General features: G+C 38.6%; 99 protein-coding genes and 6 pseudogenes (2 of these 105 running past the window's edge). 45 read left to right on the plus strand and 60 right to left on the minus strand.

Features of this window, described 5'->3' with window-relative positions; all coding sequences use genetic code 11:
* Together Q7674_RS14785 and fabA are read left to right on the plus strand one after the other, a co-directional pair.
* Positions 1 to 331 (plus strand): annotated as a pseudogene (locus tag Q7674_RS14785) (AAA family ATPase); it begins 1404 nt to the left of the window's first position.
* Between the two features lie 68 nt (positions 332 to 399).
* On the plus strand, positions 400 to 915 hold the full coding sequence (gene fabA, locus Q7674_RS14790; RefSeq protein ID WP_008987066.1) for a bifunctional 3-hydroxydecanoyl-ACP dehydratase/trans-2-decenoyl-ACP isomerase: 516 nt from the start codon (positions 400 to 402) through the stop codon (positions 913 to 915).
* Positions 916 to 1149: 234 nt separating this feature from the next.
* On the opposite strand, the gene rmf is transcribed toward fabA, so the two are convergent.
* From rmf to pepN, 10 genes are all read right to left on the minus strand, one after another.
* Positions 1150 to 1323 (minus strand): ribosome modulation factor, encoded by a 174-nt coding sequence (gene rmf / locus Q7674_RS14795; protein ID WP_008987067.1) that lies wholly within the window; start codon positions 1321 to 1323, stop codon positions 1150 to 1152.
* 172 nt (positions 1324 to 1495) lie between these two features.
* On the minus strand, positions 1496 to 3508 hold the full coding sequence (locus Q7674_RS14800) for a DUF3466 family protein (RefSeq protein WP_305422673.1): 2013 nt from the start codon (positions 3506 to 3508) through the stop codon (positions 1496 to 1498).
* Positions 3508 to 5436, minus strand: a complete 1929-nt coding sequence (gene uup, locus Q7674_RS14805; protein WP_045062845.1) for an ATP-binding cassette ATPase Uup — start codon at positions 5434 to 5436, stop codon at positions 3508 to 3510. Before uup ends, Q7674_RS14800 begins: the two co-directional genes overlap by 1 nt.
* 5 nt (positions 5437 to 5441) lie before the next feature.
* Positions 5442 to 5693 (minus strand): glutaredoxin family protein, encoded by a 252-nt coding sequence (locus Q7674_RS14810; protein ID WP_045062843.1) that lies wholly within the window; start codon positions 5691 to 5693, stop codon positions 5442 to 5444.
* Positions 5693 to 7831, minus strand: coding sequence for a bifunctional 23S rRNA (guanine(2069)-N(7))-methyltransferase RlmK/23S rRNA (guanine(2445)-N(2))-methyltransferase RlmL (gene rlmKL, locus Q7674_RS14815; protein WP_045062841.1), 2139 nt, complete (start codon positions 7829 to 7831; stop codon positions 5693 to 5695). Before rlmKL ends, Q7674_RS14810 begins: the two co-directional genes overlap by 1 nt.
* A 1029-nt stretch (positions 7832 to 8860) precedes the next feature.
* A complete protein-coding gene (locus tag Q7674_RS14820) occupies positions 8861 to 9397 on the minus strand; it encodes a cell division protein ZapC (RefSeq protein WP_305422677.1) in 537 nt (178 codons plus the stop codon).
* A gap of 249 nt (positions 9398 to 9646) precedes the next feature.
* Positions 9647 to 10657: a quinone-dependent dihydroorotate dehydrogenase gene (pyrD, locus tag Q7674_RS14825; protein ID WP_008987073.1), complete on the minus strand. Its 1011-nt coding sequence runs from the start codon at positions 10655 to 10657 to the stop codon at positions 9647 to 9649.
* Positions 10658 to 11004: 347 nt separating this feature from the next.
* Positions 11005 to 15828 (minus strand): NAD-glutamate dehydrogenase, encoded by a 4824-nt coding sequence (locus Q7674_RS14830; protein WP_107229575.1) that lies wholly within the window; start codon positions 15826 to 15828, stop codon positions 11005 to 11007.
* 158 nt (positions 15829 to 15986) lie between these two features.
* Positions 15987 to 16211: a DUF2835 domain-containing protein gene (locus tag Q7674_RS14835; protein WP_008987075.1), complete on the minus strand. Its 225-nt coding sequence runs from the start codon at positions 16209 to 16211 to the stop codon at positions 15987 to 15989.
* A 92-nt stretch (positions 16212 to 16303) separates the two neighbouring features.
* Entirely contained in the window at positions 16304 to 18928 is a 2625-nt protein-coding gene (gene pepN / locus Q7674_RS14840; protein ID WP_305422679.1) for an aminopeptidase N, read from the minus strand.
* Between the two features lie 754 nt (positions 18929 to 19682).
* On the opposite strand from pepN, the gene pncB reads away from it, so the two are divergent.
* Positions 19683 to 20882, plus strand: coding sequence for a nicotinate phosphoribosyltransferase (gene pncB / locus Q7674_RS14845; protein ID WP_023932080.1), 1200 nt, complete (start codon positions 19683 to 19685; stop codon positions 20880 to 20882).
* A 139-nt stretch (positions 20883 to 21021) separates the two neighbouring features.
* Here the strand turns inward: pncB and Q7674_RS14850 are convergent, their stop codons facing one another.
* The 4 genes and pseudogenes from Q7674_RS14850 to msrC all read right to left on the minus strand — a co-directional run bounded on the left by Q7674_RS14850 (position 21022) and on the right by msrC (position 25112).
* Positions 21022 to 21687, minus strand: a complete 666-nt coding sequence (locus Q7674_RS14850) for a lipocalin-like domain-containing protein (protein ID WP_023932079.1) — start codon at positions 21685 to 21687, stop codon at positions 21022 to 21024.
* A gap of 205 nt (positions 21688 to 21892) precedes the next feature.
* Positions 21893 to 23893 (minus strand): annotated as a pseudogene (prc, locus tag Q7674_RS14855) (carboxy terminal-processing peptidase).
* Positions 23894 to 23911: 18 nt separating this feature from the next.
* Positions 23912 to 24544, minus strand: a complete 633-nt coding sequence (gene proQ, locus Q7674_RS14860) for an RNA chaperone ProQ (protein WP_008987080.1) — start codon at positions 24542 to 24544, stop codon at positions 23912 to 23914.
* A gap of 109 nt (positions 24545 to 24653) precedes the next feature.
* A complete protein-coding gene (msrC, locus tag Q7674_RS14865) occupies positions 24654 to 25112 on the minus strand; it encodes a free L-methionine (R)-S-oxide reductase MsrC (RefSeq protein WP_045062834.1) in 459 nt (152 codons plus the stop codon).
* An 84-nt stretch (positions 25113 to 25196) separates the two neighbouring features.
* Here msrC and Q7674_RS14870 point away from each other — a divergent pair, with 84 nt between their 5' ends.
* The 5 genes from Q7674_RS14870 to Q7674_RS14890 all read left to right on the plus strand — a co-directional run bounded on the left by Q7674_RS14870 (position 25197) and on the right by Q7674_RS14890 (position 33418).
* Complete coding sequence (locus Q7674_RS14870) at positions 25197 to 27029, plus strand: ABC transporter ATP-binding protein (protein WP_045062832.1); 1833 nt, start codon at positions 25197 to 25199, stop codon at positions 27027 to 27029.
* Positions 27030 to 27148: 119 nt separating this feature from the next.
* Positions 27149 to 28345 (plus strand): paraquat-inducible protein A, encoded by a 1197-nt coding sequence (locus tag Q7674_RS14875; protein ID WP_045062830.1) that lies wholly within the window; start codon positions 27149 to 27151, stop codon positions 28343 to 28345.
* On the plus strand, positions 28326 to 30953 hold the full coding sequence (locus Q7674_RS14880; protein WP_045062828.1) for an MlaD family protein: 2628 nt from the start codon (positions 28326 to 28328) through the stop codon (positions 30951 to 30953). Before Q7674_RS14875 ends, Q7674_RS14880 begins: the two co-directional genes overlap by 20 nt.
* Before the next feature lie 177 nt (positions 30954 to 31130).
* A complete protein-coding gene (gene rsmF / locus Q7674_RS14885; RefSeq protein WP_305422685.1) occupies positions 31131 to 32561 on the plus strand; it encodes a 16S rRNA (cytosine(1407)-C(5))-methyltransferase RsmF in 1431 nt (476 codons plus the stop codon).
* A 383-nt stretch (positions 32562 to 32944) separates the two neighbouring features.
* Positions 32945 to 33418 (plus strand): hypothetical protein, encoded by a 474-nt coding sequence (locus Q7674_RS14890; RefSeq protein WP_045062825.1) that lies wholly within the window; start codon positions 32945 to 32947, stop codon positions 33416 to 33418.
* A gap of 98 nt (positions 33419 to 33516) precedes the next feature.
* Here the strand turns inward: Q7674_RS14890 and Q7674_RS14895 are convergent, their stop codons facing one another.
* Complete coding sequence (locus tag Q7674_RS14895; RefSeq protein WP_008987087.1) at positions 33517 to 33828, minus strand: DUF496 family protein; 312 nt, start codon at positions 33826 to 33828, stop codon at positions 33517 to 33519.
* A 522-nt stretch (positions 33829 to 34350) separates the two neighbouring features.
* On the opposite strand from Q7674_RS14895, the gene cspE (Q7674_RS14900) reads away from it, so the two are divergent.
* Both cspE (Q7674_RS14900) and cspE (Q7674_RS14905) read left to right on the plus strand, forming a co-directional pair.
* Positions 34351 to 34560: a transcription antiterminator/RNA stability regulator CspE gene (cspE, locus tag Q7674_RS14900; protein ID WP_045062958.1), complete on the plus strand. Its 210-nt coding sequence runs from the start codon at positions 34351 to 34353 to the stop codon at positions 34558 to 34560.
* A gap of 482 nt (positions 34561 to 35042) precedes the next feature.
* Positions 35043 to 35252 (plus strand): transcription antiterminator/RNA stability regulator CspE, encoded by a 210-nt coding sequence (gene cspE, locus Q7674_RS14905; RefSeq protein WP_045062822.1) that lies wholly within the window; start codon positions 35043 to 35045, stop codon positions 35250 to 35252.
* A 113-nt stretch (positions 35253 to 35365) separates the two neighbouring features.
* On the opposite strand, the gene Q7674_RS14910 is transcribed toward cspE (Q7674_RS14905), so the two are convergent.
* Together Q7674_RS14910 and efpL are read right to left on the minus strand one after the other, a co-directional pair.
* Entirely contained in the window at positions 35366 to 35821 is a 456-nt protein-coding gene (locus tag Q7674_RS14910; protein ID WP_045062820.1) for a GNAT family N-acetyltransferase, read from the minus strand.
* A gap of 114 nt (positions 35822 to 35935) precedes the next feature.
* Positions 35936 to 36508, minus strand: a complete 573-nt coding sequence (gene efpL, locus Q7674_RS14915; protein WP_045062819.1) for an elongation factor P-like protein EfpL — start codon at positions 36506 to 36508, stop codon at positions 35936 to 35938.
* 623 nt (positions 36509 to 37131) lie between these two features.
* Between efpL and Q7674_RS14920 the strand changes: the two genes are divergently transcribed.
* Together Q7674_RS14920 and Q7674_RS14925 are read left to right on the plus strand one after the other, a co-directional pair.
* Complete coding sequence (locus Q7674_RS14920; protein ID WP_237156725.1) at positions 37132 to 38334, plus strand: hypothetical protein; 1203 nt, start codon at positions 37132 to 37134, stop codon at positions 38332 to 38334.
* 13 nt (positions 38335 to 38347) lie between these two features.
* The gene (locus Q7674_RS14925) at positions 38348 to 38683 is read left to right on the plus strand and encodes an SMR family transporter (RefSeq protein WP_045062815.1); all 336 of its coding nucleotides are present in this window, start codon (positions 38348 to 38350) and stop codon (positions 38681 to 38683) included.
* 71 nt (positions 38684 to 38754) lie between these two features.
* On the opposite strand, the gene Q7674_RS14930 is transcribed toward Q7674_RS14925, so the two are convergent.
* A complete protein-coding gene (locus tag Q7674_RS14930; protein ID WP_045062813.1) occupies positions 38755 to 39357 on the minus strand; it encodes a LysE/ArgO family amino acid transporter in 603 nt (200 codons plus the stop codon).
* 392 nt (positions 39358 to 39749) lie between these two features.
* On the opposite strand from Q7674_RS14930, the gene Q7674_RS14935 reads away from it, so the two are divergent.
* Positions 39750 to 40043 (plus strand): hypothetical protein, encoded by a 294-nt coding sequence (locus Q7674_RS14935; protein WP_008987095.1) that lies wholly within the window; start codon positions 39750 to 39752, stop codon positions 40041 to 40043.
* Between the two features lie 241 nt (positions 40044 to 40284).
* Here the strand turns inward: Q7674_RS14935 and Q7674_RS14940 are convergent, their stop codons facing one another.
* On the minus strand, positions 40285 to 42102 hold the full coding sequence (locus Q7674_RS14940) for an ATP-dependent nuclease (RefSeq protein ID WP_052679859.1): 1818 nt from the start codon (positions 42100 to 42102) through the stop codon (positions 40285 to 40287).
* Between the two features lie 512 nt (positions 42103 to 42614).
* Positions 42615 to 42932, minus strand: a complete 318-nt coding sequence (locus Q7674_RS14945) for an antibiotic biosynthesis monooxygenase family protein (protein ID WP_305422689.1) — start codon at positions 42930 to 42932, stop codon at positions 42615 to 42617.
* A gap of 666 nt (positions 42933 to 43598) precedes the next feature.
* On the opposite strand from Q7674_RS14945, the gene Q7674_RS14950 reads away from it, so the two are divergent.
* Positions 43599 to 44075 (plus strand): peroxiredoxin, encoded by a 477-nt coding sequence (locus Q7674_RS14950; RefSeq protein WP_045062809.1) that lies wholly within the window; start codon positions 43599 to 43601, stop codon positions 44073 to 44075.
* A 95-nt stretch (positions 44076 to 44170) separates the two neighbouring features.
* On the opposite strand, the gene Q7674_RS14955 is transcribed toward Q7674_RS14950, so the two are convergent.
* Entirely contained in the window at positions 44171 to 44491 is a 321-nt protein-coding gene (locus Q7674_RS14955) for a DUF4144 domain-containing protein (protein ID WP_045062807.1), read from the minus strand.
* Positions 44492 to 44794: 303 nt separating this feature from the next.
* Here Q7674_RS14955 and Q7674_RS14960 point away from each other — a divergent pair, with 303 nt between their 5' ends.
* From Q7674_RS14960 to hmuQ, 5 genes are all read left to right on the plus strand, one after another.
* Entirely contained in the window at positions 44795 to 45367 is a 573-nt protein-coding gene (locus tag Q7674_RS14960) for a YceI family protein (protein WP_045062805.1), read from the plus strand.
* Positions 45368 to 45546: 179 nt separating this feature from the next.
* Positions 45547 to 46356, plus strand: a complete 810-nt coding sequence (locus tag Q7674_RS14965; RefSeq protein WP_305422690.1) for a peptidylprolyl isomerase — start codon at positions 45547 to 45549, stop codon at positions 46354 to 46356.
* A 52-nt stretch (positions 46357 to 46408) separates the two neighbouring features.
* Positions 46409 to 46972: a HupE/UreJ family protein gene (locus tag Q7674_RS14970; RefSeq protein WP_305422691.1), complete on the plus strand. Its 564-nt coding sequence runs from the start codon at positions 46409 to 46411 to the stop codon at positions 46970 to 46972.
* A 1-nt stretch (position 46973) separates the two neighbouring features.
* Positions 46974 to 47384, plus strand: a complete 411-nt coding sequence (locus tag Q7674_RS14975) for a HupE/UreJ family protein (protein WP_305424141.1) — start codon at positions 46974 to 46976, stop codon at positions 47382 to 47384.
* 111 nt (positions 47385 to 47495) lie between these two features.
* Entirely contained in the window at positions 47496 to 47798 is a 303-nt protein-coding gene (hmuQ, locus tag Q7674_RS14980) for a heme-degrading protein HmuQ (protein ID WP_008987102.1), read from the plus strand.
* A gap of 83 nt (positions 47799 to 47881) precedes the next feature.
* Here the strand turns inward: hmuQ and Q7674_RS14985 are convergent, their stop codons facing one another.
* Together Q7674_RS14985 and Q7674_RS14990 are read right to left on the minus strand one after the other, a co-directional pair.
* A complete protein-coding gene (locus Q7674_RS14985) occupies positions 47882 to 48670 on the minus strand; it encodes a hypothetical protein (protein WP_237156723.1) in 789 nt (262 codons plus the stop codon).
* A 24-nt stretch (positions 48671 to 48694) separates the two neighbouring features.
* Positions 48695 to 48859: a hypothetical protein gene (locus Q7674_RS14990; RefSeq protein ID WP_237156722.1), complete on the minus strand. Its 165-nt coding sequence runs from the start codon at positions 48857 to 48859 to the stop codon at positions 48695 to 48697.
* A 367-nt stretch (positions 48860 to 49226) separates the two neighbouring features.
* On the opposite strand from Q7674_RS14990, the gene sbcB reads away from it, so the two are divergent.
* The 8 genes from sbcB to purT all read left to right on the plus strand — a co-directional run bounded on the left by sbcB (position 49227) and on the right by purT (position 57570).
* On the plus strand, positions 49227 to 50648 hold the full coding sequence (gene sbcB / locus Q7674_RS14995) for an exodeoxyribonuclease I (RefSeq protein WP_045062799.1): 1422 nt from the start codon (positions 49227 to 49229) through the stop codon (positions 50646 to 50648).
* 262 nt (positions 50649 to 50910) lie between these two features.
* The gene (locus Q7674_RS15000; RefSeq protein ID WP_045062797.1) at positions 50911 to 51435 is read left to right on the plus strand and encodes a hypothetical protein; all 525 of its coding nucleotides are present in this window, start codon (positions 50911 to 50913) and stop codon (positions 51433 to 51435) included.
* A gap of 122 nt (positions 51436 to 51557) precedes the next feature.
* A complete protein-coding gene (locus Q7674_RS15005) occupies positions 51558 to 51902 on the plus strand; it encodes a CidA/LrgA family protein (RefSeq protein WP_045062795.1) in 345 nt (114 codons plus the stop codon).
* Complete coding sequence (locus Q7674_RS15010) at positions 51899 to 52582, plus strand: CidB/LrgB family autolysis modulator (RefSeq protein WP_045062794.1); 684 nt, start codon at positions 51899 to 51901, stop codon at positions 52580 to 52582. Before Q7674_RS15005 ends, Q7674_RS15010 begins: the two co-directional genes overlap by 4 nt.
* A 237-nt stretch (positions 52583 to 52819) precedes the next feature.
* Positions 52820 to 53707, plus strand: coding sequence for a cytidine deaminase (gene cdd, locus Q7674_RS15015; protein ID WP_305422695.1), 888 nt, complete (start codon positions 52820 to 52822; stop codon positions 53705 to 53707).
* A gap of 140 nt (positions 53708 to 53847) precedes the next feature.
* Entirely contained in the window at positions 53848 to 55179 is a 1332-nt protein-coding gene (locus tag Q7674_RS15020; protein ID WP_305422697.1) for an IS4 family transposase, read from the plus strand.
* Positions 55180 to 55301: 122 nt separating this feature from the next.
* A complete protein-coding gene (locus tag Q7674_RS15025) occupies positions 55302 to 56186 on the plus strand; it encodes a DMT family transporter (RefSeq protein ID WP_080892249.1) in 885 nt (294 codons plus the stop codon).
* A 205-nt stretch (positions 56187 to 56391) separates the two neighbouring features.
* A complete protein-coding gene (purT, locus tag Q7674_RS15030) occupies positions 56392 to 57570 on the plus strand; it encodes a formate-dependent phosphoribosylglycinamide formyltransferase (protein ID WP_045065479.1) in 1179 nt (392 codons plus the stop codon).
* A gap of 156 nt (positions 57571 to 57726) precedes the next feature.
* Here purT and Q7674_RS15035 read toward each other — a convergent pair whose 3' ends face one another.
* The gene (locus Q7674_RS15035; RefSeq protein WP_045065480.1) at positions 57727 to 58365 is read right to left on the minus strand and encodes a thiopurine S-methyltransferase; all 639 of its coding nucleotides are present in this window, start codon (positions 58363 to 58365) and stop codon (positions 57727 to 57729) included.
* A gap of 350 nt (positions 58366 to 58715) precedes the next feature.
* On the minus strand, positions 58716 to 60053 hold the full coding sequence (locus Q7674_RS15040) for an aminotransferase-like domain-containing protein (RefSeq protein ID WP_305422698.1): 1338 nt from the start codon (positions 60051 to 60053) through the stop codon (positions 58716 to 58718).
* A gap of 317 nt (positions 60054 to 60370) precedes the next feature.
* On the opposite strand from Q7674_RS15040, the gene Q7674_RS15045 reads away from it, so the two are divergent.
* Positions 60371 to 61246, plus strand: coding sequence for an NAD(P)-dependent oxidoreductase (locus Q7674_RS15045; protein WP_080892250.1), 876 nt, complete (start codon positions 60371 to 60373; stop codon positions 61244 to 61246).
* Positions 61247 to 61381: 135 nt separating this feature from the next.
* Here the strand turns inward: Q7674_RS15045 and Q7674_RS15050 are convergent, their stop codons facing one another.
* Positions 61382 to 61675: a hypothetical protein gene (locus Q7674_RS15050; protein ID WP_005367981.1), complete on the minus strand. Its 294-nt coding sequence runs from the start codon at positions 61673 to 61675 to the stop codon at positions 61382 to 61384.
* A gap of 241 nt (positions 61676 to 61916) precedes the next feature.
* Between Q7674_RS15050 and Q7674_RS15055 the strand changes: the two genes are divergently transcribed.
* Positions 61917 to 62309, plus strand: coding sequence for a nitrous oxide-stimulated promoter family protein (locus Q7674_RS15055; protein ID WP_045065483.1), 393 nt, complete (start codon positions 61917 to 61919; stop codon positions 62307 to 62309).
* Between the two features lie 358 nt (positions 62310 to 62667).
* Here the strand turns inward: Q7674_RS15055 and Q7674_RS15060 are convergent, their stop codons facing one another.
* Positions 62668 to 63036, minus strand: a complete 369-nt coding sequence (locus tag Q7674_RS15060; protein ID WP_045065484.1) for a lipoprotein — start codon at positions 63034 to 63036, stop codon at positions 62668 to 62670.
* A gap of 394 nt (positions 63037 to 63430) precedes the next feature.
* Here Q7674_RS15060 and Q7674_RS15065 point away from each other — a divergent pair, with 394 nt between their 5' ends.
* Complete coding sequence (locus Q7674_RS15065) at positions 63431 to 64720, plus strand: hemolysin family protein (protein WP_305422701.1); 1290 nt, start codon at positions 63431 to 63433, stop codon at positions 64718 to 64720.
* 93 nt (positions 64721 to 64813) lie between these two features.
* Here the strand turns inward: Q7674_RS15065 and Q7674_RS15070 are convergent, their stop codons facing one another.
* From Q7674_RS15070 to bla, 8 genes are all read right to left on the minus strand, one after another.
* Positions 64814 to 65782, minus strand: coding sequence for a 2-oxoacid:ferredoxin oxidoreductase subunit beta (locus Q7674_RS15070; protein WP_080892251.1), 969 nt, complete (start codon positions 65780 to 65782; stop codon positions 64814 to 64816).
* Positions 65769 to 67679: a 2-oxoacid:acceptor oxidoreductase subunit alpha gene (locus Q7674_RS15075; protein ID WP_305422703.1), complete on the minus strand. Its 1911-nt coding sequence runs from the start codon at positions 67677 to 67679 to the stop codon at positions 65769 to 65771. Before Q7674_RS15075 ends, Q7674_RS15070 begins: the two co-directional genes overlap by 14 nt.
* Before the next feature lie 626 nt (positions 67680 to 68305).
* Complete coding sequence (tpx, locus tag Q7674_RS15080) at positions 68306 to 68914, minus strand: thiol peroxidase (RefSeq protein ID WP_305422705.1); 609 nt, start codon at positions 68912 to 68914, stop codon at positions 68306 to 68308.
* Between the two features lies 1 nt (position 68915).
* Positions 68916 to 69419 (minus strand): thiol peroxidase, encoded by a 504-nt coding sequence (gene tpx / locus Q7674_RS15085; RefSeq protein WP_305422707.1) that lies wholly within the window; start codon positions 69417 to 69419, stop codon positions 68916 to 68918.
* 1152 nt (positions 69420 to 70571) lie between these two features.
* On the minus strand, positions 70572 to 71165 hold the full coding sequence (locus Q7674_RS15090; RefSeq protein WP_045065494.1) for an alpha-ketoglutarate-dependent dioxygenase AlkB family protein: 594 nt from the start codon (positions 71163 to 71165) through the stop codon (positions 70572 to 70574).
* Positions 71166 to 71264: 99 nt separating this feature from the next.
* Complete coding sequence (locus Q7674_RS15095; protein WP_107229587.1) at positions 71265 to 73331, minus strand: sensor domain-containing phosphodiesterase; 2067 nt, start codon at positions 73329 to 73331, stop codon at positions 71265 to 71267.
* A 348-nt stretch (positions 73332 to 73679) separates the two neighbouring features.
* Complete coding sequence (locus Q7674_RS15100) at positions 73680 to 74222, minus strand: prepilin-type N-terminal cleavage/methylation domain-containing protein (protein ID WP_305422710.1); 543 nt, start codon at positions 74220 to 74222, stop codon at positions 73680 to 73682.
* Between the two features lie 142 nt (positions 74223 to 74364).
* Positions 74365 to 75249: a class A beta-lactamase gene (bla, locus tag Q7674_RS15105; RefSeq protein WP_045065496.1), complete on the minus strand. Its 885-nt coding sequence runs from the start codon at positions 75247 to 75249 to the stop codon at positions 74365 to 74367.
* 214 nt (positions 75250 to 75463) lie between these two features.
* Between bla and Q7674_RS15110 the strand changes: the two genes are divergently transcribed.
* Both Q7674_RS15110 and Q7674_RS15115 read left to right on the plus strand, forming a co-directional pair.
* On the plus strand, positions 75464 to 76183 hold the full coding sequence (locus tag Q7674_RS15110) for a sulfite exporter TauE/SafE family protein (protein WP_305422712.1): 720 nt from the start codon (positions 75464 to 75466) through the stop codon (positions 76181 to 76183).
* Between the two features lie 141 nt (positions 76184 to 76324).
* Positions 76325 to 76477: a hypothetical protein gene (locus tag Q7674_RS15115; RefSeq protein ID WP_008987126.1), complete on the plus strand. Its 153-nt coding sequence runs from the start codon at positions 76325 to 76327 to the stop codon at positions 76475 to 76477.
* An 82-nt stretch (positions 76478 to 76559) separates the two neighbouring features.
* On the opposite strand, the gene Q7674_RS15120 is transcribed toward Q7674_RS15115, so the two are convergent.
* Complete coding sequence (locus tag Q7674_RS15120) at positions 76560 to 76802, minus strand: hypothetical protein (RefSeq protein ID WP_008987127.1); 243 nt, start codon at positions 76800 to 76802, stop codon at positions 76560 to 76562.
* A 449-nt stretch (positions 76803 to 77251) separates the two neighbouring features.
* On the opposite strand from Q7674_RS15120, the gene Q7674_RS15125 reads away from it, so the two are divergent.
* Positions 77252 to 77707: a SulA-like leucine-rich domain-containing protein gene (locus Q7674_RS15125; RefSeq protein ID WP_008987128.1), complete on the plus strand. Its 456-nt coding sequence runs from the start codon at positions 77252 to 77254 to the stop codon at positions 77705 to 77707.
* Between the two features lie 194 nt (positions 77708 to 77901).
* A complete protein-coding gene (locus Q7674_RS15130; RefSeq protein WP_305422714.1) occupies positions 77902 to 79314 on the plus strand; it encodes a basic amino acid/polyamine antiporter in 1413 nt (470 codons plus the stop codon).
* Between the two features lie 80 nt (positions 79315 to 79394).
* On the opposite strand, the gene Q7674_RS15135 is transcribed toward Q7674_RS15130, so the two are convergent.
* The 12 genes from Q7674_RS15135 to Q7674_RS15190 form a co-directional block, all read right to left on the minus strand.
* Entirely contained in the window at positions 79395 to 80711 is a 1317-nt protein-coding gene (locus Q7674_RS15135; RefSeq protein ID WP_305422716.1) for a GGDEF domain-containing protein, read from the minus strand.
* A gap of 184 nt (positions 80712 to 80895) precedes the next feature.
* Positions 80896 to 82179, minus strand: coding sequence for a DEAD/DEAH box helicase (locus tag Q7674_RS15140; RefSeq protein WP_305422718.1), 1284 nt, complete (start codon positions 82177 to 82179; stop codon positions 80896 to 80898).
* A 201-nt stretch (positions 82180 to 82380) separates the two neighbouring features.
* Entirely contained in the window at positions 82381 to 83439 is a 1059-nt protein-coding gene (locus tag Q7674_RS15145) for a GGDEF domain-containing protein (protein WP_162184331.1), read from the minus strand.
* Positions 83440 to 83585: 146 nt separating this feature from the next.
* The gene (locus Q7674_RS15150; RefSeq protein ID WP_045065498.1) at positions 83586 to 85022 is read right to left on the minus strand and encodes an EAL domain-containing protein; all 1437 of its coding nucleotides are present in this window, start codon (positions 85020 to 85022) and stop codon (positions 83586 to 83588) included.
* Positions 85012 to 86148, minus strand: a complete 1137-nt coding sequence (locus Q7674_RS15155) for a GGDEF domain-containing protein (RefSeq protein WP_146146569.1) — start codon at positions 86146 to 86148, stop codon at positions 85012 to 85014. Before Q7674_RS15155 ends, Q7674_RS15150 begins: the two co-directional genes overlap by 11 nt.
* Positions 86149 to 86375: 227 nt before the next feature.
* Entirely contained in the window at positions 86376 to 87656 is a 1281-nt protein-coding gene (locus Q7674_RS15160; protein ID WP_045065500.1) for a GGDEF domain-containing protein, read from the minus strand.
* A gap of 269 nt (positions 87657 to 87925) precedes the next feature.
* Complete coding sequence (gene nagK / locus Q7674_RS15165) at positions 87926 to 88834, minus strand: N-acetylglucosamine kinase (RefSeq protein WP_305422724.1); 909 nt, start codon at positions 88832 to 88834, stop codon at positions 87926 to 87928.
* 226 nt (positions 88835 to 89060) lie between these two features.
* A complete protein-coding gene (locus Q7674_RS15170; protein WP_045065520.1) occupies positions 89061 to 89780 on the minus strand; it encodes a tRNA-uridine aminocarboxypropyltransferase in 720 nt (239 codons plus the stop codon).
* A gap of 130 nt (positions 89781 to 89910) precedes the next feature.
* Positions 89911 to 91953, minus strand: coding sequence for a methyl-accepting chemotaxis protein (locus tag Q7674_RS15175; protein ID WP_045065503.1), 2043 nt, complete (start codon positions 91951 to 91953; stop codon positions 89911 to 89913).
* 286 nt (positions 91954 to 92239) lie between these two features.
* Positions 92240 to 92605 (minus strand): DUF3802 family protein, encoded by a 366-nt coding sequence (locus tag Q7674_RS15180; protein ID WP_045065505.1) that lies wholly within the window; start codon positions 92603 to 92605, stop codon positions 92240 to 92242.
* A 46-nt stretch (positions 92606 to 92651) separates the two neighbouring features.
* The gene (locus Q7674_RS15185) at positions 92652 to 93671 is read right to left on the minus strand and encodes a sensor domain-containing diguanylate cyclase (protein WP_045065507.1); all 1020 of its coding nucleotides are present in this window, start codon (positions 93669 to 93671) and stop codon (positions 92652 to 92654) included.
* Positions 93668 to 94639, minus strand: a complete 972-nt coding sequence (locus tag Q7674_RS15190; protein WP_045065509.1) for a response regulator — start codon at positions 94637 to 94639, stop codon at positions 93668 to 93670. The genes Q7674_RS15185 and Q7674_RS15190 overlap by 4 nt, the downstream gene beginning before the upstream one ends.
* Before the next feature lie 321 nt (positions 94640 to 94960).
* Here Q7674_RS15190 and Q7674_RS15195 point away from each other — a divergent pair, with 321 nt between their 5' ends.
* The 3 genes from Q7674_RS15195 (at position 94961) to Q7674_RS15205 (ending at position 97490) form a co-directional block, all read left to right on the plus strand.
* Positions 94961 to 95317 carry a glutathione S-transferase N-terminal domain-containing protein gene (locus Q7674_RS15195; protein WP_023932014.1) on the plus strand — a complete coding sequence of 119 codons (357 nt, stop codon included), beginning with the start codon at positions 94961 to 94963 and terminating at the stop codon, positions 95315 to 95317.
* Between the two features lie 180 nt (positions 95318 to 95497).
* Positions 95498 to 96181: a DUF3334 family protein gene (locus Q7674_RS15200; protein ID WP_045065511.1), complete on the plus strand. Its 684-nt coding sequence runs from the start codon at positions 95498 to 95500 to the stop codon at positions 96179 to 96181.
* Positions 96182 to 96479: 298 nt separating this feature from the next.
* Positions 96480 to 97490 (plus strand): acyltransferase, encoded by a 1011-nt coding sequence (locus tag Q7674_RS15205; protein WP_305422728.1) that lies wholly within the window; start codon positions 96480 to 96482, stop codon positions 97488 to 97490.
* Positions 97491 to 97588: 98 nt separating this feature from the next.
* Here Q7674_RS15205 and Q7674_RS15210 read toward each other — a convergent pair whose 3' ends face one another.
* The 9 genes from Q7674_RS15210 to nagE form a co-directional block, all read right to left on the minus strand.
* The gene (locus Q7674_RS15210) at positions 97589 to 99130 is read right to left on the minus strand and encodes a GTPase family protein (RefSeq protein ID WP_045063140.1); all 1542 of its coding nucleotides are present in this window, start codon (positions 99128 to 99130) and stop codon (positions 97589 to 97591) included.
* Positions 99127 to 100311, minus strand: a complete 1185-nt coding sequence (locus Q7674_RS15215; RefSeq protein ID WP_305422730.1) for a YcjF family protein — start codon at positions 100309 to 100311, stop codon at positions 99127 to 99129. Before Q7674_RS15215 ends, Q7674_RS15210 begins: the two co-directional genes overlap by 4 nt.
* Positions 100312 to 100373: 62 nt before the next feature.
* Positions 100374 to 101057: a potassium channel family protein gene (locus Q7674_RS15220; protein WP_305422732.1), complete on the minus strand. Its 684-nt coding sequence runs from the start codon at positions 101055 to 101057 to the stop codon at positions 100374 to 100376.
* Positions 101058 to 101096: 39 nt separating this feature from the next.
* A complete protein-coding gene (locus Q7674_RS15225) occupies positions 101097 to 102356 on the minus strand; it encodes a hydroxymethylglutaryl-CoA reductase (RefSeq protein WP_023932007.1) in 1260 nt (419 codons plus the stop codon).
* 98 nt (positions 102357 to 102454) lie between these two features.
* Entirely contained in the window at positions 102455 to 102805 is a 351-nt protein-coding gene (locus Q7674_RS15230) for a hypothetical protein (protein WP_023932006.1), read from the minus strand.
* A 16-nt stretch (positions 102806 to 102821) separates the two neighbouring features.
* Entirely contained in the window at positions 102822 to 103232 is a 411-nt protein-coding gene (locus tag Q7674_RS15235; protein WP_023932005.1) for a GFA family protein, read from the minus strand.
* Between the two features lie 130 nt (positions 103233 to 103362).
* The gene (locus Q7674_RS15240; protein ID WP_023932004.1) at positions 103363 to 104700 is read right to left on the minus strand and encodes a sensor histidine kinase; all 1338 of its coding nucleotides are present in this window, start codon (positions 104698 to 104700) and stop codon (positions 103363 to 103365) included.
* On the minus strand, positions 104681 to 105358 hold the full coding sequence (locus Q7674_RS15245) for a winged helix-turn-helix domain-containing protein (protein ID WP_023932003.1): 678 nt from the start codon (positions 105356 to 105358) through the stop codon (positions 104681 to 104683). The genes Q7674_RS15240 and Q7674_RS15245 overlap by 20 nt, the downstream gene beginning before the upstream one ends.
* A gap of 230 nt (positions 105359 to 105588) precedes the next feature.
* On the minus strand, positions 105589 to 106974 hold the full coding sequence (gene nagE / locus Q7674_RS15250) for an N-acetylglucosamine-specific PTS transporter subunit IIBC (RefSeq protein WP_305422736.1): 1386 nt from the start codon (positions 106972 to 106974) through the stop codon (positions 105589 to 105591).
* Positions 106975 to 107314: 340 nt separating this feature from the next.
* Here nagE and Q7674_RS15255 point away from each other — a divergent pair, with 340 nt between their 5' ends.
* Positions 107315 to 108028, plus strand: a complete 714-nt coding sequence (locus tag Q7674_RS15255; protein WP_045063138.1) for a phosphatase PAP2 family protein — start codon at positions 107315 to 107317, stop codon at positions 108026 to 108028.
* A gap of 84 nt (positions 108029 to 108112) precedes the next feature.
* On the opposite strand, the gene Q7674_RS15260 is transcribed toward Q7674_RS15255, so the two are convergent.
* A complete protein-coding gene (locus Q7674_RS15260; protein ID WP_008986999.1) occupies positions 108113 to 108472 on the minus strand; it encodes a helix-turn-helix domain-containing protein in 360 nt (119 codons plus the stop codon).
* A gap of 228 nt (positions 108473 to 108700) precedes the next feature.
* Between Q7674_RS15260 and Q7674_RS15265 the strand changes: the two genes are divergently transcribed.
* Positions 108701 to 109117, plus strand: coding sequence for a hypothetical protein (locus tag Q7674_RS15265; RefSeq protein ID WP_305422739.1), 417 nt, complete (start codon positions 108701 to 108703; stop codon positions 109115 to 109117).
* Between the two features lie 99 nt (positions 109118 to 109216).
* The gene (locus tag Q7674_RS15270) at positions 109217 to 109669 is read left to right on the plus strand and encodes a DUF411 domain-containing protein (RefSeq protein WP_045063137.1); all 453 of its coding nucleotides are present in this window, start codon (positions 109217 to 109219) and stop codon (positions 109667 to 109669) included.
* A gap of 141 nt (positions 109670 to 109810) precedes the next feature.
* Here Q7674_RS15270 and Q7674_RS15275 read toward each other — a convergent pair whose 3' ends face one another.
* Positions 109811 to 110125: a heavy metal-binding domain-containing protein gene (locus tag Q7674_RS15275; protein WP_045063136.1), complete on the minus strand. Its 315-nt coding sequence runs from the start codon at positions 110123 to 110125 to the stop codon at positions 109811 to 109813.
* A 178-nt stretch (positions 110126 to 110303) separates the two neighbouring features.
* On the opposite strand from Q7674_RS15275, the pseudogene Q7674_RS15280 reads away from it, so the two are divergent.
* A pseudogene (locus tag Q7674_RS15280) lies at positions 110304 to 110577 on the plus strand (DUF3081 domain-containing protein).
* A gap of 80 nt (positions 110578 to 110657) precedes the next feature.
* Positions 110658 to 111146 (plus strand): annotated as a pseudogene (locus Q7674_RS15285) (CIA30 family protein).
* Here Q7674_RS15285 and Q7674_RS15290 read toward each other — a convergent pair.
* Positions 111138 to 112094 carry a hypothetical protein gene (locus Q7674_RS15290; protein WP_045063134.1) on the minus strand — a complete coding sequence of 319 codons (957 nt, stop codon included), beginning with the start codon at positions 112092 to 112094 and terminating at the stop codon, positions 111138 to 111140. The pseudogene Q7674_RS15285 and the gene Q7674_RS15290 sit on opposite strands and share 9 nt — an antisense overlap.
* A 219-nt stretch (positions 112095 to 112313) precedes the next feature.
* On the opposite strand from Q7674_RS15290, the gene Q7674_RS15295 reads away from it, so the two are divergent.
* From Q7674_RS15295 to Q7674_RS15305, 3 genes and pseudogenes are all read left to right on the plus strand, one after another.
* The gene (locus Q7674_RS15295; RefSeq protein ID WP_305422743.1) at positions 112314 to 113558 is read left to right on the plus strand and encodes an NADH:ubiquinone reductase (Na(+)-transporting) subunit B; all 1245 of its coding nucleotides are present in this window, start codon (positions 112314 to 112316) and stop codon (positions 113556 to 113558) included.
* A gap of 264 nt (positions 113559 to 113822) precedes the next feature.
* Positions 113823 to 114521: pseudogene (locus Q7674_RS15300) on the plus strand (DUF2786 domain-containing protein).
* A gap of 312 nt (positions 114522 to 114833) precedes the next feature.
* Positions 114834 to 115343 (plus strand): annotated as a pseudogene (locus Q7674_RS15305) (inosine/guanosine kinase); it runs 795 nt beyond the window's last position.

The raw sequence follows: 115343 nt of genomic DNA on the forward strand, positions 1-115343 counted from the left end.
AGGTTTCTATAAGGTTTGTGTGCATCGCGGCCTAACTGGTAACCAAGGTGTGATCTTACCGAAGACGAACCTAAGTAACCTTTGCTTAAATGATGAGGTTATCGAAGCGATCAAAGCTAAGCAATTCCATATTTGGGCTGTTGAGAATGTAGATGAAGCAATTCCTCTTCTTACAGATAAACCATTCCGTAGTGAAAATGAAGAAGATGAGACAATCCTTTCTTTAATTGAGGAACGTATTGACTACTTCCACCACGGTGATTTATCTAATGAAGTGGGTATTTTGAACAAAATTCGGATCTGTATCGCAAACTGGTTTGTCCAGAACTGATCCGAGTTGTTAAGCTTACACGTGTACGCTAAATTGCTCCCATACTTTTCAAGGAGTTATTTATTCTAATGACACGCCAGCATTCTTATACACACGAAGAACTCGTCGCATGTGGCAATAGCGAACTTTACGGTCCAGATTTCCCATCATTACCATCAGATAACATGTTAATGATCGACCGTATTGTAAATATCACGGATAAAGATGGTGAGCACGGTAAAGGTTTTATCGTTGCTGAATTAGATATCAACCCTGACCTATGGTTCTTTAACTGTCACTTCAAAGGTGACCCAGTAATGCCAGGTTGTCTTGGTCTTGATGCAATGTGGCAGTTAGTTGGTTTCTTCTTAGGTTGGTCTGGTGGCGAAGGCAAAGGCCGTGCACTTGGTGTAGGCGAAGTAAAATTCACTGGTCAAATTCTACCAACAGCAAAGAAAGTGACTTACGAGATCCAACTTAAACGTGTTATTAATCGTAAGCTAATTATGGGTGTTGCAGATGGTCGTGTGCTGGTAGATGGTAAAGAAATCTATGTAGCAAAAGATCTTAAAGTGGGTCTTTTCAAAGATACTGACAACTTCTAATCGCTTTTCATCAATAAATTATTAAGCCCTGCTGCAGCAATGTATCAGGGCTTTTTTATCCACCAGCAAAATAAGATTGCTATCAATATAGAGATAAATTAGTTTTCACTGTTATTTTGATAGCTTTCTCTTAGGGATAAATAAAACCACTCTCTCTGCAATGCTATCTTTTTGACATTAAAAAGCCCCTTCTCCTAAGGGGCTGCAGAATAGGGTTTAACCATGAGGGAGGTATTATTTATAGAGACCTTGTTGCAAGTCTTCTCTTGCGTCTCGCCAACCACCTAGCCAGTTAGTACGGGCGTCTGTACCTTGGTACGGACATGCATCTGTAGAACGACCATTTAATCCGGCTTGATAACCTCGAGCCTGCGCACGTTCTAAACGATCCCGCTTTTGTCTCTTCATAGTTCGGTCCTCATCCTTATCTGTATATTACTTTTCATTACTATTACATAATGATGGAGTTTTTATGTCTCCACTTATAAAAATGGGTGATTACGAACAATTTTTCAAATATAAAAACGAAAAAAGCCCACAAAATGTGAGCTTGTATGAATAATGTAATTTCTTTAAAAAATTACTTTCTGCGACGGAAACCAATAAAGCCAAGCGCTGTCAAAGCTAAGATTCCAAGTGAACCACCAGAGCGTTTCACTGGTTCATCTTCTTGCTCTGCTCGCTTAATAATATCTGACGCCTTGGCTCCGTTGATTGGAGTTAGCTTAACTGATACATACTTTTCTGCACTAGCTTCACCACCATTACAGTAAGAGTTTTGACTAGTATTATCATAACCCTTTTCACAGTAAAGTGCCGTCGCTGAAATCACACCTGCATCATTAATGCCTGTAGCATTGATAATGCGGTATTTATTTGCATTTGAGTCTTGTTTGCCATCATTAACTAAATCATCAAGTAACCATGCATTTTTAGAAGCTAGAGCTTCACCTTGAGCAGCACCTGCAGTATAAGTAAACGCACGATGTTTACGCTCTACTTTTGTACCATTAGTTGTATCCACCCAACCTACGACTTGATCATGGTTGTTCACGGCTGATGCATGACTATTTGAATCTTTAAAGAATAAGCTTGGTACTAAATTATCAAGGAATTGTGCGCTTGAATCACCGATTTTGTACACATAAGCACGTAAAGGCTTCTCACCATTACCTTTTGCATCACCCACAATCATGGACTGATTATTTACAGCATTGGCAATTGTGTAAGTAAAGTCACGATCATCGCCTGGTTTAATTGACAGTCCAGGAACAAATGTACGTGTCCAAGAAGTTAAATCAGCATTATCAGCTTTGAAGTAAGCAGCTTGCATCGCATAAAAATCATCACGAACATTACTTGTTGAATAACCAGCAGCAAGCGGTAAACCATCAACTAACGCAACAGATTTTGCAGATGCTTGGAACGATAAATCTTCATTATCTCTATCAATAACAGCTAAACCATCACGCTGATCGCCTGAACCAGCTGAAATAGAGCCTGACTTAATATCACCATTTTCATCTACTAACCAAAAAGCAGCTTCATTAGCAAATGTACTAAACTGACATTCCCAATTTGCATATAAATTAGTTGAGCTATCTGTCGCACATGTTTTAAAACGGTTGAAATCTAATGTTGGAGTGCCAGTATTTAAAATATCTTCTACATTAGGTAGCTTATCTTCATCTTGACGTAGGTTGCCATTACCATCTTTCCCATAAAAACTTGGAGAATACGATGATGAGCCAACAACTAATAGTTGATCATTGAATAAAATACCGGCATTAGCTTGCGTTTGTCCCATATTAGATACAAGCGGACTTGCATCTTTTGCAACAGGAGCAAGTGAAACGTCATTTCCACCAACATTCACAAAACCGCGCTTATCAAATGCTCGAGGATTACCATGACTATTCTTAAATAATGCAGAAGATGTAATACCGTAAACGAAGTCACCAATAACACCGTTTACTGAACTATCAATACTTTCTTCTGCTGAACCATTAAAGCTACCAAGATTGTCTTTTTGGGTACCTTGATATTTGTCGGGATTAGAAGCAAATGTCGTTACAGGCGTACCATCAACTAAACCTTGAGAGTTTGATGAATACCCTTTAACCCATGCAGCAGATTTCTTTTGCAAACCACCCAGACCTGGCGCATTAAACTCATCATTCTTAGTATAACCAACACCAAAGAATTCACGTTTCGCCCAATCTTCACACGATTCATAGCCTAGGTTATAACTACAGTAACTCCATAATGAACTTTCATCGTTAACATGTTGTTCATTAGCATTATAAGCTACTGTCTCCTCAAGAGGCTTTCCTTGTGAACCACGAAGAGCCTGACCTGTAACCTTATACGTATTATTAGTACAATCAGTAGTAAAACAGCTTGCATCTGAACCTGAAGATTCAATACCAGTACTTACATACGTCAAAGCACGATCAGATTGAACAGGATAAGGCTGATTAACAAGTGTGCTATTCTCATTTACTTGTTGAATATCATAAACAGCGGCACTCGCTTGAGATGCACCTGCAACCAAAATAGCAAGCGTTGATAGTTTTAACATCTTATGTGGCATTAGGATTCCTTTTGCATTGCCTCTAGCTCTTCCCAACGTTCAAAAGCAACTTCAAACTCTGTTTCAATCTCAGCTAAGTGAGTCAAAACCGCTTGAGTATCATTGCTTGGGTTCGCGAAGAAATCAGGGTCATTAATTTTTTCCTGAAGCTCGGCAATTTCATTTTCCAAGTTTTCGATCTTTTGCGGCAAACCGTCTAATTCAACCTGAAGCTTGTAAGATAGCTTTTTCGTTGAACGTTGACGTTGAGTCTGACGCTGTTTCTGTTCTTCTTCTTTCTTTTTAGCTTGTTCGATTTCTGCTGCTTGCTCTTTTGCACGATTTGCATAAGAGTTTGCACGTTGAGATTGGGCATCATGGTAACCGCCAACGTATTCGTTAACAACGCCCTCACCCTCAAAAATCCAGCTTGTGGTCACAGTATTATCAACGAATTGACGATCGTGACTTACTAGAAGTAATGTTCCTTGATAGTTGGCAAGAATATCTTCTAAAAGTTCCAATGTTTCGATATCCAAATCGTTGGTTGGTTCATCGAGAACCAATAAATTATTTGGTTTTAGGAACAATTTAGCCAACAATAGTCGGTTCTTTTCACCACCAGACAGGGCTTTTACTGGTGTACGCGCACGACGTGGGTGGAATAAGAAATCTTGCAAGTAACCTAGCGCATGACGTGTTTTACCATTAATGGTCACTTCTTGCTTACCATCAGCAAGGTTATCCATTACGGTCTTCTCAGGATCAAGCACTTCACGGTATTGGTCAAAGTAAGCGACTTCAAGCTTTGTACCACAATGTAAGTTACCTTCTGTTGCTTGTAACTTATCAAGCATCAGTTTAATCAAGGTACTCTTACCACAGCCATTTGGACCAATTAACGCAATACGATCACCACGCATAACATTAAAGCTAAAGTCTTTAACGATTTGCTTATCACCATAGCTATAACCGATATTATTCGCTTCAAAGACAATCTTACCTGAGCGGTTTGCATCTTGAAGTTGCATGTCCGCTTTACCCACTACGTCACGACGTTCTGCACGTTCATTACGTAATGCTTTCAGAGCACGAACACGGCCTTCATTACGTGTACGACGAGCCTTAATACCTTGACGGATCCACACTTCTTCTTGTGCAAGTTTTTTGTCAAATAATGCGTTTTGCTCTGCTTCTACACGTAATAACTCTTCTTTCGCTTCTAAGTAACCTTCATAGTCACCAGGGAAAGAAACAAGTTGACCACGATCTAAGTCTACAATGCGCGTCGCCATTGAGCGGATAAATGCACGGTCATGGGAGATAAATACGATAGAACCACGGAAGTCTTTTAAGAAACCTTCTAACCATTCAATCGTTGTTACGTCTAAGTGGTTGGTTGGCTCATCTAGCAGCAAAATATCAGGATCACACACCAGTGCGCGCGCTAATGCGGCTTTACGCTGCCAACCACCAGATAAGTCTGTTAGCAGTGTGCTTGCATCTAACTTTAGGCTTTCAAGTACTGATGCAATGCGAGTATCAATTAACCAACCATTATTATGATCAACTTTCTCTTGAATACGAGCCAGTTTATTAATGTTAGCTTCAGTAGGTTCTGCAGTAACCAATTCTAATTGGTGGTGGTACTCACGAAGTACTGTACCCACTTCCGCTAAGCCTTCTGCAACGTAATCAAAAACGGTGCCTTCGGCATTACGTGGCGGATCTTGCTCTAAACGAGAAACCACCAGCTCATTTTGACGCTGAATGCTACCGTCATCTAAAAGAATGTCGCCAGCAATCACTTTCATTAACGTGGACTTACCCGCGCCATTACGACCCACAAGACAAACACGCTCATGAGGTTGCAGAAGAAATTCAGCTTTATCTAGTAATGCATGATCGCCGTAAGCCAGTTGAGCGTTACTAATTTTTATAAGTGCCATCGTAATTAACCAAGCTTATTAGTTGTTAACCATGTTTGTAATGTTTCTTTATCGAAGGGCCAGCCTAATTCAGAAACATTGTGTTCATGGTGTTGAATGGAGAGTACAGGTATGGTTACACCGTAACGAGAGAACAGTGCATCATCGAATGCGATATCAACAACTTCTATGTTGTCTTGAACCCCTACCTCTACGAGCAAGCTGTATGCCTGCTCGCAAAGGTGGCAGCCTTCCGTGCTATAAAGTGTGATTAACACTAGCCTTCCTTGTGAGTGATGATCCAACAGTTGTGAATTTGCTTGTTCTTAGCAAAATCCATTGGCAATGTTTTATCTGAAATGTTCTTCGCGTGTAAGCCAAGCTCATTCAGTTTATCTAAATCCATCTTGAAGTGACGTTTGTTATTTGAGAAAACAATTTGACCTTCAGGACGTAGCATACGTTTTAGGTTTTCCATCAACATGATGTGATCACGCTGAATATCAAACGACTGCTTCATACGCTTAGAGTTAGAGAACGTTGGTGGGTCAATGAAGATAAGATCAAATGTATCATCAACCTCTTGTAACCACTGTAGACAGTCAGCTTGAATAAACTCATGCTGAGAACCTACTTGGTTGTTCAGTTCCATATTCTCTTGTGCCCAACGAAGGTAGGTATTTGACATATCCACCGTTGTTGTTGTCTTAGCACCACCAACAGCCACATGCACACTTGCCGAGCCTGTGTATGAGAATAGGTTCAAGAAATCTTTACCCGGTGCCATCTTACCTAACATACGACGAGTAATACGGTGATCAAGGAATAGACCCGTATCTAGGTAATCATATAGATTAACTTTAAGCTCAACACCGTATTCCTCAACAACCATGTGACGTTCTGCACTTGATAGTTTCTGGTATTGGCTCTTACCTTTCTGACGCTCACGCACTTTAAGAATAACCTTGTTACTCTCAACGCCTGTTACTTCAATCGTTGCACGTAGAATATCCATGATACGACGACGAGCTAACTCTTCAGAAACAGACTTAGGTGCCGCATACTCTTGGATGATGATGTAATCTTTGTACTTATCAATCGCTGCGTTGTAGTTAGGAATGTCAGCATCATAAATACGGTAACATTCGATACCTTCACGCTTAGCCCATTTACCTAACTTGGCAATGTTCTTCTTCAAACGGTTAGCAAAATCTGGTGCTACCTCTTCTTGAACGATAACGCCTTCTGCTTGGCCTTCTTCTTTCTGAACACTACCTGCTGTGATTAAGTACGTCTTAAGCACACAATCTAACGCACCGTTACGAAGCTTAAATTGTTTGTCTGCACGCATACGCATACAGCTTAGTAATTCATTTGAACTTGAATAAATCGCAGCCACAGAGCCAGCAAACGCCAATTTCAAGCGGTTACCAAACTCTTTATAAAGCGAGATTAACTCAGGTGTTGTACCTAAACGCTCACCGTATGGCGGGTTACAAAGGATAACGCCTGTTTCAAAACCTTCAGGGCGAACAAGTTGAGTGGCATCGCCGTATTCAAAATCGATTAGCTCTTTAACACCAGCGCGACCTGCATTATCACGAGCAACCGCAAGTACACGACGATCCATTTCACGACCAAAGAACTTAGTCGTTACTTTTGCAGGACCACGGCGAGATTTCACCGTTGCTTCTGCATGAATTTCCATCCAAGCATCTTTATCGAAGTCTTTAATTGACTCAAAACCCCAACGCTTACGCTTAAGACCCGGTGCAATTTCAGCTGCCATCATTGCCGCTTCAATGAGCAACGTACCTGAACCACACATAGGATCGAGTAAAGGTTGCTCTGGTGACCAACCGCTCTTAATCACAAGAGCCGCAGCGTGGGTTTCACGTAATGGTGCTTTACCTGCTTCACTACGATAGCCTCGTTGGTGTAAACCACTGCCCGCCATATCAAGACCAAGAATACCTTTCTCGCCGGATAGACGCATGTGAACACGAAGATCTGGACGCTCACGATCGATATTTGGACGGCGTAAATCAGCTTTGGTAAAGCGGTCTACAATCGCATCTTTGATTTTCATTGCGCCGTATTGGCTGTTGCGGATTTCACGGTTAGTACCGTTAAAGTCAACCACGATGCGAGTATTGCTATCAAAATAGTTCATCCAATTGATAGCAGTTGCACCTAAGTACAGATCCATATCATCACGAACGTTAAATTCACTCAGTACTTGAATGATACGTGATGAGATACGTGTCCATAGACAACAACGGTAGGCTGTTGCTTGCTCTGCTTTGAAGCGGACACCAGCATGCACAACTTGAATATTCTGTGCACCTAATTGTTCTAATTCATCCGCCAGCAAGTTTTCAAGGCCGCGGGAAGTAATAGCTAGATATTGATTCATGGAGTTCTTTTCACACTAATATTGCGTGGAATTATAACCGAAATCACAAAAAATGCCTCGTCAAAACCGCTCTCAAATTGCTCATTTACGAAAATTTTTTTAGTCTTCAATCATAGAGTTCTGGATGTTATCACTTTAAACGACAAACACCTTGCCATTAGCTAATGACAAGCATCTATAACAACAATTACTAATGAACATAAAACCTAGTGATTCTTTCATGCCATCCCATTACAGTTTCTTCTTACTCATTATTCGATAAGACCAGCGATAGAATAACGACAACCCCATCATCCACCAGCATCAACAGTAATAATTACCCACTAAAAATCAATAACTAATAGGTATTTATCCGTTATTTGTAAACTATCAGTTAGCACTATTCCTTACGTTAAACCACATGGAGGAATAATTTATTCCATCGTTATCACGATATATTTCTGCTGTTTATTCCTATTATTTTCATAGTGGAGAAATGTGATAAATGAGGAAATAAAGATAAATGAAACGCAATGTAACAGAAAAATTAATGCCTATTTGTTGCGGTAATTTGCCTTTATTCGCAATGGAAATAGTCACTTTTAATAAGAGAACTTTGATATTGATAGCAGTTTTTAGGCTGTTTTTTAAACAAATGTATTTAACTATATCGCGATTTATTTAGCACTAATCTGAAACATTAGACATTATTTGTATCTAGCCCCAATTAATAGCTCCTACTCTGCCAATAGGTATAAGCATTAGGAAAATAGAATTATTGAGTCTGAAATTTTCAATTCATCAGGAAAAGCGAGTAAGAGGCATGATGCTTGATGGTACATCAGAGATATGTAAGTAAGGTGGTTATGTGTTAGCGAGCAATACCGAAATAGACGTTTCGATAAATTAAATCGTTAGAAAAGAGATGAGCGAGCTTAGTCTAGCCGCTATAGGAAAGAATAAATAATGCTAGATAACCTACTAACTTATCAGGGGAATTTTCTGAATTGCATGATAAGAATTTACTCAAATAAGCTTTAACGTTACTCTTTAGCCAACAAGGGCATAATGCTGCTCACTTTCTACAAAACAGGGAGCCATTCGGTCATTCATTACTTTAATCGTATCGCAGAACTGCATTGTTTTAGCACCATCCAAATCAACAGTAGCCACGTCAGCAAGCATGCATAGACTAGCGGTACCATTATTTTCGATCACAACATAATGTGCAGTGCATGATGCTGTCATTAAACTCACTACTTCACCCTGCTCTGGTTCAACACCTTGTTGAGGCGCAAAATACCAGCTTTTAGGCATAATAGGCTTATGGAAACGTCTTGCTGCTGTTGCATTAAGTGCTAATTCACACTTACGTGCTTCAGAGATAGGTAATTGAGCAAACTGCTCTTGGAAATTTTGATAAGCTTCAATATCGTCGACATTAAAAATATCACTCACTTTTGCTTCTGGTGTCAGTAGCTTAGTCAGTAGTGCTACACGAAAAAGCATATCATTCCCTAATTCAAGCATTAGGGAATTCATATCAGTATCAAAATACCATTTCCATGAATTATCTGGCTTTAACACGTTCCGACTCCTAAAAGATAGTGGTTTATTTTATATCTGTGACCATATGGAGAAAATTTAATCTGATTTTACTCGTACTACCTAAAATAAAAAGGGGAAAATAACTGAGTATTTATGTATACATCATTTGTATATTTAATACACAGCTTATATTGAGTACATAATTAAAAACCCAACCTAGTATCTACTAAGTTGGGTTTTCAAATGTCAGACAAATTTTAAAATTTATAATCTGTCAGTCAATTCGTATTAAAGACCGTTCACAATGTCTTTTACTAAACGAGGACCGTGGTAAATGAAACCAGAGTAAACTTGAACAAGGCTTGCCCCTGCCATCATCTTCTCACGAGCAGAAATTGCCGAGTCGATACCACCAACACCAATGATTGGGATCTCACCTTTTAGTGCTTCTGCCATTTTTCGGATAACTTCAGTACTTTTGTTTTGCAAAGGGCGACCACTTAGGCCACCCACTTCATCGCAATGCTCCATTCCTTGAACCAGAGAGCGATCTAATGTGGTGTTAGTACCGATAACGCCATCAATTTTATTGCGGATCAAAGAATCACATACTTGTAGAATTTCATGATCATCAAGATCTGGCGCGATCTTAAGTGCGAGTGGTACATATTTGCCATGTTTCTCTGCAAGCTCTGCTTGTTTCTCTTTAAGTTGAGATAACAGATCATCTAATGCTTCACCATACTGTAGGCTGCGAAGCCCCGGAGTATTTGGTGATGAAATGTTTACCGCAATGTATCCTGCATATTGATACACTTTATCCATGCAAATAAGGTAATCTTCAGCACCCTTTTCAATTGGTGTGTCTTTATTCTTACCAATGTTAATGCCGATAATGCCGTCGTATTTTGCTTTCTTTACATTCTCAACTAAGTTATCAACACCAAGGTTATTAAAACCAAAGCGGTTGATGATGCCTTCAGCTGGGATCAAACGGAAAAGACGCGGTTTATCATTACCAGGTTGAGGACGTGGGGTTACTGTCCCTACTTCCACAAAACCAAAACCCATAGCACCAAATGCATCAATACATTCGCCATTTTTATCAAGGCCAGCAGCTAGACCAACAGGGTTTTTAAAAGTCAGTCCCATGACTTCAACAGGACGTTCAGGAAGGTGTTGACGATAGAAAAGATCTAATGGAGTTCCAGTGAAACGAGAAAAGTTCTCGATAGCGAGGTCGTGTGCCTTTTCAGCATCCAACTGAAAAATAGCAGAACGTGCGATACGATATAGCATTGTAACTCCAATATAAGTCCCGAATAAACGGGATGGTATTATTCACATTTCCTCCTCTAACATCAATCGTTATTTTTTTGATTATTGTCAATAATTCAGTAACTTAGAAATTAAACCTTTGTTTAACAATAAGTTATAGATTGGTGATTTCATAAAAAATTACACTTTAATGCAAACGTTTTCTTTTTGTTTGAAAAGACCTGCTTGTAAATACGCGATAAGTGACAATGTCACTCAAAGTTAGTCCTTTACCTTACTTTTGCGACGTGGCTACTCTTAGTCTCGACACCATATCGCTACACTGTCACTTATATTTGTTACAACGTAGCGATATTTTGCCTGCTTTATTAACTAGTCGGTCGTGAATTTAGATTAAGAATCGTTAGTTCTCGTAAAGCGACTGAAAATTTAGCAAATTCATGGGCATTCCCTACCTTAAATTCCGCTAATACACTATCCCATCGATGAATTGCTTTCTTATGTTGCTCCATCCATAAGGCAATGCTCTCCTCTGGCTCTGCTTTACTTGTCATCAGAACAGCCGTGGTAAGTTGACGTTGTTGCCAGTCCAAATCTTCTCTAAACGATGCTCTCGCTAACGCTTGCCAGTTATTCTCTACACTTTGATTTTGAATTTGCTTTAAGAACCAATGTAAAGACAGCTTTGCCCCTAGTACAAAGTAGACACGGGCAATATGTGATGTATCCACTTCCATCGTTTTAGCTATTTGTGCTATATCCATTGCTGAATACAAACTTGTTAACCGTGCAATGTTTTTGGCAAGCTGATCAGGTACGCCTTGATCTATCATCTCTTTGGCTTGTTGCTCATGTTCAATGACTTCTTGCGTTACAAGGTAACTATCTAGATGATGGCGAAGTTGTTCAACAAAGGGTTGATAGAAGACTATTTGTTGCTCTATTCCTAGCTTGTGCTCCCTATTACGTAGAAACCATCGTGTTACTCGTCGCAACATGCGTCTTGAACGATAAAGCATTTCATATTGGATTTGTGCAGAGACTTTATTATCCAAATCCCGAATATCACTAAACAGTTCGTCAAAATTAAAGATCTCTCGTCCTATTGAATAAGAAGCGGAGATGTCATTAATGGTTGCCCCCGTTTCTTCTTGTAAACGAGTGACAAAGTTACACCCCATCTCATTTGACATTTGGTTCGCTAATGAGGTCGCAATCAGTTCTCGGCGCAAAGGATGTTGTTCCATCTGCATACGATAGTTATCTTGCAAAAATCGGGGGAAATAAGCAGGCAATAATCGGGAATGATATGGATCGCTCGCGATATCATGATTTACAAGCTTTTCTTTTAATACCATCTTTCCGTAAGCCACCAGCACTGCTATTTCAGGCCGCGTAAGCCCTATGCCAGATTTTTCTCGCTCTGCTAATGCTTCATCATCAGGTAAATATTCCAAACTGCGATCTAACTTACCATGACGCTCTAATTGGTGGATAAAACGGGTCTGCTCCTTGAGTAATTGAACTTGTTGTTGCTCAGTCACCGATATGGATTCACTTTGCCGATAAGCATCATCGAGGACAATCTCACTGACTTCATCTTCCATATTTTCTAAGATTGTATTGCGTTGCTTAAATGTCATTTCATCAGCTGAAACTAAACTATTAAGTAAGATCTTAATGTTTACTTCATTATCTGAGCAGTCCACGCCACCCACATTATCAATAAAGTCGGTATTTACACGTCCACCAGCCTTAGCAAACTCAACCCGACCTAGTTGTGTAAAGCCAAGATTACCGCCTTCTCCGACAATTTTGGCTCTGAGTTGTTCACCATCAACACGTAAAGCATCATTAGCACGATCACCAACATCGGTATGAGTTTCTTTACTTGATTTGATATAAGTGCCAATACCGCCATTCCACAATAAATCTACATCCATTTGTAAAATTAAGTGAATTAACTCATTGGGTGTACAACTTTGTTTTCGCGTTTGTAGCAAGGTTTGTACTGCTGGAACAAGTTTGATCGCTTTGCTTTTACGAGAGAAGATCGCACCACCTTCTGAAAACAATTTTCGATCATAATCGTCCCAACTGGATCGTGGTAATTCAAATAAGCGCTTTCTCTCTTGCCAACTAACCGTTACATCTGGATCCGGATCGATAAAAATATGTTGATGGTTAAAAGCGGCCACTAAGCGAATGTGCTTAGATAACAACATACCGTTACCAAACACATCACCTGCCATATCACCTATACCAATGCAGCTAAAATCCGTGGTTTGGCAATCAACACCTATTTCCCTGAAGTGACGTTTAACTGACTCCCATGCACCTTTAGCGGTAATGCCCATTTTCTTATGGTCATAGCCGTTAGAGCCACCAGAAGCAAAGGCATCACCCAACCAAAAGTCATAATCAGCCGCTAATGAATTCGCGATATCTGAAAACGTTGCCGTTCCTTTATCCGCAGCAACAACCAAATAAGGATCGTCTTCATCATGGCAAACAACATTGGCTGGTGGCTGACAATGACCATCAATGACGTTATCGGTTACATCTAATAAGCCGCAAATAAAGCGTTTATAACAAGCTTTACCTTCCGTTAAGATCTCTTCTCGTGTTGTTAATTGCGGCTGACGCTTACAAATAAAACCGCCTTTAGCCCCAACAGGCACAATAACGGTATTTTTTACTTGCTGCGCTTTAACCAAGCCTAATATCTCGGTACGGTAATCTTCTTGCCTATCAGACCAACGAAGGCCACCACGTGCGACCTTTCCACCGCGTAAATGGACGCCTTCAAAGTTAGGTGAATAAACAAAAATCTCGTAATTAGGTACAGGAGCAGGAATTTCAGGTATTGCGGTTGGGTTTAATTTCAGAGATAACCAAGGTTTAGGCTTACCTTGTTCTGTTTTTTGGTAAAAATTGGTCCGTAACGTTGCTAATATCAGATCCATATAGCGACGAATGATCCTATCATCATCAAGGCTTTCTACATCTTCCAAGCTTTCGATGATCAGTTTGATCAAACTTTGCTCTGCTTTCTCACTATATTTAAAGCTTGGATCAAAACGAAGTTTAAACAAAGACACCAGATTACAAGCAAGTTCGCAATGGTTATTCAATGTATCTTCTATGTATTGCTGGCTAAATGGAAAGCCGACTTGCCGCATATAACGGGCATAACTACGTAAAATGGTAATTTCTCGCCCTGATAAGCCAGAGCGAAGTACCAATCGGTTAAAGCCATCACTCTCTAACTCTCCGTGCCAAATATCAGAAAATGCATCTTGGAATCTATCTCTGGCTTCTGATAAATCAAAGTCATTTGCTACATGGTGCAACATGGCAAAATCTAAGATCCAATTCACCACGCCATCTGCTGTGATCACTTGATATGGCGACTCACCTATAACTCGCAGGCCTAAATTCTCAAGCATGGGCATAACATCAGATAGATGAATAGGCTCATTTCGATGAAACAGTTTTAGCTTCACCGCGGTAGAATCTGCAGACTCTTCTTGAGGCCGATAAAACAACATACCTAGCTTATTATTTTCATCTAGCCTTTCGAGCTGAAGTACATCAGCCACCGCAGATCCAGGTAACATTTGCTCTTTATACGAACGAGGGAATGCTTTGGAATAGTTTTTAGCAATGGGGATCCCTTTGCTTTCACCGAAATTAGCCACGAGCGACTGAGTGATGCGATCTTCCCATGAAGCTACTGCAACACCTAAGTTATGCTCGATGGATTTCACATCAATATCAAAGTTATTATTTGGTACACGAACAATATAGTGGGTTCTTGCAAGCGGGCTGACTGAAAAGAAAGTGGTGAACTCAACGGTTTGGCTCGATCCTAAATAATCTTTTAATACTGTTTGGATCTTCCGTCTTAATTCAGTGTCATACCGCTCTTTGGCAACATACACCATACATGAAAAAAAACGCCCAAAAGGATCCCGCCTTACAAACAATCTGAGTAAGTCCCGATCCTGCATCCGTACAACCCCCATCCCGACATCAAGCATCTCTTCTTCTTTGGCTTGAATTAGCTCATCTCTTGGATAGGTTTCTAATACATTATTTAATGCTTTCCATGAGTGAGAACCCTCTGGATAACTACTTGCTGCTAAGATCCGTTTTACGCGATTGCGAATCAAGGGTATGTGCATTGCCGTTTGATGATAAGCAGTTGAGGCATATAAACCGATAAAACGATGTTCGCCAATCACATTCCCCTTACGGTCAAAACGTTTGATACCAACGTAATCAATATAAGCAGGACGATGAATGCGAGATTTGGCGTTACTTTTGGTAAGGATCAATAAATCAGGCTTTTGCGCTTCAATACGAGCAGACTCAGGTAAGCTTGATAAATTTAACGGACGAGCATGACGAAGCTTCTTTAGTAACCCTAAGCCTAGTTCTTTGGTCGGGGTTAATTGATAATCCCCTTGAATCGGTTTCAAGTCATAACAGTGATAGCCCATGAAGGTAAAGTTATGATCCGCTACCCACTCTAAAAATTCGATCGCTTCTTCACAATATTGTTCTTCTACTGGTAATTGGGCGACTCTCAGCTCTTTGATGATTTGATACATCTTGTTTTGCATTGATTGCCAATCAGCGACTACTAATTCAATGTCTTTCAATACCGCCTCTAGCTCATCACGTAGCGAGGCCATTTCTTCTTTCTTGGTTAAGCGATCCACTTCAATATGGAAAAGAGTCTGTAGCTCGCCGTTATCGCCACAAGCTTTAATTATATTGTTTTTATTATCTCGCTCGAAATGGTAAGGCCCATTGAGCATCAAGTGACTAGTAATATCAAGGCGATTTAATGTCATACGAACAGAGTCAACCAGAAATGGCTTATCTGGCATGACGATTTCAACCACAGTATGAGTCGACTTCCAACCATGACGACTTAATGTTGGGTTATAAACACGAACTGATATTTTATCTGGCTTATTTTTAACAAGATGATGCCATAAACTCAGTACAGCACCATAGAGATCAGATTCATTACGTTGTAGTAAATCATCTTCAGCAAGTTGATTTAAAAGGCGTTTAGCAAAGACATCCACTAAAGGTTGTTGCGCACTGTCTACTTTTGTTTTGATCAATCCATAAACTTTATCAAGTAAAACAGGAACAACATTTTCAGGTGCATTCATAATGAAAAACCCCTATTTATTATTATCTTATATAAGTATAGATAAGGATTTTCTTGGAAGTGTTTCGAAAAAAATACATCACTGCATTTTGCTAATGATATATCTTGATTAAAAAAGATTGGGAAATGAGTGAGAGCTAATACAGCTAAAAGTACAGATTAATCAGAAAGTTTAGTTAACGTCGTAAGCTTATTATTCTCATCGACAGCTACTTGAAAACGCCCTTTAACCCCCATTTGGGTCAGGAATGGTCGTAGTCTTACTGCTGGGAGTTGAAGTTTTAAACCGTTTTCTGTCATCACAACCACACTGCTGGCAGCGCCTGAATAATGCTGAAGAAAAGTTTGATAAGTAATATTTACACGAAAAATAAAACTACGCATGTTCCCTACTGTACATATCCATTTATTATTAAAAGAAAAGCCAAGCATCAAAGATATTGAATACTTGGCTTTATGTTTTAGCTAATCACAGATTATTGCTCAAGCGCTTTTTGCACTTTCTCAAACAGATCTTTCGCTAAGTTATCTAATACCGATAACTTCTCAAGCTCGCTACGCATTAATTGCTGACGTGCTTCATCGTATTGGCGATACTTTAAGAACGGTTCAATCAAACGTGAAGCCACTTGTGGGTTACTGGTATTTAACGCCGTTAGAATTTCAGTTAAGAACGCATAACCTGAACCATCTTTCGCATGGAAACGTGCTGGGTTATTAGCACAGAAACTTGCTACTAAACTACGAGTACGATTCGGATTCTTCAAGCTAAATGCAGGATGATTCATGGTGTTACGTACATTTTCCAATGCGTTTTCAGCAGGATTTGTACCTTGTAACATGAACCATTTATCCATCACTAGGCCATCATGCGTCCACTTATCGCTAAAATCAGCCATTTGTGCTTCACGACAAGGCAATTGCGCATTGTTAGCTGCAGACATCGCTGCCATGGTATCAGTCATATTATCTGCAGCAGCATATTGCGCAGTAACCAAGTCATTGCCTGTTGCTGTATGTGCTAGGTAAGACAAGCACTTATTACGTAACGCACGTTTTGCCATTGCAGCATGATCTAAACTGTATTCGCCTTGCGCTAAGCTACGGTAAATCGCCAGTAACTCATCTTCCATATCAGTTGCTAAGATTTGAGTTAACGCACCAACAACCGCATTAATCGCATCTACATCTACTTGCTTATACCAGCCAGCAATTTCATTTTCGCTTGGCAGAGTTAGCATTTCGGCAATAAACGCAGGATCTAGATTTTCATCAAGTAATGCACCACGGAATGCATCTACAACGGCTTCTGGTAGTTCTACAGCATTACCTGCCTGAACCACAGCAACGTTTTTCCGAATGTATTTCGCTAGTAGCATTTGACCAGCATCCCAACGCGCAAACTCGTTACGTGCGTGGATCATCAAGAAGATCAATTCTTGATCTGAGTAGTCATATTCTAAGATCACTGGCGCTGAGAATTCACGAAGCATGGAAATCACAGGTTGTTCAGCAACATTTTCAAATACGAAAGTTTGCTCTTCTTCTTTAACATCTAATACGTTGTGAACAGGCTTACCGTTAGATTGCAGTGCAATTACCTCACCTTTGCTATCGTAAAGCTCGATATCAAATGGAATGTGCAGCGGTAGTTTCTCTTCCTGTCCTGCTGTTGGTGGTGTTTGCTGTTTAACAGTGACGCTGTAACTCTTGTTATCTGCATCATAAGCAGTTTCTACTGCTACAACAGGCGTACCCGCTTGGCTATACCAACGACGGAAACGAGATAAATCAATACCTGATGCATTTTCCATGGCTTGAACAAAATCGTCACAAGTTGCTGCAGTGCCATCATGACATTCAAAGTACAACTTCATACCTGCTTGGAAATTCGCTTCACCTAATAAGGTGTGCATCATGCGGATCACTTCGCTACCCTTTTCATACACAGTTAATGTGTAGAAGTTATTCATCTCAATCACTTTTTCAGGACGAATTGGGTGCGACATTGGACCACGATCTTCTGCAAACTGAGGACCACGCACAATACGTACATTAGCAATACGATTTACAGGACGAGAGCCAAGATCTGATGAGAACTCTTGATCACGGAATACCGTTAAACCTTCTTTTAGGCTTAACTGGAACCAATCACGACAAGTCACACGGTTACAGGTCCAGTTATGGAAGTATTCGTGACCGATAACCGCTTCAATACCTTGATAATCACTATCTGTTGCTGTTTTTGGATTGGCTAATACAAACTTAGAGTTAAAGACATTCAGACCTTTGTTTTCCATTGCGCCCATGTTGAAGAAATCAACGGCCACAATCATGTAGATATCTAAATCGTATTCAAGACCAAAACGCTCTTCATCCCACTTCATTGAATTTTTCAATGAAGTCATAGCGTAATCTGCGCGATCAAGGTTGCCTTTATCAACGAAGATTTCTAATTCTACGTTACGACCACTCATGGTTGTGTAGTTATCACGTAAAACGTCAAAGTCACAAGCTACTAGCGCGAAAAGGTAAGATGGTTTTGGGAATGGGTCTTGCCATTGAACCCAGTGGCGACCATTATCTAAATCACCTTCGGCAATACGGTTACCATTGCTTAATAAGAAAGGAAATGCTGCTTTATCTGCAATGATCTTAGTGGTAAAACGCGCAAGCACATCTGGACGATCAAGGTAGTAAGTAATACGACGGAAACCTTCCGCTTCACATTGGGTACAGAAACCACCACCCGACTTATATAAACCTTCTAAAGCCGTGTTAGCTTCAGGGTTAATCATGGTTACGATAGTTAAATCAAATTCAGCCGGAAGATCTGATAACACTAAATGTCCATCTTCTTTCGCATACGCTGACCATGCTTCTCCATTAACAGTAACACTGACCAATTCTAATTCATCACCGTCTAACACTAATTTCGCATCAGCGTTATCACCCATACGAACCACTTTACTTTGTGCCGTTACTTGGGTTTTGGTGTCATTAAGATCAAACGTTAAATCGATATCCGTAATGGTGTAATCAGGCTTACGGTAATCAGAACGGTATTTTGCGGTAGGCTGTGTAGACGTCTGCTCTGTCATTCTTATTTTCCTTGGTTAATGGTTCTACCTAACGTTGCGTTTATAGAACGACCAAATAATCAGTTTGTTTGACACTATAACGTTCAAACAAGAATTAGTATCAACTATATACGATAGTTTTTATCTCGATCCGGCAAATACTTAGTTTTCGCAATTAACCGATTAAAAATAAAGCAAATTAAGCTGGAAACGAGATTTTTGTTTAAATAAAAAGCAGTAATTTTTAATACTCACTATTACATCAAAATCTGTAACATTGTTTTTATTACGATGAATAATCAGGTTTTACTCAACGGACACCTATTTTTGGTACAAATAATAGACAATAGTAAATGTACGTCCACGTGTTACTTTGGCGATTTAATAATCAAAATTAATGCTACAAAATTAGAGACTTCTCTGACTTAGTAAATATATCTCTTTATTTACAGTGTATTAGATAAAGCATGAATCGCACTCATAAAAAGAAAGAAAATCTGACTCTTGATTACTCATACAAATACCCTGTGATTCATTGTGACAATTTATGCATAAGCCATAGATTTAAAAAGCAAAGTTAGCACTTCGTCTGAGCCGCAATGAGAATGGTTATACTTGACGAACATCACATCTTAGTTCACAATCCCAATTAACTTAAGGCTTTAATAAACTATGATTTTCATTAATCATCCTCATTTTAACTCATTGAATATTAATGAATTAACATTATCCTCATAGATTTATTATCACTTCTAATAAGTATCTACTACCAGATATGATTAATAACAGACACAACATTAGGGTTATCGACTCCCTGCTTGATACCGATGCTTATAAACTGCATATGCAGCAGGCTATTTTCCATCAATACCCAGACGTTGAAGCTGTGGCTGAATTCCACTGCCGAAGCGAAGAAGATCTACGCCCATACTCTCAAGAGATCAAAGATCAAATCGCAAAAATCGCAGCACTTTCTTTTACTGAAGATGAGATCAACTACCTCTCTACATTGTCTTTTTTCAGTGCTGATTATCTTGAGTACTTACGCCACTTTCAGCTAAATGCAGACGATGTAACTATTGATGATTCTGGCGAACAACTTGCTATTACTATTCGTGGTAAATGGCTTGATGTGATCTTATGGGAAGTGCCGCTTCTTGCCATTATTTGCGAAATCCGTTGTGCGCATCTATATCCTGATGCAACACCAGCAGATGCGATCGAACAATTAAAACAGAAAATTGAACGTTTTTACCGTAATGCGGAAGATACCGATTTAAGTGAATTTGCGCTGGTGGATTTCGGTACACGACGTCGTTTTTCTAAAGCCGTTCATCATGAAGTTGTTGATTATCTAAAAGACAACATGCCTGAGTTTAAAGGTACATCTAACTACTACCTTGCATTTACACGTAACTTAACACCAGTAGGTACTCAAGCGCATGAATGGTTCCAAGCTCACCAACAATTAGCTGGTGAACTTGCCGATTCTCAGCAACTTGCATTAAATCGTTGGTTGCAAGAGTACCCAAATGATTTAGGTATTGCCCTTACCGACTGCATCAATATGGATGCATTCCTTCGTGATTTCGATAAGCGTTTATCAGAGCGTTTTGTTGGTCTTCGTCACGATAGTGGTGATCCAATTTCTTGGGGTGAAAAAGCTATCGCCCATTACAAGTCATTGGGTATTGATCCTAAAACAAAATCATTGGTGTTCTCAGATAGCTTAACGCTTGATAAAGCACTTGCAATCTTCAAACACTTCAACCATCAAATCAATGTGAGTTTTGGTATTGGTACACAATTAACGTGCGACCTACCCAATGTTAAAACACTAAATGTTGTTTTAAAGCTGACTGAATGTGAAGGTCGACCTGTTGCAAAAATCTCGGACGAACCAGGTAAAAGTATCTGTCGTGATGAGGATTATTTAGATCAGTTACGATCTGCGTTCAATCTCGCAAATCAATAACGATCTTATTTAGACATAAAAAAGGCGAACAACTCATAAATGGTGTTCGCCTTTCTTTTTGGTATTCAGCTTTAGCTGCAATAGAATCGCTATCCAATATTTTCTGTCGTAACTTACCCTAATCATTTACTGTTTTCGATTATTCTCGTTGTAGAATCGCTTCCATACCAAAATGGGTGTTGGTTAACATTAATGTATCATTACTAGTTAATTCAAATTCTGAATCATGCTGACCATCTTCATAAAGCAGAACTAACTGATTGTCTTCAATATAGTAAATGCCTCGATGCTCTTTTGATTTGCCTTTGTCATTCGACACTTCAGCCGAAAATAAAAAGTCAGGGCGAAGCGTTAGCGATAACTCTGAAATACTCTGATCGACATCTACGCCTGAGATTGCAGATGTTTTCCAGTTACCAGGCAAATTCTCAGGTGCGAGTTTAGTAAACCTAGCTCCATCTAAAACGAATTGGTTATAACTCAGCATATAAGTATGCATTTGATCTTCTTCATTTTCTGTCATGAAGGTAATGTTGGTTTCATCAATATTATACTCTCCAGCCAACTGCTCTATTTTTCCATCAATACGCAATAGACGCATAGCAAACTGATAATCTGATTTAAATTGAACATGCATTGCGCGGTAATTTTCACCTTCACTTTCTACACCAGCTTCTGTGCTACTAAACCAATACCAATTACCAAGTAAAAATGGGTAATCAAATTCTGTTATGTCATCAGCAATCGTTGGACGGCTAAATGTACTAAGCGCGAATAATACAACAATAAAGAATAGCTTTTTCATAGGCTTCCCCTGTTACCAGAACAAAGTGCTTGTACTTTAAAGCTAGTTGGGAAAGCTGTTTCGCGATGAAAAATATGTGAAAGATCACATTCCAATGTGCAACATGTCTTAGAGGTGAGATTGTTTCTGTAACTGAGAGGTAAGAAAAAAGCGCTCCGAAGAGCGCTTTATAATCAGCGTGTTGCTTTGCAATATTACTTTATTACTACGACTTAATTTTAGTTAAATCTACAGTAATATCGACCGCTTCATCTAGATACGCATCTGGCGCTTCGTAGTCTTTTGGCACAGCGTCTAAATCAGTAAATGGCTTTTCACCTAATGACCTCTGACGTTGGTTTAATCGAGCTAAACGTTCAGCATCTTCTTTATCTTGCTCAGCAATACGAGCCTTTTCATTTAACGAAATAGTATTGATATCTTTTTCCTTTTTATAGGTTTGGATATCTGACTCAATAAAACCAAATTCCATATCCTTCTTAATTCGTGTCAAGTGTTCTTCATTTAATTTAGGAAGAATTGACGAATAACTATGAAGTTGTTGGTATTTAGCTGGCTTAATGCTATCCCAAGGTAATGCATTGTCTTCAACACTCTCACCCGTTTCCGATGGATCAACCGCCGTAGGGAAAGAGATATCAGGTACAACACCTAGATTCTGCGTACTACCACCATTAATACGGTAGAACTTTTGAATCGTGTACTGAACATGACCAAGCGGCTTATCAAACAAATCATACAAATGGTTTAGTGAACGGTGTTGTTGCACAGTACCCTTACCAAATGATTGTTCACCAAGTACAACGGCACGACCATAGTCTTGCATTGCTGCAGCAAAGATTTCTGATGCTGATGCACTATAGCGATTAATAAGCACAGTTAACGGACCATCAAAGAAAACCTGATCATCTGAATCACTGTTTACTTTTACTCTACCGTAACTATCACGAACTTGGACAATCGGGCCGCTCGAAATAAACAAACCACTTAACGCTGTTGCTTCTGTTAACGCACCACCGCCATTGTTACGCAGGTCAATTACGATACCGTCGACTTTATCTTTGTTAAGTTTTACTAATTCTTTCTTAGTATCTTCAGATAGACCAACATAGAAACTTGGTACTTCGATAACACCAATTTTCTTGCCTTCAACAGTCTTCACTTCAGACTTAACAGCACGATCTTCAAGGCGAATTTTGTCACGTACAATTGTGACAGTGTAACTCTTACTATTCTTACCTTCAGGAAGAATATCAAGGATTACTTTCGACCCTTTAGGACCTTTGATTAATTGGACAACATCATCTAGACGCCAGCCAATAATATCAACAATCTTTTCGCCTTCTTGACCAACACCAATGATGCGATCACCTGCTGCTAATTTCTTAGAACCAGCCGCTGGGCCACCAGCAACAAGGGATTGAATCGTCGTATAATCATCTTTCACTTGCAGCACAGCACCAATCCCTTCCAAAGAAAGGTTCATTTCTGATTGGAATTGCTCTGCATTACGTGGAGATAAATAACTCGTATGAGGATCAACTTCACGCGAGAAAGCATTCATGTATAACTGAAATACATCTTCGCTATGAGTTTGAGTCAAGCGTTTTACTGCGTTGTTATAACGCTTGCCTAACGTCTCTTGGATTTCTTTCCAGTTTTTGCCCGCTAGCTTAAGATTTAACGCATCGTATTTAACACGTTTACGCCAAATTTCATTTAATTCAGCTTGATCTTTTAGTCACTCAAGTTTAGAGCGGTCAATAACAAAGTCTTCATCTTTATCGAATTTGATTTCGTTATTTAATTGCGAAAGGGCAAATTGATAACGTTCAAAACGACGTTGAAGTACTTTATTAAAAATATCAAAAGCACCTGATGTATCACCAGATTGCAACTGATCATCAAGCTGATTACGCCAACGTTCAAATTGCTTCACATCTGAAGCTGTTAGAAAGCTTTTGTTGTAGTCGAGCATTTCGATATAGCGATCGAATACCTGACCAGAGAATTTATCATCAAGTGAAAAGTGCTTGTAGTGTGAACGGGTTAAGCGTGATGCTACCCTTTTACTCGCCGTTGCATGTTGCTTTTCAGGTGCAAGTTGCGGCAAATCACTTAATGAATACTTAGCCTCAGAGGCTTGTGCTGAAGCTGCTAGCATCATGCCAGCAGCTATCAGTGAGAAACGTAATCGACAATTCATGCGTCGCGCATTCTCCTTTTATGAACGCAGGTGCTCCGCTTTAACAGCCATAACTAAACCGTTAGTTAAGCGAACACGCACATCGTCCTTGTTAATTTCAACAATAGTTGCAGGCATGTTACCAGAGCCCATATTCACTTGTACGTCTTTACCAACAATCACTTCGTCAGCGTTTAGTACACGTGTAGTCTCTACTGGCTTCTTATTAACTTTAGCTGTTTTTTGCTTAATGTTCTTTGGTTTAGCTGATTTTGTACGAGTTTTTTTAGCTTCGCCTTCTTTAGCAGCTTTAGCCATCGCTTGCTCTTTACGACGAGTACGTACTTTTGCTTTACTTTCTTCAAGAGCTTTAAGTGCGTGATCAACGTGCTCTTGTTCAAGTACGTCACACTCATTACCGTCTAAATCAACACGGCTTACACCAGCTTTAACGCCGTGAAGGTAACGCCAGGAAGATGTGTATTGACGTAATGCTGTACGTAATTGAGTTTTGCTTACCTTTGGATCTTCACTTAAGCGCTCAGCAAGATCTTGAAAAATACCGATCTTAAGTGGTTTAGCTTCACCTTCAATAGTAAAACATTTTGGGAAACGCTCAGCAATATATGCAATAACTTCTTTACTGTTCGTTAACTTTTCAGAGTTTTCCATGGACTTTCCTGACATAAACGAGATTTGCTCGCTTGTTGTGCTTTGTTCAAAAAGAAATAGTGTGGCTATTATAATTACCTATAAAGGAAAAACCACCGAAAGCATGAAATTAGAGTACTTTTTGTAGCGCTTCAACTAAAGAAACTAGACCTTGTTCATCATTTTGGTCAAATCTTGACAAATATGGGCTATCAATATCCAACACACCAATGCATTTTCCTCTAACATTTAATGGGATAACGATTTCTGACTGACTAACAGCGTCACATGCAATGTGCCCAGGAAAGGCATGGACATCATCAACACGTTGAACTTTGTCGTCTTTTACCGCAGTTCCACATACGCCCTTTCCAACCGGAATTCGAACACAAGCAGGTTTACCTTGGAACGGACCAAGTACCAGTTCATTATCCTTCAATAAATAGAAGCCAACCCAGTTTATTTGTTCTAACTCCATGTTCAATAACGCACTAATATTAGACATATTAGCAATTAAATCTGTTTCACCTTCAATCAATGCCACAGCCTGACAAGTGAGTCGGTCATAAAAAGAACGTGTATTTTCCATAGCATACGCCTTACATAATCGTTAAAATGAAATAACTTACTAATAATAGGAATCATTATCATTGTGAAGCATTCCCTCCCAACTATGATTAATTGGTCTTGGCTTTTTATGCAAGCCAAAAAACATCGTCCTCGACTGATCACAGCAAATATCATCGCTATTATTGCAACGCTTATTAGTGTTCCTATCCCTTTATTAATGCCTTTAATGGTTGATGAAGTGCTTCTGCATAAGCCAGCTGAAGGCATCGAATTTTTAAATCACCTTATTCCAACAGAATGGCAAACTGCGACAGGCTACATTTTATTAGTGCTGTTTCTTGTTGTGTTTATGCGCACTGTTAGCCAAGCGTTGAATATTCTGCAAAGCCGACAATTCACATTAGTATCTAAAGACATCACTTTTCACCTTCGTCAGCACTTATTAGATAAGTTAGGACGTATCAGCATGCGTCAGTATGAAGAAAAAGGCAGCGGTGGTATCACTTCTCACCTCGTTACTGATGTGGAAACCATTGATAAGTTTGTTGGTGATACCTTAAGCCGTTTTATTATTGGTTTGCTTACCGTGGTAGGAACTGCGGGAGTGCTGTTGTGGCTTGATTGGAAGTTAGGATTGTTCATTTTAGTCATCAATCCGATTGTGGTGTATGCCTCTAAGTTGATGGGCAATCGCGTTAAAAACTTAAAACGCCAAGAAAACCAATCTTATGAGAAGTTTCAGCAACGTTTAGTAGAAGTATTAGACGGAATTTATCAACTTCGAGCATCCAATCGTGAACGGGAATTCCTTGGGCAGTTAAAATCTCAAGCCAATGATATTCGCCACAGCGCTGATAAGTTTGCTTGGCAATCAGAGGCAGCTGGTCGAATTTCTTTCCTATTATTCTTAGCTGGCTTTGAAGTCTTCCGCGCTGCTGCGATGTTAATGGTGTTATTTAGTAACTTAACCATTGGTGAAATGTTGGCAGTATTTAGTTACCTATGGTTCATGCTTGGTCCAGTGCAAGAGCTACTGGGTATTCAATTTTCTTGGTATAGCGCATCTGCTGCCATGCAGCGCTTAAATACTTTGTTATCTCTTGAAGAAGAAGTACGTCCTACCGCGACGGTATACCCATTCAATCACAATGAAGCGATTGATATTAAAATCAGAGATGTTCACTTTTCATATGACGACGATAAAGAAGTGCTACGCGGTTTAAATCTTGATATTCCAGCAGGTAAACGTGTTGCTTTAGTGGGTGCATCTGGTGGTGGTAAATCGACCTTGATCCAACTGTTACTTGGTATTTACCAAAAACAGTCTGGTGATATTTATATTAACGGTCATACCATTGAGGATGTCAGTTATGAATCGTTACGTGAGCGAATGGCGGTTGTACTGCAACACCCTGTGCTATTTAACGATACGTTACGTCATAACTTAACCTTAGGTGGTGACTACACTGATTATCAATTGTGGAATGCACTAGAAATCGCACAGTTGTCAGATATGACAGAACGCCTGACAAACGGCTTAGAAACAGAGATTGGTCGCCAAGGTATTCGTTTATCAGGCGGTCAACGTCAACGTTTAGCCATTGCTCGAATGATCCTATCGAACCCAGATTTTGTGATTTTAGATGAAGCGACATCAGCGTTAGATACGTCAACAGAAGCAGCACTTCATAAAGCCTTGAATGAATTTTTAGCTGATAAAACCACATTGATTGTTGCCCACCGTCTTTCAGCGGTTAAACAAGCTGATTTGATCTATGTATTAGAAGATGGATTAGTAAGCCAATCTGGTACGCACAATGAATTAGTTAGCCAACATGGGTTATATCAAACACTTTATGGTTCAATTCAATCACCTAATGATGATGTAGAGCAAAGAGATCCACAACTAGCGGTGGCAAGACTCGGCACAAAATAATATAGTATCCCCTTCTTGACGCTCATGAGCTATCATTCACTCTGTTTTTATACACTTGTGAATTAATATTTCATGGGCGTTTTTATATCCCGCTCTTTTTACGAAGGAAACAACGTACTATGTCGACGGCCAGACGCTGCCCAGGTTGCAATTTACTCGTGCTTCCTGAAGTAGCTCATCACGGACAAAGTGCTTACTGTCCCCGTTGTCAAACACGTTTATATCGTGGGGGAACAGCAATATTTAATGCCGAGCTTGCCATTGCAGCAGCCGGGTTGATCCTTTTTATACCAACAGTTACTTTGCCTTTAATCACCATTCGATTATTTGGTCAGATGATCCCTGCAACGCTCCCATCAGGGGCAATCACACTTTCCGCATCCTTTCCCGGTGTCGCAACGTTAATTCTGTTTTGTAGTGTTATTGCACCACTGTTAGTAATGGGTGCAGTCTTCAGCGCACAATTTTCTCTGAAATTTCGTAAGTTTCATCTATTCAAACTATCAACCTGGATACTGCACCATTTAAAACAATGGGTCATGCTCGATGTATTCTTAGTTAGCCTTGCTATCGCTTGTTTTAAAGTCCAAGAAGTGGCTGATATTAATGTTGGATTAGGCTTATATTGCCTCATCACCATGCAGATATTGTTCTTAGTGCTGTTAACTCGTATCAGTGTTCGACGATATTGGGATGCATGGCAACCTGAAAATGAACATATTAGTGATGATTTAGATACCCTTTGCACAACTTGTCATCTAACCCAAGAACACCTTACTCATTGCCGACGCTGTAATAGTGCGCTGCATGATCGTATTCCCCATTCAATTCAAAAAACATGGGCATACTTGATCTCAGCCAGCATCTTCATTTTGCCTGCAAACTTATACCCTATTTCTATTTTCATGAATAACGGTAAACGTATTGAAGACACCATCTTCTCGGGTGTTGCTGAGCTGGTAAAATCCGGCATGACAGGCATCGCAGCCATCATCTTTATCGCCAGTATTATTGTGCCTATCGCCAAAATTATTAGCTTGGCTTACATCTTATTAGCAGTGCAATTTAAGCGAAATACCCGCCACCTTTTCAGAATGCGCGTTTTTCGTGCCGTCCACTGGATTGGGAAATGGTCCGTAATGGATCTTTTTGTTATTGCGATCATGGTTACATTGATAGACCGTGGTCAAGTTCTTGATTTCACGCCAGGTCCTGGGGCCATCGCCTTTGCCGTCGTGGTAGTATTAACAATGTTAGCAGCAGAAAGTTTAGATTCTCGCCTGATATGGGATAACTATGAACAACGATCCAAATAACGAACAACCCCACAAGGTGAATATTCGCCGTGATCGGGGGCTATCACCACTATGGCTATTGCCGCTACTCGCGTTAATACTAGCAGGTTGGTTACTGTTCAAAGCCGTCAATGAAGCTGGCGAACGTATTCAAATTCACTTTAACGATGCGGTAGGTCTCGTTGCAGGACGTACTACTATCCGTTATCAAGGTCTTGAAGTAGGTATTGTGCGTGATGTGAGCTTATCGAAAGATTTAAAAAGCATTTATGTCACGGCAGATATTTACCCAGAAGCGGTTAACATTTTACGTAAAAACACCCGTTTTTGGTTAGTAAAGCCAAAAGCATCAATTACCGGTATTTCAGGTTTAGATACTTTGGTTTCAGGTAACTACATTGCCTTATTGCCGGGTGATGGCCCTGAAGCAACCAAATTTACCGCGCTTGAAAACCAACCTGCAGATACCCCATTAGAAGATGGTTTAAAACTGCAATTAAAAGCCCCTAACCTTGGATCGATCAGTATTGGTTCGCAAATTTTCTATAAGAAGATCCCTGTAGGTGAAGTTTTTAATTACACATTAAGCGATAACAAAAAAGAAGTGGTGATCGATGCGCTAATCAAACCGCGTTACGCCAATCTAGTTACCGATAAAAGCCGTTTTTGGAATGTCAGCGGTATGCGTGCCGACATTGGCTTTAATGGCGTTGATGTGCAGTTTGAAAGCCTATCAGCATTAATTGCAGGTGCGATTGCGTTTGATTCGCCAGACAAAGGCACAGCCATTGAGCCTAATCACCTATTTAAGCTGTACCCTGATATCAACACCGCAGGTCGTGGTATTGCCATAACGATTGCACTGCCTGATAACAACAATATCAGCGATTCAGGCTCACCAATCATGTATCGCGGTTTGCAGATCGGTAAAATTACCGATGTTAGCCTAGACGATAAAACAAACAAGATTGTTGCTCATGCTGCGATTGAACCTAGTATGCGTGAATACTTAAACAGTGGTTCTCGTTTATTGCTCGAAGAAGCTGAAGTTTCACTCAATGGCGTAAAGAATATTGGCAACCTTGTTCGTGGTAACTTCCTACGTTTGATCCCGGGTAAAGGCGAAACAACCCGTAATTTCACCGCTATCACACGTGATGCATTAGAAGAACAACAACCGGGTGTTGCAACCTTTAAGCTGTATGCCGATCAAAGCTTCGGTATTAAACGTGGTACTAAATTGCGCTACAAAGGCTTAACGGTGGGTCGTATCACCAATGTTGAGCTATCAGGTGATCGTGTTGGTTTCGATGTATTAGTTCAGCCCGAGTACACTAATTTAATTCGTAGCAGTAGCCGCTTCTTCGTTGATGGTGGTATCGATGCGAGTATCACCAGTCGTGGTGTAGATGTCTCTATTCCGCCAGCCGATCAATTGATCAGCAGCGCAATCAGCTTTACTTCTGTTGGTAGCAGTAAAATTAACAAGAGCTACACCCTATTTAAAAACCGTAGCCTTGCAGATATTGCTGATGAAAAACTCAAAGGCTACAGCACTATTAACCTGTTTGCTGAAAAGTTACCGCCAGTATCTGAAGGTAGCCCTGTGCTATACCGTAACCTTCAAGTGGGTGAAGTTATCGACTTTGCACTACAAGATGATGGTGTGAATATTAAGCTAAATATTGAGAAAAAATACCGCCACCTTATCACTTCACGTACCGTATTCTGGAATCGTTCAGGCATTGAAGTAGAAGCTGGATTAAATGGTGTGAAATTGGTGACTGATCCTCTTTCAACCTTAATTAAAGGCGGCATTGCCTTTGATAATATGGATCAAGTTAGCAACCGTATTGGCTCAAAATACAAGCTCTACCCAAGCCTTAGTGATGCACAACACTTCGGACAATTGATCACACTTACCGCTAGCGATGCACGTTCTGTATCAAACAATACAGAAATCAAATTCCAAGGCGTTACCATTGGTCAAATCATCAATATCGAGCCTGATTTTCACAAAGGTAACGTAAGAATCCAAGCGCGCTTATACCCGAAATATGCCAAGAAAATTGCTAAATCAGATAGCTACTTCTGGGTGGTAAAACCTAAGATCAGCTTAAGTGGCAGTGAAAACCTAGATTCACTATTAAGCTCATACATCGCCGTTCAACCGGGTAAAGGTAAGTTCTATGATACGTTCAAACTGGGCTCTGCCGAATTGTTTAATTCACGAATGACCATCGTACTTGAAAGTGAAGAGCGTGGTTCAATCAGCGAAGGAACCCCACTGCTGTATCGTGATATTCAGGTAGGACAAGTCGTCAATGTATCCCTTGGTGATTTAGCCGATCGCGTTATCATCAAAGCCCAGCTTGAAAAGCAATACAGCCACCTTGTTCGTAAGAATACCGTGTTCTGGAACAAGTCAGGGGTGAATGTCGATATTGGTATTACAGGCGCTAATATAAAAGCTGGCACTTTTGATAGCCTGCTTCGTGGTGGTATCTCATTTGCTACACCTGAGCAACAGCCACTTGAACCGAAAGCGAAACCGGGGAAACACTTCCTATTACACAAAGAAGTGAACCCTAAATGGTTAACATGGCGAACAGCCATACCTGAGCGTTAAGATCAGATACACCATTACATCTGTAATCGGTAAAACACTAACCTATAAAAGAGCACTTCGGTGCTCTTTTTTTAATCCGCAATAACTGTTTATTACGCTTTGTATTAGCAAAAACTGCAATTCATACCAATCTGTTATAAAATCAGCGCCATTAGCTAGTTAATAGAGATCCTTCCCTTGCATCCGAATATCTATATCCCAGACGCATTCATCGATTTAATCAAGCAAACCATGCCTGAGCATTTAGACATCAATGAATTTATTGCATGTTGTAAAACACCTCTTCGTCGCAGCATTCGTGTCAACACACTAAAAATCAGTGTAGAGGATTTCCTTGCTCGTGTTGCAAACCGTGGTTGGACATTAACCCCTGTGCCTTGGTGTGATACAGGCTTTTGGATCGAACGTGAAGATGAAGACAGTGTATCGCTAGGCAATACTGCAGAGCACATGGTAGGTCTATTCTACATTCAAGAAGCCAGCTCCATGATGCCAGTTACCGCATTATTAAAAGATAACGATGCGTTAGATTGCGTGCTAGATATGGCATCTGCACCGGGCTCTAAAACCACTCAAATTGCCTGTGCCATGCAAAACCAAGGTGCGCTGGTGGCAAACGAGCTAGCTGCAAGCCGTATTAAAGTACTGCACTCAAACCTGCAACGTTGTGGTGTTTACAATGCTGCACTTACCCACTTTGATGGTTGTGTATTTGGCACATGGGCACCAGAAGCGTTTGATTCAATCTTATTAGATGCACCATGTTCTGGTGAAGGTGCTATCCGTAAAGATGACGATGCAATGGCAAACTGGAGCCTAGCCTCTATTGAGGAGATCGCTGAAGTTCAACGCAACCTGATTGTTAGTGCATTCCAAGCGCTTAAAATTGGTGGCGTTATGGTGTATTCAACCTGTACCTTAAACCAAAGTGAAAACCAAGAGGTTTGTCATTTCCTAAAAGAAAAGTTTGGTGATGCTGTTCAATTTGAACCGCTAAACGATCTGTTTAATGGTGCAGAAAAGTCATTAACAGAAGATGGCTTCCTTCACGTATACCCACAGATCTTTGATAGCGAAGGTTTCTTTGTGGCACGTATTCGTAAACTGGCACCAGTAGAAACGGATAAAGTGAAAAAGCGCATGGGTAAATTCCCATTTAGCCAGCTAAAAGATAAAGATCAGCAAGACATTGCTAAGCAACTAAAGCAAGATTTAGATATCACACTACCAACACAGCATGATGTGTGGCTACGTGACAAAGAAGTCTGGTTATTCCCTTCCGAACTGCAAAGCTTAATTGGTGAAATCCGCTTCCAACGTATCGGTATCAAACTGGCAGAGCAACACAAAAAAGGTTACCGCTGGCAGCATGAAGCGGTAATGACACTGGCTTCTGGCAACGAATCTACCGCAATAGAACTGAATGCTGAACAAGCCAAAGAATGGTTCATGGGACGTGATATTCGCCCTGAAATCCCAGCGGGTAAAGGTGAAGTGATCGTCACTTACCGTGATTATCCAATCGGCATTGGTAAATGGGTTAGCAATCGAATTAAAAACGGTTTACCACGTGAATTAGTGCGTGATACCAACCTTTTTGATATCTAACACAAAAAGCGTTCATCATCGTCGATCTTGCGTTAATTGATAGTTTAATTATCTGCCAAACTGGAAAAAGACCATTATTCAACTAACATTGAAAGTGTAATCAAACTCCATTTACTAACCAGTTAGCGCAAGGCTCTTACGAGAGCCATTCCCCTAGGCCCGAGACAGGAGTCGTTTCGGGCTATTTTTTGCCTCGTTTAACACCTTTCTAATTACGGTATCAAGGTAACATTTCTGAAACCTTAAAGCGTTTTTTTACTGCTTGATCTCTCATCTTTAAAATCCGTGACTTTTCAATCTTCTGTTTCTTATCTTTGATAATAAAAACACAGAGATACCATCAATAACTATTATTAAAATCGTCATTATTTAAGGAGCAGTAAATGAAACAGAACCCGTACAACGAACAGGACGCCGATCGTTGTGAAATATGGGACATGCTAGTAAGTCGTGATATCAACGCTTATTGTCATGCCGACTGGTCCAAAGTAGAAAATGACTTCGTAACGTCTGAATTCTTTGCCATCAACGCTAATAAAAATCCAGATCCAAGCCGTTGGACATTGTCATTCCCATCACTTGAACTTTATCGAGACGAATGGCTGCGACAAGCTCTGCATTCACAACAAACCGAATATGCTGAGTGTTTAGAGGAGGCGATACATCGTGCTACCACGCTTAATGAAATCACCATTGATGGCGACAGAGCCTTAGCACGCAAGCAGTTTAACGGTGCGATTAAACGCCGCGACAACGAAAATGAAGTACTGCTTTGGCAAACTTTGTATTACCTAAAACGCACCATTGAAGGTTGGAAAATCTGCGGTTTTACAGGCTATCTGCCCTACACTCAATAACAATTAACCGCGCCCTACAAACGGTCAATTTGGTTAAAACAGACATAAAAAAACCGAGCATCATGCTCGGTTTTCTATTAATCAAAGATAAACAATGATTAGTGTTTGTGTGCAACGATTTCTGCTTTCTTAAGCTCTTTAACCGCTTTGCTTACTTCACGGCGCTCTTTAGAAAGCTCAGCACTGATGATGATGTGATCATCAACACGATCTTCGTAATCGCCTTTCATATTTTCAACGATTTCAACGATTTGGTCGTGGCTCATGTCAGCTTTGATGTAATCCATCAAGTTTTCTAGCAATTCTACACGCTTACGGTTGTCACGGATTTTACGATCGTTGTCTAGGATTTCGCGTTTTAGTTTGTTTTTACGACGTGTTTGACGAACGAGTTCAAGGATGTTGTTCATTTGTTGTCCTTAGTCTGAAAAATAAAACCTTGTGAAACTGATTTAATGCAAGGGATTAGGAATAATGCACTTCCTAGTACATAACCGTCGAGTCTCAGTTTATTGCTGAAATCGTTATATCAGAAAGTCATTCGAAAACTCAAGCAATACTCATGATTAAATGCTCAATGATGATTCTATGAACACCTCCCCGTGTTTCTCGCTTAAATATCGCACGAATCACTCACCTATTTCTTGATATTTTTCAATAAACAGACTTATTTTTACTGATAAATATGACAATTAAACAACATATGTAACCGACAATAATAAAGCAGCATCTTCTGTGAAATTAACCACAAAAAAAGCCTTAATATATTTGCAATTAGCATAGCAACGCCTACTCTTGAATTAGACCAGTACTCGCTTACAACAATGCAATCTGAAGAAGGATAGCTTCATCGAAGTGTTCAAGCTCAAATAGCGTCGTAACTCGATATTGGCAACACAATGTTTGATGTAAAAGTTGATTCAGGAGAAAACATGTCAAAAACAACAGGTACCGTTAAGTGGTTTAACGAAGAGAAAGGTTTTGGTTTTATCACTCAGGATAACGGCGGTGCTGACGTATTTGTACACTTCCGTGCGATTACTGGTGATGGCTTCAAGACCCTTGCTGAAGGTCAGAAAGTTTCATTTGAAACAGAGCAAGGTCCAAAAGGACTTCAAGCAGCAAATGTTGAAAAAGTATAATTAAATACTTTATTACGCTTAGCGTGAACCAACATCATTTTAATAAAGGGTCGTAAAGGCCCTTTTTGTTGCTTATAAAACCTCCCCAATCGCCTCTTTTGTTACCACAAAATTCTACCAAAGCCTCAATTTTCAATAAAAGTGCAAGGTTAAAACGCATTTATATAGATTGATAATATAAACAGATAAGCAATTATAGTGTTAAGCAAAGCCGTTAAATTTATAGAAAACAGATTTCATATTGATTATTCGCTGTTTTTTTGTAATACGGCTCACATTATCTATTTATAGACAAGTAACTTACTTGCTCTTTAAAAGGGAAAATGGCTTAATATCAGCGTCCTGCAGAGCAGGCCTATTTATGCAACAAAGTGAAAGGAAAAACTTCGATACACTGTTCTAACGTACACAGTTGTCCTGAAGCGCTTCAATATTCTTTTGTACATAAGTAACACATTTAAATTATTTTCAGGAGACATCGCATGTCTAAAGCAACTGGTATCGTTAAGTGGTTCAACGATGAGAAAGGTTTTGGTTTCATCACTCAAGATAACGGCGGTGCTGACGTATTCGTACACTTCCGCGCTATCACTGGTGAAGGCTTCAAATCTCTGAAAGAAGGTCAAAAGGTTTCTTTCGACGTTGAGCAAGGCCAAAAAGGTCCTCAAGCTGCTAACGTAGAATCTATCTAATTCTACAACGAACAGTTGAAGAAGTAAGGGTATCTAAAGGTACCCTTTTTTATTGCCTGTCATATCACTAACAACAGGCAGCAAATCAGATCATACCAATGCGAACGGCTACATTAACGGCTTAAACGCATCTTCAAACGTGGTGAGCCACAACCAAAATAGTTATCTTCCTGCCCAACCACTACAAATCCTAATGACTCATACAGCTTTAATGCTTTGTTATCAGGATGAACCGTTAACCAAATACAATTGTAATCCGCTAACTGTGCTAAAGCCTCTTTTAACAGCGCCTTGCCAACACCCTGACCTTGCATCTTAGTATCAACCGCAACACCTAAAATCCACGCTTCACGAACATCCTCATTCGCAGCAGTAAAGCTTGGGCTAGCCAGCACATAACCGACGACTTCTTGGGATTGCGTTACGGCAACTAAAAAGCCATTTGACCAACAGTCATACGCTTGTCTGAAGAAAAAATCAGGATAGCTATGTTCACCAAACAACTCACGCTCTAATAAATAAGCAGCAGTAACATCAGCTTTCTCAGCTTTACGAATGTGATACGTCATATACTCACACTTCCCTTTCAAATTTTATCCATTAAAAAACCAGCCGACTTGCCGCTACTTTCGTAACCACAATGTAAAGGCTGGTTTTACGCAGAATAGATTAAAAGAAATCTATTACTTGTCAGCGCGGCTCATGAACTTTTGTTCAGCCGTGTTAACTTTAATCTTTTCACCGTTCGCGATGTATTCTGGAACTTGAACTACTAGACCAGTTGTTAGTGTTGCTGGCTTAGTACGAGCACTTGCAGAAGCACCTTTGATTGATGGATCTGTTTCAACGATAGTTAGTTCAACTGTCGCTGGAAGTTCGATTGCAACTGGCGCGCCATCAACAGTAAGAACTTCGATACCTTTAGTATCTTCAGTGATGAATAGAAGCTCTTCAGCGATTGCTTCTTTGTTGAATACGTATGGAGTGTAATCTTCATCATCCATAAATACGTATTCTTCGCCATCGATGTAAGAGAAAGACGCTTTAGTACGACGGAAATCAGCTAGGTTAACGTTCTCGTCAGCTTTGAAGCTAACATCAGACTTAGTACCTGTTGCTACATCGTAAATACGCATTCTGTAAAGACTTGCGCCAGCACGACCACTAGGCGTTAGCTTACTGATTTCTTTAACAAGACCTACTTTACCGTTAATTTCAACAGCAGCAAATTTTTTAATTTCACTAGCCTTTGGCATGATCAAAATTCCAAAAAAAAATAGTTGAGAGAAATTACACCAAGATAGAGATTTATAGCAAGTGTTATAATAGTACAAATACCATTTTTTTGCGTTTGCTCCCTAGCCTTGTTCAAAGCTTAAACAACCGCTATTTCAAGCCCTTCTCATTCCATCAAATACCTGATTTCACAAAGTATTGAGAGTAACAACACAGTAAACTTTCAGCGCCATTATTTTTACATAACAACACATGAAAACGTTAAACAGCAGCCATTGTACTGAGCGTCTTATAAATCCAATCAATCACTCACGATTATTTAAATATTAACTGTAATAATTAAATATAAATCCTCGCAAATCGCAACAAAACGCTACATACCTGAACCAAAGCAATACAGAAATAAAACAACATAACTACAACTTGAATCACTATTTTCTGCACGTTAGCATTCGGCAAAATTATCAAACAGCAATAATTAATAGCGTATATAACTTTATTATTTTCATCGCTTATATCATCGTATTAACAAGTAAAACGGTTTTTAATGTTACAAATAGCACTACTTCTTCTAGGCTCTAGTTTCGTAAAAAGAACACTACCTTATTTATTACCACTCTCCCTTATATGGGGGGGTATCGGTATGGCTATTTTTATTGATGGAATTGACGGCGTCATCTTTGATGGTTTTTGCTATTTCATCTTACTTGAAAGCATAACGACATTAATGATCACCCCGACAGTATTTGGGTTTCAACGAAACATTATCTTAGTTAAAGGTGCTATTTTTCTATGCGGTGCCATTGTGGCATTAATAAATGTGAAATCGAGTAATATCTTACTCTCACTAGCATTTGGGCTTGTTTACTTTGCTGTGGGAGTTTTTAATATTTCATCAGCTGTTGTTGTGCGCTTTAGTCATTGGAAAAAGGCTATTTTGTGGGGCTTCGTTCAGATTGGATACTCCCTTTTCCTGCTTATGAATAATGACCATGTGATCTCATACGTTCTTGGTTTTATTATGATCACTGGGAGCGTAAGAAGTGTCTATTTTCTGTTCAGGGTTTATTTTTCAAAAAATAACAGTGCTATTTATCCTCTATTAAATAACAACACTAACGTAAACAGCTTAAATATACTTGCTGGTTCACAGCGTACTCATCATGATTTACCACTTACAATACATATATGGACGCCAGAAGGCTCAGCAGAAAACCCATATATTCCAAGACCGATCATTAATCGTTATATCGCTGCAACCGATATCACTGGGGTTATTTCAACAGGACATGCCGCTGTAGAGGTAGGTAAAGATCTGTATATCAGCTTATACCCAAAAGATGAGATCGAACGTTCGCCCTCTGAATTTATAAACACCTTAAAAGCGATCCCTGAAAATAATGTCGCTGGACGTTATTTGCCAGATTACCAATCAGAAGTCGCTGAATGGTGTGAATCTAATATTCAGATCCAATTTAACAAATATAACCGACATACATTAGAGCAGTTTTGGCAGCAAAATAGCAGTAAGCCTATTTACAATTTGACCTCGAATAACTGTTCAAGCAATACCGCATACGCACTAGAAGCAGCGTTAGATAGCGTATTGCATGACAATAATCCAAGCATGTTGACGCTAATAAAGCTGATGATAAAACCTGAGCTATGGCTTGCTGCGCAAATTCGTCACAGAGCCATCATGATGGCTTGGACACCAGGTTTAACAATGGACTATAGCCGAACGCTACAGACCATTGTTCATCCAGTCACCGTACCTTGGTATCAATGCAACCTCTTGCAAAAATTACCATTACGACACCTTAAATCGGCGATTATTCGCCACTAAACGAGTAACAGAAATGAATAATGTATATGTGATTTTATTAATTTCTATCATCGCCGAAACCGTAGCCACAACAATGATGAAAGCATCAGAAGGTTTCACTCGCCTTGTACCAAGTATTGCCGTGGTTATCGGTTATGCGATTGCTTTTTATGGCTTATCACAAGTCGTCAAAACTATGAACATTGGTATTGCTTATGCGATATGGGCAGGAAGCGGTATCTTTCTGGTATCCCTACTTTCTTATTTTGTGTATCAACAAAAGCTCGACCTACCAGCACTCATGGGGCTGGCACTGATCGCCGCAGGGATCATTGTCATTCAAGCGTTTTCTAAATCTGTGGTTCACTAAAACCAAAACTCACAAAAAACAATGGCTTCATATTAATAACAATAATGAAGCCAGCAAAACATCCTCACAACTTACGCCATCATCACTAAGCTCAACGCAATAGAAAGCATGATGATCCCCACTGCAAATTCCAACACCTTCCACGCATTTGGGCGTTTAAATAATGGTGCAAGAAAACGAGCCCCATAACCAAGTGAAAAGAAGAACACGAACGAAGCTGTTACCGCCCCTAAGCCGAAGTAAAACTCATGGGGTTGATATTGGGTAGAAATAGAGCCAAGTAGCACTACCGTATCTAAATACACATGGGGATTGAGCCACGTAAACGCTAAACACGTCAGCACCGCTTTGATTAACGAGCCTGATGATTGCTCTCCTGCCACCAGCGCATGATCCTTCGTAAATGCAGATTTAAAACTCAACAAACCATAAACAGTTAAGAATATCGCACCGCCATAACGCGCAATGGTTTCAACCTCAGGGTACTTATTCACAATTACCCCAAAGCCCGCAACACCGAAGCTAATAAAAATCGCATCCGACAGCGCGCACACCAAGCAAATGATAAAGACATATTGATTCTTCAGCCCTTGCTTTAGTACAAACGCATTTTGAGAGCCGATAGCGAAAATTAAAGACAGACCAAGAGAAAAGCCAGCAAGAAAGGTAGACATAACAACAACAGATCCCTGTTAAGCATTAAATAAAAGCACATCCCTATCCGCTAATTTATAAAACACTTAACAAAATTACTAGAGTTCTAACCATTTATAGTCCCTCTTTATACACTGACAGAGCATAAATCATCTGCCAAAACCACAGATATGGTTGTTTTTTATACAAAACAACCGCTAACCATCACCTGTAGCAATAAAAACAGTAAAAAAACGGATATCAAATAAAGGCGTTAATAATCAAATAATTATTAATGAAACACAACAAGAAAACAAATAAATCGACAAATAATTATCGTTTTTCAATAATTATTTATTTCTTTATTTAAAATACATCGTTATAGTGGCAACCGAATCGCAACACAGACAGACAAATCATTAGAGGTATAAAAATGAAAAAAGTTTTACTGCTATTAGCACTAGGTTCGGTTTCTGTTTTCGCTAACGCAGCACCTGCTGCAAAACATTCAGAGCAAATGCTGGCACAAGTAGACAGCATCACAGTGTATTCAGGTGAAAACGTTACTACCCAAAAAGAGCCTTTAAAAACTATCAGTAAGTCGGTTGTACCAAGCTTTGAGAAATGTGCGGTTTACCTACCAAAAGGTGCATCAAAAGCGAGCACTACTATCACCCTAACTCGCAGTGATGATGGCAAACTATCGCTAGACTGTGCTGGTCAGTAGATAGATACCAATAAAAAATACCGACCTTTTGGGTCGGTATTTTTGTATGGGAAATGATTAGCTCGTAGAGTATTTGAGCAAAAATTAATTAAGTAGATCGATATTAGGAAAAATAAGAATAACGCTCGCCTTCTTTTCGATATCATCATTCATGATATTTACTTATATAAGGTGACTTGGACTTGTTTAAGACTTCTGACAAATATTAGCTGTGCAAGGTACATTCCTATTTGACATATTTTTATTCATATATATTAAGGACCTTATTTCTAATTTGATCTGGAAGTGAATATATTTCTGCTGATATATGCTCTAGTGCAGCATAAGGCTTACCACCAAAACCTCTAGGCATACCTAGCTCCTCTTCAATGTCATTTACAAATGTTACTGACGAACCATAAGTAACATCAATTGCATCTTCTATTGCTTGAGAAGCTGTATCTGACGTTGCTCTTGCATTAGCATCTTTATGTGCCTGATGGTCAATGTCATAGACAGCAACATACGGAATTTTAAACTTATTTAATAAGTTACAGTACATTGGAATGTTGTTCTTGGAGCCGCAATCAATAACCGAGTAATCATGTTTAAAACAACCTAAACTTTGAGCAATAAATGGAATTACCGTCTTTTCAGTTGCACCTTCAGCAAGTATGACTTTCTTTGCAAAAAACAACTCACTACGATCAGGGTTTATCCAATAACTAAGATTAAAATCTTTTTTACCATTACCAATGAATAACTCCTCTTCACATTGGCACGCCTTAGTGCCAACCTCCACGCTTTCTTTACGAATAATGCAAATCGATTCGTATTTGCTTAAATCTATTAACGAAGCAGAGTGTGTACAAAGAACAACTTGCACTCCTGTTGAATTAGACAATAACGTTAATGATTCTAACAGCGCTCTCTGAGCCTGTGGATGTAAGTAGAGTTCTGGTTCTTCAAGAACAAAGAACATCGACTGTGAAGAAGAGCGCCCAGCTGTTTCACTATTCTCTTGTTCATTCCTCAAGATATCGGCTAAAGTCTTAATTAGTGCAAAACTCAAAGCTCTCTGTAAACCATTACCCTTTCTGGAAACATCCGTTTTACAACCATCATTAACCCAGACTTGAGTGTTTGTTTTGAAAACATCTTCTACGTTTGGTGGCAATACTTCTAGTTCAACTTCAGATCCCCAACTAGTTAATTGTTCATTTAACTTGGCTTCAAATTCTCCTAACTGTATTGGTCTCTGAGTGTTTGGGTTACCCTCGGGATCCTGTTTGTTTAATAAGCTAAACAATGAAGCAACAGTTTCTTTAGCCTCAGCCCACCCCGCACTATTAGCTGAAATATCAGAAATAATCCTACCGTATAATTTGCTAAAGAGACTACTACTATTGTTGGAGTAATCATCCGATGCAACTTTTACGGCAGGTATATAGAAAACATCACCAAATATCCCTTTAGCTACATTCTTAGCACCCATAAAATTCGTTGTTTCTAATGCATAGTTAAACTCTAAATCAGCCTGATTTGCTTCTATGTACTGTGCTTGAGCGTCTTGTATATTAGCTTTAGTAATTCTTCCACTTGGAGGGAGTAAATCATAAAACTCTAGTCCTTCAGCAACGCTGCGCGTCGTATATGAAGAAGCATTTTCTTCCTTTAACCACTCAAAGACTGGTGATTGAGTGTAACCTTGATAGGTTAATGAACCACCTTTAGTTGCTGTTCTTCTAACTTTAATTTTTTTGTCTGCCGTTACATACTTCGCAAAAGTAGATAATTCGCTTTCAACCAAGTCATCAAAAGTCACTTCCACATAAAGTTCATCTGAACCATCATTGAAGTCCAAATCTTGAAACTTTATCTCACCAAAAAAGAATAGGATTGCATTTAAAACATTTGACTTGCCGTGATTATTTTGACCAATGAGAATCATCAAGTCTTGAAAGTTAATACTAACATCTTTGATCGAACGCCAATTTGATATTTGTATTTCGCTTATTTTCATCGTTACCTCAAATATTGAAAAATAAAACTGAATATTAATTGGCACTCTTACTTTCACGCCAAGAAATGCCTACAAAGCCATACAATAATAATCAATTTAATTCATAAGGATAATGAGATTGATTGTATTAATTTGTTTCAAAGTGTTTATTGGGAACGTGGAAAGTAAGAAATGGATTTAATCAGTCTTATTAAATACAAACTGAAACATTAAATCATTTAACTATCAATTAGTTATAAGTTTACCTCTGTTTTTAACAAAAAATATTTCTTATTAAAAACAGAACTCACGCAATAAAATCACCACGGATCATTAAACTGTTTATATATGCAGTCAATATAACTAATCCAAAATCGCGTTAATACGATATGAATGAGTAAAAGGTCTAACGCATAAAGGGGCAGTAATGTTTCAGTCTGAACGACTCAAACGAACATGGACAGAAACTATTTAGGCAGTTTGCTCTATTTAGGCTAGTAGGTATTAAGAGTAACACCGCTTTAATCGTCAAAAATAATGAACATAGTAAACAAAAGCCAACTGTTTTTTGTCCATTCATCAAAACCTTGTTAGAAACCATAGTCTCGTTCTACTTTTGAAATACGAACCTTAAATGACTCATACCATAATTTACGATAGGTTTTTTGAGCCTCTTGATGCTCAGTATTAGCTTTCCAGTTTTTAATAGACTCCAAATCAGCCCAGTAAGAAACTGTAATACCTACATCTTCTCTTGCTGATTCTGCACCTAAATACCCTGGTTGCTGTTCAGCAAGCTCAATCATCCTATTTGAAGTTTCTCCATAGCCATTATCGTCCGCAGTGCGAACTGAAGTAAAAATAACAGCATAATAAGGTGGCTTTGGGGTATTAGCTAAAAGTGTCATTAAAAGTCCTGAGCATATAACATTGATTTATTTGTTATGAATTGTTCTACGCATTACGTAAACTTGTAAAAGTATTAACAATAACAGAGATATTATACTCAATATAATCGTTCATATTATGAGCTTGCTAGCACTTTCTTACACCTACAGATTTGAAAGAAAATGTTAAAAGTAAGAAATGTATTTAATCAGGTTTCTTAAATACAAACTGAAATATTAAATTATTTAACTATCAATTAGTTATAGCTTTACCTCTGTTTTTAACAAGAAATATTTCTTATTAAAAACAGAGGTAAAGCTATAAAATCACCACGTTTCATTATAACTATTGATATATACAGCAAATAAAACCAATCCAAAATCACGTTAATACGATATGAATGAGTGTTTGATCTAACTCATAAAGGGGCACTTTCGAGCTTGAAAGTGTTACGGGCAAACGACTTTCACAAAAAGCCACCGACTTTCCTTAAAGTGGTAGCTTTAATTCATTCTTTTATGAACTCATGGCATTTGCTTCATCAATAACGAACATGCCTAGTTTATTAAACATCATCCGTGTATCTCACAATCCTCATTTAACTCTCCTATTCCACCAGCAAAATTAGCCGTGAGATAAATTCCTCGCTACACTGTTTCAAACTAATACAACAAGGAAAGTAAACGATGATCGAGAAAGGCCAAACATTACCAGCCGCAGTGCTAAGTGAACTCACACATGACGGCATGGTGAAACACGATACCGCAGAGCTTTTTGCCAACAAACGTGTTGTGCTGTTTGCTGTACCAGGGGCATTTACTCCTACTTGCTCTGAAGCCCATTTACCGGGTTATGTGGTGCTAGCTGATGAGATTAAAGCAACGGGGGTCGACATTATTGCGTGTGTTGCTGTTAACGATGCCTTTGTCATGCAGGCTTGGGGCGAGGCGCAAAACGCATCTGAAATTATGATGTTGGGCGATGGTGATGCTAGCTTTACTAAAGCGTTAGGGCTTGAGATGGATACCGAGAACTTCGGTGGTATTCGTTCTCAACGTTATGCAATGGTTGTTGATAATGGCGTGGTGACTCAGCTAAACGTTGAACAGCCAAAGCAATTTGAAGCAAGCAAAGCGGAAACGATTCTAGCAAACCTGAAGTAACGTAATAAGGCTTTGAATATCAATGATATGGTTCAGTGTGGTGAGCACTGAACCATTTTTATATTTATCCTACTCTTGATAGCGACACCCAACGATTAATCGCTCGGTTTAAGGGCATGAATAGCATCAGATACTGATACAAATTGGATCTTGATTAAACACACTTCGGCAAAACTAAACTCATGGGCTTGAATGAGTGCTGTCACTTCTTCCACTGTCAATTGTGTGTTGTTGTTGATCAGCTCGGCACTCGTGTTGTTGATGCTAATTGAATAACTAAAACCCTGACTATCAATCACATAATCATCTTGACTAAAGATCAGATCCTCACACTCGCTCAATAATTGCTGCTCTGAGTCGAGATAAATCAGCTCGTCATCACCATCTAGTTTTAATATACAGGGCCAATTGACCATGAGTGTCTCCATAACTCTGCTAACACCATATTTGCAAGCAAGGCTAGCAAGTGATCGTCTTAAACAAATTGATAACGATAACATTGTTATTATCAGCCACCTACTCTATTGATATTAATCTTAGTTATTAGTACATTCATGCCACTGAGAACAGGCTTTCATAAATCTTGAGTCAACAAATATTCTGCTTTTACTGCTCTGTTATCGAATAAAAATGTCTTGTTTATATAATTTTTTCTTATTGGAGTATGTTAAATTTTTGTGTGATAAATACGCTTTAAACATGTTAAATAAGGATTAAACATGAAAGCGCTCTGTCTCTTAATATCATTGTTTGCTTTTTCTTCATCAGCTTACTCATCCAGTTTATTTAATGTTGATGAATCGCTATCAACCGTCAGCTTTGCTTCTATAAAATTACAATATGTTGTAGAGCCTGCCGTAATTAATAAAGTTACTGGACACATAGATAAAAATGGGGATTTCATTTTTAACTTGCCATTAAGAGAGCTAAATACAGGTATTCCTATTCGAAATGAGCGTTTAAACACACTTTTCTTTGATTCAAAATCCTTTCCACAAATACAAGTTAAAGGAAAAGTGGATATAGATATTCTCAAAGCAGACAAGGCTATTTTACAAAAAAACATCCCCTTTTCTGTTGAGATCTTTGGAACAAAAAATAACGTAAAGGCATTAGTTAACATTGTTAAAGTTGGCGACAACATTGCAATTTCAAGTGCTAAACCCGTGATTATTTCTGCTTCCAACTATTTGATTCCAGCAACTCACTTAACTAAATTAGCTGAAACTGTTGGAGGCATTGCTATTTCAAACACGGTACCAGTATCTTTCTCACTCGTTCTTAATAAATGATATCTGTTATTAAGCAGCCCCTTCTCTTTATATAGCTAGTTACAAGTGCAATATTGAAAAAAGCAGACCATGAACTTAAGGGGTTTATGGTCTGTCTCTATCAACAAACATTCAACACTCATACAGTTAGCTTATGTATGCTTTATGAGAATTTTTAGAAACTAAAAAGATCTCGTAACATGTTAAAAAAAGGCAACTATTGGCTTAAAAGAGTTATTAAAGATCCCTTCTCGCATTTCCTTATCGCTGGAACTCTGTTGTTTATTTGCTATTCGCTATACCATTCATCGGCTTCCGTGAACACCATTTCAGTGACACCGTCACAAGTTACTCAACAAAGAAAAGACGATACGCTTTACTTTGGCTCACCACCGTCAAAAAAAGAATTAAACAAAGACATTAACCATGTGGTGTTAAAGCAAATGCTATCTCAGCAAGCTTTAAAATTAGGCTTGGAGAAAGGCGATCCGAACTTAAATGAAATGTTGATGCAGCGCTACCTGTCTTACGTGTCGCAGTTAGCCAAGATCAACGCAACTAATACGAGCTTATTACACCAATACTATTTAACGCATCAAGCGCGTTATAAACATCCCGATATGTACTCTTTGTGCTATCACTTTTTAACACCGCAAGAAGTTCAACACCCTATTTCGACTATGGATTCTCAGCAATGTTTAACTGATGTGAGTAAGCAAGCATTACTGGCAAAGCTGGGTACAAAAACAGTAGACGCATTAGCAGCACTAGCACCCAACCAATGGTCAACACCGATTGATACTCCTTTTGGTGCGATAGCAATAAAGGTACTCGATTATCAGAAAGCAGGCGTACTGAGTTTTAAGCAGGCCAAACAACAATTAGCACATGATTTTGCCCGCGATGATGTTAATAGCAAAATAGCCGCCGTTATTAAGCAATATCACATAGCATTACCCGCAGGTTCAGACTTTACCGTTAACACAAAGACACTATTAAACAATGTATAAGCACATCTCTTATTTTATACGGCGCTTAATTGTCGGCACAGTCGTTGGCGTCATGCTTTCGGTAATAATGACACCTCTGGCAATGGCGCATCCTTATCAACCCTCGGTGGGTTTGATCACACAGTTGGATAATCAACAATATAAATTGGCATTAAAGCTTCCGGTGATTGCAGGTGAACATACACATATAACACCAACTTTACCTAGTGGCGGTACGGTACGTTTATTGTCATCAAAACGAAGTGACAATGGTTTCGGAATGGATGAACAAGATTATTTGCTGCAACTTAAAGCGAATGCATCATCACCGACTCTTGTATTTAACGGGCTAAAAACAGGTCAGCTACTTACGCAGTTAACGCAAAAAGACGGACAAGTCAGTACACTTGCGCTGTATAAAGGACATAACCGCCTTCATTTAACCGATAAGATCTCGATTTGGACAACAACAAAGCTATTTGTCACCTTAGGCATCACCCATATATTAACGGGGATTGATCACCTAATGTTTGTGGCGGGATTATTGTTATTTACTCGCAATTTTAAAACCTTCTTAAAGTACCATTACCTGTTTTACTTTAGCCCACAGTATTACGTTAAGTTTATCTGCGCTTAATCTGGTACACATTCCAGAACCCCCAGTAGAAACGGGAATTGCACTGAGTATTTTGTTTTTGTGTTATGAGCTTACTCGCCCTTATGATAAACAACATCCAACATTAAGCCGAAAGTTTCCGTGGCTCATTTCGTTTTCCTTTGGTTTGTTACATGGGTTGGGGTTTGCCAGCGCATTAAAAGAAGTAGGATTGAGCCAAACCAGCATTCCGTTAGCCCTCGCCTGTTTTAATATTGGGGTTGAGATCGGGCAGTTGATCTTCTTATCGTTTCTTATCGTGCTATTGAAATTGTGCGCAAAAGTGCCTGTATTTCATCATAAGTTGTTTCAAAAAGTGCCTTTATACACCATGGGGATCATGGCTTCTTTTTGGTTTATTCAACGGGCGTACATTATGTTTCATGTTTTATAGTGGAAGATAAAACGTAAACAAATATTGTATTTTTGCTGCTAGCTTGCATTCACCAATACTGTAATAGTGGCAAGACAAGAATAAAAACTGAAGTTAGTAAAGGAAGTCATCATGTATATTGCAATGAACCGTTTTAAAATCCGTTTAGGCTCAGAACAAGAATTTATCGATATCTGGAAGAACCGCGACACCTACCTAGATACCGTACCGGGTTTTCAATCATTTAACTTGCTTCAAGGTACATCAAACGATGAGTACACCTTGTTTGCATCGCACTCAGTATGGGATTCTCGCCAAGCGTTCGAAGACTGGACACAATCAGAAGCATTCCGTAAAGCTCATGCTAATGCTCGCGGTAATAAAGACATTTATTTAGGTGCACCAAACTTTGAAGGGTTTGAAAGCTGCCTGTAATTATATTCCTGTCGCAAGCCCCCAAATACACTGTAGTTGGGAGCTTGTTTTAATTAGCAGTATCATTATATTGCGAGTAATTGCTAATTTTTACCTAAGCCAATAAATCCTACTGCAATATCCTTTAATAGGTCTTCTAACTGCTCTGCAAAAATAATAGTTACGCCATCAACTTGTTGTAAATCTTCTGGATGATCATCTTTTAAACAACGAGTCACTATCACGTATTTATCAATAATAGTGAAATTTTCATTATTCCAGTGTTCTGCTTTTTGAATTTGTTTTATCGCATTACCACTCATTAACCCTTTATAATCTTTCACTTGAATAGCAATGCCATAACTCTTACCTAATAAACCGGGTAACGTGATAAGAATATCTGTACCGTGTTCTTTCTCTGTAATACCACCCGTGCGTTCAACTATTATCGGTTCCGGTAAAATTTTTCTTAAACCTTCTACTAGCGCATATTCCCATTCTTCATTGGAAAATTGCTCATTCATTTGTCGATAAAAGTTTTTATAGAAATCCGTTTGTTCTAGCGATTTACTGATATTGTCAGTGAGCACATTGTTAAATCGTGTAGAAAAGCCAATAGAATTAATCAATGCCTCTTTATTATTTATAAGCTCTTCAATATTGTCTTTACAATGTGACATATTCCAAAATCGATTTACTTGCTTAAGACTCGCTCTTAACTCTCCAGAAACATGGTTATTTTTCCTATTAAAACTTTTAATAAAACGAGCAGGAAAAATATGCCCATAATCCTGTAAATCTGGATGTATGGAATAATCATAACCTTGAGAAAAATCTTGTGTTGCTTCAACAATTGCAACTTCATTCCATGTCGGCAATCGAGGAACAATCAATATGTCACCTTTCTTTACTTTATTTTAAATAGGGAGATTTCTGCGAGCGCCACTATCTTTCGTTAATAATCTTAAATTCTGCCCTTCTGTCCAACCCCATCCCTGTCTTAATCTTCCTTCATCCAGCTCCTGACGGAAAAATTTAATTTTCGTTGTATCAATTCGATAGCCCCAATATTTTCTCGACATTTCACTCACCTTAAAAAGAATGTAAAAGTAATTTAATACTCAAAACTTCAAAACAGAGACGAAACAATAAAAACTCGTACCCATTTCACAAAATTTTTCAGTATAGGTAATGAGATGCATAAATACTATGATCAGAATTTCATTGTGCGATTGTATCTAACATCGTTTCACTCAATTTATCTTCCCTCCCGCCTTGCCTCTTACCTCATAAATACGGGATACTTAGAGCCATGTAAGCTTAAGTTTTCATGCTTGAGTATTTGCCATTAAATTTTCGATAAATTGCTGAATTTATAAGCAGTTTTTCACAACAAGCCATTGCTTAGAAAACATGCAAAATAATAACACCAATGGCTATGGATGATTTATGAACGATAAGAACCAAGCAACGCTTTATTGGATTGACTACGAGACCTTTGGTGCAAGCCCTGCCAATGATCGTCCGTGTCAGTTTGCAGGTGTCCGTACCGATATGGACATGAACATTATTGGTGAGCCGTTGGTGATTTATTGTAAGCCACCAGCAGATTACCTACCGTCACCTGAAGCGTGCTTAATCACAGGCATTACACCGCAAGAGGCAATGGAAAAAGGCTTATCAGAGCATGAGTTTATTGAAGCAATTCACGCTGAACTGTCAAAGCCAAATACTTGTGTGATTGGTTATAACAATGTGCGTTTTGATGATGAAGTCACGCGTTATACCTTATACCGCAACTTCTTCGACCCGTACGGTTGGGCGTGGCAAAACGGTAATTCACGTTGGGACTTGCTAGATATTATGCGTACTTGTTATGCACTGCGTCCTGATGGTTTGAACTGGCCTTTTGATGATGAAGGTCGTCCGAGCTTTAAACTTGAAAAGCTTTCTGTTGCTAACGGTATCGAACACGCGAATGCTCACGATGCGATGGCTGACGTTTATGCGACCATTGAGTTAGCAAAAATCGTTAAAACCAATCAACCTAAGTTGTTTGATTACCTATTTGATCTTCGCCATAAGCGTAAGCTGCAAGATCTGGTTGATATTGTTAATCTAACGCCATTGGTGCATATCTCAGGCATGTTTGGTACTGATTGCGGTAACACAAGCTGGATTGTGCCGCTGGCATGGCATCCTGATAATAAGAATGCAGTGATCACGGTAAACCTTGCGCTTGATCCTACCCCATTAATTGAACTTGATGCTGACCAACTACGTGAGCGTTTATACACCAAGCGTATTTATCTAGCGCCAGATGAGCTGCCTGTTCCTATTAAAGAAGTGCATTTGAATAAGTGCCCAGTGCTAGCGCCTGCTAAAACATTAAAAGCAGAAGATGCAGCACGTTTAGGTATTGATCGTGAACAATGCTTGAAGCACTTAGCGCTTATTAAACAGCATCCAGAGATCCGCGAAAAAGTGCTCGAGATGTTTAGCGTTAAACGTGAATATGATGCAAATGATAATGTTGATGCCATGCTGTATGACGGTTTCTTCTCAACCGCTGATCGTTCTACGATGGATATCATCCGTGAAACGCCAGCAGATCAACTTGGTTCGCTTGAAATTAATGTCGATGATAAGCGTATTAAACCGCTGTTATTCCGCTACCGTGCGCGCAACTTCCCAATGACACTCAATTATGAAGAGCAAGTACGTTGGAAGCACCATTGCCAAGATTTCTTTGAAGCTAACATGCCTAAGTACATGGAGAACTTTGAAGCCGTGGCTTATGAGTATGAATCTGACGAGAATAAGATGAAGATCTTAAAGTCGCTGTACGATTACGTTTCTAAACTGGTGTAAGCGCGCTTACCTACTTGCTTTAGCTTAAGCCTAGTTTGCAATTGAAGCCTATTGACGTGTTTTCCAATGAAAGCAAGTCAATAGGCTTCTTTTTTTTGAGAACGCAAGGCTGTGATTTATTTGCTGATTATTCCATTCACGTTAACACTTAACATCAAAGATCAATAAAAATCCTACGAAATTGGCATTTTCAACCATAATGAGTGTTATCGTTTGTGCGGTGTGCTGATTACGCAAAGTGGTAACGATAGGTGTGCTATCTATGGCAACGCAAACCTTATTGAAATGTTATAGCTATGAGAAGTTAGATTTTTTCCCTGAAAAACATTTACTCCTTTGGCGTGATGATACGCGAACGTTACTTACCCGCGAAGAATCACGCTTGCTTGAGATCTTATGCCTATTCGCTGGTGAAGTGCTGAATGCCGATTCCTTATATCGTAAAACCTTTACCTCGCTCGATGCCTTTGAAGAAACTAGCGATCACAATTACGACATTAATCTTCTGCTTGCTTCACTAACAGGAAAGTTACAATGTAACGGTGAAATGGCGATCCCTATCCATGTTGTGCCTCATTTTGGTTTTCGTGTACCGCTTCCTACCAAAACATCACGTAAGCAACCTTTTGTGCTTAATCCATCTTCACCTAGTAAGACACCAGCAACAAACAAACCGATTCATGAATCAGCTTGGTTTAAAGCAATCGTAACTGACTTTATTTGGTTAAAAGTGTCTATTCTACTATCGCTTGCCGCCATTATTGGTCTATTGTTGTGGCATTCGTAAACAATTAAAGCTATCTAATCTAAATATTTTTATCATTTATCTAAACGCTGCATTATTTTGTGTGACAAACACCTCGTTTATTTGTATGATAAATTAAATTTTCTAGCATTACTTTTTTCACTATGGATTACATACGATCTTTTGCCATTGTTATGTTTTGCTTTTTACTTGGTCAAGGCATACAGCATCTTACTCATCTGCCTATTCCTGGCAGTATTATTGGTTTGTTCCTACTGTTCTTTGGCTTAGTAACAGGCATTTGTAAAACACAATGGGTTGAGAAAACCTGTAATTTACTTATCAAACATATGGCGTTGCTGTTTGTCCCTGTCGGTGTCGGCCTAATGAATTACTTAGGTTTAATCGAACATAATGCCGCTATCATTTTCGCAAGCACTCTTGGCAGTACGTTAATTGTATTAGTGGTTATTGGCTTAGCTCTTCACCATAAGGAAAAAGAGTCATGATCTGGTTAGTGGCAACCCTTGTTGTGTTTTACAGCATGCGTTATTTGGCAATAAAGATCCGTAATCCATTATTTAATCCGTTACTGATTTCGTTAATTTTTCTGATCTCTGCGCTACGTTGGCTCAATGTCCCTTATGAAACCTACTTTGCTGACAATGAGATCATCAATTATATGTTAGGCCCTGCAGTTGTTGCGCTAGCATTACCGCTATATCAGCAATTGCCTTTGATTAAGCGTAAATGGAAGACCATTTTAACCGCCTGTTTTGTCGGTAGTGTGCTTTCAATGACCTTTGGTACGGGCATTGCGTTTTTAATGGGTGCTGATGCTCAATTAGCTGCCAGTATTTTGCCTAAATCTATCACCACTCCGCTTGCGATGGCGGCATCACAACAAATTGGTGGTATTCCTGCCATCACAGCTGCAATGGTGATCATTGTGGGTTTGTTTGGTGCGGTATTAGGTTATCCCGTGATGAAGCTATTTCGTATTCATCACCCACTAGCGAAAGGTTTGTCTATCGGTACGGTTTCTCATGCATTAGGTACGGCAAAGGCAGTAGAGCAAGACTACCAAGAAGGAGCATTTAGTTCATTGGCATTGGTGATTTGCGGCATTATGACGACCCTACTTGCCCCTTTGATGTTCCCTATTTTTCAGCATGTCTTTTTTGGTTAATGGATTTAAGCAACATATTATGCTTACAGCGTTTATGTTGCTTAATTCATATTAGTTTTAAGCTCATAGTGTTTTGATAACCATTTATTACATGAAAATTTACATTTACTTGTGTGAGCTCGCTCTCGATAATGTAACTAGTGTATAGAGTTGATAGTTAATGTGATCTGCATCACACTTGAATATTAACATTTAACATAGAATGTTTCTCCATCAACAATACGGAGTAACACCCCAATGCACGCAAAAGTTATGGATGCATTAGGTCAATTACCTAACGAGCTTGCATCAGCTCTTCGACCAATTATTGAAGATAAAAATTTCGATTCCACTATCAGTCCTGAGCAATTTGAACACTTACTTGCTCAAACTAATCTATCTGATTCTGATCTTCGCCTTGCACTCCTTCCTGTTGCTGCTGCTTACGCTGTTGTTCCTATTTCTAATTTCTATGTTGGTGCTATTGTCCGTGGTACTTCTGGTCGCCTTTACTTTGGTGCAAATATGGAATTTGCGAGTGCAAGTATGGCGTGTACTATCCATGCGGAACAATCGGCTATTAGCCATGCGTGGATCAAAGGTGAAACTGGCATTAAAGATGTGACTATCAACTACAGCCCTTGTGGTCACTGTCGTCAGTTCATGAATGAACTAAACACGGCTAAAGAGTTAGTGATTCAACTACCAGAACGCCAACCAATGACACTGCAACAATACCTGCCAGAATCATTCGGCCCTGCCGATCTTGGTATTGAAGATGCACTACTAAGCGATATTGATAACGGTATTACTATTGCTGAGCAATCTGATTTAGCTGTTGCTGCTTGTGATGCTGCAAACCGTTCACACGCACCTTACTCGAAGAACTTCAGTGGTGTTGCGCTTAAAGCTAAAGACGGTCGTGTATTTGTTGGTATGTATGCTGAAAATGCGGCATTTAACCCTAGCTTACCACCGCTACAAGTAGCGCTAATCAACATGAATATGTCAGGTTACAAACTGTCTGAATTAGTTGAAGCAGCATTAGTTGAAAGTGCAGAAAGCCAAATCAGCCAACTTGCTCGTACTCAAGCACTGCTAGAAGCATTGAATCCAGACATTCAAATGACTTATGTTGCTTATTAAGAGCAAGTAATAAAATACCTCTGTTTTTTATATAAACCGCTGTAATAGGCTAACACCTATCACTTAAGAAATTGATTGGTTGCACGATCTTTCAGATAGTTAAAAATACCCTCAGTTTTGCAAAACTGGGGGTATTTTTTATGTTGTCACATTGGCTCATTGATGTAGATGCGTTTGCAGCACCAGAATCACTCTCATTATTTCAAAGAGACTTACCTCTTGAGTGGATTCAACAAGCATTAGATGAAACCAATAAGGCCAGTATACGCAGACGAAAATTACCTGCGGAATTGGTTGTTTGGTTAATCGTTGGAATTGGCCTATATCGTAATAGATCGATAACCGATGTCTTGAATAAACTTGATTTGCAATTATCGCGATCACAAGGTGATTCTATTGCACCAAGTGCTATCCCTCAGGCGCGAAAACGATTGACAGCACAGCCTCTAAAAGCACTTTTCTCACTCACTGCCAAATATTGGACGAAAGCCGAAGATAGCGGAGACACATGGAAAGGCTTACGCCTTTTCTCTGTCGATGGAACTCAATTTAGAAGTCATGATACTCCAGAATTAGCGAGTCACTTTCAGTATGTCAAACACGGTAAGATACAGCATACAGAATACCCTATCGTCAGGTTATGTGCTTTATGCTCCCTTCGTAGTCGATTAATACACAACGTAGCATTTGGTCCCAGCAATATTGGTGAAGAGAACTATGCTAAACAGCTTATATCCTCAATAACGCCAGATTCTTTAACTATTTTTGACCGATGTTATCTTGGCGCCGAGTTGATGATTAATTGGCAACGTCAGCATGATTCGAGTCATTGGATGACTCCAATTAAATCAAATACGCGATATACCGTCATTAAGCAGCTTGATGAAGCAGGACGAGATTTGATTGTAGAAATGGATGTATCCAAATATGCAAGAGCTAAAGACCCAAGCCTTCCTGAAAAATGGCAAGCTCGATTAATGCTTTATCCAGAAAAAACTCAAAAATATCATATCCAAGGGCTTCTTACTTCCTTAGTTGGTGAGCATTATAGCTATCAAGCTTTGCTTGATGTTTATTTCGAACGTTGGGAGATAGAAAACAGTTATGGTGAAATAAAACATGACATGCTTGAAGATGAAATATTATTGCGTAGTCAATCAGTAGAAGGTATTGAGCAAGAAATATGGGGAATATTGATAGCTTATAATCTTGTTCGCTTAGAAATAAGTAGAATAGCGGCAGAAGCGAATGTTTCACCATTACGGATAAGTTTTATGATGGCGTTAAGAGATATTCAAGATGAATTAATGTGGTGTGCCATCGCTTCGCCAGGTTCAATTCCTCAAAAACTGAGAGCAATGAGAAAACAAGTAAAGCGTTACATATTACCTGAAAGAAAAAAACGGCCCAAGCAGAGAGCCGTTCGTATCAATAAAACTCGTTATCCAGTTCGTTCCAAACACCTTAAGTGATAGGTGTTAGCTGTAATAGGCGGTTTTTTATTATCTCTACGCCTCTGTAGAACGCGGAATATTGGCTATCTAAAAACAAAAGCGTATTATTCTCGCAACGATTTTATAGAGAATCCAATTTCATGTCCCACTCTCATAGTCCTACACATAATCCGGTACAAGGTGCAAGTTGGATGCTGTCTGCAGGTTTGGCATTTGCCATTGTGAACAGCCTTGCTCAGTACCTCAGCATTAAACTTGGTGTCTCATCAACCACCTTTGCCCTATTTCAATACTTTATTGCTTTGATTGCGATGTTGCCATGGCTTAGAACCATGGGGATCAGCCGCTCGTTAAGAACACAACACTTTTTCCAACACTGTTTCCGTGTCTTCCTTGCGGTTATTGGTATTCAATTATGGCTTTGGGCACTCGCCTATCCTGTGCCAATTTGGCAAGGTATTGCATTGCTCATGACGTCCCCGCTGTTTGCAACCATTGGCTCAGGTTTCTTACTAAAAGAGAAAGTCGGTGCGGCACGTTGGTGTGCAACCATTGCAGGCTTTATTGGTGCAATGATCATTCTTGAACCTTGGTCAGACAGCTTTAGTATTGCCACATTACTCCCTGTGGGCGCTGCAATTTTCTGGGCGGGTTATTCTCTGATGGTGAAAAAGCAATCCAGCACCGAATCACCAACAACAGTTGTGATGTACCTGCTTATTCTGATCACGCCTTTTAACGTGTTACTAGCACTGCCTGATTTTCACATGCCAACAGGTGGCGCAACATGGACATTGATCATCGCAGCGGGTTTATTAACAGCCCTAGCACAATGGGCGATTGCGAAAGCTTATGCGGTGGCTGATGCATCTTTCGTCCAACCTTTTGATCATGCCAAACTGCCATTAAACGTTTTAGGTGGTTGGCTTGTGTTTGGTTGGGTGCCACCAGGTCGTTTATGGCTTGGCGCTGCGATTATTATTGCTTCTGTTGCGTTTATCACTCAGTGGGAAAAACGTAAGTAACACATTTGATAATGTGTCGTACAATCTAAGATCACTGATGAAACCGCCACATTGTTGGCGGTTTTTTATTATATGCTTCATATAACTCACACTATTTATGTTTCAAGTTTAGGTTAAACTCTGACGCAAACGTTAGCTTAATTGTAAAAACAAGGTATTATCACGCCCAACCAACACTATCCAACATAAATCGTAAGGAATAAGAATGTTAGGTACAGCTAATGGTTCAAATGCTACTCGTGTTCTGCTTTTAGGCTCTGGTGAGTTAGGCAAAGAAGTAGCTATCGAATGTCAACGTTTAGGTCTTGAAGTGATCGCAGCAGATCGCTATCCCAACGCGCCTGCTATGCAAGTTGCTCATCGTAGTCATGTAATTGATATGCTAGATGGTGATGCGCTAAAACGTATCATTGAGTTAGAAAAACCAGACTACGTTGTACCTGAGATTGAAGCCATTGCAACCGACACATTAGTTGAGCTTGAGCAACAAGGCGTGAATGTGGTTCCTACCGCTAATGCAACTAAGCTTACAATGAACCGTGAAGGTATCCGTTGTTTAGCCGCTGAAACCCTCTCTATTCCAACCTCTCCTTATGAATTTGCTGATCAATACGATGACTTTGTTGCTGCTGTAAACCGTGTTAGCATGCCTTGTGTGGTGAAGCCAATCATGAGCTCATCAGGTAAAGGTCAAAGCGTGATTAAAACGGCAGCTGATATTGATTCAGCATGGCAATACGCCCAAGAAGGCGGTCGTGCTGGTGCGGGTCGTGTGATCATCGAAGGCTTTGTTGAGTTTGATTACGAAATCACATTATTAACTGTTCGTGCTGTTGATGGTGTTCACTTCTGTGCGCCAATTGGTCATCGCCAAGAAGATGGTGATTACCGCGAATCATGGCAGCCACAGAAAATGTCTGAAGCGGCATTAAAAGCGGCACAAGATGTAGCAGAGAAAGTTGTAAATGCTCTGGGTGGTTACGGCTTATTTGGTGTCGAGCTATTTATTAAAGGCGATACGGTACTGTTTAGTGAAGTCTCCCCTCGCCCACATGACACGGGTATGGTGACGCTTATTTCGCAAGAGCTGTCTGAGTTTGCCCTTCACGTTCGTGCATTCCTTGGTTTACCCATTCAGCACATCACACAATATGGTCCATCGGCATCTGCAGTTATTCTGGCTGAAGGTGTTTCAACCAATATCGGCTTTGATAACTTACTGCCAGCGCTTTCTCGCCCTAATACGCAAATTCGCTTGTTTGGTAAGCCTGAGATCAATGGTCGTCGTCGTTTAGGTGTAGCGCTGACTCGTCGTGAAGATATTGATAGCGCAGTCAATGATGCAGTTAACGCTGCTGGTGATGTGAAAGTCGTTTTTAACTAATCAGTTAACTGATCGGTTTTAACTAATAACATTAGCGACAGATAACAGTTTCTCTATAAGAAAAAGGCATGTAGGCTCACTAATTAACCTTCAACAACAGGTTAGTTTAAAGCAACATGCCTTTCTTTATGTTTAGATAAATGTGATTAGGTGTTATTACACTTCAATCAACCACACTTCTTCTGCAAAGCGCGATAAACCACGTTGGCGGCGAGGATGAGTTTCATCAGCATCATCACGTTCAAGATGCGTCACTTTGCAATTAGCAAATAGAGCTTCAACTTCCGCTTTAGGTACTGAGAATGGAGGTCCTGCTAGTTCATCTTGTGGGTAATCTAATGTCACCAGCAGAATACGACCGCCCGATTTAACCAATGACAATAGCTTTTCGACGTACATTTGTCGCATGTCTTCTGGCATCGCAATTAATGCTGCGCGATCGTAAACCACATCAACAGGCTCGATATTTACGGTGAAGTAATCACCTTGGTAAATCGAGATCTCATCAAACTCATAAAGGTGTTGATTGCCGACACCAGTAACAAGCGGCGTATAGAGGTTTTCAGCAAAGAAAGCTTTAACGGCAATATCGCTCAACTCAATACCAATCACTTGGTTATGACGCTCTGCTAACCACACTAAGTCTTGTGTTTTACCACACATAGGGACAAGAACACGCTCATCACGTTTTGGTTTAACGGCTGACCAATGTTTGATCAGTAATGGGTTTACGTCAGGTAGGTGGAAACCAATGCGGTTTTCTGCCCAACGGCTATGCCAAAATTCTGCATCCATTTTGTGACTCTACTTTCTGTATTAAATAATTATGAGAAAGACACACGTTATACTTAACGGTATCTGATGCTGTTATTATATACCCAAGTGACTTCAAAATGCCTGATTCAGAGCGAGGTCACTGAGTTGAATTAAAGGAAGGCAACGAAGCGGAATAGCGAGCTCTTTCCAAGTTGCCTGACGTAAGAAGTCGGCTTAGTGACACGCTCCCAGAGGGCGAGCGTCCTTAGCTCTCAGACTTTGTTAACGATTCTCAATGTAGAACCACTATATCTACGAATCGTTGCCGCGCCTGAGAACTAAGGTCGTCTCGCTGAACACTGCATCTTGAAGTGACTTGGGTATAAGACTTAAAAATGAGGATTCATAACAAATTCTGATTTAGCCAGATCTCGCAACATGATCAATCCTTGTTGAAGCCGTTGCTCTGAGCTAATCGCCATTAATGATAAGCGAATATGGTGCGGATCTTCCCCATTCACTTTAAAATAACTGCCGCTACTGACAATCAAACCTTTGTTTTTCGCTTCCATCACAAAGCGTTCTTGCTGCCAATGCTCAGGTAATGGACACCATAGTTGAAACCCTGTTTCCCTACCTTGATAACCTAACAGCTCTTTTGCCATTTGCTGACGTTTAATTGCAGTTTGTCTTTGTCTTTCAGCAAGTTGAAATGCTTCACCACTTTCAATTAATTGCGCTGCAGCAATATAGTTCAGTGGCGATGACAGCCATATGTTGGCACGAATATAGGCTTGTAATACTGCGATATGTGAATCAGGCACTTTTAAAAAACCACAACGCATTGCTGGGCTAATTGCTTTTGATAAGCCTGAAATATGAAAGCTTAATTGCGGAATACGATTGCTGATCGCTGCAATAGGCTCCGGATTTAAAAAGCCATAAATATCATCTTCAATGAGCCAGATGTTATTTGCTGCAATAACGTTAGCGATTTCATCACGTCTTGCTGGTGGCATGGTAATGCCCGTTGGATTTTGATGTGACGGTACAACAATAACGAGCTTAGGACGATTTAAGCGGATCACCTGTTGTAGGTCATCAGGACACATCCCTTCATCGTCTAATTGCACTCCTACAACGTGTCGCCCTGCTGATTTGGCAATTGCCATGATCCCCGGATAAGTGAGCGATTCAACAGCGATAGTATCACCAGGCTCTGTTAGGGCATGAATTAATAACGATAACGCATGTTGCGCACCGTTGGTCAGTAAGGTGTTATCACTATTACCGCCAATTAAACCATAATGTTTAGCCCATACGACACCTGCTAAACGGTGACTTTCATGGCCTGAATGCTCGGTATAACCCATTAACTGAGTATTTAGCTGCTCTGTAGCTTGCATCATCGCATCACGTAATGGTGACAAGTTTTGCAATAAACAAGGCTGTAGGATGGAGAAGTTATAATCTTGCTCATCGTCTGCAGGTTGGATCACTTCACTTAACGATGCTTGAACACAAACAAACGTCCCCCTACCGACAAAGGATTCAACACGCTTTTTATCCACCAGCAATTGATAGGCTTTCGCTACTGTCGCAGGTGTTGTGCTTAATTCATATGCCAGCGCACGATGTGGCGGCAATTTAAACTTTGCAGGATATTCACCACTATCAATTCGAGCTTCGATAGTTTTAGCTATCTGTTTAAATTTAGCGTCACTCACTGTCACATCCTATAGTTAATATCGCCACCATAAAGTTCGCTAACTTTAACTAAAATACACAACAAATGATACATGGAATAAACAAATTGACATATGTCAATTTAAACTCTAGTGTACATAAGCATCAACACGGATGAATAAAAGACGCGCTTGTACCACCACTACGCAATGAACCACTTAGCTAGTAACTGCGGTTAAATGCAAATTACTACAGTTAGAGAGCATAGTTGTGGTTTCGCTATCAGGTTAACGTATTACCTATTATCCATTCGTTAAATGACATATCTCAATTTAATTATTTTGCTTAGGAGACTCCTATGACAATGAGTATCGCTTTTATCGGTTTAGGCGTAATGGGTTACCCAATGGCTCGTCACCTGTTCAATGCAGGATTTGATACCAAGGTTTACAACCGCACGACTGCCAAAGCGCAGCAATGGGCATCTGAGTTTTCAGGTCAATATGGTGAAACCCCACGAGAAGCGGCATTAGAGCGTGATGTTATCGCACTGTGTGTCGGTAACGATGATGATGTGCGTAGTGTTGTGTACGGTGAAGATGGCGTACTCGCTGGTATGAAAGCGGGGGCTACCCTTGTTGATCACACGACAACATCAGCAGAGCTGGCTGAAGAGCTAGCAAATGCCTGTAGCGAGAAAGGCATTCACTTTATTGATGCACCTGTCTCTGGTGGTCAAGCGGGTGCTGAAAACGGCGCATTAACCATTATGTGTGGTGGCAAACAAGCAAGCTTTGATGCCGTATTACCAGTATTAAATAGCTATGCAAAACAAGCAGTATTGATGGGCGGTCATGGTCAAGGCCAACGCTGTAAAATGGTCAATCAAATCTGTATTGCTGGCGTTCTACAAGGCTTAAGTGAAGCATTGATGCTGGCACAAAAATCAAACCTAGATATTGAACAAGTCGTTAGTGTATTAAAACACGGCGCTGCGGGCTCATGGCAGATGGAAAACCGTGCAGTCACTATGGCTGAAGATAAATTTAATTTTGGCTTTGCCATTGATTGGATGCGTAAAGATCTTGGTTTCTGTTTAGATGAAGCAAAGAAGCATGAGTTAGCCATGCCATTAACCGAAGCGGTTGATAAACGTTACGGTCTGCTACAACAGCAAGGATTGGGAAGAATGGATACGTCTGTGCTTATCAAGGCTTGTGATAAAGACGTTTAAGTAAGTTATAAATTCCAGATAAGCGAAAGGGATGCATTTGCATCCCCTTCTGCCGACCTCGACTCTCATCAAGATCAAAAATCCGTTTTCCAATTTTACATTGGAGTCATGGAATACCGATTGAATCCATTCAGCTTACGAAATTCTGAATAGTTTAATCGAATCACGACGAACAGTTACACCACGGAAAGTTACAGGCTCTAGCAACGTCATTAGTTGCTTAGAAACGAAGAACTTACCACCGTAGCTACGATCACCGCCACGATTAACCCAATCAGCAAATTCATCAGCCAGACTGAACATAGAGTTACCGACTAGTAAAACAAGAACTTTAGCTACTTCGCTATCGTTCTGACGGTTAAACTCAGCGTCACGAACTTTTTTACGATATTCGTCGACAATTCTTTCAAGGCACTCAAATCTGCTCATATACACCACCATAAAAATCGAGGCGTGGATACTACTGCTCTCGCTAACGTAAATCAACCCATCTACTTAGGTTTCTGTTAAATATTGAGATATTTTTTCAACTTTGTAACACAAAAGCCGTTATTGATAATAAAAAACACGATTTAATTTCATATTTGAGGTTAAAAACTTAAATAGCATTTTATATATAGGTTTAAAATATTATACTCCAGGTGGATTGATAAAAATTAGGTTATTAAAAATGACCATAAACACTGACTTTACACTCTTTGGCAAACTCAACCGTGAGTATTTAACGATTTCAGCAATGATTAAAATTTATTGCTCAAACCATCACCAAAATACGACAAAAAATGATGGTTTATGTGAAAGTTGTTATTCCTTCCAATGCTACGTAAAACAAAGGCTAGACCGTTGTCCTTACGGTGTAGAAAAACCAACTTGTCGTCGTTGCCCTATTCACTGCTACAAACCGGAGCAAAAGGTTAAATCACAAACAATTATGCGTTATTCTGGCCCTAAAATGATGTATAAACATCCAATAATGGCGATTACTCACTTAATAGAAGATAAAAGAAAAGTTCCTAAGCTAAACAATAAAATGTTGCCTAATATTAAACAAAGAAAGTCTTAATAAACAAAGGGAAAGAATGTTTAGTGTACGTCGTTTTATTTATTTCTTTTGAATAATAATGATGATTTATCAGCATTTTTAACGAGGTCATTAATTAACCACACCATTTTTACCCTGCTTAAAAAGCAAACAGTATCTTGTTTGCAATTAATTCAATGAAAACCATAAAAAAGAGAAAAATAACGCTTTGTTTGAATATGTTTGCATTCATGACAATTTATGCAAATAACAGCGGTGATACGAATTACTCGTAACATCTTAATGACATCAACCTAAGCGGTTTTAGCTGCAACGAATTGACAACAGAGATATAAAAAGCAGCGCTTCATGCTGCTTCTTAATTTCAATCACATTTGTATTAATTACGGTAGTAATCAATTACTTGAATTTTTACTGGTTTGTTCGCGTCACTAATATCAACTTTAAACTGATCGTCATCAATCACTTTTGCGTTTTTACCACCTTCGCCAATCACATCAACACCTTCAATTTTGGTGAAAAGTTTTGTGTAATCATAATGCATAGTGATGGTTGCAGTGGTTGGTTTAGATGCAGTCAATTCAAAGGTACAGATACCTGTTGGACAGAACACATCAATATCTTCTGCTGACGTTACGGCAATCGAGTCCACATTCTTAAGTGGTGTGCCTGTAATTTTCGCTTCGCCACAACCTGTCAGTAATAATGCTGTTGTCACTGCAACAAGACCAAGTTGGATTTTCTTCACGCTCATACCCTCATGTATTCTGCTTTGCGGTATTATTTATACACTGTCACCAAGAAACTTCAACGTAGACCGTACTGAAATCAACAAGTTCAACTCACTAACGGCAAATTTCTACCTTACACAGTCTTGTCCCATCTCAATCGAATTACCCTTTCTCAACATATTTATACCCAAATCACCTCACAAATTCTTTAATTACCTAGTATTGGTCAACAAAAACGATCACCTATTCTTACCAATCTTAGATTTAGGTTCATTTTTCATTAACTTTTATCGGTAGACTATAGATATAATCACTAACAAGAGTGAATAAGCGCTCTGCTATTCACAAACCGAGTGTATCTGTCCTTATTCCCACCTTCATAGATATGCTCAAGGTACCTAGGAGAATTTAATGAGTATCATTATTTTGATCTGTTTGATCATTATTAATGGTTTGTTTGCCATGTCTGAAATCGCTTTGGTCACTGCAAAGAAGAACCGTTTACAACGCTTAGCAGATGAAGGGAATATCTCTGCACAAAAAGCCATCGAGCTGGGCGAATCCCCAACCCAGTTTCTTTCAACGATGCAAATCGGGATCACCGTGATTGGTATTATGAACGGTGTTATTGGTGAGGCGGCATTAGCAGGCCCTATTTCTAGCTGGTTAATTGACTTTGGTGTGCCAGCAAAAACAGCCGCATTCAGTGCATCTGCACTTGCAGTTATTGTTCTAACCTATGTTTCTATTGTGATTGGTGAACTTGTTCCCAAACGTTTAGGCCAAGTGAATGCAGAAGGCATTGCGGTATTCTTCGCTCGCCCAATCGCAATTATTGCGTTTATCTCTCGCCCTTTCGTTTGGTTATTAGCTAACTCAACCGATTTACTATTACGCCTTATGGGTAGAGGCAAAGATGATAACTCTGCACTGACGGAAGACGATATTCGCGCTGTGATTGCTGAGGGTTCACAATCAGGTGTTATCCACCAGCATGAACATAACATGATGCGTAACGTGTTTAACTTTGATGATCGTAAAGTCTCATCACTGATGACTCCTCGTAATGAGATCACCTATTTAGATCTCAACCATGTACCTGAGAGTTACCAACAAAAGTTATTAGCAGCGAATCACAACTGTTTACCTGTTGGTAATAACGGATTTAGTGATTTAAAAGGAACATTAAATGCCAAACAACTGTTGCAGTTTATTCAAAACAATACGGAAGAAAATCCACAATCGATTTTAGATTACGTCACACCACCAGTATATGTGCCTGAAAACTGGACAAGCACAAAGCTGTTAGAGCTCTTCCAAAGCTCAGGACATTACTTTGCGTTTGTGGTCGATGAATACGGTGATATTCAAGGTATTGTTACTTCACAAGATGTGCTTGAAGCTTTAGCGGGTAAATTCACCCCAGAAGATCCTAAAGACGTATGGTCAGAGCAAAACCCTGACGGTAGTTGGAACCTTGATGGCATGATGCCTATCACGGTGTTTAAAGACTTATTGGAAGTAAACAAACTGCCCGATGAAGAAGATGGCGGTTATCACACCCTTAGTGGTATGTTGGTATGGTTAGTCGATGATTTACCTAAACTCGATGATACGATTCGCTGGCAAGGTTGGGAGTTCCATGTGCTTAGCTTAGAGCACAATCGTATCGATCGTATCTTAGCTAAGCGTTACGAATAATCCTTACCGCTATTAGAACAAATAGATTACTAAGTAAGGTTGATCCTATTTTCGTAAAAAGCCGCATCAAAATGCGGCTTTTTTTAATAAGAACTATAAAACATAACTGTTCTGTTCAAGAAGTCTCATTAATTGTGATTTTTTAAGCTTTTCCTTTGATTGCTGCTTATCAAGCAACTGATCATAAGTTTCACGCTGCGTTTGATGAAATACACCAACAGGTACAGGGCATTGAGGATAGCTTAAGTTCGCCAACATATAAGCAAGTGATGTGTTACTTGTATTAACTTCATGAACCAATACAGATTTGTCTGAACTATGCGTAACTTCCGGTGTTAGACCTGATAACTTAAGTGCCATGTCTGTTCCATAAAACATAGGCTGTTTGTCTTCTAAATATAATAAGTTTTCTTTACGCTGCTTTGGACCATTATATGGTTCGTGCACTTTATCATTGAAAATAACGCAGTTTTGGAGAATTTCGATAACAGCACATCCTTTATGGTTAGCTGCTGCTTCAAAAATTGCAGCCATGTGCTTGGGATCATTATCAGAAGTTCTCGCAATAAAACTGGCATTAGCTGCCGCAGCTATCGTTAAAGGACGCAGTGGATAATCAATGCTTCCTTCTGGCGTCGATTTACTCACACAACCTTGTGAACTGGTTGGTGAATATTGCCCTTTTGTTAATCCATATATTTCGTTATTAAACAATAAGATCTTTATGTCTTGATTACGGCGTATTGCATGAATAAAGTGGTTACCTCCAATACTCAATGCATCACCGTCACCAGTAACAACCCATACATCGAGTTCAGGATTCACGCTTTTAATGCCAGTCGCTATTGTTGGTGCCCTTCCGTGAATAGTATGGAAGCCATATGTATCCATATAATATGGAAATCGAGAAGAGCATCCAATACCGGAAACAAATACCGTATTGTGCTTCGTTTTACCCATTTTAGCTAAGACTGACTGCATGGTTTTTAATACATTAAAATCGCCACAACCTTGGCACCACTTTACTTCTTGATCTGAAATATAATCTTTACGATTCAACACGCTCAACTCCAGTTTCGCTCTCTTTTAACGTCTTTTTAATTGCTGTGGTTAACTCCTCAACTTTGAAGGGGGTTCCATCAGTTTTAGCGAAACCTTCAATAGTTATTGGAACTTGTGATTGAACGTATTGTTTTAGTTGTCCGTTATTTAACTCGACAACTAAAATATGGTTAAAATTGTTCAATAATTCAGAGAAATTACTAGGTAGCGGATTAATGTATTGTAAGTGAGTGTGTGCAACAGAGTAGCCGTGTTCTCGAAGCTCATTCACCGCTGTTTTGACTGATCCTAATGTCCCTCCCCAAGAGATAACCAATAACTCGTCTAATTCAGAACCCAGTAAAGCTTGGTTTGGAATAAAGCGGGAAATATTGCTAATTTTTAATGCTCTTTCATTACTCATTTTCTGGTGGTTATTGGGCTCATAACACACTTCCCCCGTAATACTTTTCTTTTCTAACCCACCAATTCTATGTTGCTTACCTTCAGTGCCCGGTACAACCCATTCTCGAGCCAAAGTGTCATGATCGCGTAAGTATGGATAATAAGATCCTGCAACACTCACTTCTGGTTTATCCCAACAAGGAATCTCTTTTTCTGATGGTACTTTCCATGACTCAGTACCGTTAGCAATATAGCCGTCGGTAAGGAGAACGACTGGTGTCATAAAAGTAGTTGCTAATCGACAAGCCTCAATGGTCATCACATAACAATCACCAGGTGAAGATGCTGCTATTACAGGAAGAGGCGAATCACCATTACGCCCATACAGTGCGAAGAGGAGATCAGATTGTTCTGTCTTTGTCGGAAGCCCCGTTGATGGTCCTCCTCTTTGAACATCAACAACAACCAGAGGTAGCTCTGTCATAACGGCCAAATTGATCATTTCAGATTTTAGGCATAGTCCCGGACCTGATGTCGTGGTAACACCTAAAGCACCAGTATAAGATGCACCTAATGCTGCCCCTGCTGCTGCAATTTCATCTTCAGCCTGAAATGTAGTCACACCAAATTGTTGATATTTCGCTAACTGGTGCAAAATATCAGAAGCTGGAGTAATAGGATAAGAGCCTAAAAATAACGGTTTATCAGCAGCAAAGGATGCCGTTATTAAACCCAATGACAATGCTTCATTCCCTGACACTGAACGGTATCGTCCAGGTTCAATATTAGCTTTTCCTACCTGCCAACTCTCGCCAAAGATTTCTGTCGTATCCGCATAGTTATAACCGCTTCTCAGCGCTGAAATATTTGCATTTATTATCTGTGGCAGTTCAGAAAATTGATCTTTAATCCAATTTTCAGCTTCTTCTAACGTTTGACTAAATATCCATAAAGCAATACCTAACATAAAGCAGTTTTTACATCGACGAGCAACTTTTCCAGGAAGTCCTAACCCCTCAAGAGAATGAAGAGTCAGTTGTGTAAAGTCTTCAGCAATTATACGGTAAGCCTTTAATGACTCATCTATCAGTGGATTGGCATCATACCCTGCAAGTTTAATTAGCGAGTCTCTAAACCCTGCTTTATCGACAATGAGCAGACCACCAACCTTTAAATCAGCAATATTTTTCTTAAGTGCTGCGGCATTCATAGCAATTAACACACCACACTGATCGCCAGGTGTATAAACATCATGATCAGCGAATTGTAATTGAAAAGAAGAAACGCCAGAAACAGTGCCTGCAGGTGCTCGAATCTCAGCGGGATAATCAGGTAGCGTTACAAGCGAATTACCAAACAAACTGACACTACTTGAGAATCTATTTCCAGTAAATTGTATGCCATCGCCAGAGTCGCCTGCAAAGCGAATCACCTCTGAATCTAATGACTGCTTTGATGAAGGACTACTATAATTCATTATTTTATTGACCTCAGTTAAATCTATCTGGCTCATTTATAATAAGGGAAAATATATTTAAGCCATTTCGAAATCATTTAGCCTAGGATTTCTAATATAAGCTGACCATTATTCTGATCGCCTTACTTTCCATCATATAATCAAGACGAGATCTGAGTCATGTAAAGATAATATAAAAAATTATAGATACAAAACCAAATTATAACAAACAAGCCACTGATTTAATTGAACAAATAAAATAAAACAAATGTAAATTTTTTGTATAATGTTAGATTATATATAATAACCTCACTAAAAATAGTGAGTAAATAAATATATCTATTATACAATATTATAGAAAAACTAAATCGATATCATCTCAATCAATTTATATTGAAAAGGTAAATGTAAAAATTAAATAAAAAGAGCTAGAGTTGAGTTAAAAATAAACAATGTAATTATATAAAAATATAGATAAACGTTTATCCATACTGTTGAATTCAAGGGAGGGTTAATATTTAAATATTAAAATCATTGAGTAAATAATTTACTCAATTTTACTCTTCACTAGTTATTTAAAGAGTTAGTACGTTAATAATTGTCACTAAACAATTTAGATGATTTATTACTAATAATTTACGAAAAGTATAAGGAGGCTAAAACGCCTCCTTCATTTTAGCAACTTATTGGTTGGCTTGTGCAACCTTTACTGCCGATTCCAAATCAGGAATAGTTGTTAGCTCAGGAACACGTTGTGTATAAACAACTTTGTTATTTTTATCTGTAACAATGATACTGCGTGTTAGTAGACCTAACTCTTCAATTTGAGAGCCTGTTTTCATACCAAACTGATGCTTTGATGAATCAGATAGGTATGTAATACCTTTTAGGTTATTTTCTTTTTGAAAGCGCTGTTGAGCAAATGGAGTATCTGCACTAATAGCTAAGAATTCAATACCTTTTAACTCAGCTTTATGCTCTTCAACAAATTTCGATAAGTCAATAGCTTGCTGAACACACACAGGAGTATCAACTGAAGTTAATACACTATAAATTTTTACTTTTTGCGCTTCATCACTAGTATCAAATGCTTTAAGATCTGATGTTACCAATTGCATTGATGGCATATAATCGCCAACTTTCAAAGCTTCACCAGATAAATTAAATGTTGTAGTTTTTTCTAGTGTTACAACTTGCTTTTGGCCGAAATTCGCATTTTCATCAGTAGTCGTAAATTGTGCAAACACATTACCTGACAAGAATAATGCCGTTAGAATTGTTAACTTTTTCATTTTATTTTTCCAAAACAGAGATAGCAGCATCGTAGTTTGGTTCTTCAGTAATTTCTGCAACTAGTTCAGAGTAAATTACTGTTCCTTCTTCATTTATAACAACAACAGCACGAGTAGCTAGTTCACGTAATGCTCCCTCAACAATTTTTACACCGTATGCATTAGTAAATTCAGCATTACGGAAGAAGGAAGCCGTCTGAACATTTTCAATACCTTCTGCCGCACAGAAACGTCCTGTAGCAAAAGGTAAATCAGCAGATATACATAGAACTACAGTATTATTTACGCCTGCTGCTTTTTCATTAAATGCTTTTACGCCAAGCGCACAAACCGGAGTATCAATACTTGGAAAAATATTTAGAACAACCTTTTTCCCTTTAAGTGATGATAAATTAACATCAGAAAGATCAGAGCCACACAATGTAAAATCTGGCGCCTGAGTACCAGTCTTAGGGAAAGTGCCTGATAATTGAATGTTATCACCTTGAAAAGTAACTTCTGTCATATTCATACCTTTATAATTATACGTTTAACACATTCCTTAGCTAAGGAATTGCTGCAGATGATATATTTAAGATTAAAATTGTAAACATATATTTCACAAATAAATCACCATGAGATATACAAGGTTTTAAATAAAAAAAGACATATAATCACACTATAATATTTGTTTAACACCCAGCAGCAAAGCAAAAAAAGGCGTTCAATTACAAGCATTTAATCGCTATAGGGGGTGGTTTATGTAATGATTAAAATTAGTTTCTTAATTATTTTCACTAACACTTTTAATAAGTATCATGCAGAATCAAACGCTTTAAATTTAAGCAATAACATAATTCACACAGTAATCTTTTGTGTATTTTTCATACAAAAATCTTATTTTAAAATGCCAGTTTATATTTATATAATTATTGATAAAGGGGGGAAATTATAGAGCTTTTACTTTAATTTAAGTTATGCTAGAAATAAATTAACCTCATAAAATAAATTATTAATACCTGACTATTTCGTATAACTCTATTAGGCTAAAAATAGAACTAATTTTTATCAACTTATTTACTAGTCATAAGCTATGACTACTTTTTGTAACGTTGCTCTAAATGCCTTGACCATAAAAAACAGATAAAATACTTCAAAAGCAATACCAAATACTAATAAGCCGTAGGTATCATTTTTTAAAGAATCAGGAAAAATAAAATACATAAGACCAAAAAATACCAACGTAAATGGAATTAGATAAAAGACTGCAACTCGCCAACCTACAACCCAACTTAACGAAAAGTATTTACATTAAAAAGTTCTTCCCATTATTTCCACCATTCACGAGAAATAAAATAATAAAGTTAATGAGAAAAATTACGTTATCAGCGAGTGATTCTAACCCATCAAGGTGTGGTGAATAGAACGAATACCCCACCATAATCACAACCGGAATAACAACATACAACGCTGATTCCTACTCAGTGACATTATTGTGCTTTAAATCAAGCAACAAGGCTTTCAAATTGAAAATATACATATCCCCCTCCTTTATTGTCAATAAGCCTATCCTGTGAAGGTGGAGATAGTGATTGTAATAATTGATTAATTAGAGTGAGTTATCAAATTAGAGCGTTTTGATTATAACCATTTCAATCGAACGTGATCATACCTGCAGTTACTGATTAATAAAACGAAAAGTCAGGTTTATTCGTGGTTCATTAACACGTTTAGTTTTTGGTAGTGCATGTTGCCAATACAGCTGTGTATCCCCTGCCATAATAAGCAATGAGCCCGGTGTTAATTGAAAGGCTATTTTCTCTTTGGTTGTTTTATGTTTAAACACGAATTGTCGAGTCGCACCAAAGCTTAATGAGGCAATAACAGGCTGATCACCTAACTCTGGTTCGTTATCTTGATGCCACCCCATGTAATCTTCACCGTCACGATATAAATTACCAAGCACTGAGTTAAACGGTGTTTGAGCAACCTGTTCACATTGGGCTTTTAACGCCATTAGCGATGTAGTAAAAGGCTGTGGATGCATGGTTAGCCCTGAATAGGTATAAGCAGCATCACCTAACCAGGTTTGTAATCTCGGTTGAAGTACCGATTTACCAAACATCATGATGCGCTCTTGTCGCCAATCTAACTCGTTATTTAGTTGCTGATAATAATGCTCTGCTTGTTGCAAACTAAGAAAGTGAGGATGCCAATAGATCAAACCATTATTGATGGTTATCCATTCGCCTTGTTCTGCAAATAAATCCATAAACGCCTCACCTTACCGATTATCAATAACTGAACACATCCAGTTTAAGTTATTTTTATATATACAAAAAAGCCATAGCAATCACTATGGCTTTTAAGATTATTTGTTCATGATTTCAATTAAAAACGCTTTTAACGGTCTTGGTTTGGCAACACCATAACCTTGCGCATAAGTAATATCATGCGATCTCACTAAGTTAATGTGCTCATCGGTTTCTACAAACTCAGCAACCGTTTCTAGCCCAATGTCTTTTGCTACATTACTTAATGATTCCACAATCAAACGATCAGTTTCACTAACAGGTAAGTCGCGAATAAATTCACCATCAATTTTTAAGATATCTAATGGTAATCGACGTAAATACGAGAAACTCGCATAGCCTGTGCCAAAATCATCCAATGCTATCTTACAACCAGCACGACGTAACACTTGGATCGTATCAATCGCTTGCTCTTCTGATTGTAAAGCCGATGATTCGGTGATCTCAAAACAGATCCGTTTCAATGGGATCTCGTACTTATCAGCCAGCTTAAGGATCTCTTGCGCCAACGTTGGTGATGATAACGATTTAGCGGTTAAGTTAATCGCACATTTCTCAATTTTGTCCCAATCGCTAATATGCTCATTCAACAGTTTGAAAGTATGTGTAACAACCCAGCAATCTAACTCCGATTCCAGCTCAAACAAGTTGATCATCGGGAAAAACTCCGCAGGTGTCACAACTTGCGTCATACCATCTGCAGGGTTTATACGTAGTAACACTTCAAAACTATGAGCGCTCTCTTTATTGTCATTGAGTTTTAAATACGGCTGGCAGTTAAGCTCAAACAGGTTGTTTTTAAATACATTTTGAATGTACTCCAACATATCTACTTTACGTACTAATTGAGACTCTTGCTCTATCCAATTGATGTTAGTGTTCAGCATTGTTGGTTGACCACATAACTGCGATACGATCGCCGAAATATCATCATCTTTAGTGATCTTTACACAATGCAATGTTGGCGACACTAAGCTAACGGATGTATCACCCCAATAGAACTGAAACTTTTTAAGTTGCGACACCAATACATTCAATTTGGTATCGATATTTTCATCAGAGATCGCAAAGCCAAGAATACCAATCGAAAATGGTGGTCTGTAGCAACGAAACACATTTTTGTTCTTAATCGTTAGGTAATTATTTAACTGAAAGATTAATTGTGCTTTTCCTTGATAACCTAAATCTGCCAATTTAGACATGGTAGGAAGCAAATCAAGATAAACAATCACTGCTTTTTTATATTGGCTTAAATCTTCTTCCAACTGTTTTACATTAAATAAATCAGTATAAGGATCGATACGTTCTAACTTAATTTGTTGCCGTAGTAATTCAAAGTTCTTAATCACCGCCCCAGCAATGGCATAACAAAGCGTGATCATCACAGCGAGTACCACTAATAAGCCATAAAACTGCTCATCCAGCGTTCTTAATGTATTTACCCTATCTAGGCTTTCTGTCAGCATCACCAAGGTAACAATAGTTGCCATTAACAATGGTTGGACTAAGCCAAAGCGGCCAAAACCAAAGATAATTAAAATCAGTAATACAAAGCAAAGAGAGTGAATTACTAAAGCGTTTTGGAACGAAACAGCGATAACGGTAATAACAATGAAAGTCGACAACCAGATAAGATGACTCGGTGAGCTATTCTTTGATTGTCGAATTTCTTCGCTAAACTCAAGGTACTTCGACTTATAGCCAAGCTTTGCAAATACCAACAGAAATAACACTAACACCGTTGGTGTCAACGATAACTGAGTGAGCATGCCACCTAATATTGAGTAAGCCATGAAGTTCATTGCTAATGGCTCAGAGCCTGCAAAAAAGCTTACCGTCATGGCTGTAACATAGGTGGATAGCGGCAGTAATAAGCCGATAATCACAAAGTAAATGCCGATCACAGCACTAAAATTCTTATTTTCATATTGCTTATACAAGTAGATAAACAATTGAGAAAACAAAAATGGGAATAGGGTTATAAATATGGCTGACGCAAAAGCAACATCGATCGCTTTACCAATAAAGCAATAGTAATAAGCAAGGACACTTAAACTAACGGCGTAAACAACACGCCAATTGAAAAAGATAAAAACTACCACCATCACAGCGTTTGCAATAGACATGATAGAAAATGATTCATGCTCTATTGAAAAGAACCGTGTTAGAAATAGACTTATTAATGTAGATATAAATACCAACAAATAAATAACAATTTGCTTTTGCCACTTATTTGTTATTACTGAACGATACATGCATACACCACTGAAGAATTAAGTAAGGGATCATAGCAAAATAACGTTTATTGATTGGTTAATACGAAATAGAAATCAGATGATAATAGAGCATGAAATGTAACTGAGTGTAAGTTCACCTCTTCGCTATTAATAAGTGCTTTTAATTAGTCATATTACAGCAATCAAATAAAACAAACCCGTTACTTACGCTCTTCAATAAGATAATAATAATTTAACTTAGCAATATTTATCTTCTATACCGACAACAGGCGGTTTTCCATCGTGATAGTTAACAAAATACACTCCACATTGATCGTTATAGCTAAAACCACGAGGAAAAATCTTTGCCACTTTAGGACCATCACTACCACTAGGATGTTTTGCAATATCCCCACTTGGGATCGTCCGCTGATTACCTAAACCACACCACTCTGCGTTGCATTTAGTGTTTCGACCTTGGGTATACCTGACATCGTTCAGTGATAATAAATAACGGGTACTTCCCATCCAATAACCTGTTGGGTATCCCATTACCACTTGGATTTTTACATCACCGGCATCGATTTGGGATTTATTAGGATCATTTTCAACACCTAATACTGTGGCACGAGTATGAACAAAGTCACTTGCTGTAATGAGTGAAGATTTGACACCTTTTAGCAAAGCAATACGAGCATCTCTTGTTAATCCTAAAAATTTAGGCGCAACAAAAGCACTAATTACGCCAACAATGACGATAATGACAACCAGTTCAATCAGAGTAAACCCTTTTGTTTTCATTATGTGTGCCTTCAGAATTGCGCCTTAAAAAGTGCTTACATCATATTTTTATTATTTCTTTTATCAACAATAACAGCAAAAACGTGCTAACCAGCTCAAACTATCAATAGAAGTTATTACAATTCCCCCTAGATATTGAAGCCTATCTAGTATATCTCTCAAAAATAGCATTACCAATTTTCGCGATTTCTTTATCCCTTTCAGGAATACTCACTTCGGTGCCTGTTAAGTAAACACTGATCACTAATGGTTGTTTTTGCTCATTCCAAACCACCGCAGTGATCCCGCGAGAACCATAACCACCCGCCCCTGAACGGTCAGCAATTTCCCAACCTTGTGGCAATACGGAGCGGAATAACCCATTAGAGACTTTGTTCGCTTTCATCCACTCTGTTAATTGCGCTTTAGACGCAGGATTGAGTGCATCACCTAAAACAAGCTTAGTAATAGTCTCATTCATAGCGTACGGTGTTGTGGTATCGCGTTTGTCTCCCGGTGTAGCCTCGTTTAATAGTGGCTCAATACGATCCAATCTGGTTACGTTGTCACTGTTATCAATCAGAAATTTCGTTACCCCTTCCGCGCCACCAATATGGGCTAGCACAAAATTAGCCGCTGAGTTATCACTGGTCGTCATGGTGGCAAAACAGGCGTCTTTCAGTGAAACCTCTGTGCCAATCTTATCTTTAAATACTGGCGCGTAATCTAAAATAGCATCAGCGGTAACTGGATAGGTCTTATCCATCATGCCTTTGGTTATTTGATTATCATGGAGCAATTTCGCACAAGCTAACGTTTTAAATGTGCTCATTAATGGGAAACGTTGCTCGCTGTTATAACCGTACAGTGAATCACCGTTAGCATTTAAAACCGAAACACCGACTTTTGCCCCCAGTTGTTGTTCTGCATGCTTGATCGCACTATCAATATTGGTGCTGGCAACACTCATGGCAGAAAACGTTAAACTTGCAGTACCCATTGCCATGGTGATCACACGCGATACGATGCTTTTTTTGCAGATGTTCATGATTGATAAACCTATTTCTCTGTTTTTTCTGATGCGTATTCTATCAGTAATAAGTACTGCGAAAAGATTGTTTTGTAACATAAAGTTTATATTTCACAGCCACCTAACCTGATGTTCATGTTCTGATTTACTTTGTGCATTATTAGTATTAATTTGAATTATTCTTTGTACAGACAAGTACATTCTTCTACTTTTATGGCACCCCATAGATAAAATGAATATAGAACCTACCACTTTTCTTGCCATCGCTGCGATCTTTGTTGGCTCTTACGTACAAACCGCTATTGGCTTTGGACTAGCGATTGTATCCGCCCCGATCCTTATCGTGTATGCGCCTGAATATGTCCCTGCCCCTATTTGCCTTATCGCACTCTTTATTTCATTGCTCAATGCACTTAAACATCGAAGCAACATTGAAATTGGCGGCTTAAAAATGGCTATTTTTGGCCGTATACCTGGCTCAATTGCTGGTGCATGTTTATTAGTTTATGTTTCAGCACATACGCTTTCATTGTGGATCGGCATACTGGTACTGCTCGCTGTATTCGTGAGTGTTATGCCTTACCGTATTGAACCCACACCGAGACGAATGGTGATTGCGGGATTTTTCTCAGGATTATTTGGTACCAGCTCTGCGATTGGTGGTCCACCAATGGCGATATTGTTACAGCATCAAGAAGCAAATCAATTGCGAGGTAACCTTTCTGCTTTCTTTGTGTTCAGCTCTATTATTTCGCTAATAGCCCAAGTACCTGTAGGTTTTTTATCAGTAAAAGAGTTGTGGCTTACCCTACCTTTGATTCCGAGCGCATGGCTAGGTTACTGGTTAGCCTTGAAAACCACTCAGTCATTACCGAAAGAGAAAATTCGCTATGGGGCGCTTATCTTATGTTTGCTCTGTGGCGGGATTGCTATTTTCGAAAGCCTTCGTTGAAGATAGATCACACAATAGTTCAAAAGCCGCTGTTATATTGCTAACAATATCAAAATAAGTGAATTCGTTGATTGATTATATGTATAACAAATTGATAAAAAGATTTTAACAAGGCAAGTATTTATAAATAGTGAGGATAATATGGATATTGTTGTTGCCTTAACAAATGGAAAATTTGGCATTGTCGAAGATTGCCACTCAACAGATGATCTTGAAGGTAGCTGCATTGATTGTTGGGTTGAAAATGAAGCAGGGTTTACTTATGAAAAAGCCGTTGTAGCCTACTGCGTATAATTGAAGAAAACGACTACTTAAGCGTCTAGCTACCTAGGCGCTTTTTTTGTGCCCTTTTATTACATCATTAAACTAATAATAATTAGCGCATACGAATGTAGGTTGGGATCTCTAACATTTCTTCAAGGCTATCAAAGCATAATGATGATTGGCTTTGCACTATTTCTTCTAAGTCATCAAAGCTCACACCAAAAAAACGAGAACCTTTCATTAAGCCATTAATGAATTCTCTTTTCTCACGCTTCTTTTGATATTCAATACTTGGGATCACGCAATATTCTTGATATTCGTGCTTTAAATAATTAAGAAAATCCGTTTTATCCATATTCACTCTCCTAGCTTACATTTAAGAAAGCAACACACAGCAAAAAAGTGACTCATCACTATCGATCAGAATAGCACATTCGCCATCACAGAAATTATAAATCCATTATGTTTTACAAATTTTGTGCATAAATTCTATACAGTAAGACTACCTGTATAAACACCTGTATAAACACCTGTATAACAGGTGTGATAATGCTCAACATTCTCAATAGCAACGCTTTATTATTACATTATCAAAAGTTACTCCCTTTATTTTTCACAGGTCAAAAACCCTCATCATTTATTTAAAAATCAATGATATAAACAACAGCAACATATCAATAAGCCTGAAAATCAAGACAAAAAAGAACAGAAAAAAACACAAAAAGTGCTTGCAACAGTAAACGAATAAAACTACTGTATACACATACAGTATGTATATATAACCACTGGTCGAGGAAAGCACTAATGAACTACCATCCATCTATTACTGCTTCGCAAGTTTACAAATCTACATTTACAGCACATTCAACCGCTTTATCTGAAGCTGTAGGTCAAACGATTGAAGTTAGTTACAGTGCTGAACAACAAACCCAGTTGGCTTATTTCTTACGTCTATTAAAGAAAGCAAATAATGAAAATCGTTGGATTATGTTTGTGGGTTACGATGCATTAATTGATAAGTCGTTATTGAAGAATGCTGGCATTGATATTAACAAGGTGCTATTACTCAAGGCTTCTGAGCATCAAAGTAAACATAATCTATTAGTAAAAGCACTTGAGATGGGAAACTGCAGTGCGGTTATTGTTGCAGGTGACATTGAACAATTTGACACCCCTTTAGTTAATTCTGCAGCAAAAAATGGCAAAGCAATGGCGTTTGTTCTAAATAAGAATCTAACAACGCACCTAACAGTCCATTAATAATTAAACATAGTGGTAAGTAAACCGTTAAATAGGTAATTTTTTAACCACAACAAGTTAAAACAGTGATTGTAACCGCTGTTTTTATACCCAAAAAATATACAACTTTTAGGTTTTATCAAGATAATAGTTTTTAGGTATAAGAAAACCCCATATAATCTTATAAATATAATAATTAAAGATTAGGTTACAACATGGATAATAAGCTTGGATTAGGGGCGCTAACTGCACTCGTAATCGGCTCAATGATTGGTGCCGGAGTGTTTAGCCTTCCTCAAAATATGGCACTGGTAGCAAGTCCAGCTGCGGTAATGATTGGGTGGATAATCACCTGTATCGGCATGATTTTTCTTGCCCTATCGTTTCAATACCTGTCAATTTTAAAACCTGAAATTAACAGTGGTGTATTTGGTTATGCTCAAGCAGGTTTTGGTGACTACGTAGGATTCTGTTCAGCATGGGGTTACTGGTTAAGTGCCATGCTTGCTAACGTTTCATACTTAGTGATCGTATTTAGTACCTTAGGTATGTTCTTTGATAAGCCAAACGACGTGATATTTGGCTTAGGTAATACGTGGCAATCAGTAACGGGTGCTTCTATTATTTTGTGGCTTGTTTACTTCCTTATTCAACGAGGAGTAAAAACAGCTGCAACAATTAATTTAGTCACCACGATAGCTAAATTAGTACCACTATTCTTGTTCGTATTCTTCACTCTGCTTGCCTTTAAATGGCATACCTTTATTTTTGATTTTACTGGTGTCGAGTTTGGTCCTACCCATGACTTACTTGATCAAGTTAAATCCACCATGTTGATCACTGTATGGGTCTTCATTGGTGTTGAAGGTGCCGTCGTTGTATCTTCTCGTGCTCGTGATCGTAAAGATATTGGCCGTGCAACCATTCTTGGCCTGTTAACCGCTCTTGTTATTTATATCTTTGTAACCTTGCTTTCTATGGGTGTGATCAGCACGCCTGAGTTAGCGAAATTGCAAAATCCGTCAATGGCGAAAGTGCTAGAGCATATCTTAGGCCCTTGGGGCGCGGTACTTATTGGCTGTGGTTTATTGATTTCAGTGTGTGGCGCATTCCTTAGCTGGACGGTATTAGCCACTGAAGCACCATTCCTTGCTGCTAATAATAATGTGTTCCCTGAGAGCTACAAAAAGCAGAATAAAGCAGGTACTGCGGTAACCGCGTTAAACCTAACGACTATCTGTATTCAGATCTCATTGTTCGCAGTCACTTTTGCTGGTGGTACCTATAACAGTATTTTGATCATCGCGTCTGAAATGATCTTAATCCCCTACTTTCTTGTTGCGGCTTATACCTTAAAGCTTGCGTTGAAAACAAAGAATCGCGGGGCATTAATGTGGGTCGGTCTGTTTGCCACTGTTTATGGTATCTGGCTGCTTTACGCTTCAGGGCTACACCACTTACTGTTATCTGCTATTTTGTACCTTCCTGGCTTATTCTTCTTCGTTAAAGCTAAACGGGAACAAAAGAAACCGGTATTTGTTGGTAAAGAAATCTACTTTGTTGCGTTTTTAGTGGCGATTTCTGCTTTCGGTATTTACCTACTCGCAACAGGTAAATTAATGATCTAGGTTTATTTGCCCATAAAAAGAAAAGCCGTGTCACTCAAATGACACGGCTTTTTTATTTCTCAAGGATCCGTTACATCAACTTATAGTTGGCTTTCATTCCAAGCAATTTCAACTCGGTTACGTCCACGCTCTTTCGCTTTCAGTAACGCTTTATCTGCACGCTCAATGAAATGGTTGTATTCTTCGTTCTCAAGCTCTGCGACCCCCATGCTACATGTTATCTTCATATCATGGTCCCATTCAGCTTGCTCAATGCAATCTCGAATAGACTCTGCGAACTCGGCTGCTGCACCTAATGGCGTTGCAGGACAAAAAATAACAAACTCCTCTCCTCCCCAACGTGCAAAAACATCTGATTTACGTACGCGTTTATTAATCAAGCTTGCAAACCTTCTTAGCACGTTGTCACCATAGCGGTGACTATGAAGATCGTTCACTTGCTTAAAATGGTCGATATCAATAAAGACCATCGAAAATGGAATACCACCATCGATAGAATGTGCCGTTACTTCAGACAACCAATCGTTAATCTCATGACGATTACGTGTACGCGTTAAAGGATCGGTAAATGCTAATTCTTCAAACACCAAACTCTTTTCATACAAGGCGCGATTGGCTTCTCGTAAACGTTGTGTACGCTCTTCTGTCAATTTGATTTGTTTATGCAAATAAATACGATCTGAAATAATCACTGTAATTGCAGTAATAACCCACAATGAAAGCAGTAATTTAACTAACGTTTCTTCACTTATCCATTCACCATAAAACACTAATTTTTTTAGCTTAATTGCGTAGTAGGCTTCTTTGACATAACTACCTGTCGCAATTTCAATAATCGATACGTTATCGAACTGGCGATTTGATTTCTCGACCAGTACTTCGTAGTCAGCAATCCACCATGACAAAACTTGGAATGAACGTAGTGGAAAAGTTTTCAGTCCTTCATTTTCACCAGGCGCGTACTCGATAGCGTTAAATTTTAAGGAAATTGGATCCGTTAAATTCGCGTAAGCTGGGTCATAATTTCTTAAATAAATACGAATACGTTCACCTTCAACAGGGCTATCGTAATCAATATCAATACCTACACTTTCATAGTCACTGAGATCAATCCCCTTATCGACATGATCCGTTAATGAAATTGCAATCTCACAAAACGGCCACTGCGATTTTTTGACGATATTGCATTCAAGCAACGCCCCTGTTTTATTCACTTCCATTTTTGATTCTGTCGCACCATTTTGCGCAGTATCATCAATAATTCTGTATGTACTATTTACAGGAGTGACAACGTATTCACGTTTCGCCCCGCCAAGAAGAAACCATGTATAAGCAATACAGGTAAAAACAACAAGAAACAGTACAGTGTAACGAACGGGCTTCGTTAAACCTGCCATAAAACCTCAGACAAATTAAAGCAAAGAATATGCATGTAAGTTAGTAGCGAAACTATCAAAGCCAAGCCATATTGACAATAAGATAATTCCTAATTTACAAGCTATCTTATATTATTCGCGTAGATAATTAATACTATTAGAACAATAAGTTAGCACTAGATCATCAATATCGTTCAAGCGCATACTATCGGCGGCGAACATGCTTACCACGATTCTGATGTATTCTGCTTTTTGCTTTCGCTCGACGTTTCTCTGCAGCTGCTCCACGGTGCACTGATTGGGTTTCAATTAACGTTGGATCAGGTTCATAACCTTCCAACCATTGCTGTGGTATACGTGTATCTAAAAGCTCTTCAATCGCTTTCAATGCCCATTCTTCATCAAGGCTCATTAATGTAATAGCATGACCTGTCATTCCAGCTCGACCAGTACGACCAATGCGATGAACATAATCTTCAGCTTTATAAGGCATATCGAAGTTAACAACATACCCTAGCTGTTCAATATCAAGACCACGCGCAGCAACATCTGTCGCAACCAACACACGTACTTTACCTGATTTGAACTCATCTAATGCACGCTGGCGAGCACCTTGGCTTTTATCACCGTTGATTGAAACTGCTTTAATACCGTCCAGTCCAAGATCTTTAGCGAGCTTATCTGAGCCCTGCTTGGTCTTAGTAAATACTAATACTTGCTGCCAATTACGAGAGCCAATTAAGTAAGCGAGTAATTCTGCTTTACGGTGTTTATCTACCGGGTACACCATTTGCTCTACTGTTTCTGCCGCAGTATTAGCAGGAGTGACCTCAACCATTTTAGGTTCAGTTAAGATATCAAATGCTAATTTCTTCACCTGTTTAGAAAACGTTGCAGAGAAAAACAGTGTCTGACGTTCATCAGGCATGCGCTCCATAATTCGCTGAATATCAACAATAAAGCCCATATCCAACATACGATCAGCTTCATCTAATACAAAGGTTTCAACTTCTGTCAGAGATACAGAACGATTGAACACATGATCAAGCAAACGACCAGGTGTAGCGACAAGAATATCAGCCCCCGCATTAATCGCTTTAACTTGTACATTCATGCTTGTACCGCCATAAGCCACTGCGACTTTTAAATCCGTGTGTTTAGCATAAGCAGACATACTGTCGAATACTTGCTGCGCAAGTTCACGAGTAGGCGTAAGAATTAATGCACGAATAGGATGCCCAGACGCTTTACTATCAGTTGATGATTCTGCTGATTGTTCAGACTGAGCAGGCAACGTTAATAAACGCTGTAATAAAGGAAGAGAGAATGCAGCTGTTTTAATGGTACCCGTTTGGGCACCTGCCATTACATCCTCACCTTTTAACGCCAATGGAATCGCTTGTTTTTGCACATCAGTTGGTGAGGAGTAACCTAATTCAACCAGTGCATTTAGCAGATTGGGATGAAAGTTTAAGGATTCGAACGACATAATAGTTTCCTAGAAGCAATAACAAACGCACTACAGTATGAGTAGAACGCGGATTCTATCACAAAAAAACTATTGTCAGGCTCTCTACAAAGCCGCATTTGTGTTTAAAAATATGAATATGCAATTGATTAAACTGCTTAGCTGTAATGGTTAATGCCAAAGTCACCATTACTGCTAAGCAGTATTGTCGAAAGTCTAATGTTAAGAGTTGGCGAAGATAATTGAATCTTTGTAGCGAGTGACCTTATTACGTCCAGTTCGCTTAGATTCATATAAAGCTAAATCAGCTTTGTTAATCAACTCTTTAACATCCACATTATCATCATAGTCACAATAGCCTATTGATACTGTAAACTTAGGTATATCAATAATATCTATAGCTTGAATACGACGTCTTAAACTTTCTAAGATAAGAAAAGGATCTATTTCTTCACTAATTCCTTCTCGCAGTATGAGCAAAAACTCCTCTCCACCCCAACGAAAAGCAATATCAGATTTTCTAATATTTTGACTTAAACAATGGGCAAAAGCTCTAATCGCTCTGTCTCCAATATCATGACCATAGGTATCATTAATACGTTTAAAATGATCAATATCTAAAAAGCAAAACACTTGTTTTGAGCGATATGGCTTTAATGACTTAAAAGCACTTCTGTTTGGTAAGCCAGTTAATACATCTAAGCTAGACTCACGTTTTTTTGTTCTAATTATTTGCTCATAAAATGAGTAAAAAAAGATAACAAACACAAATAATATACAAAAAAACAATAAAAACTTTTTCAGATCAAACGCATTAAACAGTTTAATATAGCCAAGTTCAGTGTCTTTAACTACCACATGACATAACTGACAGCCTTGATGCATACTTGAAGATACTTTTTTAACAATGGTGATCCCTTTGCTATCAATATCAAACAAGACATCTCTATAAAGATCATAAATCATCTCATCAAGGATTGACTTATCGGCGATATTATTTTTATTGATTGCTAACTTTTCATCAAATGTAAAAATAGATAAATTACTACCCATAGATACACTAATAATATCATTTGCATGAACTGTTAAAGCGTTATAATAATCAAGATAATTACTATAATTTTCAGGCTTCATGTTGACTGATTTAATAAACTCAGTCGATATATATTTAATAGCATTTGTCGCACTACGTAATTTATTAATACCTTCAAGGTAATCGGAAACAACGAAGAGTTTAATTGACAATAAAAAGCTAAAAAGTATGACAACTATAAACCTCAAATTTAAGTCCTTCAAAAGGCAGATCATATGTGTATGACTTGTGGCAATTATAATTTTTAAAGCAATTAATACACTGATGTATAATATAAGTACGATAACTTTGATTATTTAAGCTGACAATATACAGCTATATTGCCAGCTTAAAATTAAATGCGCGTAGAAAAGCTGTCTAAACTTTCGGGTTTATAAAAAAGAAATCCTTGATATTTATTTACACCCAATCGTTGTAACGTTTCCTTTTGCTCAATATTCTCAACACCTTCTGCAATCAACTTAATGTTTAGCTTGCTTGCTAATAGCACAATACTTTCAATAATATGAAGAGTTAATTCACTTGACTCAATTGTATCAACAAATGATTTATCAATTTTTAATGAATCAAAATCATAGAGATTCAAATAATACAGTGATGAATAACCCGTACCATAATCGTCAAGTGCAAATTGTACCCCGTGATTTCTCAATAATTGCATTGCTGCAAGGGTTTTAGTGACATTTTCAAACTCACTCGATTCTGTGAATTCAAGCAATAACTGGCAATGAGTTGCTAACTCAATACATAAGTTTTGAACCTGTGCATTATGCAAACAATTCTCCGTTAAGTTAAAACTTAAAGTAAGTTTTTCACTTTTTCTAACCAATTCACTTTTAAGAACTTGGCTAAGCAATTGCATTGTTAACGAAGGTATCAAGTTATATTTTTCTAACTTAGGAATAAAATCTAGCGGTGATACCATTTTGCCATTACGCTTGATCCATCTTGCCAACACTTCACCGCCGATCACTTGTTTATCTTTATCTACAATTGGCTGAATAAATGGACAAATATCATTATTACTTATGGCTTTCCTCAACAAATAGTAATCGATATTGTTATACTTATAGAAAATATAAAACATCGAAAGTAACACAATAAAGGTGCTCACAAGCTCTATTATCGAATCATTCATATAGTTAGCGAGAGCCACTTGAATATTACACTCAATAATAAGAGAAAAGTCGTATTTTGATGATTTTATTTCAAATGAATTTAACTCTGAAACATCATCAATCAACTTATTATCATGTCCTACGTTAATATTATTAATGCGTACATAGCTTCGACCTAACTTATCTGTTAGCTCAAGATCCAGTTTTTTAAAATAAGCCTGAATTATAGTATCGTTACCAACATCAACTAAAAACGATATTACTGGCCTTTCTGTCAAGTTACTTCTTTCTTTAATTGTAAGACCTAAATTATCTGAATTATGATATTTATTTTCTACTTGTCCAATTAAAGTATTGTATACATATTGACCATTTTTAATAATGGCAATACTACTTATATTAACATTAGCATCTCTTGCTAAAAGCTTAAGCAACAGATGTTTTTCTTTCCCCTGCCTTTCAAGAATGTTTGAATCCATACGATTAATAAACTGCTTACTATGGTCAATTAATTTATCAACTTGAATTACAGCTTGTTTAGTAATTGAACTTTTGTAGAAAGAAAAATTTATACTAAGAAGCATTAAATACATCAATATAAAAAAAGTAGAATATATGATGAAATGGACTCTATTTTCTTTATTAATTTTCATAAAATACAACCCGATTTCTACCTAATTTCTTAGCCTTATATAAGGCTAAATCAGCATTTTTAAATTGCTTCTCAAAAGAAATTGACAATTCCGATGATATTCCAACTGATACAGTAACATTTAATCCATGAATTAAATCTTCCATCACTGCATTTCTTATCAGTTCTGCTTTTTTTGATAATTCTTTTTTATCATGAAAATCAAGGACAATAACAAACTCTTCACCGCCCCAACGCACTGATATATCATCTTTTCGGATACTTTTTCTTATGATTTCACTTACTTTTTTTATAACAAGATCACCAATAAGATGACCATGGTTATCGTTTATATTTTTAAAATTATCGATATCAACAACAATAATTGAGCTTTCCTGGCATAGATTTTTATAAAACTTATCAAAAACATCTCGCCTTAACAGGCCTGTCATTTTATCTTTTGCCATCAATGTAATAACACAATGTCTAGATACTTCGAAAATCATATAGAAAAATGAAAGAAATAATGCGTAAACAAAAACATCAAAACTTAACGATAACCAGTTAATCGTTACATAATAAACACCACTTTCTGGCGTACATGGCAATAAAATCTTTTTTAATGCCGGAAGAATAACGAATTCATAACGCGGTTTACTCAGCGATATTTCTATTTTAGAACGATTATCTTTGTTATAAACAGATATCCAGTTACTAATAAAATCATATTTCAGATCAAGCAGTACAACACCAATCAACTTTCGTTCATTATAAAATGGATGAAAAACAGAACGGATATTTTCATGAGAGTAACTCTCAACGTATTCTTCAGTTAACTTAAGATCGCAAGTACCAAAGTCAGCGTACGGATATGGAATATTTTCAAACTCCATAATGCGTTCAATCCAATTCTCATCGTGTAAACCTTGAGAGTTTAATGCTATATGAACTTCACGTAATGGCTTAAAATGTGCTGTATTAGCTGTTGTATCAGTACGTTGAATAACAGCCAATCCCCAGAAATCATCCTTTACAAGTTGTTTTACCTTTTTCTCGACCTCATTCATAGCAGTAGAAATTGATTTAACTTCATGCTCTTCATTAACCATAACAGCAATATCACCGATATGGTGAATACCTGATTTCATGTGGATAACATCAGTATTAAGATAAAACGGTGTTATCTGTCGTACAATATCGTAGACGTTATTAATTTTTTGTTTAATAACTTCAGATGCATCATTGACTTTAGCTGTATTAAAAATAGTTAAAAAGTAAAAAATAATAGTAAATGTTACTAGAAAGAAAATACTCGTTCTCTTAATAATAGAATAATTACCATTATAAAATTTTCTTCGATTCAATTTGTTTTTCACTATAAGAAAGTCGTCTTATTTCTGCCAAGACTTTTTGACTGATATAAAGCTTTATCGGCTCGCTTTAACGTACTTATAATATTTTCACCAGGATTCTGATGTGTACAACCTAGCGAAATCGTAACTGATATTTCATTAATTTTTCCGAAGGAAACACTTTTTCTTATATGCTCAGACTTGTGAATAAGATCGTTACATTTCATTTTAGGTAAAATAATAACAAACTCTTCTCCACCCCACCGAATAGCAATATCAGTATCACGTATTGATTTTCGAATACGTTTAGTGACTTCATGGATAACCATATCACCAACATCGTGACCATAAGTATCATTGATACTTTTAAAATGATCAATATCGCAAATGATAACACTTGCGTGGGTCATTTTATTTAACTTAGGTTCATAGTGATCTCGACGGTAAAAACCAGTCATACTATCATAATAATAATCTTTCCATGTTTTTCTATAAAAACTTATAACAACATTAATAATGATAATAATTATTATTGTAAATAATAATGCTTGAATGATAATATTACTAAAATTCCAACTTATATAATTCTTTTCCTTAGTAATACTATGAGGTAACGAAAATCTATAACTGAAAACGTGATTAACATCTGTTAGTTCTAACGTCGTATGGTTTTCTTTGTTATATTTGTTAATACATGTTTCTATTAATGCATTTTTAAAATCAACTATAATGATAGCTTGAATTTCTTTATCAATGTATACAGGATACAATATACTCCTAATATACTCACTTGAACCTTTTTCATAATACGGTTCCGTCAATCTCACATTATTTTCATTAAAAATACGATACGACTTATCAATACTTTCACCAGCAATTGTTCGTGAGATCCAACTATTTCGACTGTGTCTACTTTCATCCAAAGAAATATATGCCTCTCTTAAGGGAAGAAAGTGAGTAACTTCACCCGCTACATTGGCTTTTTCAATAACAGCAACAGTCCATAATAAATCGGAGCCAATAATTTCTTCTATTTCATTTTTAAGTTGGCTCATGCCATTATTTAGTTGATGAATATCGCCTGAATTTTTAACAATGATACCAAGTTCACCATTATCAATTTTCTCAAAGTGAACACCCTCATCATAATGTTTTGAATCAGCATTGATATAAAAACCATGAAAGCGCTTAGTCACATCAACAGTCGTTTGAATCAGTGTTTGCAGTTTTCTTTCTAAAATATTTATGGATAAAAAATTGTAGTAACAAAGTGAGATAAATACCAAGATAAAAACAGCACACATCAAAAAAACCCTATTTAAGTAGGGCTTATATATATCAGAACGAAACAAGTTAGTTAGCCATTCACAGAGGTTATGTATTAAGGCGATGCTATCATGCTAAATACAAAAGACAAATAACTTAAACATACCCTTTGCAAATTAAATGTAACTAACTGTAAGTATTTTTTTTAAGCAAAGATTTGCAATGACATATCTTGTCAATTTTTTTAACAATACAAAAAAAGCACTTCTATTACAGAAGTGCTTTCATAAATCATTAATGTATTTTCTTATTTAATATTTAAAAATGCAGCGCCACGTACACCACCAGCATCACCGTATTTTGCTTTCACTATTTTTGGTGCAACGGATACTGATAGTAGGTATTTTGGTATGCGCTTTGGTAACTCATCATAAATAAGATCAAAGTTAGATAAACCACCACCCAGTACGACAACATGTGGATCAATGCAGGTGAAGATGTTTGCCAAGCAAATTGCCAGTAGTTCAAGAAAGCGCTCTACGTGCTCGACAGCTTTAGCTTCACCTTCACGATAGTTACCGATAATTTCAATCGCTTTTAATTCTTCACCATAGTAGTGGTTGTAAAGTAATTCAAAACCTCGGCCTGATAAGTAATTATCAATACACCCTTTTTGACCACAGCCACAGCCCAGTAACGGTGCATTCTCACCAAGGAACAACCAAGCATCTAGAGGCAGACGTGCGTGACCTAATTCACCACCAACATGATTTAGACCAGAAAAGACTTTGCCTTCAAACACCATGCCGCCGCCTACACCAGTACCAAGGATCAAACCTAACACTGATGGCGAATCTTTATGCTCATCATCCCAAGCTTCAGATAACGCAAAACAGTTCGCATCGTTATCAAGTGCTACTTTACGGCCTAGCTTCGCTTCTAAGTCTGCACGTAACGTACGCCCTTTTGCAGCTGGAATGTTAGATGTTAAAACCACACCATCACGTGCATCTTCAATGCCAGGGATACCGATACCAACCAGACCTTCACAACCAAATGTTTCATCAGCCTGTTTAATCAATGTAACCAAGGTATCGATCAGTTTATTGTAATCATCCCCTGGCGTTGGTACTCGCTCTGTTGCTACACGCTCAAGCTTTTCATTAAATGCCCCAAATTCAATTTTGGTACCGCCTATATCAAAGCCGTAGTACATCCTATATCCTCACAAATAATGCTCAACTACACTTGCTGAGTGTACGAAACTTTCATTGGTTTGAAAATTATCCACACTTATCATCAAGCTATCTGTGACTAAGAACAAATTTAGGCTTTTATCGATGTGCAAAGCTCTCGTTTAATGAAAAAAATTGAGCGAAATTACACACCGATAGCAATTTAGACACAGATAACGAAAGTTATTTTCGTGACAAGGTCACATATTAATGAGCGGCCATGAACGTTTGTAAAGCTTTTAGCGAAGACTCATCAGGCAACATACGATTCATTTTGCCTGTGATGTAATTTTCACGGAAAACGTCAAACCAAAGATCTAACATCTCTGCGTTATCATGCTCACCAAACAAATCAATGATACGTGCTGCAACTTCTGCAGTGCCTAGCTGATTTTCTTTTGATGCTTCACGCACTTTATAGCGAGAGGGTTTTTCTGGATTGATCGACAACACAGGGAATTGATTTAAGTATGGACTCTTACGGAACATCTTTTTCGCTTCCGCCCAACTTCCATCCAACATAATAAATAACGGACGCTTTCCTTCTGCTAGTTCTACTTTCTCAGCAACACGTTCAGGCTCTGCGTATTCAGCTGGGAATACTACATAGGGTTGCCATTGTGGATCTTGCAATAACGCTAGCATGTCTTTATTTGGCTCAGTGCGAGACCAAATATAAGCAAAGGTATCTTCAAACAGATCAGCAATTAATCGCCCTGTGTTGCTTGGCTTTAAGATCTCATCATCAAACATAACAAGCAGGAAAGCCGCATTGGATTTCGCTAATGGGCGATGTTCACAAATGCAAAGATGTGTGCGCAGCATACATTGGCGACAACGCTCAACTTTACAACCACGAGCAAGAAAAGGACGAGTAGAACGTGCTAAACGTTCCTCATATAATGTATGTACGGCATGTATACGCATGAAGAATGAACCTGAGACAGAAAAAACCATCGCATTCTACCCAATAGCGTTGCTAACATACAAAAATTAACGTTAACCTTACTCGTTATGAGTCTATGTTGCTCAAATAATCTCCAACACAGTACGTTCTTTAGTTTTCTACGACTAAATGGTATCGACTCAACATGCCCTGCTGCTGCTGTGCAATAACAGCCACACGTTCTGCTTCATCGACCAAAGTATCTAGCTGACGATTATTATGCTGAGCACGATTAGCGACTTGCTCTAAATTATGAGCAACGTCCTGAGAAGCACGTTCTTGTTGTTGAGTTGCAACTGCAATGGTAACCATTTGCTGGTTAATATCTGAAATCGTATTGTTGATTAAGTTAATCGCATTTTGAACATCACTACTGCGTTCAATCGATGACATCATTTCTTTTCGACTCACTAACATCGCCTCATTAACATCATCTGCTGCTTTATGAAGTGCTGTAATAGTATTACGAATTGATTCGGTTTGTTGGTTGGTTTCACTGGCTAATTGTCTGACTTCATCAGCGACAACGGCAAAACCTCGCCCTTGTTCACCTGCTCTTGCCGCCTCGATAGCCGCATTTAACGCAAGTAAGTTGGTATTGTTCGCAATCGAGCTAATTAGCTCTACCACTTCCGTAATTTCTTTTACGTAGTTATCAAGTTGCTGCATGCGTTTTTCATTAATCGCAAACTGCTCTTCTAATGCCAATAAACCTTGCGTACTACACTCGATGATCCCAACCCCATTTAACGCTAATTGTTGTGCTTTCTGAGCTTGTTTTTCTGAATCTGAACTACTTTTCGATATCTCACGAATAGATTCTTCTAGGTGAGTCATCGATGTTGTCACAACGTTTAACTCATCACTTTGATTCTGTAATGCGATACGTGATGTTGATGAAGCTTGCATACTTAACTCAGCTGCTCGAGTGAGTTCATCACTGTTGGTGATCAATTGTTGCAGCGACTCTCTATCATGCTCACATAAGTCATTTAAGACTTGTCCTAACTGTGCAAACTCACTTGCTCCGTTAGTATTGGCTTTTACCGTTAAATCACCGTCACTGATCTTATTTACCACCTGACTAATATGGTCGATGGACTTTTTAACCACACGACTGATCCACATCCCAGCTAATACAGAGATAAGTAGCCCGATAATGCTAAAAACAAGGAATACATGGCGAGCATCATTACTCGCATGCATGAAATCATTTTCACCTTTTTCAATAAGTTGATGTGACTGCTGGGTGATCACAAGCAGTAAATCCATGATCTGTCCTGTTTGGTGTTTAACCTCAGCATACTTCACTGCCTGCTCTTCGTTCAGCTGCTGAACATGCAAGTAACGCTCAATAAAACCTTGTTTAGCAAATAACTTCTTCACCATTTCAAACGGCACAGTCAAGCTTGAAAAGTCATCAATTGCCGCATTTGTACGAACAAGTTCATCCCATGCGTAATTCATTCCAGCGAGATTGGTTCGCTTAAGATCTTTGGCGATCGCTTTAGCTTTAATAAGATCCGGTTCAGTGAGTAACAACATCAAGTTGCCACCAAGTTCAACGGCATGGTTAAGAAAGTTAGTCACATTACTCATTGCATAGTCATTACCAGCGTAAAGTGAGATCCCAACTCGGCTCATCTCAGAGCGAACCGATGACACCGCGTAATTCATCGTCGCACGTTCAGACGCTAATTTAAGGTTATTTTGGATGATTTGTTTTTGAATGGAGTAAATATCAAAGGCAAGCTGATTAATTACATCGACTTCTGATAAGTATTTATCAGCATAGCTATTTAACCAGGTGATATTATATTCAGTGGCAAGTTGCTTGAGCTCTTTACCTGCACTCGCCCCTTGATCGAGCATGCTTTGTGATTGTTGAAATGTTTGATTCAGTGACTGCTCATCATTGCTCATCAGCATATCACTTAAGCTTTGCTCAACTTCTAATGCACTGGTCACTATAGTGGTATTTTTAAGAGAAACGGGTACAGCCTGATCACTTAACACATCAAATTCTCGTGTCAGATTATTCAAGCCGTTATTACCGAAAACCGATAACACAACACCAATCATTACCAATATGGCTAAAACAAGTTGAATTCTTAAGACAATCGATAATTTTTTAGCACTATACTTCTGCTTCACTGATATACCCTCTATATAATATTCAGAGAGAACAGCAATACGTATAATACCTAATTACCCTACTGTTATTATTAATACTCTCTATTGAGAGTTAAGATAATAAGCAATTGTTAAATAATTATTTCAAAAAGGAAAATATTAACCCTATGATTTACAATGACTTTATCTATAAAAGATTCTTAAATAGGATAAATAAAACCCAAAAGGAATATGAAAAAGTAAACTGACCATAAATAAAGCAGGAATACTTTATCTGTTTCTAAAATATCCCTTTTACTATGCCTAATTAAGATAGTTTAGCGATCGCACTATCGAATAAGTTTTTGACTAAACTAATGAAATCTTCAAGAAAGTTGATCTGCTCGTTAGTTGGTTCTCGTAACCATACACCTTCTAGCACTTGGTGAAGATCTGCCATAACAGAGTCCGCTTCTTGCATTAACTGAAAGCGTACATCTTGTTCAATATCAGGATTTTGAGAAAATACAGCCATTAACTGAGTAGCAATTAAATCAGTCACAACTTCTTCTATCGTTACGCCTTGATCTGATGCTGAAGCACCTTCAAATAGAGTAAGATTTGACGCTAGATATTCAATCAGAGCTTCATAGCCTTCCGTATGCGCGACAAGATTTTTCACAGTATTTTCCATTAGTTAATATGTAAAAACAGTAAATATTTTACTATTATTTTTCTCATTAACAAATATTTCTAACAAGTTGCTTTACATTACTGCGTATTGATACTGAAGGTGAGAAATTACCCTCTTCTGTTATAACTGTTGTTTGGTTCCGACCATTTTTCTTTGATTCGTACAGCGCTGAATCCGTTTGTTCTAACCAAGATTCATAGTTAGTAATCCCAGAATGTAACTCGCAAATTCCTAGACTAATAGTGACATTAATCGCTGTTCCATCGACTTCAATACTCGATTTTTCAACCTTCTTACGTAATCTCTCGGTAAAGTAGCTTGTCATGTCTGCCGTTGTACCGGGCAATATCACACCAAATTCTTCGCCACCATAACGACCTGCAATATCGCTTTGACGTTTAGCACTACGAACAATACTAGCGATATTTTTGATCACGGCATCGCCTGCTACGTGCCCATAAGTATCATTGACCTTTTTAAAGTGGTCGATATCAAACATCACTAGCGTCATTGGCTGGTGTAACTGTTGGTAGCGATCAAATTCATCACTTAAGCAATTTTCCCAATGACCACGGTTATACAATTGAGTCAATCTGTCGGTAATGCTCAAATGAGTTAATTGCGCATTTGACTCTCGCAAATGGTTCTTACTCTTTGCAATATCCGTTACATCAGTCACCGTTAAACAAATATGGGTGTACTCACCTGTTAGAGACTTTAATGGTGTTAACGTCATGTTCTGAAACATGTAATCAGAACTACCTGATATGGGGCTGAAATTAGTAAACTTGAAAACCCAAGGGCGATCTTCCCAAGCAGAAAAAGAACGCATACGTAGTTTGAATGTCGAAGCGATTTTATTCTTTAGCCATTTTTCAGGTAAATGCGGTACTACATCAAATAAGGACTTCCCCATTATTTGTTCTGTTGAAATACCACTATACGACTGCATAAATGTATTCCACGCATATATATTATAATTTTTATCCAATATAACAATACCCGCATCTAAATGATCGAGCACTTGCATTGTTAAATGAAAATCAGCTAATGAAATATCACTCAATTTAATGTTTCCATAATCTGGTGAATAATTTTTGTTGATTGGCTATCCATCATAAATAGCACTTCACATTCAACATCGAGAGTCTCTGCTTGATAGGTATATTCAACTGTAAAATAATCGTCCGACTGATATTCTTTATGATTCCAATTCATATACTCTTCTAAAATAATCGGTTGTCGCACAGAAAATGGAATACTTATTTGTTCAGATAATGCCACTAAAAATGAAGAAACCATGATATTGGCAATATCAATAACAACTTCATTTTTATCATCATTCGTTTGACTAAAACCAAGCTTTTCGCCGAATTCAACAATATCTTCACCACGTAAATCAACAAGAGCTTCGCCATGAATACCACCGCCGACAAAACGCTGCGCGATAGCTATGGATTGATGATCACTTCGGATATCAGCAATAGTCATAGCCAGATCACTACTGCCCATCGTCGATACACAGGGCAAAGGCATCTTAATAAATTCACCCAAATGGTCCGATATTATTGCAGCCCCTCGCCCTAATGAAATATTGGCGATTTCTCTAAAGCTTGCAATATAATCAACTGATAATCCTTTATGCGTATCGCATATACTTTTTTCTATTCGAGCGACGTTTAAATTTAATAGTAGTTGAGTTAATTTATTCTTGTCGAATGGCTTTGATAAAAATTGATCGGCACCTAACATTAAACAGCGTCTTGCTGCTTCTTTTTGCACATCAGCAGAGATAATAACAATCGTCGGTTTATAACCAAGCGAAGGTAAACGCTTTAAAACTTCAAAACCATCCATAACAGGCATAGTTAAATCTAAAAAAACAATATCAATATTATTTTTAGCTATTTTATCAAGACCTTCGTTACCATTTTCTGCATAAAATAAATTAACGTCATAGCTTGCATTCAATAAACGTGTCATTGATTTATGCACAAGCGGTGAATCGTCACAAATTAATATATTTTTAGACATGGTAACGTTTGAAGATCCTTATCAGTGTTATCAAAAATATCATAGACATATAACAGTAAATATCTATCCATTAATTATGAAATTTAGTTGATAAGTGATATAGATCCGATTTTTGACCTCGCTTCCAAATATTACATAGGATTACGTGAGTAGAGATAACTTCAATCCCAATTTAACCTTATTTTTATAATGGTTAATTTGCGGCTATCATATATCCCATGACTATAAATAAAGTTAATTTCACGGTATTCTATTGACGTCCCATAGGGAAATATAACTACAATTCTTCATCACTATTTTTATAAGTAAGGTTTGCCATCTATGAAGATTATTCGCTGGATCCTAGGCCGCATTATTTTAGGTCTGAACTTCATCTTCTCTCCTCGTGGGATCAAACGTACACAAGAGCAACAGCAAGCTGTTAACGAAGCCGTTGAAAAGTTAAAGCTTTATCAATTTGATGCTTGCCCTTTCTGCGTAAAAGTTCGTCGTGAAGCCAAAAGATTAAGCCTTCCACTGGAAACACGTGATGCAAAAGTATCACCATGGGAACAGGAGCTGATCGAGCAAGGCGGCAAGCGTAAGGTGCCTTGTTTACGTATCGAAAAAGAAGACGGTGTTGAATGGATGTATGAATCGAACGATATCATCGCCTACCTTCAACAACGTTTTAGCTAATCTCTACAGGGATAGTACCTCCTCTCTTTATTGGAAAATCTTTCAATAACAAAGGCTAAAGTTATCTCTCTTATTGCCGATAAAATTGCGTATTTATCATTTTATCGGCATCTCTACGCCTTATTTGAAGCAACTGTTTTAGCTGCTGCCTTCAATATTCTTGATACAACAGGATGTACAATGAGAAAGTTAAAAACTATCACCACTGACGATATTCTACTTAAATTGTGTCAATCACTGTCAGAAGTGATGTCTAAAGCAACAGAAACAACAGTTTCATATTCTACGATGGTGCAAAAAATCAATAAAACCAGCCTTAAGCCAGACATTGGCTGCTTTGTATTATTTGATGGTGGCTTTACAGGTTTAGTGGTAACCAACTTTACTAGCCAAGCAGCAATGGAGCTTTATCAAGAATATATGCTTCGTATGGGGATCCCACAAGATGAACTTGCCTTGCACCACACCTCTGATGAAGTCGCGAATATTCTTGGTGAACTAATGAATCAGGTTGTGGGTGATTTCACGGGTAAGATTGGTCGTGAGCTCAAAGTCTCTATTACTCAAAACCAGCCTAAGATGTTGGCATTAAACAAGCAGATCTTATTATCGGTTGATACCAATTTAGATCGCCCTCAAGCTCGTCGTGTTAGTTTCAGCACTGAGAAAAACAATATTTTCTACTTAGAGTTGGCAATGGATAAAACCGAATTCATCCAGTTAGAAGAGTTTGAACAAGATACTGAAGATACAGACAGCATTTTTGAATCAGCGCAACGAGCGCGTTCGCAAAAAGATGAACAAAAAAGCAACAATAATTTCAATCAAGTAGATCAAGATTTACTAGATGAATTAGGTATCTAAACACTCCCTTTATCCTCTTGTAATGGCGAAATATTACTCCTAAATTTCGCCACTTTTTATATTATACAACTTGGAAAGAGCTCGCTATTCCGCTTCGTTGCCTTCCTTGAATTCAACTCAGTGACTTCGCTCTGAATCAGGCATATTGAAGTCGCTTGGGTATAAATATCGCTATGAGATCAATTTCACAAATATGAAGTTTTCCTAGCGTTGAACACCATTTTAAACTCTTCAATAATTTACAAAATATACTATAGCGTTTACCTTCTGCTGGTAATGTTTTAGTGAGATATTTCCCATGACTAAAAAGCGTATTATTAGCTTTGAATCTGGACGTTTGATTGCGTTACTTGCAATTATTACTTTGCACAGTCAAGTTTTCATGAAGAGTCCATTGATCTTCGGAGAGCCTGTTATTGGCATGATTTTAAACCAAGCAAGTCGTTTTGCCGTTCCTTTGTTCTTTATCATTGCTGGTTATTTTTACTACCCTAAGCTAGTCAAAAGTGATTCAAAAGAAGACGTGTTCTGGCAATACACCAGACCATTGTTAATGATGTGGCTAAGTTGGAGCATCATATTTCTTCTGATTCCTTTTAATTTCACAACATTATTAAACGATGGCTATTGGGCAGAACGTACCAATTACTGGAGCAGTTTATTAGCTAACCCACTGAACAGCCTGTTTGAAGGTGGATTAGTACACCTTTGGTATATTCCCGCTTTGATTTGTGCCGTCGGCATTATTACTTTGCTACATGCGTTTAAAGTAGAGGCGATTTTATTACCAATAGCATTGATTTTATTTGTCTATGGTTGTGCTGCTGGTAGTTACGTACCTGTAACCGATATGGAAGCGCCTATTTTTACCCGAAATGGCCCTTTCTTTAGTACTTTGTTAGTTGCGCTAGGTTATGAGATCCATCGTCGTAAGCTCACATTAGACTCTAAGCAAAGCATTATATTGGCATTTTCAGGGTTTGCTCTGTTTCTACTTGAAGCAAACTACCTTTACTTTTTTGCTAATGGTGCGTTTTATCATGATTTCTTACTTGGTACACCGTTATGGGCAATTGGTATTTTCCTATTTTTACAAGGAAAGCCTGATTTTGGTGAAAAACTAAAAGCATCGACGATTAGTAACGATTTATTAGGGGTATATCTGTGTCACCTACTTGTTGTTATTTACTTCTTTAACATTGTATTCATGCTTGGAGTTAACCCAATTTTATCAAGCCTCTTAGCTGTACCATGTGCGTTTTTTATATCTCTGCTAGTCGTAAAAGGGCTACGTAAACTACCATTTTAGTAATTACTCGTTCGATAGTATATAAACGACAAAAAGCCCTCTTAGTACGTGTCTTACCACGCAAAGAGGGCTTTTTATTATTTAGAAAATTACTGTTTTTAGCTCACAGCAGCATCGAAAACAAGTTTACCTAAGCGATATAAACGCTTGGCTTGCTCACCATAATCTATGCTATCACCTTCAACCCGGCGGCGGTTTAGCTGAGTATTAATACCATCTTGGTACATCTCTTGGATATTCTCTTGCAGCACATCGAGATTGTAATTCAATCTATCCTGACTAACAGATAGCGGTATTACACGCTCCGTTTTCATTAATGATTTATTGTATTCAACAGCATCAAGAATGATTTTCCCTTTTGCTGTTTGAATATCACTTAAATCATACGGTGGTAACCACTCTTCTACAGGTTTTAGCTTATCAACCTGATTAACCAACATGATGATTTTAGGCGCTTTACGGTTTTGATGTTTCGCTTGTGCATAAAAATCATCCACCATTTGCTTAAGCGTGATATCAGCTTGGCGAGAAGACTGATTAGCCTTCAATACCCACAGCACCACATCACTTTGGGTGACCTGTTTTAACAGCATCTTATTAACGCTTTCAGAGCCATCAATTCCCGGTAAATCAATTAAATTAATGACATCAGTACCTTCTACTTCACACTTATAAGTTGTGGCTTTATCTGTTGATGGTAATGCGCTGATCTCAGCTGACATCTCACCTAATAAGCCATTAACAACCGAAGATTTACCAGCGCTAATCTGCCCTACAACGGCAATACGTAGAGGCTCAACAGCAATGGCCTCTGATTGCTGATCTTTATCGAACATTTTGCTATGCGGAACAGACGCATCATCCAGTTTGAAATGACCGCTATACAAATCAATGGCAACTGAGGCAACTTCTTGTAATAACGTCGTTTTTAACTTGTTTTGCACTTCTAAACTAACATCATCAAATAGTTTACCAAGTACTAAACCACGGGCTTCTGCCAGCCAACCTGTAGGAGTCGCAATGCGAAATAGACGATAAATATCATAAGCCGATTTCGCGTAGCCCACTTTATCTTTAAGCTCGTAGCCTTGTTTTAAACTTTTTAAGGTTATTTTTTCTGCAAATGGCACATGCTCTTGCAGGAAGTGGCGATAACGTCGGCTTACCTCTTCAACCATGAGTAAAAACTCAGGCGCTGTAAATGATAAACGCTGCGAAGAACGACCTTGATTAAAACGATCGGCTACCTCAGCCACCAGCACATAAGAATGTGCTTGTAAGGCTTCCCACTCAGGTGCTTCCGTCAGCTGTTGCTGGATCAAATGGGACATTTCATCCCACACTTGATTCTCAAACTCACCCCACTGTGGATTTCCTGCCACATCTAATGGTGCAAGATCGTCATTCACAGCCTGACTGACTACTTTTTTACGACGAATGATCCAATAAGGAACAAACACTAATAAACATGAGATGGTAATTAAGCCAAAGAACAATAACCATTGTCCGTTATTAATGAGGGCAACAATACCAAAGCCAGACAACACGACCACAGGCAATAAGATTGCCACTGCGATTAAAGGCAGAAACCCGTCAGATAATTGATTGGCTAACTGATAACTTTTACTTACTCGTTTCATGCTTGTCCTTTCTTATCAGCTTTATTCTGGTTAACTTGCTGCTCTGCCACTTTCTTAACTGACTTAAAGGCTTGCTGGTAAGTCGTTTTCAGTAACTCTTTTGATACCGTTTCCCCTTTGCTTCGATGATACAAATACATTGCAGCAGCGCGGCCTATGGCATAAGAAGATGAAAAGCTCATTGCCGCAGCAGTAGCGCTACCTACGGTTTGCCCATAAGCAGGAATAAACTTCACTAATTGATTCACACTGAGTTTTGATATGTATTGCAGTAAGAAGCCAGAACCTAACATACTGATAAATTCAGCATAATCTTTCTTATTCCATTCCACACCATATTGATTTGCAAGGCTATGTAGCATCTTGCCTTGAATCGCTGGTACGGTGAATAAACCAATCGCAGGAATAGCGTCACTAGCGCCTGCTGCCCCTGCATACCAAAGCACTTCTTTACGTAGACGCTCAAAGTTTTGCTCTTCACGGTTACTGTGCGCCTGTTTATTAGATAACAGACTCAACATAGGTAAGGTTTCAGCAAGTACCGTGTTTAAGCGTTCTAAACCGATAAGTTGCTGCTCATCAGGAATAAAGTCGACAATAATTGGATGATAAGGGTTTAAGCCATCATCTACGATTTCCTGTTGCCAAGTCGATTCTTTAACACCCCATACTTCCATTACACGCTGATGGTTATAAGTGATCGCTCGTTGGCGTTCTTGCTCATCACTAAGGCTATTTACTGCAGTGTGAACAACCAACAAATGTTTGATTTTGCCTGATCGTTTAATAGCTTTCAGTGCATCTAACACTGATGATTGTTCCGGCTCTTCGGCTTTCATCACTACAATCAGTGCGTGGCTCTTGCCACTACAGATTGCAATATCTTCGGCAGGATCATAGCTGGCTTCCGCTAAGCCACGGGTATCAAGAAAACTCACCAATGGATTGTCTGCTGGATATTGGTAAAGTGAGGCGGTACGAGTACAAGGCTGAAAGCCATTACCAATTTCAACCTGACTACTACAATCAATGGCTTGAATTACTGTTGATTTACCCGCCCCTGTTTTACCTAATAACCATAAGGTAGGAATATGCTTTTGCCACTCATCGAAAGCTGGCGCTAAATCAGGATTAACCGACGGGTTAATGTATTCATATACTTTTTTGAAAAAACGATTCATTGTTTGTAAATACTCAGAAACCATCAAAACAATCACTATCGCTTTTCAAAAACGATAGTTATTTACTCATCACGGCCTAAATGTTTACTGCCGCTAGAGCTCACTAAACTCGACACTACGATTGCCATATAAAAGACACCAATAATGGCTTCTAAATAAGCAAACACTTTCGCCAGCGGCGTCATAGGTAAAATATCGCCATAACCTAGTGTGGTTAGGGTGACAAAACTAAAATATGCCGCATCAGAGAAGTTTTCATGCCAAGGTCCAGGTTTTAAACCATGGAAAGAATCTGGAAAGACATGGAGTAACATTAAATAGGCTATCGCCCACATTAAACCTAGCAATAAGAACAACGCCATTGAACCAATGATCTTGTTAGTATTGATCGAGCCCGTGAACAAGATCTGACGCATGATGGATTTAAACGTACCAAAGAAAAAAACTAACATCAGCGTAAGCATAATAATTTCAATTTCTTCCATGCCCAATAAAATCCGAGCAATCATTGCCACCACCCAAATACCGCCAAGGCTGGCAAGAAATCGAAACCACGACTTATCAAAACGCAAACTAAGCAAACAAACAACAAAGGTGATCACGGTAAAAAGCTCTAACGCATATTGGATCATCCCTGGTGGAAGTACTTTTTCTAATGAGGCACTTATCAATAAGCTGACTAACGCCACGGTTAGAAAAAAGAAGTTATTTTGCGAATTTATTTTCTCGATCTTTTTCTGTAACACAGTGTTCTCTACTCCATGCAATGAACAAACTGTTCAACCTTATCGTGCTAAACGGTGATGAGCTTTGGCAAAATGTCCTGAGCAGAAAGCACCAATAATAGATAGCTCTCCTGCCAAACACAGTGCCGCGCACACTTCCGCTAATGCTTGCGACTGACCACTTCCATATAAGCCTATTAGTTCTAAACAAGCCTTTTGACTTGGAAGATGAGTACCACCGCCAACGGTTCCCACCATTAAATTAGGCAATGTTACTGATACACAGAGTCCATCTTGTTGATTTAGTTCCATTCTTGTAATACCAACAGATGATTCTGCTACACAAGCCGCGTCTTGACCACATGCAATATAAAACGCAGCTAATGCATTTGCATAGTGTGCATTTACCCCAATCGTACCACTCAACGCTCCGCCTACCGTGGTCATTTTGCCAAAATTGACCATTTTTTCAGGCGTTGTGTGTAGATATTTCTTTACAAGCTCTCTGCTTAAGTGGACTTCAGCTGTGACCTTTTTACCTCGCACTGAACGTAAAGTTTGTGCAGTTGCTTTTTTATCACCGGATAAATTACAGTCTAAGAAAGCTTCAACAGGTTTGATCGGTGTATTGGCAAGAATGTATTCAAAAACCGCATTAGTTGAAATGGTCACCATGTTTTGACCTGATGCATCACCCGTTAAATACTCAAACACCAAATACACATGATTGCCTTCCATGCTTAAATTAATGTCAGATAACTTGCCATAACGGGTGGTTGATTCTGCAATAGTTTTAAACGTGTCGTATTGTGTGGTTACCCAAGTAATAAACTGACTCGCTTGCACTAAGGATTCAAATGCAAATCCTGGTGCTCGTGTTACCCCTTCATTTAGCAAAATCGCGCTAGCGCCACCAGCAGCACTGATCAATAACGAACCACGATGATATGAAGCCACTAGAGCTGCTTCAGTGGTTGCTAAAGGAACAAGATACTCACCACTAGCAAATAAACCATTTACTTTTAATGGTCCAACAACGCCCACAGGTAGCTTTACTGTGCCAATAAAGTTTTCAATATTCTTCTCGTAACACTGCTGCTGTTGCTGGGTTTCAGCATCATAAATAATAGTTTTAGCATTCGGATTATTTATAGCTTCCCAACGCTGTTGGATCACACGATCACTGATATAAGGGTTACGTGGTAACTTATTCTGTAAAGGCTCATCATTAGGATCAAGACGTTGATGAAGTTCTGAAGGTGAAAGCTGACCTAACATAGAGGTCACATATTCTTGACGATGTAAATTAAGTTTAGGCATGAATACAACACGTTAGGAAATGAGCTCACATTATATAGGTAAATCAATTATTCACTGCTCATGCCAGATAAGTTAAAGGTTAATACCCAGCCAGATGTTTAAAGCACCGTAACATGATCACAAAGAAAGCGATCATTTTGGTATATCAATACCATTTCGGCCATAAACTCTCCTTCAGCTTTACTGAAAAATTGTTTCCATACCACAATGGCTGAGTCTGGTCTTTTGAAAATAGTTAATGGGACTCGTTCAGTAAAAAAGCCTTTTTCAGCCTGATACTGTTCACATACATCTTCTAAATAATCCTTTGTCACTATTGCTTTTAATCGTGGCGTAAAATCTCGTATATGCGCTACGTGATCTCGCCGTGTCGATGCATCCATTAGGTTATCCATCATCAATGTTGCCACTTGCCAAATCTCATCATCTGATAACAATGTGAATTTCATAGTCTTATCTCTTAATTTAATAAGGTTGTTTTTCGAAACAAGTAACATGACTAGGGATTTGATACCAACTCACCTTCTCACTCACCCAAACATGTATTTGTGGCTCAAAAAGTATGTCATCTGCACAATCAACAGGCTTAAGCTTCAATTTCACTGTAGATGTATCATCAGGATTAAAATGATAAATACGGTTACCACAATCAGCACAAAATACAGCAGTATTGGTATTACCACTTTCCGCTTTACGACTCCAATGTTTAAGCTCCCCTTGAAAGGTAATATCTTCAGATGCGATCACTGCAGTTATACTAAATGGACTGGTGGATAGCTTTTGACATTCTTTACAATGACAAGCAAAAACTTTTAAAGGCTTATTAGTTAATACATAAGAAACTTGCCCACATTGGCACTTACCTAAAATTTCCATAAATTCCCCCTTCCATTTCAACCTACGAACCAAAACGCAAAATAGCAAGCCTATCTACTTATATTTCGATTTAACTCATAAACTTAGGCACAAAAAAAGCCGAACCTCGGCTTTTTTTTAACGGCTTAAATCATAGCTCGACTTCTGACTGACGATTCTGCTGCGGTTTCAATGGGAAATACAAACGGGTACGTAAACCTGGATTATTATCACTAAAAGCCAAATCGCCCCCGTGGCTTTTCATTACTGCTTCAACCAAGGATAAACCTAAACCGAATCCCTGATGGGTACGACTCTTATCAGCACGATACATTGGCTCTTTAATACGTCCTTTATCTTCGTCTGATACACCTAAACCATTATCAATTACTACGACACCAAAGTGATCAACGACCACTTCTATATTGCCTTGTTCTGGTGTGTACTTAATCGCGTTTTCTACCACGTTATAGATAGCTCTAAACAGTAAGCTTGGCTCACCTTGTAGTTTGTAGGGTTCATCTTCACGAAATGATAATACTTGCTGCTTTTCATCAGAGATTGGTAATAGAAATTCAACGACATCTTGGCACACCGTTGATAAATCCACCCATTGCTTATCTATTTTATGTTTGCCGCTATTAATATTAGCGATTTCAAGCATTCCGTTGAACATCCCCAATAAAACTTCAAGATCATCGTGGCAAGCTTCTAAATCTTTAGTGAATGGTGCTGTATCTTTCGTTAATAGATCTTCAAGCCGAAGTTTCATACGTGCGATAGGCGTTCGTAAATCGTGCGCCATACCAACAGAAAGCTCTTTTAATGATTCTTCTTTTTTCTCTACTTGTTCAATCAAAAAATTAAGATGGATCGTCAGCACATCAAATTCATCATCATTAGCACTAACGGGCAGTTTTACCCCTTTCTCACCCAAAATAACCCGGTTCATACCATGATTAACACGCTCAAGCTTTTTCAGTATAGAAATCGCGAATAGCAATGCCCCCGCTAACATTAAGATCACCGGAACAACAATGCCTGTGACTAACACAGGGATCATTGAATCACGATAAGCATGCATGAGTTTTGGATTAATGCCGATAATAAGTTGTTTGTTATCGGGAAAATCTAAAACGCGCTCTAATTTAGTAGATTTCAACCGCGTTTGTGAAAAGACTGCAGGATAGGTAATACTGGTATCAGTATTTATTGATGATGTAATACGGTATTCAAAAGCATTATCTAACTTATCATGCTCATCAACTGCTTCTATCACTGCCTGATAATCACCTTTATCCAGCATTCTTTCAAACAGCGACACTTCATTATTCAAATCTTGCTCTAGCTGATTCTGGTAAAAGCTCTCTGAACTAACGAATACCTGATTAATAAATAAGATAAACATCAAAGACACACAGCAGATAAAATACAGCAGAACTTTAAAAATACTGGATCGAGAAAGCTTATCAGATCCGGCGTAAGACATAGCCCGCCCCTCTTACCGTATGGATAAGGCTTGGCTCTCCACCTTCTTCGAGTTTCTTTCTTAAATTAGCGATATGAACATCAATCACGTTAGTTTTAGGATCAAAGTGGTAGCTCCACACTGATTCAAACAAGCTCATACGTGAAACAACACTCTCAGCGTGCTCCATTAAATATTGCAGCAACAAAAACTCCTTTTGTTGTAAATTCAACATGCGAGAGCCACGCCATACGCGATGAGATTTAATGTCTAAACGTAGATCGTCATAAATATATTCTGACGATATGGTTGCTGATGCTTGATTGCGTTTGACCAAGATTTTAGCACGTGCCACTAACTCCGCTAACGCAAAAGGTTTTGTTAAATAATCATCACTACCTGCAGTTAAGCCAGCCACACGATCTTCAACACTGTCCATTGCACTTAAAATAAGGATCGGTGTTTGGTTTTCAGTCGCTCGCAATGCAGCAAGGACTTTTAAACCATCAAGCATAGGTAACATGCGATCAAGAATAATAAGTTGATAATCACAGCTTGTTGCCATCATTAATCCTTGGTGACCGTCTTCCGCTTCATCAACGACAAAGCCATGCTCGCGTAAGCCCTGTGCGATAAACTCACGAGTCGTAATATCATCTTCTATGACGAGTACTTTCATTCAGAACCTAATTGCTTGTCTTATCTATTATTTAATTCAAGCATTATAACCATAATCGGCCTTATTTTCCGATATCCATAAAACAGGCATAACTTGAATCCACCTATCTTTGTAGAGTTACTTTGTTTTCATTTTCTTTAAGCATAAAAAAACGGCCTACCAAGAGGCAGACCGTTTGTAGCGACCATAGGGGGAAAATTATGGAATCGCTAACTCGTTAGCTGATTGTCTTATAGCGACTTCATTTGGTTCGCAATAATTTCAGCTTGTGGACCAAGGATAACTTGAAGGTTATTAGAACCTACATTTACGACACCTTTAGCACCCAGTTGTTTTAGTTTCGCATCGTCGATGATTGAACGGTCAACAATACCTAAACGTAAACGAGTGATACATGCAGAGATATCAGTTAAGTTATCTTTACCACCTAGCGCTTCTAAGTAAGACTTCGCTAAATCCGCTTTGCTTGCTGCATCGTCTTCTGGGTTTGAGTTTTCTGCAGGTGCATCTTCACGACCAGGAGTCTTCAGGTTGAAAGCTTTGATTACAGCAACGAACACAACAAAGTAAATTGCGCCAACTACTAAGCCCATTGGGATGATTTCCCAAGAGTTATGCGCTGCAGGAGCGTTGTAGTTCAAGATGTAGTCAATCAAGCCTGATGAGAAACTAAATGCCATGTGAATATCTAGCTGAGAAGCAACTACGATACTGATACCCATTAGGATAGCGTGTACTACGTATAGTGCAGGAGCTAGGAACATGAACATGAATTCGATTGGCTCTGTGATACCAGTTAAGAATGCAGTTAATGCAACACTTAATAGCATACCACCTACTACTTTCTTGTTTTCTTTCTTCGCAGTTACGTAGAAAGCAAGTGCAGCACTTGGTAGACCAAACATTACTACAGGGAAGAAACCACTTAGGATTTGTCCTGCTGTTGGGTCACCCGCGAAGAAACGAGAGATTTCACCCGTTACAACATGACCGTCAGCCGCTGTGTAGCTACCGAATACGAACCAAACCATGCTGTTTAGGATATGGTGAAGACCTAACGGAATAAGTAGACGGTTAGCAACACCGTATACGAACTCACCTGGCATACCACTTGTTAGGATCCATTGACCAAGGTGGTTAATACCGTCTTGGATTGGAGGCCAAATAATGCTGAATGCGTACGCAAGAATAAGTGCAACAAGACCAGTTACAATTGGTACGAAACGCTTACCACCGAAGAAACCAAGGAACTCAGGTAGTTTGATTGCGTTAAAGCGGTTGTAAAGAAGACCTGCACACACACCAATAATGATACCGCAAGCAACACCTGGGTCTACATCTGGGTTTAGCGTTTTAAGTGCAGCCATAAGGATAAAGTAACCTACAGCTGATGCGATTGCTGCTGCAGCCGAGTTGTCTTTCGAAAACCCAGCACCAACACCCATTGCAAACAATAGTGCAAGGTTAGTAAATACCGCCTGACCACCAGCTGCAATAAATGGGATGTTTAATAGATCCGGTTGACCAATACGCAGCAAAATACCGATAATCGGCAATACTGCAATAGGAAACATAATCGCGTTCCCTAGTTTTTGGAAATGTCCGAGAATACTCATCTTCTTCTCCACGTTAAAAGTTAAAATTAAAGTAAATTGTTTTAATAACTTAAGGATACGCTTTGATTCTTAATTGGAATTAAGCAAAAGATTAAGGATTCTTAATGTTTGCTTCTAAAAGCACAATTCTGAGTGATGGCTATCACAGTTTTATAAATTCGCCTATTTAGATAGCTCAACAAGCCAAATAAATAGAACCTAAATTATCGATTTCCATGCCTATTCCCGCTATTTTTTAAAGTGCTAAAGGCATAAAACCCAATTTAATGTGACAAAAGTATGGCACTTTCAGTAAAATTTGAGGTCAACGTTACATCCTTAACACGCATAGACCTTTATCATGATGTCTTTTATCTCCCAAAAACTTATTAATTACTTAGCGTTAGCGCTTTTTGCCTTAGCTTTATTTATCGCTATCTCTATTTTTCCTGTGCCGTTACTCAGCGATCCAATCAGCGATGCTGCGGGTCTATCTTTTACGCTATTAACAGACACAGCTGGTAAACCTTTCTTCCTGATTACTACCGCACTACTCTGCTTACTGCCGGTATTCTTCCGTTTACCAAAAAAGCAAATCATTAAACTATGGATTCAATTTGCTATCTTATTGGTACTAAGTTTTGGCGCTAAAACGTTCCTTAAGCACGAAACGGCAATTCCACGTCCATACACTTACGAGTTACAACGTTTAAATCTAATCCCTTCACCTCAAGATTTTTATCAATTAGATAAAGTAGAAAAAGATAACGTTGTTAAAAAAGCATCAGCGTACATCAGCACATGGCGTATTCGTCACTGGGAAGGTGAAACTAACTATTCATTCCCATCAGGTCACACTATCTTTGCAGCGATCTGTATTCTATTTTGGGGTGGTTTCTTACTACGTACTCGACACTATATTTTGGCTGGTGGCTTGATCACATGGGCTGTCGGTGTGGGTATTAGCCGTTTATGGCTTGGTATGCACTTCCCATCAGATGTTATGGGCTCAATTCTATCGGCGGCTGTACTGTATTTATTCATCCCTGAATGGAAAGTAGATTCAGAAAACTAATACTCCGTACTCACGAAAAATAAACAGATAAAAAAAGGGCTCATTTAGAGCCCTCTTTTCTATCTAGGTTCTGGAATTTACATATTACTGCGCTGTGGCATTTCGGTGTTCGTATTCAACAACAAGCTGATTACCCGAATACGTCACGTTAGTAATTTCACCATCAAAGATAAATGTATTCTTTACCGACGTACATTCTGCTGAAGCCGTTGCCATACGCTCACGTAGTGACGGTAAGATCAAAATAGGCTCAACCCCTAATACTCCACAAAACTCATTCACAAACTGCTGCTCAATGGGTGTTGAGCCACGCAGAATATCTGAAAACTCTAATTGCGTTAGACCTAGCTTTTTAGCCATCTCAATCTGAGTAATGCGCATTTTTGCTTTATAACTCATCCATGTGTCATGCAGGATTTGGCGATCTTTTTCGGTGTACAACATAATTAACCCTAATAGCGCATAATTTTTATTTTAAAAACAGAGTTATTTCCTCTACTTAAAATAGTTTACGCTGAGTCATTAGCAGTAAATGTCAGAATAACGTTAAGCTCTGCTGCATTTTCACAACTCGTTACATGATCCCATTTGTGCATAAGCCAAGTTTATATATACTTATATGGCAGCAAATTGTTATAAGCTAATGTTATATATAGGGTGTTAACTATTTTTATGGTTAAAGTTTTAGTACGTTCAATCTTTACGATATTCGTAATAGTCAGTATTTTTACTAACGCTGTGATTGCACGCACCATGACAAATAGCCAACCTTTCCTATCACATTGCTTACAAATGACAGAGTCGCACTCACCAGCATTATCATCTGACGATTGCTGTAACAATGCGTCAGCGCAAGTCGTTATTAAAAATACGGTTACTTGCGGCACAATGATAAGCGATAGCGATCACAGTGCTAAATCATCGTCTTCATGTTGTGGTGATGACGATTGCAAAACCAAACAGACACAAGCAGCATTACTGACTCCCTTTTCATTTTCAGCCATCGCACCTGAGCGTGAGTTATTTAGTAACAAAGTTACCTCACCTGTTCGCTATCACGAATCAAGACTAAAACCCCCTCTCGTATAAGTTAAACACGTATTAACTCGCCGTATTGGCACTATGTATTTAATTTATTTTTGCGGGCAATGGATTAACCATGCTCGTATGATTGCTAGGATTTTAGTTATGAAAATGTCACGTCTTTTTGCTTCAGCTCTATTAGTTGTTAGTGCTTTCTCTCATGCAGAAGAAGTTGCGCCAATCAAAGGTACTAACTACCAATCACCTTACTGTGGTTGCTGTAAAGAATGGGTAAAGCACATGGAAGATAACGGCTTTAAGCTAGATATGGTGTATGAAGAAGATCTAACACCGATCAAAATAAAGCTTGGTCTACGTCCGGAATATGCTTCATGTCACACAGCACAAATTGAAGGTTACACTTTTGAAGGTCATATCCCTGCTGCTGAAATTAAGCGCTTTTTGGCGAAAAAGCCTGAGCGTATGATCGGTCTTGCTGTTGGTGGTATGCCAATGGGCTCACCTGGTATGGAATACAGCGATCAGAAAGATGCTTATGAAGTGTTAGCATTTGATAAAAACGGTCGTACTATGGTTTGGTCTCGTCACAACCAATAATCGATTTTAGCGATACATAAAACTAAGCCCGTCAATAAGTTACTATATAAACTTGTGACGGGCTTTTTAATGCTTAGTATACAGGACATAGACATTCTAAACGTAAGATTCAAATGAATTGCTGTATCAAAAAAGAGAACGCTACTTTAATTTAACGGCTGTACCAAAAACCATAATTTCTGATGCGGCATCAGTAACAGAGCTCGTGGTGTATCTCACGCCAACAATAGCATCAGCACCAAATTTATCGGCTTCTGCAATTAAGCGCTCTGTCGCAACCGCGCGAGCTTCCATTAACATTTCTGTATACCCTTTCAATTCGCCGCCCACGATGCTCTTTAAACCTGCCATAATATCTCTACCGACATGCTTTGACTGAACAACACTTCCAGTGACCACGCCCAACACGGACTCTATTTCACGCCCGGGTATTATTTCCGTTGTTGTGTAAATCATATGACCTCTGCCGTTGTGTTAGAAATAGCGATAAATGAAAACCTATCACATTAACATCCCTACTCACATGTTATTTAAGTGCTAATCATGCATTCGGTGATCAATGCATATAATTAAATCGTAACCCTTTTAATAAGATAACTACACTCACTGTATATCTACTTTGTTGGAGTGATAAATGGATAACCAACTTACGATTAAAGAATTTCTTCGAGTATTTGATCATATTCGCTCAATCGGTAAGCCACTGAATAGCAAATACTTATTGGAAGATATATATGCATGGCATGACTATGACGGTTACACCTGCTGGCTTAATTATCGAGATGTAACGGTCACATTGATGTTTCATGGTTCACTAAAAAGTTGAATATGAGAAACGCACAAACTATGTTGATTTCACTAAGCGTTGTTTATCACTGATAGCCAATAACACGCAAATGGTCAGATAGGTGTTAGTATGAATTTATTACCCATTATCATCACTATCGTCACGATTATTTCTTGTAAAGCATGGAGTTCAGAACTAAAGATGATGGATTTTACCAATCCGAACGAATACAAACAGTGGACTGCCGTAAACGACAATGTGATGGGTGGTATTTCAACGGGAAAATTGACTTATGATGGTCAGTTAAGCCTGTTTACGGGGGAGCTTTCTTTCGCTAATAACGGTGGCTTTAGTTCTGTTAATCGAGCTTTAACCTCGCTTACCAGTAACATCAATGCTGTAAGATTAACTTATCTCGGTGATGGTCGAACTTATCAATTACGGTTTACAACGTGGAAAGACGGCTATCGTACTAACTACAAACACGAGTTCGTCACGGTTAAAGGACAACAGCAAAGCAAGATCTTTTTTCTCAACGATTTTAAAGCCGTGTTTAGAGGCAGACTACTTAGCGACGCATCAGCACTTGTCCCAGAAGATATTTAGCAAGTTGGCTTTTTAATTGCCGATAAGCAGCCTTTACCTTTTACATTAAAACTTATTGAAATGGAGTTACAAACATTAGAATAAATGATTATTTGGATCAGATTGTGCTACCCATTCAGGGTCAATTTCTCGTTGTTCAAGGTAAATCTGTAAACCATTAAAATAAGTAAATGCTGTTAATTCAGACTCTTGGTTAAAGTGTTCAAAAAACGCATCTTCTTGCTCAGCTAACAATTGTAATGTAGTTGCACCGTGCTCAAGCGCCCACTGAATGGCATAAGGCGAAATCATTGTGCGATGCAGTATCAACTCTTTAATCTCTGAAATAGCGATTTTCTTTGCTCTTTTCTTATTAATTGTTGATGCTAATTGATTGGCTTTTTCTTCTGCTAAAAGTGCACGAAGACTTGCCAAGCTTGTTTCACGCTCTGCTGGTGAATAACCGTAAGTCGTCTTACAAAAGCGTAGAGCATAAGCCATCTTATCTCGCCCTACTAACTCAATCACTTGCTCAAGATAAGGCTGTGGGATTGCATAAGCGGTGGCTAATTGCGTTACAGCATGGTTTAAACTGGTATAAACAATGCCATCAAATTCAAACTGAAATGCGGTGGTTAGTCCTTCAACAGGAATGCCATCAATGCTGACCGCCCATCCTCGGTAGTTAACGCGTTCTTTGGCTATTTCGAACATCTTCCAGCCACTTTCACGAAAGCCTTCTAACGCTTTACCTTCAAATTCAGAATCTTCTAATTCTTCCTTCGTCCAATTAACGCCAATTTGTAGATGCTTTTGATACTTCTTATGTAGCTTTTCTTTCACTTTGTCACGGAGAATATCTAAGCTGCTAACTTTAATATCATTAGCAAACGAAAAACATTCTTGGCAACAAGGCACCATAATTGGCTCAACTTGATCGTCGTAATTAGGTTTTGCCATAAATGCATGGCTTTCATAATACGGCTCACCACAAAACCAACAGGTGTGGCGAAATTCAAATGGAACATCAATAGAAACATAAGAGGTATTCATTATTTGTACTCGTTTCGTTTTTGGTTATCACAAGATCAATCGATAACAGCGAAGCTTTGCCTATTTATACTTTAAAGTCAGGGCTAGTTGCTAATCCGAATGCCAATATTCGTAGCAAAAAAGACAAATAATGATTATCTAGCAGTTTCTGCATTTAAAGCCGCTTAAAAAACGATCTTTTTACCCTTTCTCTCGTAACAATATTAGGGAGGATTTGTTATGAGCCTTAAAAACTATCTCGATAAAGTTGCGCCAAATTTTAAACCCGGCGGACGCTATCAAACTTATTACCCTTTATTTGAAGCGGTAGAAACCATCTTTTATACACCAGGCAAAGTCAACCACGGTGTAACACACATTCGTGACAGTATTGATTTAAAACGTATTATGATCATGGTCTGGCTCGCTGTTTTTCCAGCCATGATCTGGGGTATGTACAATATTGGACAACAATCTAGTAATGCACTTTTATACGGACTTGACCCCGCTGCAGCGCAACAAGCCATAGAAAGTTCATGGCGTTTAAGTTGGGTTTGGGGCTCATTAGATGCTGTTAAACAATCATCATGGATTGGTGACATGCTGGTGGGTGCAACTTACTTCCTACCCGTCTATTTAACCGTATTTATTGTTGGTGGCTTCTGGGAAGTATTATTTGCCATTATAAGGAAACACGAGGTAAACGAAGGTTTCTTTGTTACTTCAATCTTATTTGCGCTTATCCTTCCGCCTACTATTCCACTTTGGCAAGCAGCCCTTGGTATCACTTTTGGTATTGTGGTCGCAAAAGAAATCTTTGGTGGTACAGGTAGAAACTTCTTAAATCCTGCTTTAGCTGGACGGGCATTTCTGTACTTTGCTTATCCCGCACAAATGTCTGGTGGTGCAGTCTGGGTCGCTGCTGATGGTTATTCTGGTGCAACACCGCTCAGCCAATGGTATGAAGGTGGTGCAAGTGCATTAACCAATAATATGACAGGACAACCCATTACTTGGTTCGATGCCTTTATCGGTAATATTCCCGGTTCTATGGGTGAAGTATCAACACTGTTCATTGCGCTAACCTGCTTGGTGTTGATCTTCATGCGAATAGCATCATGGCGAATCGTGCTGGGCGTTATTATTGGCTTAGCAGGTACCTCATTACTGCTTAACGCTATTGGCTCTAACACTAACCCTATGTTCTCGATGCCATTTTACTGGCACTTCGTCATTGGTGGTGTCGCCTTTGGTACTTTCTTTATGGCAACCGATCCTGTCTCTGCCGCTTTCACCAACAAAGGTAAATGGGCATACGGTATTTTAATTGGTGTCATGACCATCTTCATTCGAGTGCTCAACCCTGCTTATCCTGAAGGGATCATGCTTGCCATTTTATTTGCAAATCTATTTGCACCATTATTCGACTTCATCGTTAAAAACAACAATATTCAGCGAAGAATCAAACGCTCAGCCGCAAGGTAGTTTTCTTCGCCTTGAATTTATATCAGAGTCTCAAACCATAAAACTGATCACATCGTCATCATCGTTGTGATTAGTTTTACTTTCTCCACCTCAGTTTTATAAACTTTGTTTTATACCCAAATCACTTGGGCATATATAACTGGTTTAAAAGTAAATACTTTGTTAGTAATGCTATTTATCATTTGAATATCAACGCTTGATCTTGATGTGATCAAGATGAAAGCGCTAAAATATGCGCCCTGTTTTAAATCACGAGTATGTTGAATGTCTGAACAAAAGCGAAAGGCACTGAAAAAAATAGCAAAATGCCTTGAATTAGGTAACTCGGCAAACGTAAATGAAGCCGCACAAGCTATTCGTATGGCCCATCGCCTCATGCTCAAATATGGTCTTGAGAAAGACGATATTGAATTCATCAAAATGGGTAAAACAAAGTCTAAAACCTTGTTACCAGCGGATATTAGCGCGCAGATCCTAAAAATCATCCGCGGTATTAACCGTCGTTTCGGCGTTGAATGTGTACTGACGAACTATAAAGGCCTAAAACAAGCCGAATTCATCGGTATGGCTGAGCGTGCTATTTTTGCAGCTTTCGCTTTCGATATTGTTTACCGTGAAATGAACCAACAAACGGGACAATTTAGAAATAGCTTTGCAGGTACAGGAACCAGTACGCAAGAAGTGACTCGCCGTGTTAATTCATTCTAAGCTGGTTGGATTGAAGGCGCATTGGAAAAGCTACCTGAGCTCACTACTGACGATGATCATGATCAGCGCATGGCGAACTATATTGATAAACAGTTTGAAAACCTTGATCGTGAAACCTTTAAAAAGCAGCTTCAAGAAGCGATGAAAGCCCTAACAGATGATTACGAAAAAGGCATGAAGAAAGGTCGCTCTATTTCAGTGAATCGCCCTGTTGGTGGTACAACATCACAAGAAGAATTAAAGCGTCTAAATTAAGCTATCTAATTTCGCTTTTATCCCATTACTATGAAAAAAGTCGCCAATGCGGCTTTTTTCATAACTTTATGATTCATAAACCATCAATTAGGTTAGACTTGTATTAAATCCTACTGTTTTTATTTCACTATAAAAGCTAGCCGAATTGCTTAAGAGCATAGTTATTAACCTCTTTTTCCTTAACTTTATTTGACTCGTTCAAAAAAACAGCAAAAGAACACTTATAATCAGTATATTTCAAAGAAATGAGATTCCAGTCTCGTTTTTATGTTAGAATGAATCAAAATCCCTTAATTCCATAGCCATCAAGACATGAAATTTCCTGGTCAACGTAAGTCAAAACATTACTTTCCTGTCAATGCCCGTGATCCATTAGTTGCACAAATTCAACAAGACAACCCATTAGCAAAATCACACCTAATTGGCGTAGGTCAAACCATTGTTGATATTGAAGCACGCGTTGACGATGACTTCTTAGCCAGACATGCGCTCACTAAGGGACAATCAGTTGTTCTCGATGAAGATAAAGCCGAGTTGCTTTATAAAGAACTGAAAGATCGCAAACTGATCAGCCACGAATACCCTGGCGATACCATTGGTAATACATTGCACAACTACTCTGTATTAGCTGATGACAAATCTATTCTTCTTGGTGTAATGAGCCAAGATCTAAAAATCGGTTCATACGCATACCGCTATTTATGTAACACTTCTAGCCGTATGGATTTAGATTACCTACAACCTGTAAATGGCCCTATCGGTCGTTGCTACACACTTATCAGTGAAGATGGTGAACGTACTTTCGCTATTAACGAAGGTCAA

This window comes from Photobacterium leiognathi (genome assembly GCF_030685535.1).
GTDB lineage: Bacteria > Pseudomonadota > Gammaproteobacteria > Enterobacterales > Vibrionaceae > Photobacterium > Photobacterium leiognathi.

Coding starts and splice junctions, on each gene's coding strand:
- fabA (WP_008987066.1), top strand. CDS start 400: ATGACACGCCAGCATTCTTATACACACGAAGAACTCGTCGCATGTGGC.
- rmf (WP_008987067.1), bottom strand. CDS start 1,323: ATGAAGAGACAAAAGCGGGATCGTTTAGAACGTGCGCAGGCTCGAGGT.
- Q7674_RS14800 (WP_305422673.1), bottom strand. CDS start 3,508: ATGCCACATAAGATGTTAAAACTATCAACGCTTGCTATTTTGGTTGCA.
- uup (WP_045062845.1), bottom strand. CDS start 5,436: ATGGCACTTATAAAAATTAGTAACGCTCAACTGGCTTACGGCGATCAT.
- rlmKL (WP_045062841.1), bottom strand. CDS start 7,831: ATGAATCAATATCTAGCTATTACTTCCCGCGGCCTTGAAAACTTGCTG.
- pyrD (WP_008987073.1), bottom strand. CDS start 10,657: ATGCTATATCGTATCGCACGTTCTGCTATTTTTCAGTTGGATGCTGAA.
- Q7674_RS14830 (WP_107229575.1), bottom strand. CDS start 15,828: ATGAATGCACCTGAAAATGTTGTTCCTGTTTTACTTGATAAAGTTTAT.
- Q7674_RS14835 (WP_008987075.1), bottom strand. CDS start 16,211: ATGCGTAGTTTTATTTTTCGTGTAAATATTACTTATCAAACTTTTCTT.
- pepN (WP_305422679.1), bottom strand. CDS start 18,928: ATGACAGAGCAGACGTCTACACAGCCTACCGCAAAATACCGTTCTGAT.
- pncB (WP_023932080.1), top strand. CDS start 19,683: ATGATTAATAACAGACACAACATTAGGGTTATCGACTCCCTGCTTGAT.
- Q7674_RS14850 (WP_023932079.1), bottom strand. CDS start 21,687: ATGAAAAAGCTATTCTTTATTGTTGTATTATTCGCGCTTAGTACATTT.
- proQ (WP_008987080.1), bottom strand. CDS start 24,544: ATGGAAAACTCTGAAAAGTTAACGAACAGTAAAGAAGTTATTGCATAT.
- msrC (WP_045062834.1), bottom strand. CDS start 25,112: ATGGAAAATACACGTTCTTTTTATGACCGACTCACTTGTCAGGCTGTG.
- Q7674_RS14870 (WP_045062832.1), top strand. CDS start 25,197: ATGATTAATTGGTCTTGGCTTTTTATGCAAGCCAAAAAACATCGTCCT.
- Q7674_RS14875 (WP_045062830.1), top strand. CDS start 27,149: ATGTCGACGGCCAGACGCTGCCCAGGTTGCAATTTACTCGTGCTTCCT.
- Q7674_RS14880 (WP_045062828.1), top strand. CDS start 28,326: ATGAACAACGATCCAAATAACGAACAACCCCACAAGGTGAATATTCGC.
- Q7674_RS14890 (WP_045062825.1), top strand. CDS start 32,945: ATGAAACAGAACCCGTACAACGAACAGGACGCCGATCGTTGTGAAATA.
- Q7674_RS14895 (WP_008987087.1), bottom strand. CDS start 33,828: ATGAACAACATCCTTGAACTCGTTCGTCAAACACGTCGTAAAAACAAA.
- cspE (WP_045062958.1), top strand. CDS start 34,351: ATGTCAAAAACAACAGGTACCGTTAAGTGGTTTAACGAAGAGAAAGGT.
- cspE (WP_045062822.1), top strand. CDS start 35,043: ATGTCTAAAGCAACTGGTATCGTTAAGTGGTTCAACGATGAGAAAGGT.
- Q7674_RS14910 (WP_045062820.1), bottom strand. CDS start 35,821: ATGACGTATCACATTCGTAAAGCTGAGAAAGCTGATGTTACTGCTGCT.
- efpL (WP_045062819.1), bottom strand. CDS start 36,508: ATGCCAAAGGCTAGTGAAATTAAAAAATTTGCTGCTGTTGAAATTAAC.
- Q7674_RS14920 (WP_237156725.1), top strand. CDS start 37,132: ATGGCTATTTTTATTGATGGAATTGACGGCGTCATCTTTGATGGTTTT.
- Q7674_RS14925 (WP_045062815.1), top strand. CDS start 38,348: ATGAATAATGTATATGTGATTTTATTAATTTCTATCATCGCCGAAACC.
- Q7674_RS14930 (WP_045062813.1), bottom strand. CDS start 39,357: ATGTCTACCTTTCTTGCTGGCTTTTCTCTTGGTCTGTCTTTAATTTTC.
- Q7674_RS14935 (WP_008987095.1), top strand. CDS start 39,750: ATGAAAAAAGTTTTACTGCTATTAGCACTAGGTTCGGTTTCTGTTTTC.
- Q7674_RS14945 (WP_305422689.1), bottom strand. CDS start 42,932: ATGACACTTTTAGCTAATACCCCAAAGCCACCTTATTATGCTGTTATT.
- Q7674_RS14950 (WP_045062809.1), top strand. CDS start 43,599: ATGATCGAGAAAGGCCAAACATTACCAGCCGCAGTGCTAAGTGAACTC.
- Q7674_RS14955 (WP_045062807.1), bottom strand. CDS start 44,491: ATGGTCAATTGGCCCTGTATATTAAAACTAGATGGTGATGACGAGCTG.
- Q7674_RS14960 (WP_045062805.1), top strand. CDS start 44,795: ATGAAAGCGCTCTGTCTCTTAATATCATTGTTTGCTTTTTCTTCATCA.
- Q7674_RS14965 (WP_305422690.1), top strand. CDS start 45,547: ATGTTAAAAAAAGGCAACTATTGGCTTAAAAGAGTTATTAAAGATCCC.
- Q7674_RS14970 (WP_305422691.1), top strand. CDS start 46,409: ATGCTTTCGGTAATAATGACACCTCTGGCAATGGCGCATCCTTATCAA.
- hmuQ (WP_008987102.1), top strand. CDS start 47,496: ATGTATATTGCAATGAACCGTTTTAAAATCCGTTTAGGCTCAGAACAA.
- Q7674_RS14990 (WP_237156722.1), bottom strand. CDS start 48,859: ATGTCGAGAAAATATTGGGGCTATCGAATTGATACAACGAAAATTAAA.
- sbcB (WP_045062799.1), top strand. CDS start 49,227: ATGAACGATAAGAACCAAGCAACGCTTTATTGGATTGACTACGAGACC.
- Q7674_RS15000 (WP_045062797.1), top strand. CDS start 50,911: ATGGCAACGCAAACCTTATTGAAATGTTATAGCTATGAGAAGTTAGAT.
- Q7674_RS15005 (WP_045062795.1), top strand. CDS start 51,558: ATGGATTACATACGATCTTTTGCCATTGTTATGTTTTGCTTTTTACTT.
- Q7674_RS15010 (WP_045062794.1), top strand. CDS start 51,899: ATGATCTGGTTAGTGGCAACCCTTGTTGTGTTTTACAGCATGCGTTAT.
- cdd (WP_305422695.1), top strand. CDS start 52,820: ATGCACGCAAAAGTTATGGATGCATTAGGTCAATTACCTAACGAGCTT.
- Q7674_RS15020 (WP_305422697.1), top strand. CDS start 53,848: ATGTTGTCACATTGGCTCATTGATGTAGATGCGTTTGCAGCACCAGAA.
- Q7674_RS15025 (WP_080892249.1), top strand. CDS start 55,302: ATGTCCCACTCTCATAGTCCTACACATAATCCGGTACAAGGTGCAAGT.
- purT (WP_045065479.1), top strand. CDS start 56,392: ATGTTAGGTACAGCTAATGGTTCAAATGCTACTCGTGTTCTGCTTTTA.
- Q7674_RS15035 (WP_045065480.1), bottom strand. CDS start 58,365: ATGGATGCAGAATTTTGGCATAGCCGTTGGGCAGAAAACCGCATTGGT.
- Q7674_RS15045 (WP_080892250.1), top strand. CDS start 60,371: ATGACAATGAGTATCGCTTTTATCGGTTTAGGCGTAATGGGTTACCCA.
- Q7674_RS15050 (WP_005367981.1), bottom strand. CDS start 61,675: ATGAGCAGATTTGAGTGCCTTGAAAGAATTGTCGACGAATATCGTAAA.
- Q7674_RS15055 (WP_045065483.1), top strand. CDS start 61,917: ATGACCATAAACACTGACTTTACACTCTTTGGCAAACTCAACCGTGAG.
- Q7674_RS15065 (WP_305422701.1), top strand. CDS start 63,431: ATGAGTATCATTATTTTGATCTGTTTGATCATTATTAATGGTTTGTTT.
- Q7674_RS15075 (WP_305422703.1), bottom strand. CDS start 67,679: ATGAGCCAGATAGATTTAACTGAGGTCAATAAAATAATGAATTATAGT.
- tpx (WP_305422705.1), bottom strand. CDS start 68,914: ATGAAAAAGTTAACAATTCTAACGGCATTATTCTTGTCAGGTAATGTG.
- tpx (WP_305422707.1), bottom strand. CDS start 69,419: ATGACAGAAGTTACTTTTCAAGGTGATAACATTCAATTATCAGGCACT.
- Q7674_RS15090 (WP_045065494.1), bottom strand. CDS start 71,165: ATGGATTTATTTGCAGAACAAGGCGAATGGATAACCATCAATAATGGT.
- Q7674_RS15095 (WP_107229587.1), bottom strand. CDS start 73,331: ATGTCTATTGCAAACGCTGTGATGGTGGTAGTTTTTATCTTTTTCAAT.
- Q7674_RS15100 (WP_305422710.1), bottom strand. CDS start 74,222: ATGAAAACAAAAGGGTTTACTCTGATTGAACTGGTTGTCATTATCGTC.
- bla (WP_045065496.1), bottom strand. CDS start 75,249: ATGAACATCTGCAAAAAAAGCATCGTATCGCGTGTGATCACCATGGCA.
- Q7674_RS15110 (WP_305422712.1), top strand. CDS start 75,464: ATGAATATAGAACCTACCACTTTTCTTGCCATCGCTGCGATCTTTGTT.
- Q7674_RS15115 (WP_008987126.1), top strand. CDS start 76,325: ATGGATATTGTTGTTGCCTTAACAAATGGAAAATTTGGCATTGTCGAA.
- Q7674_RS15120 (WP_008987127.1), bottom strand. CDS start 76,802: ATGGATAAAACGGATTTTCTTAATTATTTAAAGCACGAATATCAAGAA.
- Q7674_RS15125 (WP_008987128.1), top strand. CDS start 77,252: ATGAACTACCATCCATCTATTACTGCTTCGCAAGTTTACAAATCTACA.
- Q7674_RS15130 (WP_305422714.1), top strand. CDS start 77,902: ATGGATAATAAGCTTGGATTAGGGGCGCTAACTGCACTCGTAATCGGC.
- Q7674_RS15135 (WP_305422716.1), bottom strand. CDS start 80,711: ATGGCAGGTTTAACGAAGCCCGTTCGTTACACTGTACTGTTTCTTGTT.
- Q7674_RS15140 (WP_305422718.1), bottom strand. CDS start 82,179: ATGTCGTTCGAATCCTTAAACTTTCATCCCAATCTGCTAAATGCACTG.
- Q7674_RS15150 (WP_045065498.1), bottom strand. CDS start 85,022: ATGAAAATTAATAAAGAAAATAGAGTCCATTTCATCATATATTCTACT.
- Q7674_RS15155 (WP_146146569.1), bottom strand. CDS start 86,148: ATGAAATCAGGTATTCACCATATCGGTGATATTGCTGTTATGGTTAAT.
- Q7674_RS15160 (WP_045065500.1), bottom strand. CDS start 87,656: ATGTGTGCTGTTTTTATCTTGGTATTTATCTCACTTTGTTACTACAAT.
- nagK (WP_305422724.1), bottom strand. CDS start 88,834: ATGTACTACGGCTTTGATATAGGCGGTACCAAAATTGAATTTGGGGCA.
- Q7674_RS15170 (WP_045065520.1), bottom strand. CDS start 89,780: ATGCGTATACATGCCGTACATACATTATATGAGGAACGTTTAGCACGT.
- Q7674_RS15180 (WP_045065505.1), bottom strand. CDS start 92,605: ATGGAAAATACTGTGAAAAATCTTGTCGCGCATACGGAAGGCTATGAA.
- Q7674_RS15190 (WP_045065509.1), bottom strand. CDS start 94,639: ATGTCTAAAAATATATTAATTTGTGACGATTCACCGCTTGTGCATAAA.
- Q7674_RS15195 (WP_023932014.1), top strand. CDS start 94,961: ATGAAGATTATTCGCTGGATCCTAGGCCGCATTATTTTAGGTCTGAAC.
- Q7674_RS15200 (WP_045065511.1), top strand. CDS start 95,498: ATGAGAAAGTTAAAAACTATCACCACTGACGATATTCTACTTAAATTG.
- Q7674_RS15205 (WP_305422728.1), top strand. CDS start 96,480: ATGACTAAAAAGCGTATTATTAGCTTTGAATCTGGACGTTTGATTGCG.
- Q7674_RS15210 (WP_045063140.1), bottom strand. CDS start 99,130: ATGAAACGAGTAAGTAAAAGTTATCAGTTAGCCAATCAATTATCTGAC.
- Q7674_RS15215 (WP_305422730.1), bottom strand. CDS start 100,311: ATGAATCGTTTTTTCAAAAAAGTATATGAATACATTAACCCGTCGGTT.
- Q7674_RS15225 (WP_023932007.1), bottom strand. CDS start 102,356: ATGCCTAAACTTAATTTACATCGTCAAGAATATGTGACCTCTATGTTA.
- Q7674_RS15230 (WP_023932006.1), bottom strand. CDS start 102,805: ATGAAATTCACATTGTTATCAGATGATGAGATTTGGCAAGTGGCAACA.
- Q7674_RS15235 (WP_023932005.1), bottom strand. CDS start 103,232: ATGGAAATTTTAGGTAAGTGCCAATGTGGGCAAGTTTCTTATGTATTA.
- Q7674_RS15240 (WP_023932004.1), bottom strand. CDS start 104,700: ATGTCTTACGCCGGATCTGATAAGCTTTCTCGATCCAGTATTTTTAAA.
- Q7674_RS15245 (WP_023932003.1), bottom strand. CDS start 105,358: ATGAAAGTACTCGTCATAGAAGATGATATTACGACTCGTGAGTTTATC.
- nagE (WP_305422736.1), bottom strand. CDS start 106,974: ATGAGTATTCTCGGACATTTCCAAAAACTAGGGAACGCGATTATGTTT.
- Q7674_RS15255 (WP_045063138.1), top strand. CDS start 107,315: ATGATGTCTTTTATCTCCCAAAAACTTATTAATTACTTAGCGTTAGCG.
- Q7674_RS15260 (WP_008986999.1), bottom strand. CDS start 108,472: ATGTTGTACACCGAAAAAGATCGCCAAATCCTGCATGACACATGGATG.
- Q7674_RS15265 (WP_305422739.1), top strand. CDS start 108,701: ATGGTTAAAGTTTTAGTACGTTCAATCTTTACGATATTCGTAATAGTC.
- Q7674_RS15270 (WP_045063137.1), top strand. CDS start 109,217: ATGAAAATGTCACGTCTTTTTGCTTCAGCTCTATTAGTTGTTAGTGCT.
- Q7674_RS15275 (WP_045063136.1), bottom strand. CDS start 110,125: ATGATTTACACAACAACGGAAATAATACCCGGGCGTGAAATAGAGTCC.
- Q7674_RS15290 (WP_045063134.1), bottom strand. CDS start 112,094: ATGAATACCTCTTATGTTTCTATTGATGTTCCATTTGAATTTCGCCAC.
- Q7674_RS15295 (WP_305422743.1), top strand. CDS start 112,314: ATGAGCCTTAAAAACTATCTCGATAAAGTTGCGCCAAATTTTAAACCC.